Here is a 107,695-nt window from a genome sequence, read left to right as displayed (position 1 = left end):
GTTCAGCACCTCGATGGTCTGGCCGCTCATGCTGGTGAGGATGTCCCCGGGCTTGTACGAAGCGCCATCGGGCATGTTCTCGCAGCTGGGGATCAGGCCGACGACGTTCAGCCTGGGCTTGAGCTCCGCCAGGGCGCGGAAGGTGCCCAGCACGCTGGCCGCGCCCCCCATGTCGTATTTCATTTCGTCCATCTCGGCCGAGGGCTTGATGGAGATGCCGCCGGTGTCGAAGGTGATGCCCTTGCCCACCAGCACGATGGGCGCGTCGCCCTTGCCGGCGCCCTCGTAGCGCAGGGTGATGAAGCGCAGCGGCTCTGCCGACCCCTTGGCGACGCCCAGGAAGGACCCCATGCCGAGGCGGGCGACCTCCTTGGGACCGAACACCTCCACCTTCAGCCCATGCGCCTTGGCGAGCTTGGTCGCCTCTTCGCCCAACCGGGTGGGGGTGGCGTAATTGGGCGGCAGGTTGCCCAGCTCGCGGGCGAACTCGATGCCGGCGGCAGCGGCCCTGGCGCGCAGGAAAGCGGCCTTCTGCGCAGCGGCGTCCTCCACGCACACCACCACCTTCTTCAGCTCTCGGGCCTCCGGCTTGGACTTGGTCGCCACGTACACGTAGCTGCTCTCGGCCGTGCCGCAGACGGCGGCCCGCACCGCTTCCGCGCCGCTGCCGGCCGGCAGCACGATGGTCAGCTTGCGTGCGGGTGAGGAGCGCAGCGCACCGGCGGCGGCCTGCACCGCCTGGTGCAGGCGCTTGCCGGAACCGTCCCCGGCGCCGGCCAGGATCACCCGCGTCGCGGCGATGCCCTCGGGGCGGTAGGCCTGCAGCATCTTGCCCGGCTTGGGCTCGAGGTCGCGGGCCTGCAACGCAGCCGCGACGAGGCGGGAAACGGGGTCGCGCCCGCCCTGGAAACCTTCCCTGACCAGGACCAGCAGCACGTCGGTCTTCTCGTTGGCCGCACCCGCGAGGTCGAGGGTCTTGAGTTCGAAGTCCATAATCTCTTGTTGTTCATTGCGCTCGAGGCGCTTCCAGCCGCCGATGTTATTCCATTCAACCGTACGCAAGGAGCTGGCCCGGAGTTTCGGGGCCTCGCTGGTGGTGCTGGTCACCATCGTCATGACCATGACCCTGATCCGCACGCTGAGCCTCGCCAGCCGGGGCAGCGTGAATCCCGAGGAAGTGATGATGGTGATGGGCTACACCGTCCTCGGCTACTTGCCCACCATCCTCACGCTGTCGCTGTTCATCGCCATCGTCGGCACGCTCTCGCGCATGTACCGCGACAGCGAGATGGTGATCTGGTTCTCCGCGGGCCGCGGCCTCTCCACCTTCGTCGGGCCGCTGTTCCGGTTCTCCTGGCCCGTGCTGCTGGTGATCGGGCTGCTCGCGCTCTGGATCTGGCCCTGGGCCAACCAGCAGACGCAGGACCTGAAGGACCGTTACGGCCGGCGCGGTGACCTGGAGCGCGTCGCCCCCGGCCAGTTCCAGGAATCCGCCAGCGGGCGCCGCGTGTTCTTCCTGGACAAGGACACGCCCGACAACAAGTCCGGGCGCAACATCTTCATCTCCACGCTTGAGAAGGACAAGGAAACCGTCACGTCGGCGCGCAGCGGGCACGTGGAGACCATCGGCGACGACCAGTTCCTCATCCTGTCCAACGGCCAGCGGCTGGAGAACTCGCTCAAGGGCGAGGGCCTGCGCATCAGCGAGTTCGAGGTGCACGGCACGCGCGTGCGGGAGAACAACCTCATCACGGGCGAGGAAAGCCCCAGCAAGGCGCGCTCCACCCTTGCGCTCGTGGCCAACCCCACGCCCCTGAATCTCGGCGAGCTCGCGTGGCGCCTCGGACTGGCCCTGGCCGGGATCAACTTCGTCCTGCTGGCCGTGACCGTGTCCAGCGTCAACCCGCGCGTGGGCCGCAGCGGCAACCTGGTGTTCGCCCTGTTCGCTTTCGTCCTGTACTTCAACATGCTGAACCTGGGCCAGAGCTGGATCGCGAACCAGCGCATGGGCTTCGCCGCCTTCCTGCTGGTGGTGCACGGCGGCACCTTCCTGCTGGGCACGCTGTGGCTGGCCAAGCAGCACAACAACTGGGCGCTGCCGTTGCTGCTGCAGCGGATGCGCAGGCGTACCGCATGAAGACCATCCGCCGCCTCATCTACGTGGAGGTGCTGTATGCCGTGGCCTTCGTGAGCATCGGCTTCCTCGCGCTGTTCTTCTTCTTCGACTTCGTCGACGAACTGGGCGACCTGAACCGCATGCAGCCCTACCGCCTGACGCAGGCGCTGGTGTATGTCTCGCTGCGCATGCCCAGCCACCTGTACGAGCTGCTGCCCATCGCGGTGCTGATCGGCACCATCTTTGTGATGGCGCGCTTCGCCCAGAGTTCGGAATACACCATCCTGCGCACCAGCGGCCTCGGGCCGTGGCGCGCCCTGCGCTCCCTGCTCGGGCTCGGGCTGGCCTTCACCGTGCTGACGTTCGCAAGCGGCGACTACCTCGCCCCCCTGTCCGATCGCACGGCGCAGCTGCTCAAGGCGCGCTTCGGCGGAGCGGTGTCGATCGGCACCACCGGGGCCTGGCTGAAGGAGCGCCAGCGCTATCTTTCCTACAACGTGAACGTCTATGCCATGACACCCGACGGGCACATGAGCAAGATCCGCATCTTCGAGGCGGACTCCCGCGGGCTGCTGGTGTCGATCACGCAGGCGCCGCGCGCGACCTTCGGCGAAGGCGGCTGGGTGCTCGAGGACGTGGAACGCAGCGAATTCAACACCCAGGACGGGTCCGCGCGGGTCGAACGCGTGAAGCTGCCCACGATGCGCTGGCCCACCGAGATCACGCAGGAGATGGTGTCCGTGGCGCTGCTCAAGCCCGACCGCATGAGCACGATCGCGCTGTTCGAGTACATCCGGCACCTGGAGGCGAATTCGCAGACTTCCCAGCGCTACGAGATCGAGTTCTGGCGCAAGGTGTTCTATCCCCTCAGCTGCCTGGTGATGGTGGTGCTGGCGCTGCCCTTCGCCTACCTGCACTTCCGTTCGGGCGGCATCACGAGCTACGTCTTCGGCGGCGTGCTGATCGGCATCAGCTTCTTCCTGCTGAACAACGTGTTCGGCTACATCGGCAACCTGCAAAACTGGGTGCCCTGGGTCGCCGCCGGGGCCCCGGGCTTCATCTACACGCTGCTGTCGCTCGGCGCCTTCAGCTGGCTGGTGCTGCGGCGCTGAAATGGGCAAGGCCATCGTCCTGTTCGGCCACGGCTCGCGCGACCCGCTGTGGCGCCTGCCGATGGAGACCGTCGCCGCCCGCCTGCGCACCCTGCAGCCCGGTACGCCGGTGCGTTGCGCCTACCTCGAGCTGGATGCGCCGGACCTGCCGCAGGCCGCTGGCGAGCTCGCGGCAGGCGGCGCGCGCACCATCACGATCGTCCCGATGTTCCTGGGCACCGGACGCCATGCCCGCGAAGACCTGCCCGCGCTGGTGCAGGAACTGCAGGCCCGCCATCCCCTGGTCAGCTTCGTGCTGCAGAAGCCGGTCGGCGAGGACGGCCGGGTCGTGGACCTACTGGCAAAGATCGCATTGGAATAAGAAGCTTTGGCATAATGAATTTCTGCCTTAGAAGAAATTCAGTATGAATCTGCATCAGTTTCGCTTCGTGCAGGAGGCGGTGCGGCGCAACCTGAACCTGACGGAAGCGGCCAAGGCGCTCCACACCTCCCAGCCGGGGGTGTCGAAGGCGATCATCGAACTCGAGGAAGAGCTCGGCGTCGAGATATTTGCCCGGCACGGCAAGCGCCTGAAGCGGGTGACCGAGCCCGGACAGCACGTGCTCAAGAGCATCGAGCTGATCATGCGGGAAGTGGGCAACCTCAAGCGGATCGGCGAACAGTTCAGCGCCCAGGACAGCGGCACCCTCTCGATCGCGACCACCCACACGCAGGCCCGCTACGTCCTGCCGATTCCCGTGGCCAAGCTGCGCGAGGCCTATCCCAAGGTCAGCGTGAGCCTGCACCAGGGCTCGCCCGACCAGGTGGCGCGGATGGTGCTCGACGAGATCGCGGAAATCGGCATCGCCACCGAATCGCTGGGCGACTACCCCGACCTCGTGACCCTGCCCTGCTACGAATGGCAGCACGTGCTGGTGCTGCCACAGGCGCACCCGCTGGCCAAGAAGGAGCGCGTGACGCTCGAGGACATCGCGGCGGAACCGCTGGTGACCTACCACCCCAGCTACACCGGCCGCACCCGCATCGACGGCGCCTTCGCGCAGAAGAAGTTGAAGCCGCGCATCGCCCTGGAGGCGATCGACTCCGACGTCATCAAGACCTATGTGCGCCTGGGCCTGGGCATCGGCATAGTCGCCGAGATGGCCGTGAAGGACGACCTGGGCAGCACCAACGCGGACCTCGCGGTGCGCCCGCTGGGCCACCTGTTCGGACAGAACCTGGCGCGCGTCGCGTTCAAGCGCGGCGCCTACCTGCGAAACTTCGTCTACCGGTTCGCCGAACTGCTGGCGGACCGGCTGGACCGCAACCTGATCGCCAAGGCCATGGCCGGCCACGGCAACGACTATGAGATGTGACCAACCCCCGAAGCGGCCTGCGGCCGCCTCCCTCTCGAAGGGGCGCCACCAGCGGCCCGGCGAAGCCGGTTCCGCGGTGGCCCTGGATCAAGCCTGAGCGATACCGACCATGATGAGCACGACCGAACGCACCCCGCCCATCCAGACCAAGTTTCCCACCATGGGCACCACCATCTTCACGGTGATGTCCGCCCTGGCCGCCGAAAAGGGAGCCGTGAACCTGGGCCAGGGCTTCCCCGACTTCGATTGCGACCCGCGGCTGGTCGACGGCGTCACCGACGCGATGAAGAAGGGCCTGAACCAGTACCCGCCCATGACCGGCATCGCGCCGCTGCGCGAGGCCGTGGCCGCGAAGGTGGAGTCCCTGTACGGGCGCAGGTACGACCCGGCCAGCGAGATCACCATCACCGCCGGCGCGACGCAGGCCATCATCACCTGCGTGCTGGCCATCGTGAAGCCCGGCGACGAGGTGATCGTTCTGGAGCCCTGCTACGACAGCTACGTGCCCAACATCGAGCTGGCCGGCGGCAAGGTGGTGCGCGTGCCGCTGGTGCCGGGCACCTTCCGGCCGGACTTCCCCAAGATCGCCGCCGCGCTCTCGCCGAAAACGCGGGCGATCCTGATCAACTCGCCGCACAACCCCAGCGGCACGGTCTGGACGCGCGCCGAGATGCTGCAGCTGCAGGATCTGCTGGCGCCCACCGACGTCTTCGTGATCAGCGACGAGGTCTACGAGCACATGGTGTTCGACGGCCAGCTGCACCAGAGCGCCGCGCGCTTTCCGGGCCTGGCGGCGCGGTCGCTGATCGTTTCCAGCTTCGGCAAGACCTACCACGTGACCGGCTGGAAGGTCGGCTACGTGGCCGCGCCCGCCGTGCTCTCGGCCGAATTCCGCAAGGTGCACCAGTTCAACGTGTTCACGGTGAACACGCCGATGCAGTACGGCCTCGCGAGCTACATGGCCTCGCCGGATCCCTACCTGCAGCTGCCGGCCTTCTACCAGCACAAGCGCGACCTGTTCCGCGAAGGCCTCGCACGCACCCGCTTCCAGCTGCTGCCCAGCGAGGGGACCTACTTCCAGTGCGTGGAGATCTCCAAGGTCAGCGACCTGAAGGAAGACGAATTCTGCAAGTGGCTCACCAGCGAGATCGGCGTCGCCGCCATCCCGCTGTCCGCCTTCTACGGCAACGGCTTCGACCAGCGCGTCGTGCGCTTCTGCTTCGCCAAGAAGGACGAGACCCTGCGCACCGCGCTGGACCGGCTGGCCCGGCTCTGAACAGGGATCCCCCGCGCAGCGGCGGGTGGACCGCGCGGAATAGCATGCAGCGCGGTCCCTCCTGTGAAGGGGATCCGGCTTTGCCGGTCCTCTTCACACCGATCAGGCCACTTTGAAAAGTCGCCCGCGACTTTTCAAAGTGAAGAACTCAACACTGGATCGCGTTCTTGCAGAACCGGTCCAGTTCGCGCACCACGGCCTGCGCCACCACCGCATTCTTCGCCCTGGGGCCGACGTCCAGGCTGAGCTTCATCTCGTACTTGCGGAAGAACTCGTCGAACAGTTCGCCGCCGAGCGTGGCATAGGCCGTGAGCGTGTCGGCCTTGGCATCGTGCTGGAGCAGCACTGCACACAGCGGTTGCCGGGCCGGGCCGGACAGCACTTGCGCGCCGCGCGCGGGGTCGTACTGGCTGTGCTCCGCGCAGCAGTGGATCAGCCCGTCCTGCACGCCGCGCTGCGCCCGCGTCTTGCGGAAGCTGATGAAGCTCACGTCCCTGGTCGGGTACACCAGCTGGTGCGCACAGATCGCTGAATACGCGACGACGCTGCGGTTGCGGCCCACGCCGCCCGGCCAGCTGTACGAGTTGCGTTCCTGGGTGCTGAGGGTCGTGGCCGCCAGCGGCTTGCCGAGATCCAGCAGGAACACGGGCGTGGCCTCGAAGGGATAGTGGAAGACGTAGTTGACCTGCGGCTTCAGGTCCGACGCCTTCAACGGATCCCCGCGCTCGTTGACCAGCAGTGCCTTGCCGTACTCCCTCGGTGGGGCGTTGGCCGCATAGGCGGACAGGGCGGATGCGGCGGAAAGGCCCGCGGCGCCGGCCGTGCATGAGCCGAGGAAACTGCGTCTGTCCATGCGTGATCCCCTTTGCCGGCTGCAAGTGTGCCGGGAGCCATGCCCGGGCGTATCCGGTTTTCTACCGCGAACGTGGGTATCGGTGCGGGGCGGCGTCAGCTTTGCAACTGGCTCCAGACCTTGTCCAGGCGCTTGACGCTCACGGGCTGCGGCGTGCGCAGCTCCTGCGCGAAGAAACTGATGCGCAGCTCCTCCAGAAGCCAACGAAAGTCTTCCATTCGCTCGTCCACCGCACCCTTGCGCTCGGCCACCAGGCGCCAGTAGCGCTGCTCCTGCGGCTTCAGCTCGGCCAGCCGGGACGCATCACGCGCCGGATTGGCCCGCAGCTTGTCCAGCCGCAGCACGATGCCCTTGAGGTAGCGCGGCAGGTGCTGCAGCCGCGGCCAGGGCGTGACCGCCAGGAAGCGCTTGGGCACGAGCCGCTGCAGCTGCTGCAATGCATCGGCCGTCGTTTCCTGCTGGATCCGGGTGTCCTTGATCTTGCGGGCGGCGGCTGCGTGGTCGGCGAGGATCGTGGCGGCGAGCCGCGCGACCTCGTTGGCGATCAGCGTGAGGCGGCCCCGGCCCTCCTCCAGCCGGCGCTGGAAGTCCGCGGCGTTGGCCGGCAGCGGGTCGAGCAGGAAGGCGCGGTCCAGTGCGACCTCGAGGATCTGCTCGCGCAGTTCTTCCAGCGTGCCCAGCGGCATGAAGGCAACGGCCATCTTCTGCAAGTCCGGGAGGTTCTTTTCCAGGTACTTCAGCGCGTCGCGCAATTGCAGCGCGAACAGCCGCCGCAGTCCGCCGCGGTGCCGCGCGGCCGCGACCTCGGGTTCGTCGAACACCTCGATCGTGACCGCGTCGCCCTTGTCGATCAGCGCGGGAAAGCCGACCAGGCTGGTACCACCCTTGCGGATCTCCATCAACTCCGGCAGTTCGCCGAAGGTCCAGGCCGTGTAGCGCTTTTCTCCTCCCCCCTCCGGGGGGAGGTTGGGAGGGGGGCTGGCCCGGTCCTTCTCTGGCGATGGCGTGCCCCCAGCCCGCCCTCCCCCAGAGGGGGAAGGAGAAACTTCCTCAGGCTCCGAAGCGGCCACCTTCAGCCCCGCCAGCGCCTGGAACGCGCCGCGCGCCTTCGCTCCCAGTTCCGCCTTCAGCGCTCCGAGATTGCGTCCCATGCCCAGTTGCCGGCCGTGTTCGTCCACCACGCGGAAATTCATGAACAGGTGGGCCGGCACCATGTCCAGCTTGAAGTCCGTGCGCTTCACGTCCAGGCTGGTGGCCTCGCGCACCTGCTTCAGCAAGGCATCCGTGAGGCTTCCGTTGGCATGGCGTTCGGGCGCGGACAGCACCTCCGCCAGCCGCGCGGCGGATTCGGGCAGCGGCACGAAGCGCGAGCGCGGCTTCTGCGGCAGGCTCTTCAGCAGCGCCTGGATCTTGTCCTTGAGCATGCCGGGCACGAGCCACTCGGCGCGTTCCTCGGCGACCTGGTTCAGCACGAACAGCGGCACCGAGACGGTGATGCCGTCGCGCGGATCGCCCGGCTCGTGCAGGTAGGTGGCGCTGCAATCCACGCCCCCGAGCTTCACCGTCTTCGGGAAGGCATTCGTGGTGATGCCGGCGGCCTCGTGCCGCATCAGCTCGTCGCGCGTGAGCTTCAGCAGGTCCGGTTTGCCGCGACCGGCCTGCCGGTACCAGGCTTCGAAGGTGGCGCCGCCGAACACGTCCCTGGGCACCTGCTGGTCGTAGAAGGCGTAGATCAGTTCCTGGTCCACCAGCACGTCCTGGCGGCGCGACTTGTGTTCCAGTTCCTCGACCTGCCGCACCAGCTTCTGGTTGGCCGCGAGGAATGGCAGGCGTGTCTCCCACTCGCCCGCCACCAGTCCTTCCCGCAGGAAGATCTCGCGTGCGCCCTGCAGGTCGGCGCGCGCGAAAGGCACGCGGCGACCGCTGTAGATCACCAGGCCGTAGAGCGTCGCGCGTTCCAGCGCCAGCACCTCGGCCGCCTTCTTCTCCCAATGCGGATCGAGCAACTGCTTCTTCAGCAGGTGACCGGCGACCTCCTCCACCCACTGCGGCTCGATGTTGGCAATGCCGCGGCCGAACAGGCGCGTGGTCTCCACCAGTTCGGCGCAGACGATCCACCGGCCCGGACGCTTCTTCAGGTGCGCCCCAGGATGGCGGTAGAACTTGATCCCGCGCGCGCCGAGATAGGCCTCGTCGTCCTCCAGCTTGAAGCCGATGTTGCCCAGCAGGCCCGACAGCATGGACTTGTGCAGCTGCTCGTAGCCGGCGGGCTGCGCGTTCATGCGCCATTTGTGCTCGGTCACCACCGTCAGCAGCTGGCTGTGCACGTCGCGCCACTCGCGCACGCGGCGCACGTTGATGAAGTTCTGCCGCAGCAGCTGTTCGTACTGGCGGTTCGACAGCTTGTGTTCCTTGCCGTGCCCGCCGCGCGCCTCCTCCAGCCATTGCCAGAGCCGGAAGTAGCCCGAGAACTCGCTCTTCTCGTCGTCGAACTTGGCGTGCTGCTGGTCGGCCTGCGCCTGCAGCTCCATCGGCCGGTCGCGCACGTCCTGCAGCGACAGCGCCGCGGCGATCACCAGCACCTCCTGCAACGCGCCCCGTTCGCGCGCCTCCAGGATCATGCGGCCGACACGGGGGTCGAGCGGCAGCCGCGCGAGTTCCGCGCCCATGGCCGTGAGCTCGTTGTCGTCGTCCACCGCGCCGAGCTCGTTGAGCAGCTGGTAGCCGTCGGTGATGGCCCGTCCCGAGGGCCGGTCGATGAAGGGAAACTCTTCCACCACGCCCAGGCGCAGCGACTTCATCCGCAGGATCACGCCCGCCAGCGAGGAACGCAGGATCTCGGGATCGGTGAAGCGTGGCCGGCCCGCGAAGTCCTGCTCGTCGTACAGCCGGATGCAGATGCCGTTGGCCACGCGGCCGCAGCGGCCCGCGCGCTGGTTCGCCGCCGCCTGGCTGACCGGCTCGACCAGCAACTGCTCCACCTTGCTGCGAAAACTGTAGCGCTTCACGCGCGCCGTGCCGGTGTCGATCACGTAGCGGATGCCCGGAACGGTGAGCGAGGTCTCGGCGACGTTGGTGGCCAGCACGATGCGGCGGCCCGTGTGCCCGTCGAAGACGCGGTCCTGCTCCTGCTGCGACAGCCGCGCGAACAGCGGCAGCACCTCCGCGTTGCGCGTCATCACGTCGTGCGCGAGATGCCTGCGCAGGTGGTCGGCCGCCTCGCGGATTTCGCGCTCGCCCGGCAGGAACACCAGGATGTCGCCCGGAGCATTGCCGCGCCAGAGCTCGTCGACCGCATCGGCGATCGCGTCGTTCAGGTCGTGGTCGCGCGTTTCCTCGAAGGGGTGCCAGCGCTGCTCCACCGGAAAGGTCCGGCCCGACACGTAGATGACCGGCGCGGGAACAAGTGGCCCCCAGTCTCCGCGCTTCGCGTCGTCGCCACCCCCCGAGGGGGCGTCGCCCGGCTTGGGACGGCCCGGCGCCGGGCGGGTCCTGGACGCGAAGTGCTGAGCGAAGCGCTCGGCATCGATGGTGGCCGAGGTCACCACCACCTTCAGGTCGGGCCGCCGCGGCAGCAGCTGGCGCAGGTAGCCCAGCAGGAAGTCGATGTTGAGGCTGCGCTCGTGCGCCTCGTCGATGATGATGGTGTCGTAGGCGTTGAGCAGCGGGTCCGACTGCGTCTCGGCCAGCAGGATGCCGTCGGTCATCAGCTTGACCGAGGCATCGCGCGCCAGCCGGTCCTGGAACCGCACCTTGTAGCCCACCACCTCGCCCAGCGGCGTCTCCAGCTCCTCGGCGATGCGCTTGGCGACGCTGGAGGCTGCGATGCGCCGCGGCTGCGTGTGGCCGATCAGCCGACCCTTGCCCTCCGGTGCGTTGAGCCTGCCGCGGCCCATCGCCAGCGCGATCTTGGGCAGCTGCGTCGTCTTGCCCGAGCCGGTCTCGCCACAGACGATGACCACCTGGTGGGCCGCGATGGCCTCCATGATCTCCTCGCGCTTGGCGGAGACCGGCAGGTTGTCGGGAAAGCGGATGTTCAGCGGAGCGGGCAAGACGGCACGGGCAAAAGCCCGTGATTATCCGATGCCCGGAGCGATCAGGCCGGGACCGCGCCCGGGGGCAGCGGCCGGGTCATCGCGCCGAGCTCGGCGATCTGGCCCACGTTCTCGTCGAAGAAGGCCATGCGGCTGGGGTAGCTCCAGGCGGTGCGCGCCATCGCACGGGCCGTCGCCACCGCCTGCGAGGGGCGCACCTGGGTGGTGGTGCCCAGCACCCCGATGCCGATGTCGGCCACCCACGCCGTGCCCGCGGCTTCCAGGCCGGCCGGGTCCCGGCTGGTGCTCAGCGCCACCGGCCGGCACAGCCGGTCGCGGATCTGGCGGGCCAGCTGCTCCAGCCGCTCGAGGTCGGGGGCATTGGGCACCAGCAGCAGGAAGCCGTCCTCGCCCAGGCGGCCCATCTCCGCGTTCTGCGGCACGCAGCGCCGCAGCCGCCCCGCGCAGACGAACAGCGCATGGTTGAAGGCGGCCCGGCCGTGCAGGTTCTCCAGGGCGTAGAGGTTGGCCAGGCTGACGGCCACCACGCCGATGGGGCGCGCTTCCGCTCCGCGCCGGAAGAACACTTCACCCACCATCTGCCCCGTTTCGCTGTGCGAGCGCATGCGCGTCACCGGGTCATAGCTGGGCCCGTGGGCCAGCACCTCGGACAGCTCCAGCAGGTAGGAGTAGCGCGCCCACAGCACCGAGGCGATCACGCACAGGTAGGCCACGCCCGCGAGCGCACTGATCGCGTGCACCGGCCAGGCGGTGGCGCCGCTCAGGGCGATCCGGCTGAGGCCGACGATTGCCACCAGCATGAAGACGATGCCGGCCACGGCGGTCCAGCCGGCACGGTCGCCACGCAGCGCGCCGCGCGCGGCCACGACCAGCATCACGGCACCAATCGAAAACGCGGCGATGGAACTGAGCGCCAGGGCCTGTGGCGGCTCCAGCACCCACCCTGCCGCCAGCACCAGCAGCCCGCCTCCCATGAGCGCAGCGGCGGCACGCCGGCCCACCGCCGTGTGCCGCACCATGCCCAGGGTCGACATCAGCATCAGCGCCAGGAAGACCGCGGTGATCACCGCCACGTGGGCCAGCACGCGCGCCTCCGTGTTCGGCGCCAGGGGCAGCCCGCCCAGGTAGGCGAAGGCGAAAGCGGCCGAAAAGACGGAAGTGAGGCCGGCGTTGAGCGCCACGCGCCGGTGCGACAAGCGGAAGGCCGCGAGCGAGAGCGCCAGCATCAGCGCTGCCGTGCAGAAGAACGCCCCCCAGAATCCCGCCGCCAGCCGATCCATGGCGGCACGATAGCGCAGCGCCCCGCGGGCCGCCAGAAGCAAAATGGGAAGTCGCGGCTACGCGACGCTCAGCGGGGGATCCAGCGGCAGTTCGGCGATCTGCCCGGCCTTCTCGTCGAAGCAGGCGATGCGCGTGGTGTAGGACCAGGCGGTGCGCGCCATGGCCCGTGCCGTGCTCACGGCCTGCGCGGGCCGGACCTTGGTGCTGGTGGCCAGCACGCCGACGCCGACGTCCGCGATCCACGTCGTCGCGCGGGCGTCCATGCGCCCCGGCTCCCGGCTGATGCTCAGTGAGACGGGACGCGACAGGCCGTCGCGGATCTGGCGCGCGAGCTGCTCCAGCCCGCGCAGGTCGTCCATGCTGCGCGTCAGCAGCAGGAATCCGTCCTCGCCGATGCGGCCCATCTCCACCGTCTGCGGCACGCAGCGGCGCAGGCGCCCGGCGCAGAGGAACAGCGCGTGATTGAAGGCCGCGCGCCCGTGCAGGTTCTCCAGCGCGTAGAGGTTCGCGATGCAGACGGCGAGCACGCCGACAGGGCGTTCCTCGGCCTCGCGGTGGAAGAAGACGTCGCCCACCAGCTGGCCGGTTTCGGTGTGCGATCGCATGCGGGTCACCGGGTCGTAGCTCGGGCCGTGCGCCATCACTTCGGAGAGCTCCAGCAGGTAGGAGTAGCGGCTCCAGGTCGCGGCTGCCATCACGGCCAGGAAGCCCATTCCCGCGAGTGCGCTCGCCGCGTGCACCGGCCAGGCCGCGGTGCGGTCCAGCGCGATCCAGCTCAGTCCGGCCAGCGACAGGAGCAGCAGCGACATGCCCGCCACGGTCGGCCGGCCGAAGCGGTTGCCGCCGGCCGCGCTGCGCATCGCCACCACCAGCATCACCGCGCCCGCGGAAAAGGCCGTCAGCCAGCTGAGCATCAGCGCCTCGGGTGGCTCCATCAGCCAGCCCGCGGCGATCACCACCAGGGCGAGCGCCGCGAAGCCACCGAACACGCGCTCGGCGGTGCCCGGTTCGCGCAACAGCCCCAGCAGGGCCAGCAACATCGGCGAGAGGACGGCCGCGGCCAAGATCGCGACGTGCGCCAGCACGCGGGCCTCGACCTTGCCCTCCATGGGAAGCCAGCCGAGGTAGGCGACGACGAAGGAGGCCGACAGGATGGCCGACAGCGCGGCCAGCAGGGCGACGCGCCGGCGCGCCCGCACGTAGGCCGCGATCGAGATGCCCAGCATGAGCGCCGCCGTGCCGAAGAAGGCACCCCAGAAACCGGCGGCGAGTGGGCTCATGACGGGGAACGATAGCGCAAATGCCACGTTCCACCGCAGGGCCCTCCCTTACACTGTCGCGCTGAAACCTCACCCTGCGCCGCCTGCCGCCGATGTCCGCGATCTTCAATTTCACCTTCGTCCCCTGGTTCCGCTCGGTGGCGCCCTACATCCACATGCACCGCGGCAAGACCTTCGTGGTGGGCATGGCGGGTGAGGCCATCGCCGCCGGCAAGCTGCAGCACATCGCGCAGGACATCGCGCTGATCCAGAGCATGGGGGTCAAGGTGGTGCTGGTGCACGGCTTCCGTCCGCAGGTGAACGAGCAGCTGAAGGCCAAGGGCCACGCCGCCCGCTATTCGCATGGCATGCGCATCACCGACGAAGTGGCGCTCGACTGCGCGCAGGAGGCCGCGGGCCAGCTGCGCTACGAGATCGAGGCGGCATTCAGCCAGGGCCTGCCCAACACGCCGATGGCGGGTTCGACGGTGCGCGTGATCTCGGGCAACTTCATCACCGCGCGGCCGGTGGGCATCGTCGACGGCATCGACTTCCGCCACTCCGGCCTGGTGCGCAAGGTGGACGCCGCGGGCATCAAGCGCACCCTGGACATGGGCGCGCTGGTGCTGCTCTCTCCCTTCGGCTTCTCCCCGACCGGCGAGGCCTTCAACCTGACCATGGAGGAGGTCGCCACCAGCGTGGCGATCGCACTGCAGGCCGACAAGCTGATCTTCCTGGCCGAGATCCCCGGCGTGCGCATCAAGCCACTGGAGGCGAGCGACGACGAGAACCCGATCGACACCGAGCTGCCGCTGGCGGCCGCCAAGCAGCTGCTGGGCAGCCTGCCGCCGGCGCAGAACCCGACCGACACGGCGTTCTACCTGCAGCATTGCGTGAAGGCCTGCGAGGCCGGCGTGGAGCGCAGCCACATCATCCCCTTCGCCGTCGACGGCTCGCTGCTGCTGGAGGTGTACGTGCACGACGGCATCGGCACGATGGTGGTCGACGAGAAGCTGGAGGAGTTGCGCGAGGCGACCGCCGACGACGTGGGCGGCATCCTGCAGCTGATCGAACCCTTCGAGAAGGACGGCACGCTGGTCAAGCGCGACCGCACCGAGATCGAACGCGACATCGCCAACTACACCATCATCGAACACGACGGCGTGATCTTCGCCTGCGCTGCGCTGTACCCCTACCCCGAGGCCAGGACCGGCGAAATGGCCGCGCTGACCGTGTCCCCGCAGAGCCAGGGACAGGGCGACGGCGAGAAGATCCTGCGCCGCGTCGAGCAGCGCGCCCGCGCCATGGGTCTGGAGAGCATCTTCGTGCTCACCACCCGCACCATGCACTGGTTCCTGCGCCGCGGCTTCGTGCAGGTCGACCCGGACTGGCTCCCGGAGGCGCGCAAGCGCAAGTACAACTGGGACCGCAAGAGCATGGTGTTCGTCAAGAAACTGGACTGAAGCGGGTGACAAGCCGGCGCAGGAGTCCTATCGTGTCCTCCTGCAGCGGCCGGGAACTGCTCGTCCTACACCGCCGGCGCGCCACGCCGACAGCCAGGCGGCACCGACCGCTCTAGCCTCCAGGAGGAAGAGCGATGAACCAGGCGTCCCCCACCCCTTCCCTCCAGGAGGTCCGCATCCCCCTGGGCCCGACCTGGCTCCATGGCGACCTGGGCCTGCCGGACCGGCCGCAGGGCCTGGTGCTGTTCGCCCATGGCAGCGGCAGCGGACGCCACAGTGCGCGCAACCGGCAGGTCGCCCGCCGGCTCCAGGAAAGCGGCATTGCCACCCTCCTGTTCGACCTGCTCACGGCCGAGGAGGAGCAGGTGGACCTGCGCACGCGCGAGCACCGCTTCGACATCGCGCTGCTGACGCGCCGGCTGGAAGCGGCCGCCGAGTGGACGCGCGGCCAACCCGCATTGCGCGACCTGCCGCTGGGTTTCTTCGGCGCCAGCACCGGCAGCGCGGCGGCCTTGATCGCGGCGGCTCAGCTCGGCCACAAGGTCGCTGCCGTCGTGTCGCGCGGCGGCCGGCCGGACCTGGCGGGACCGGCGGCGCTGGCCGCGGTGAGCGCACCGACGCTGCTGATCGTGGGCGGCGCCGACCGCGAGGTGGTCGGACTCAACGAGGACGCGCTGGACCATCTCCAGTGCGAACACAAGCTCGAGACCGTGCCCGCCGCCACGCACCTGTTCGAGGAGCACGGTGCGCTGGAGCAGGTGGCGGACCTCGCCGCCGACTGGTTCGTGCGACACCTGCACCGCCAGGAGCACCCGGCCTGACCTGGGAGATCCCATGTCCCTTTCTTCCCTGCGCCACGACGGACTGCTGAAAGGATTGCGCCCGCACGTGCGCGCCCTGCCCGCCGCCGCCGCGGACGACAGCCTGCTGGTGGCGCAGCTGGCCCGGGCGAAGCTCGCCTTGCTGGGCGAAGCCTCGCATGGCACGCACGAGTTCTATGCCGAGCGCGCGGCACTGACGCAGCGGCTGGTCCGCGACCACGGCTTCAATGCGGTGGCGGTCGAGGCGGACTGGCCGGACGCCTGGCGCGTGAACCGCTACATCCGCGGCTACTCGGACGACGCGAACGCCGAAGCGGCGCTGTCGGGGTTCGAGCGCTTCCCCACCTGGATGTGGCGCAACACCGAGGTGCGCGACTTCGTCGAGTGGCTGCGCGAGCACAACCGCGGACGGGCCGCTTCCCGGCAAGTCGGCTTCTACGGCATGGATCTCTACAGCCTCTATGCCTCGATCAATTCCGTCCTCGAGTACCTGGACCAGGTCGATCCCGACGCCGCGCAGCGTGCGCGCAGCCGCTACGCCTGCTTCGACCATTACGGCGAGGACAGCCAGGCCTATGGCTACGCCGCGAGTTTCGGCATGAAGGCAAGCTGCGAGGACGAGGTGGTGCAGCAGCTGCGTGAGATGAACCGGCGCGCCGCCGAGCTCCTGGCCGGCTCGAACGAGGACCGCGCCAACGTCTTCTTCGCCCAGCAGAATGCGCGCCTCGTGCACAACGCCGAGGAGTACTACCGCAGCATGTTCCACGGCCGGGTGTCGTCCTGGAACATGCGGGACAGCCACATGGTGGAGACGCTGCAGGCCCTGGAGCGCCACCTGCAGACGCTGGCCGGCGAGGTGCGCATGGCCGTGTGGGCCCACAACTCGCACCTGGGCGATGCCAGCGCCACCGAGATGGGCGACCTGGGCGAATGGAACGTCGGCCAGCTCGCGCGCGACCGCTGGGGCGACGAGGCGCTGCTGGTGGGCTTCAGCACCTGCAGTGGCACGGTCACCGCGGCTTCGGCCTGGGACGCCGCCGCCGAACGCAAGCGCGTGCGCCCGGGCCTGCCGGGCAGCTACGAGGACCTGTTCCACCAGCTCGGCGAGGCGCGGTTCTGGCTGCCGCTGCGCGGCAACGCGGCGCTGGCGGAACTGCTCAAGGAGAAGCGGCTGCAGCGGGCGATCGGGGTGATCTACCAGCCGGCCACCGAGCGCCAGAGCCATTACTTCCACACCCGGCTGCCGGCGCAGTTCGATGCGTTGATCCACATCGACCACACGCGCGCCCTGCAGCCGCTGGTGCCGGAACCGGTGTGGCATGCCGGCGAACCGGCCGAGACCTATCCGAGCGGGTTGTGAGGGGGAGCTGGGGTTCCTGCGTCACCCCAGGCTACGAACAGCCCCGAGGCTCGCGAGGAGCCAACCCCGTAGGCTGGTGGTGAGCGACGCGAACCCCAGCGGGCTTCAGGCCGCGATGGGCGCGCTGACCCCGCGCTGGGTGCGGCGGCGCAACTGGCGCGCGAACAGCACGATGCTGACGACGCCGACGACCACGAACCAGACGAAGGACCAGTTGGCGATGGAGCCGCCCAGGAAGGTCCAATCGATCTTGCTGCAGTCCCCGCTGCCGCGGAAGATCATCGGGATCGCGCGCTGCAGCGGGAAGGTTTCGATCATTCCGTAGAAATCGCGGCCGCAGGAGGCGACCTCGGGCGGGTTCCATTGCAGCCAGCTCTGGCGGGCGGCCACGAAGGCGCCGAAGCCGGCCAGCACCAGCATCAGGCCGGCGCCCGCAAGGTGGGCACCGCGCGACCGGAAGGCCGCCGCCACACCCGCCGCTATGGCGACCAGCACCAGGGCATAGCGCTGCACGATGCACATGGGACAGGGCTCGAGGCCCACCACGTGCTGCAGGTAGAGGCCGAAGGCCAGCAAGGCCACGCAGGCGCCAGCCACCGCCGCCAGCACGCGCCGCGGCGCCGTGTCGAACCCGTCGAGGATCTTCCCCATCATTCTTTTCGGCCTCCCAGGGCGCCCCAGGGCATCTCAGATGCCGGCGCCACTCTCCAGAAACACCCGGGCGCGGCGCGGTGTCGCCACCAGCGTATCGCCCTCCCGGAATCCCATCTCCCGGAATTGCTGCGCAGGAATCTGCGCCTCGATCACGGAATCGAACCCCGCATTGTCCGCCTGTTTGGCACCGTCGACCGGCAGAAGTTCCAGCCGCGCCACGGACCCGACCACGATCGCCCGGGCCAGCTTGACCGGGATGCCGTTGGCTCCCGGCGTATAGCGCTGCACGTCCAGGTCGTGCGGACGGACGTAGGCCGAAGCCCTTTCGTTCTGCGCGCCCGCCAGCTCCGGCGAGGCGATCTGCATGCCTTCGAAATGCACCTCGCCCTCGTGTGCGCGGCCATGGAACAGGTTCACGTCGCCCAGGAAGCCGTAGACGAAGGGGCTGGCCGGATGGTCCCACACCTCCTGCGGCGAGCCCACCTGTTCGATGTTGCCGGCATTCATCAGCACAACGCGGTCGGCGACCTCCAGGGCCTCCTCCTGGTCGTGCGTCACGAAGATCGAGGTGACGTGCAGGTCGTCGTGCAGGCGACGCAGCCAGCGGCGCAGCTCCTTGCGCACCTTGGCGTCGAGCGCGCCGAAGGGCTCGTCCAGCAGCAGCACCTTGGGCTCCACGGCCAGCGCGCGGGCGAGCGCGATGCGCTGGCGCTGGCCGCCGGAGAGCTGCGAGGGAAAGCGGTCCGCCAGCCAGTCCAGCTGCACCAGGCCGAGGAGCTCGTGCACCTTCTGCCTGATCTTGTCTTCGGAGGGACGCTGGCCGCGCGGCTTCACCCGCAGGCCGAAAGCGACGTTCTCGAACACCGTCATGTGGCGGAACAGCGCGTAGTGCTGGAACACGAAGCCGACCTGGCGCTCGCGCACGTGCACCTCGGTCGTGTCCTCGCCGGAGAACAGGATGCTCCCGGCATCGGCGGTTTCCAGTCCCGCGATGATGCGCAGCAGCGTGGTCTTGCCGCAGCCGGAAGGCCCCAGCAGGGCGACCAGTTCGCCCGAATCGATGGTCAGGGACACGTCCTTCAGCGCACGGAAGTCGCCGAAATGCTTGCTGACGTTGCGGATCTCTATGCTCATGTGCTTCCTTCCAGGACCAGCGGACGTTCCTGCGGCAGCGCGGCGGCCGCCTTGAGCTCCCGTTCCTGCCGCCACTCGGCGACCGACTTGATCACCAGCGTCACCACGGCCAGCAGCGCCAGCAGCGACGCCACCGCGAACGCCGCCACGGACTGGTATTCGTTGTAGAGGATCTCCACGTGCAGCGGCATGGTGTTGGTCTGCCCGCGGATGTGCCCGGACACCACGGAGACGGCGCCGAATTCGCCCATGGCCCGCGCGTTGCACAGGATCACCCCGTAGATCAGGCCCCACTTGATGTTGGGCAGCGTGACGCGCGAGAAGGTCTGCCAGCCGGTCGCGCCCAGCACGATCGCGGCCTGCTCCTCGTCGTTGCCCTGCGCCTGCATCAGCGGGATGAGCTCGCGGGCGATGAAGGGGAAGGTGACGAACACCGTGGCCAGCACGATGCCCGGCACGGCGAAGATGATCTTGACGTCGTGCTCGGACAGCCAGGGACCGAACCAGCCCTGCGCGCCGAACACCAGCACGTAGATCAGGCCCGCCACCACCGGCGACACCGAGAACGGCAGGTCCACCAGCGTGGTCAGGAAGGCCTTGCCGCGGAACTCGTACTTGGCGATCGCCCAGGCGGCGGCCACGCCGAACACCAGGTTCAAGGGGACGGCGATGGCGGCCGTGACGAGCGTGAGGCGGATCGCCGACCAGGCATCCGGCTCCTTCAGCGCTTCCAGGTAAGCGCCGAATCCCTTGCGCAGCGCCTCGGTGGCGACCGCCGCCAGCGGCAGCACGAGGAACAGCAGGATGAAGGCCAGCGCGATGGCGATCAGCGTCCGGCGCACCCAGGGCGGCTCGGTGGTCGTGACGCGCCTGCGCGTGAGGTCGGTGGCCGCCATCACTGGACCCTCACCCCGGCCCTCTCCCGCATGCGGGAGAGGGTGAGAATGGACTTCGTCACCATCAATTGCCTCCCGCGCGCTTGCGCTGCCAGGCCTGCAGCGCGTTGATCACGAGCAGCAGGAGGAAGGAGAACAGCAGCATCACGCAAGCCACCGCCGTCGCGCCGGCGTAGTCGTATTGCTCCAGCTTGCCGATGATGATCAGCGGCGTGATCTCCGAGACCATGGGCATGTTGCCGGCGATGAAGATCACGGAACCGTACTCGCCGATCGCCCGCGCGAATGCCATCGCGAAGCCGGTCAGCAGCGCCGGCGCGATCGAGGGGAAGATCACCCGGGAGAAGGTCTGCCAGCGGGTGGCGCCCAGGCACATGGCCGCCTCCTCCAGCTCCTTCTCCGATTCCTCCAGCACCGGCTGCACCGTGCGCACGACGAAGGGCAGCCCGATGAAGATCAACGCGATCACCACACCGTTGCGGTTGAAGGCGAGCTGGATGCCAAGCGGCTCCAGGTACTGGCCGATCCAGCCATTGCCCGCCAACAGCGCCGTCAGCGAAATGCCGGCGACGGCGGTGGGCAGCGCGAACGGCAGGTCGACCAGGGCGTCGACGATGCGCTTGCCGGGAAACGTGTAGCGCACCAGCACCCAGGCCACCAGCAGCCCGAACACCACGTTGACCAGCGCCGCCGCGAACGACGCACCGAAGGTCAGGCGATAGGAAGCCAGCACGCGCGGCGACGTCACCGCCACCCAGAACTGGTCCCACGACAGCGAGAAGGTCTTGAGGACCAGCGCCGACAGCGGGATCAGGACGATCAGGCACAGGTAGAAGAGCGTGAACCCGAGGGTCAGCCCGAAGCCCGGGAGCACCTTGCGGCTGCCGCCCCGCGACGAAGATGGCGCCGCCGCCACGGAGGGCAGCGGCGCCGCGAGTGCGCCACTCATGCTGTCCTTACTTGACGGTGTAGATCTTGTCGAACTGGCCGCCGTCGTTGAAGTGCACCTTCTGCGCGTCCGCCAGCGACCCGTACAGCTCCTGCACGGTGAACAGCTTGATCGGCTGGAACGTGCTGCCGTATTTCTTCAGCACGGCCTGGTTGCGCGGCCGGATGTGGTGCTTGGCGGCGATCTCCTGGCCCTCTTCCGAGTACAGGAAGTTCAGGTAGGCCTTGGCCAGATCGGCCGTGCCCTTCTTCGCCACGGTGCGTTCGACCACCGCCACCGGGTTCTCGGCCACGATGCTCACCGAGGGATACACCACGTCCACCTTGTTGGCGCCGAATTCCTGGTTGACCGATTCCACCTCGGACTCGAAGGTCACCAGCACGTCGCCGATGTTCCGCTGCAGGAAGGCGGTGGTGGCGTCGCGGCCGCCGCGCGCGAGCACCGGCACGTTCTTGTACAGCTTGGCGACGAAGTCCGCCGCCTGCGCGTCGGTGCCGCCCTTCTTCTTCACGTAGCCCCAGGCGGCCAGGTAGGCGTAGCGGCCGTTGCCGCCGGTCTTGGGGTTGACGACGACCACCTTGACGTCCGGCTTCAGCAGGTCGTCCCAGTCCTTGATGCCCTTGGGATTGCCATTGCGCACCAGGAACAACATGGTCGACGTGGTGGGTGCGGCGTTGTCCGGGAAGCGCTTCTGCCAGTCCTTGGCCACCACGCCCTTGTCGGCGAGGAACTCCACGTCGGTGGTGGTGTTCATGGTGACGACATCGGCCTCCAGGCCTTCGGCGACGGCACGGGCTTGCGCGCTGGAGCCGGCATGGGACTGCTCGATCTTGACGTCCTTGCCCGCCGTCTTCTTGTAGAACGGCACGAAGGCGGCGTTGATGTCCTTGTAGAACTCGCGCGCCACGTCGTACGAGACGTTCAGCAGGGTCTGCTGCTGCGCGGAGGCGAGGTTGCTGGCGGCCAGCGCCGCGGTGGCCAGGAGGAGCTTGATCTTGTTCATGGGGAGTAAGGGGGTCCTTGGCCTTCCATGGGAGGCCTGACTCTGGTACGAGGATGTTCCGATTGTGGGGAGCAGCTCTTCCAACGACAACGAATATCTCGTTGTTACTTTATGGCCATCCGGGCATATCGAGGCCTCTCAAAGCAGCGGGCGCAACTCCCGCGCGGCCTCGAGCAGCAGCGGCAGCAGGTCCCTTTGCAACGACTTCGGCTCCAGCCTCTGCCGGGTGGTGACCACGTTGAGCGCCGCCACGGTGCGGCCGTCCATGTCCCGTAGCGGCACGGCGACCGCGTGCACCCCCAGCTCGTGCTCCTCGCTTGCGACGCAGTAGTCCTGCGCGCGCACCTGCTCGATCAGCCCGCGGAAGGCACGCGGCTCGACCACCGTGTGGCCGGTCAGGCGCGGCAGCTCCCTGCCCTTGAGCCAGGCGGCGAGTTCGCTCTTCGTCTTGGCCGCCAGCAGCACCCGGCCGGTGGAAGTGGCGTGGGCCGGCAGCCGTGCGCCCAGGTGCAGGCCATAGGCCAGCTGCGCCGAACCGCTGCGGGCGACGATCACCACGTTGTCGCCGTCCAGCACGACCGCGGAGAACGATTCGCCGGTGAGGCCCGCCAGGCGGTTGAGCGTCGGCTGGATCGCGCGCGGCAGGCGCGCCGACGCCAGGTAGCTGCCGGAAAAGCGCAGGACCTTGGACGACAGCCAGAACCAGCCGCCGTCGGTCTCCAGGTAGCCCAGGTGCGCCAGCGTCAGCAGGTGCCGCCGTGCGGCGGCCCGCGTCAGGCCGGCCCGCTCGGCCGCCAGCGTGGCGTTGAGCCGCTGCCGCTGGGTGTCGAAGCTCTCCAGCACGGCGAGGCCCTTGGCCATGCCGGCGATGTAATCCACGTGGGCGATCGTCATGGGGGCACCCGCATTGCGCGATGATCGCGCAGCCTGCACGATCATCGCACAACGTCGCGAAGAACCCCTGTTCGCCGCCCGGCGCGCGGCCTAAGCTGCGGGGCAGGAGACAACACCATGACCCTTCGCACCCAGGTCGCCATCATCGGCGCCGGCCCCTCCGGCTTGCTGCTCGGCCAGTTGCTGCACAAGGCCGGCATCGCCAACGTGATCATCGAGCGGCAAAGCGCCGACTACGTGCTGGGACGCATCCGCGCCGGCGTGCTCGAGCAGATCGCCGTCGACCTCATGGACGAATGCGGCGTCGGCGAGCGCATGCACCACGAAGGCCTCGTGCACGAGGGCATCGAGCTGCTGTTCAAGGGGGCCCGCCACCGCATCGACTTCCCCGGCCTGACCGGCGGCAGGACGGTGATGGTCTACGGCCAGACCGAGGTCACGCGCGACCTGATGGCTGCGCGTGCGGCCGCGGGGCTGGAGACGCACTACGAGGTGGGCGACAGCGTGAGCCTGCACGGCTTCGACGGCAGCAGCCCGGTGGTGCGCTTCCGCAAGGACGGCGCGGCGCAGGAACTGGCCTGCGACTTCATCGCCGGCTGCGACGGCTTCCATGGCATCAGCAGGGCCAGCGTGCCCAAGGGCACGATCCAGGAGTTCGAGAAGGTCTACCCCTTCGGCTGGCTGGGCCTGCTGGCCGACGTGCCGCCGGTGTTCCACGAGCTGATCTACGCGAACACCGACCGCGGCTTCGCGCTGTGCTCCATGCGCAGCCCTACGCGCAGCCGCTACTACGTGCAGGTGCCGCTGACCGACAAAGTGGAACAGTGGTCGGACGAGGCGTTCTGGAACGAGCTGCGCCTGCGACTGGACCCGGAAGCGCGCGAGCGCCTGGTGACCGGCCCGGCGCTGGAAAAGAGCATCGCACCGCTGCGCAGCTTCGTCGCCGAGCCGATGCGGTTCGGACGGCTGTTCCTGGCGGGCGACGCCGCGCACATCGTGCCGCCGACGGGGGCCAAGGGCCTGAACCTCGCGGCCTCGGACGTGAAGTACCTCGCCAACGGCCTCGTCGAACACTACAAGGAGCGCAGCAGTGCCGGCCTGGACCATTACTCGGACCGCGCGCTGCGCCGGATCTGGAAGGCTGAGCGCTTCTCGTGGTGGTTCACCCAGCTGATGCACAAGTTCCCGGGCGAAGGCCCGATCGCGCAGAAGCTGCAGGAAGCGGAACTGGACTACCTCGTGAACTCGAAAGCCGCTTCCAGCGCGCTCGCCGAGAACTACGTGGGCCTGCCGCTCTGAGGCGGCGCTACCGCAACGGTCCGCAGTCCGCCGAAGGGTCCGCCAGGTCGGGGCCGCACGCGGTGAAGGCTTCCGGCTTCAGGCCGGCCTCGGCGGTGCGATAGGGCGCGAAGCACGCCTGGCTGCGCTGGTACGCATCCCAGCGCGCCTTGCAATCCTGGCCCCCGGCGGGGGCAGCGACCGGCGCGGCGGGACGCACGGTCCCTTTGCTGCCTTCGTTGTCGGGCGTACGAGCCCGCCCCTGCGCGGCGGGCGCAGGCTCCCGTGTGTCCGTTCGCTGCGGCGGCGCGGTGACCGGCGCTGGCATGGACTCGCGCGTCATGTTGGCAGGCGGATTCGGCGGCGGCCGGTCGGAGACGTGGGGCGTGCCCTGGGCGTCCACCCAGCGATAGAGGTCTGCTGCACCCCCGATGGCGGGCAGCACCGCCCCGGCGAGGATGCAGGCCAGCAGCCGCAAGTGATGGGTTCGCATCCGTCTTCCCCGTGGTGGCGACCGGGCCAGTCTAGCCCGGCCGCTCGGGGAGGACTTGACCGGCGTCAGTCGGCGAACTTGCCGCCCGCCTTGATGACGGGGCCGTACTTGTCGATCTCGGACTTCAGCCACGCGTGCAGCGCTTCCGGCGTGTTGGTCTTGTCCGGGACGATCTCGGCGCCCAGGTCGTCCATGCGCTTGATCACGTCGGGATCCTTCAGCGCCGTTCGCACCGCGGTGTTCATGCGGTCGACGATAGGCTTGGGCGTTCCCTTGGGCGCGTAGATGCCGTGCCACACCACCACCTCGAAGTCCTTCAGGCCCTGCTCCGCCAGCGTCGGCGTGCTGGGCAGCACCTTCACGCGGTTGCGGGTGGTCATGCCATAGAGCTTCACGCTGCCGGCCTTGATCTGCGGCACGGTCTGCGTCGTCTGGTCGCACAGCACGTCCACCTGCCCGCCCAGCAGCGCGTTCATCGCCGGCGCGGTCCCCTGGAACGGCACTTCGGTCAGCTGCACGCCGATGGCGCGCTGGAACAGCAGGCCGCACAGTTGCGACACCGCGCCCAGGCCCGCCGTCGCCAGGTTGATCTTTTCCTTGTTGGCCTTGATGTAGGTGACCATCTCCTGCAGGTTGTTGGCGGGGAAGTCCTTGCGCGCCAGCAGCGTCATCGGCACTTCCACAGCCTGGCTCACGAATTCGAAATCCTTCAGCGGATCGAACGAGAGCTTGCGGTACAGCGCGGGCGCCGTCGCCATGCCGTTGTGGTGGATGAAGAACGTGTAGCCATCGGGCGCCGCCTTGGCGACGTAATTCGCGGCGACCGTGCCGCCCGCGCCCAGCTTGTTCTCGATGACGACGGTCTGTCCCAGGGACTTGGACATCGACGCGCCCAGCGTGCGGGCCACGACGTCGGTCGGGCCGCCGGCGGCGAACGGGACGACCAGGGTGATCGGCCTGGTGGGCCAGCTGCCTTGCGCCTGCGCGGTCGCCGCGATGGCAAGGCCGGCCAGAATGAAGAGGGACCGTTTGAACTGCATTCTTGTCTCCTGATGAGGGGCTGCCGCGAGGACGCCGGCATCGCCGCGAGGGTAGCGAGGCGGGCGCCGGCCTGCATCGGGAAGTACCCGACCGGACGCGACAGCCGCGCACTTCCACCTCTGCTAGCCTTCGCGCATGAGCCGTCCCTACGCACCGCTGCATGGCATCCGCATCCTGAGCCTCGCGCTCAACCTGCCCGGGCCCGCCGCCCTCATGCGCTGCCGCCGCATGGGCGCAACCTGCACCAAGCTGGAGCCGCCCTCGGGCGACCCCATGGGGCTTTACAACCCCGCCGCCTATGGCGAACTGCACGAGGGCGTGAAGGTGCTCCAGGGCGACCTGAAGACGCCGCAGGGCCAGGAGCTGCTGCACAAGGAACTGGCGCGCACCGACGTCCTGCTCACGTCGTTCCGGCCCTCCGCGCTGCACAAGCTCGGGCTGGCATGGAAGGACCTGCACGGCCGGTATCCCTCGCTCAGCCAGGTGGCCATCGTCGGCGCGCCCGGCGCGCGCGCGGAGGAACCCGGACACGACCTCACCTACCTCGCCGACAACGGCCTGGTGCCCGGCCTCGAACTGCCCGCGACGCTGTACGCCGACATGAGCGGCTCGCTGATGGCCGCGGAGTCGGTGCTGCAGGCCGCGCTGCGCAAGCACGAACGCTACGCCGGCGGCGGCGATCCGCATCCCGAAGGCCTGTACCTGGAAGTCGCGCTGTCCGATGCGGCCGCCTACCTGGCGTTGCCGCACCGCTGGGGCCTCACGCAGCCGCAGGGCTCCGTGGGCGGCGCGCACGCCGGCTACCGGGTGTATCCCTGCAAGGACGGCCGCGTCGCCGTCGCCGCGCTGGAGCCGCATTTCGCCGCCCGGCTGTGCGAAGCGGCCGGGGTGGCGGCCGGCGACGCGAAGACGATGTTCCGCAGGGAGACGCACGCGGCGGTGGCCGCGTTCTTCGCGTCGCAGTCGCGCGCGGAACTCGATTTCCTGGCCGTGGAGAAGGACCTGCCCCTCCACACCATGGGGGCCTAGTCAGGCGCGCAAACGCCGCGGCGCTCAGTTGCGCTGCAGCAGCGCCTCGAACTCGCGGTCCTTCTCTTCCCACAGCGCGGTGAGCCAGCGCTGGAACTGGCGGCGAAACGCCGGGTCGGTGGCGTAGTCGCTGGCGGCGAAGCCTTCGGGAATGGGCAGTTGCCGCACCCGAACGGCGATGCGCGGCACGCGGCCGGACATGAAATCCCAGAAGCTGGGCACGCCGTCGGGATAGACGATGGTCGCATCCACCAGCGAATGGAAGCGCTCCCCCATGGCATTGAGCGTCAGGGCGAGTGCGCCGGCCTTCGGCTTGAGCAGGTGGCGGTAGGGCGAGCCCTGTGCATCGTGCTTGTCGGACGTGAAGCGGGTGCCCTCGGCGAAGTTCATCACGCTGGTCGGCACCAGCGAAAACTTGCGGCAGGCGCGCAGCGTGGCTTCGTGGTCCTGCGCGCGCAGGTGCGGCCGGCGGCGCAGCGCCTCCTTGCCATGCCGCCGCATGAAGGGAAAGTCGAGCGCCCACCAGGCGAGGCCGATCACCGGCACGTAGATGAGCTGCTGCTTCAGGAAGAACTTGAGCAGCGGGATGCGGCCGCGCAGCACGTTCTGCAGCACGAAGATGTCGACCCAGCTCTGGTGGTTGCAGTTCACCAGGTACCAGCCGCCGGCGTCCAGTCCGTCGGCGCCCTCGACGTCCCACTGCGTGGGCTGCGTCAGGCGCATCCAGCCGCTGTTGCAGGCGACCCAGCCATTGGCGAAGACGTTCAGGACCGGGTCGATGCGCCGGCGCACCGGCTCGAACGGCAGCAGCAGCTTGACCAGCGCGCCGACGAACACGAGGGCGCACCAGAAGAGAGTGTTCAGGACGAGCAGCAGCGATGCCAGCACGCCGCGCAGCAGGGAAGGCATGAGGCCAGCTCCAGGGACAGGTTGTGGTTGCGATCTTCGCGCGGCTGCCGCACGGCCGTGTTGCGCAACGTCAAGCAAGCCGGGGTCCGGCTCCTTGCGTTCAGCGCGGCTTGCGGGGCGGCTTGGCGGCACCGGTGACGCGCGGCGGCAGGCCGGTGTGCTGCGTGAGCAGGCGGCCCTTTGCGGGCTGGGCCGGCGCACCGGTCGAATTCTTGCGCCGAGGGCTGGCATAGCTGCCGTCCGTCAACGGCTGGTAGGTCGGGATCAGGTGGTGCTTGCCGTTGCCGATCAGGTCGGCCCTGCCCATGGCCTTGAGCGTCTCGCGCAGCAGCCGCCAGTTGTTCGGGTCGTGGTAGCGCAGGAAGGCCTTGTGCAGTCGCCGGCGGCGCTCGCCGCGCACGATGTCCACGCCTTCGCTGTCGCGCGTGACCTTGCGCAGCGGGTTCTTGCCCGAGTGGTACATGGCCGTCGCCGTCGCCATCGGGCTGGGATAGAAGGTCTGCACCTGGTCGGCGCGGAAGCCGTTGCGCTTGAGCCAGACCGCGAGGTTCATCATGTCCTCGTCGCTGGTGCCCGGGTGCGCGGCGATGAAGTACGGAATCAGGTACTGCTTCTTGCCGACCTCTTCCGAGAACTTCTCGAACATCGCCTTGAAGCGCTCGTAGCTGCCGATCCCCGGCTTCATCATCTTCGTGAGCGGCCCCTGCTCGGTGTGCTCGGGCGCGATCTTCAGGTAGCCGCCCACGTGGTGCTGCACCAGTTCCTTCACGTACTCGGGCGACTGCACCGCCAGGTCGTAGCGCAGGCCGGAGCCGATCAGGATCTTCTTGATGCCCTTGAGCGCGCGCGCCCGCCGGTAGATCTTGACCAGCGGCCCGTGGTCGGTCTTCAGGTTCTGGCAGATGCCCGGGTACACGCAGCTGGGCTTGCGGCAGGCCGACTCGATCTCCGGCGACCTGCAGCCGAGGCGGTACATGTTCGCGGTGGGGCCGCCGAGGTCGGAGATCACGCCGGTGAAGCCTTCCACCTTGTCGCGGATGTCCTCGACCTCCTGGATGATCGAGTCCTCGCTGCGGCTCTGGATGATGCGGCCCTCGTGCTCGGTGATCGAGCAGAAGGTGCAGCCGCCGAAGCAGCCGCGCATGATGTTCACGCTGAAGCGGATCATCTCCCAGGCCGGGATCTTGGTCGCGCCGTCGTGCCGGCCGTGTTCGTCGGCGTACGCGGGATGCGGGCTGCGGGCGTAGGGCAAGCCGAACACGTGGTCCATCTCCGCCGTCGTGAGCGGGATCGGAGGCGGGGTGAGCCAGACGTCGCGCTCGCCGTGCGCCTGCACCAGCGCGCGCGCATTGCCGGGGTTGGTTTCCAGGTGCAGCACGCGGCTGGCGTGCGCGTAGAGCACCGGGTCCGACTTGACGGCTTCGTAGGACGGCAGGCGGATGACCGTGTGGTCGCGCGGCGGCGGCCGCTTCCGGACTCCCTCCCCCTCTGGGGGAGGGTTGGGGTGGGGGCGCTCGCGAAGCGCGGGGTTCGGGACGAAACGGAGCGGCTGCTCGGTCGAAAGAGCGCCCCCATCCCGGCCTTCCCCCAGAGGGGGAAGGAGGGAATCCGAAGCACCCTCTTCCTTCCTGCACGTCTCCCCCTGCGCCTTCGCCTGGTCGGCGATGGTCATGTAGGGGTTGACGTGGTCCTCGACGCGGCCGGGCGTGTCGACGCTGCTGGAGTCGATCTCGAACCAGCCCTCCGGCGTGGAGCGGCGCACGAAGGCCGTGCCGCGCACGTCGGTGATCTGCTCCACCGGTTCGCGGGCGGCCAGGCGGTGCGCGATCTCGACGATCGCGCGTTCGGCATTGCCGTACAGCAGCAGGTCGCACTTGGCGTCCAGCACGATGCTGTGGCGCACCTTCTCCGACCAGTAGTCGTAATGCGCGATGCGGCGCAGGCTGCCTTCCATGCCGCCCAGGATCACCGGCACGTCCTTGAACGCCTCGCGGCAACGCTGGCTGTAGACGATCGCCGCGCGGTCCGGCCGCTTGCCCGCCACGTCGCCCGGCGTGTACGCATCGTCGCTGCGCAGCCTGCGGTCCGCCGTGTAGCGGTTGATCATCGAATCCATGTTCCCGGCGGTGACGCCCCAGAACAGGTTGGGCTTGCCCAGCGCCTTGAACGCGTCGGCGCTGTGCCAGTCGGGCTGGGAAATGATGCCCACGCGGAAGCCCTGCGCTTCCAGCACGCGGCCCACCACCGCCATGCCGAAGCTCGGGTGGTCGACATACGCATCGCCGGTCACCAGCACGATGTCGCAGCTGTCCCAGCCGAGCGCATCCATTTCCTTCCGGCTCATCGGCAGGAAAGGAGCCGGCCCGAAGCGATGCGCCCAGTACTTGCGGTAGCTGGTGATCGGCTTCGCGGCGCGCGCGAAAAAGGAAACGTCGACGGGGGCGTTCATGCGAGGAGGCGGGGGGACCGGTGATTGTAGGGAGTCCGACCCGATCGCCGGGCAGGAGGGGTATTGCCGGCGATCCTGCGAGGCGCGGTGAGCCTGGCCAGCTCAGCGGGTGAAGCCCTGGCCGCGCGGCTCCGGCGCCGGGCTGACCATGGGTGCCCCGCCGGGACGCGAAGGTGCATCCGTCGGAGGCCGGATGCCGATGCCCGGAGGCCGGTAGCTCGGCGGCCCGGGCGGCGGGCGCAGGTCCGGCCGGCTCTGCCAGCGATGGCGATCCCGGTACCAGGGCCGGCCGGTGTAGTACACGCCCCAGTACTGCTCGATCTCGAAGCCGGCGATCGGGATGCCTGCGAGCGAGGCGACCGTCGGCAGCGGCACCATGGCGCCGCGGTGGTCGTAGTAGAGGGTCGAGGCGAGCACCCAGCCGTGCTCGTAGCCGGACCTCACGTCGCACCAGACGTAGTCCGGCAGGCAGCCGTGGATGAACACCTGGGCGCCGGGCGAGAGCTGCAGGACTTCGGGGTAGGAACTCGCCGGACCGGCGTACAGGCTGACCGTCGTGGCGGTGATGGCCACCGGCTGCGCCGCCACGGGCTGCGCCAGCAGCGCCGCGGCGCCAAGCAGGGACAGCAGGTGGCGCCGCTTCATCGCCCCAATCTACGACGGACTGCCGGTTCGCGCTTGACGGATGTCAAGCCGGCCATCCGGACGGGCATGCGCCAGCACCCGATCGAGCAGCAGGGCCAGCTGGCGCTGTTCGGCCGCCGTCAGGCAGCCGAAGATCTCCTCGTTGCGGCGGGCGATGACGCGCATCACGCGGGCCCAGAGACGCCGTCCTTCGACAGTCGGCTGCAGCACCACCCCGCGGGCATCGCCGGGGTGCGCCTCCTTCAGCACCAGGCCGCGTTCGACCAGCGCCTGCGTCGCGCGGCTCGCCTGCCCCTTGTCCAGATTGGCGCGCGCCGCCAGCTGGTTGATCGACAGCGGCGCGAAGCTGCCGATGGCGGCCAGGCAGCGCGCCTCGCCGACCGGCAGGCCGAACTCGCCCGCGTAGGCGTCGCTGCTGGCACGGTCCGTGACCTTGTTGACCTGGTGCAGCCGGTAGCTGAGGAAGGCGTCCAGCGGTGCCGTGCCGCCCACGCGCGGCGCGCTCATTCCTGCAGGCAGCGCTCGCGCGAGCGTGCCACGATGTCCAGCACCTCGCCGGCCTGCGGCGCCCGCGCCATCAGGGCCAGCGCCACCATCGCCAGCAGCAGCTCGCTGCGCTGCGGCCCGACCTCGCCGAGAGCCTGGCACAGCGCGGTGTAGCCGCGATCGAGATCCGCTTCGTTCATGGCTGCAGTCCTTTCTCGCGCAGGCAGGCCAGCACCGGCTCGGGGTCCAGGCCGCGCCAACGTCCCATCACGTAGCCGTCGGGCCGCACCAGCACGAGGCCGGTCGCGTCCGCGTCCGGCAGACCGTAGCGCTTGCGGGCCTGGCCGTGCACGTCCGCGTCGGGCGCGATGTCCAGCACGGCGACGCCTTGGGCCGCGAGGTCCGCCACCACGTGCGGCAGGGCGCCGTCGCCGAACACCAGGCAGGTGAACTCGGTGCCGAAGCACTGCGTCAGGTGGAAAGCGCCCTGCGCTCCCTGGAGCAGCGCTTCCGGCGCGGGCTGGCCGGGGGCGGCCTGCGCATCGTCGGTCCAGGCGCCCTGCTGCGGCCCGTTGAGAGGCGTGCCGGTGTACGCGACCGGCGCCGACTGGCGCGGATTGATCAGCGAGCGCACCGCGGGATCGTCCATCGCGACCCGCAGCGTGGCTTCGCGCATCAGGCGGAAGGCGAAGTCCGGCGGGGCCATGAACTCGGTGCTCTTGGCACCGTAGGCGATGTTCTCGCGCGCGGCCTGCACCCGCTCCTGCGAGTACGAGTCCAGCAAGGCGGCATCGGCGCCGCCGTCCAGCACCAGCGCCAGCTTCCAGGCGAGGTTGGCGGCGTCGTCCAGGCCGGAATTGAGCCCGCGCACTCCGAAGATCGGCACCAGGTGCGCGGCGTCGCCCGCGAACAGCACGCGGCCGTGTCGGTACGCGGGCAGCGTGAGGCACTTGGCGTTGTACATCGACGCCCACAGCAGCTCCCACGGTGCGTCCTCGCCGATCATGGCGAGGTGGCTGCGCACGCGCGGCAGGATGTTCTCCGGCTTCAGCGCCTCGGCGCCGTCCTCGTCGTCGCGCAGCTGGTAGTCGATGCGCCAGACGTCGTCGGGCTGCCGGTGCATCAGCAGCGTGGAGCCGGGGTTGGACGGCGGATCGAACCAGGCCAGGCGCTCCACCGGCCGCGCCGTCTTCTGCACGATGTCGACGATGACGTAGCGGCCTTCGTATTGCGTGCCTTCCAGTTGCAGGCCGAGCTGCTCGCGCACGGTGCTGCGGCCGCCGTCGCAGGCGACGAGCCAGTCCGCGCGGATGCGCCGCGTCCCGCTCGCGTCCTCGACCTCGACGTCGACACCCTCCCCACCCGGCCGCACGCCGGTGACGCGCGAGGACCAGGCGACCTGCACGAGGTCCGGCACCCGCTGCAAGGCTTCGTGCACGAAGGCCTCGACGTGGTACTGCTGGATGTTGACCATGGGCGCGAAGCGCTCGGTCGGCTCGCTGGGCATGCGGAAGTGCAGCACCTCCTGGTTGCGCCAGAAGCTGCGGCCTCCGGTCCAGGGCAAGGCCTTGGCGGCCAGGGGGGCGCCGGCGCCCGCCGTGGCCAGGATTTCCTGCGAGCGGCGGGAGATGCAGATCGCCCGGCTGCCGGTGCAATAGCCCGCGTCGGCTTCGACGACGAGGCTGCGCACGCCGTGGCGCGCGAGCAGCGCCGCGAGCGCCAGGCCCACGGGCCCGCCGCCCGCGATCAGGACCGGAATGCCGTCCGGCAGCGGCTGCGTTGGCGCCACGCGATCTCCCGTTGGTTGCGGGCGCAACTATAAGGCAGGATGGTTGCGCGCGCAACCATCTCGGCGGTTTACTTCGCCCGCAGCTGGCCGCGGATCTCGCCGCCCGGGTTGCGCGCGGTGTGCAGGTTGACGTACCACTGGCCCGAGGTCAGCTGCGCCAGCTGCTCGGGCGTGATCTTCGCTTCGCCCGTGATGGTCGCCGCGCCCACGTTGGTGAAGGGAACAACCACGCCCGCGTTCTGGCCCGGACCGGCCGGGCCGTGGATGTGGGCGGCGGTGACGGGGCCGCTCAGGCCGCTGTGCGTCACGCTCCAGCTGAGCATCTGGTTGTTGGAGTTGTACCGGACGTCCGCGGTGCCGGTGCCCGTGCTGGTCACGGCAGGGACTTCCTCGGTCCCGGTGAGGGACGCCTGGTAGGTCTGTTGCGAGGTGGCGGCGCCGCGCATGCTTGCGCATCCGGCCAGGGCAATGGCTGCCAGCGTCGCCGCGCAGGCGGTCCGGAGGAACAGGGATCGGTTCATCGTGCTTCCCTTTCGTTGTGGGGGGCACAGATGATGGGCAGGCGCAGCCGAGCCGTCCTGTAGGACGAGGCCGCATGCCGCCAGACAGCGGATCAGTGGTCGGCGGGTCGCCTGCCGCCGGCGGGGTCGCGTTCCGCGCCCTGCTCCGGCACGTCCTGCGCGCCGGCCGGCGCTTGCTGCTGCGCGTGCTCGCCCAGCGTCTTGTTGCCGCAGCCGTCGGCGTTGCCGTGGTCCTCGTTGCCGGCGCCTTCGGCGTCGGGCCCGATGCTCGTGTTGGTTCCCATGCAGGCAATCTAGCCGCAGCCCGGCCGCCCCTCCGCAGGCCGTGCCGCCACGGCGCTGTAGGACACGAAGCGCCCGCTGCGGCCGCTGGCTAGACTGGCTCCTCATCCGAGGAGATTCCCCATGCCCCGCTACAGCACCCTGCAGATCGAGAAAGACGCGGCCCATCCCCGCATCGCCCGCTTGCTGCTCAACCGCCCGGAGCGCCTGAACGCGATCAACGAGGACACGCCGCGCGAACTGCGCGCTGCCGTCGACTGGGCCAATGCCGAGGACGAGGTGCACGTGATCGTCGTGGAGGGCGCCGGCAAGGGCTTCTGCGGCGGCTACGACCTGACCCAGTTCGGCGAGGGCCGGATCGACCACCCGTGCCAGCAGGAGCGCACGCCCTGGGATCCCATGGTCGACTACGCCTACATGAAGCGCAACACCGAAGACTTCATGGCGCTCTGGCGCAGCCCCAAGCCCACCATCGCCAAGGTGCACGGGGCGGCGGTCGCGGGCGGCAGCGACATCGCGCTGTGCTGCGACCTGCTGGTCATGGCGGAGGACGCGCGCATCGGCTACATGCCCACGCGGGTGTGGGGGTGCCCGACCACCGCGATGTGGACCTACCGCCTCGGCCCGACTCGCGCCAAGCAGCTGATGTTCACCGGCGACACGATCGACGGCCGCACGGCGCTGGCCTGGGGCCTCGCCAACGAGGTGGTCTCGGCCGCCGCCCTGGAGGGCGCGACGATGGCGCTGGCGGCCCGCATCGCGGGCGTGCCGCGCAGCCATCTGGCCATGCACAAGATGGTGGTCAACCAGGTCCTGCTCACCATGGGGCTGGAGCAGTCACAGAGCCTGGCAACCGTCTTCGATGGCATCACGCGGCACAACCCGGAGGGCCTGTGGTTCCGGCGGTATGCGCAGGCCGAAGGCTTCAAGGCGGCGGTGGAATGGCGCGACAGCGGCCGGCCGATCCCGGAAGGCGACGAGGCGCGGCGGCTGGCGGCGGAGTTGCAGCAGCGCACGCCGCGCTGAGCTGGTGCCCCTGCGCGCAGTCCGGGTCCTACATCTGCGCCGCGCGCGCGTCCGACATGGACGGCTCCTGTCCCTTCTTACATTGGGTCTGCGGGGCCATCGGACGGTGTCCTTCGCGCAACTTCCAAGGAGAGTTTCATGGCTCAAGGGCAAGACCAGAACCGCCAGCAAGATCAGCAGAACCAGCAGGGACGCGGTCAGGCTTCGCAGGACCAGAACCGCCAGCAGGACCAGCAGAACCAGCAGGGACGCGGCCAGGCTTCGCAGGACCAGAACCGCCAGCACGACCAGCAGAACCAGCAGGGACGCGGCCAGGCTTCGCAGGACCAGAGCCGCCAGCAGGGCGGCATGAACCAGGGCAACCAGGCCGGCCAGTCGGGCCAACCCGGGCAGCCCGGCAGTGGCCAGGGTGGCAGCAAGCAAGGCCAGCAGGACCAGCAGGACCGTGGACAGGCCCAGCAAAAGCAGGACCAGCAGAAGCAGGACCCGCAGAAGCAGAGCGGCACCAGCCAGCAGGACCCGCAGAAGCGCTGAGCCCACGCAACGAATCCGGAGCGGGGCATGGCCCCGCTTTCTTCTTGCCTCCGTCGTAAGCTCGCGGCGTGCTCCCCTCCCCCCAGCCCTTCCTTGCGTTCTGGCGCGACGCCGGCAGCCGGCGCTGGTTCCAGCCGGATGATGCATTCGATGCCGCGCTGCGCGAACGCTTCCTGGACCTGCATGAGGCAGCGGCGGCTGGCATGCTGACGGAGTGGCCGGCGACCGCCGACGGAGCGCTCGCCGTGGTCCTCTTGCTCGACCAGTTCCCGCGCAACGCCTTTCGCGGAACGCCGCGCATGTACGCCACGGACGCCCACGCGCGCACCGCCGCCAGTGCCGCCATCACTGCCGGCCACGACCATGCCGTGGACGAGGAGCTGCGCCAGTTCTGCTACCTGCCCTTCATGCACTCCGAAGACCTCGCGGACCTGGACCGCTGCGTGGCGCTGAACGAAGCGGTCGGCGGGGAGTCACTGCGCTATGCGCGGCATCACCGCGACATCGTCCGCCGCTTCGGGCGCTTCCCGCATCGCAACGCGGTGCTGGGCCGCGCGAGCACGCCGGAGGAGGAACGCTTCCTGGCGGAAGGCGGCTTTCGCGGCTAGCCGTTTCCGCCAGGCAGGCCCTGCGCGCCCGAGGATTCAGCGCTTCGTGGCGGCCTTGGCCTTGGCCTTGGGAGCCGGGGTGACATCGAGCTCGACCCACGTCGGAGCGTGGTCGCTGGCCTTCTCCTCGCCGCGCACCCAGGTGTCGACGCCGGCACCGCGCAAGGCCGGAGCGAGCTGGCCGTTGAGCAGCAGGTGGTCGATGCGCAGGCCCGCGTTGCGCTGCCAGTGCTGGCGGAAGTAGTCCCAGAAGGTGTAGATCGGCTCCTCCGGATGCAGGTGGCGGATGGCGTCCGTCCATCCCTGCTCCAGCAGGCGCGCCCAGCACGCGCGGCTTTCCGGCTGCAGCAGCGCGTCCTTGCGCCAGGATCGCGGGTTGTAGATGTCGAAATCGGTCGGCACCACGTTGTAGTCGCCGCACAGCACCACCGGATGCGGCGCGTCGACCAGGGTGGCGGCGTGCGCGATCAGCCGCTCGAACCAGGCGAGCTTGTAGTCGAACTTGGGGCCGGGTTGCGGATTGCCGTTGGGCAGGTAAAGGCAGCCCACCACGATGCCATCGACCGCCGCTTCGAGGTAGCGGCTCTGGTCGTCGGCCCCGTCTCCCGGCAGTGTCCGGCGGATTTCCACCGGGGCCACGCCGCGCGCCAGGATGGCCACGCCATTCCAGGACCGCTGGCCCTTCCACAGCGCGTGGTAGCCGGCGTCGCGCAGCTCCGCGGCGGGGAAGCCTTCGTCCAGCGCCTTGAGCTCCTGCAGGCACGCCACGTCGGGCTGCTCGCGCTCCAGCCAGCGCAGCAGGTGCGGCAGCCGGGTCCGGACCCCGTTGACGTTGAAGGTGGCGATTTTCATGGGCGGCACGATCCTACAGAAGCCCTGCGTTGCCGGGGCTGGATGGGCAGGAACGCAGCTTCAGGTTGTGGACCGATGCGCCAGCCCTGCGCGCTGCCAGGCCGGGCGGCCTCACTGCCGCAAACGGCTAGTGTCCGGTGCGGTCGCGGCGAAAGGCTTCGGCCCCGCCGCTGCCGCCGCCATCGGGAAAATCATGCGGATCGAGCGGGCCTTTCTTCCGAGCGCCTTGCGGCGACTCCACGAGGGTGCTGGCGGAGTTCTCTCCGTGGTCCGGTTGCGCGGGAACGGAGGACGTGGGACGTTCGCCCCGTTGAGCGCGGCTCATGCGCGTGTCTCTGGACTTCATGGCGCAAAATTAGCCAGCCCCTGCCACCGTACCTGTCGGACAAGCCCGCAAACCCACCCATGAAGACTGCCTGTGCATTGATGCTGCTTGCCACGCTCGGCTGTGGGCACGCGCAGGGTGGCGACCCGCTGAAGTCGGATGCCTGCGGCGCGGCGCTGGCCCAGCTGCAGAGCTCGCGCAGTTCGGGCGCCGCGGCCGCGACGGTGGAATCGCAGCGCGCCGCCGCGTCCCGGGTCTGCCTTGGCACCGCCGTGCTGCCCACGCGGCCTTCACGCACCGCCCAGCCTCCCATCGTCGTGCCGCCGCCGCAGATCGAAGTGGCGCCGCAGGCCTCTCCGCTGCCGCCGATTGCGATGCCGCCGCCCCCGGTCGCCATCGACCGCCCGCTGGCACCTGCCGTATGCGATGCCGGTGGCTGCTGGGTCAATGACGGCACGCACCTGCGCCAGGTGCAGCCTTCGGTGGTGGGCCCGCGCGGTCCCTGCACCACGGCAGGCGGGGCCGTCTACTGCCCGTAGCCGCGTCCGTTTCGCCTCGCGGCGCGGCCTGCCCTGCACTTCTTGCTGCACCGTCCTACAGCGCCAGTGCCCCGCGTCGCCTACGGTGGATGGGCTTCCCAAGGAACCCCCATGCCCGCACCGACAAGTTCACGCACCCTCTGGAAAGGGGCCATCAGCTTCGGCCTGGTCCACATTCCGGTGACCCTGCACTCGGCCACGGCCGAGAACCGCATGAAGTTCAACCTGCTGGACAAGTCCAGCATGACGCCGGTGGGCAACCGCCAGGTGAACAAGGCCACCGGCGAGGAGATGCAGCGCGAGGAGATCGTCAAGGGCTTCGAGGTGGAGAAGGACCAGTTCGTCGTGCTCACGCCCGACGAGATCAAGGCGGCGCTGCCGCGCTCCACCCAGACCATCGACATCGAGGCCTTCGTCGATCGCGAGCAGATCCCCAGCGTCTACTTCAACAAGCCCTACTACGTCAGCCCGGCCGGCAAGGGCGGGCAGAAGCCGTTCGCGCTGATGCGGGAAACGCTGGAGCGCACCGGCAAGGTCGGCATCGCCAAGGTGGTCATCTCGACCAAGCAGCATCTCGCCATGCTGCTGCCGCAGGGCAAGGGGCTGGTGCTGAACCTGCTGCGCTGGTCCGACGAGGTGCGCGACGTCGCGGGCCTGGCCTGGCCCGGCGACGACGTGACGGTGAGCGCCGCCGAGCTCAAGATGGCCGAGCAGCTGGTGGAAGCGATGGCGGGCGACTGGCAGCCGGACCTGTTCCACGACGAGTTCCGCGAAAAGCTGATGGCGCTGGTGGAACAGAAGTCCAAGGAAGGCGGACTGCGGGCCGTCGCGCCCCTGCCGGGCGAGGAGCCGCCCGCGAGCGCCGAAGTGATCGACCTGACCGAACTGCTCCGGCGCAGCCTCAAGGGCAAGCCGGGCGCCGCCGCAGCACCGGCGAAGAAGGCCGCTGCGCGCGCATCCGACGCCGCCGCGAACGACGAGGCCGCACCGGCGCGCAAGGCAGCCGCGCGCAAGACGGCGGCCACCGCGCGCGCCACGGCCAAGGCACCGGCGCCACGCCGCAAGAGCAGCTGATTCCGTCCGGCAGCATGCGGACGGAGCGAGCACTCGGAGCCTTGCTGGCCACGGCGCTGGCGCTGTCCCTGGCAGGATGCGGCGACCGCCAGGTGGAACGCAAAAGCACCGCGGTGCTCGGCAACAGCACGGTGGAGCGCGCGTCGCCCTTGCCCAGCCTCACCGATGGCGGCGGCCAGCAGATCCCGCCACCATCGGTGCCGGCCGGCGCACAGCCGCAGATGGCGCGCACCGGTGAGGAGAGTGCCCTGGCCGTGTGGCTGCAGGACACGCACGTGGTGGCGTCGTCATGGACCCGCGCGACCGGCTGGAGCGCGGCGCAGCCGCTGGAGCGCATCTACGGCGACGCGAGCGCGCCGCAGCTAGTGAGCAATGGCCAGGGCATGGCGATGGCGGTCTGGCGTCAGCGCGTTGGCAACATCCACAGCCTGCGTTTCAGCCGCTTCGATGCGGCGACCGGCTGGGCCGCCCCGGACGTGCTGCCTGGCGCCTTCCCCCGTCCCACCGCTGCCGGCTCCCCGCCTTCGCAGTTCGCGCCGCAACTGCAGATGGACTCGCAGGGCAACGTCGTCGCGCAGTGGCCGAGCGGCTTTCGCGCCAACGAGATGCAGGTCGCGCGCTACTCCGCGGCCGAAGGCTGGAGCCACGCGGCTAGCGAGCCGGGGCTGCCAGCGTCGAGCGCATCGCCTGCGCGCCCCGCTCCATCATCTGCGCGATAGCGGGCGCGACGGCGTCCGGCAGCAGGTCCGTCGTCCACACGAAGCGGCAGCGGTCCGGGCCCTCGGGGATCACCTGGGCGGAAGCGTTGTGGTGCGTCGCGCGGCCGCCGAACGCGCTGTAGGCCAGGCGCATGCGCGCGTCGTCGCAGGCCACGAGCCGCTCGCGGACCTGCATCCCGTTGAAGAAGGTGACCAGGCGCACCTGCCCCTCCTCTTCCAGCGTGCAGGCGGTCACGAATCCCGCGGCGAGGCGGTCGACGCCGCCGAAATCGCGCAACGCGGCCCACACGCGCCCGGCGGGGGCGGGAACTTCGAACTCCTGGACGATGCTGGCCATCAGATGCTCCTTGCCATGGGCGGCGCCGCTGCCTGCTCCGCCTGCGCCACGAGCCAGTCGGCGAAGGCGCGCGCGCCCGGGTTGTGCGCCGCGTGCGGCGCGAGGGTGACGAAGTAGCCCCGGCGCGATGCGGCGGGACTGCGGAAAGGCGCGACCAGCTTCTTCTGGCGCACCAGGTCGGCCAGCAGCGGCAACCGGCCGATCACCACGCCCTGCCCGGCAACCGCCGCGGCGACCGCCTCGGCATATTGCGTGAAGCGCACGGTGTGGGACATGCGCAGTTCAGGCAGCCCCATGACGCGCAGCCAGGGTTCCCAGTCGACGGTCAGCGGCGCATCGCGCATCTCCACCGTCAGCAGCGTGTGCCGCTCCAGGTCGCGCGGCGTCTTCAGGGGCCGCCCGCGGTCGCGCAGCAGCTGCGGCGCGCACATCGGCTGCACCTCTTCCTCGAACAGCATCGGCCCCTGTCCCTGGGCCGCCGGCACGAAGCGTACGGCGACGTCCACCCCGCCACGGTCCAGGTCCTCCAGGTCGAGGGTGGCGGAGATGCGCACGTCGATCTCCGGGTGGGCGCCGGTGAACCCCACCAGCCGGGGAATCAGCCAGAAGGACGCGAAGCCCGGCGTGCAGGTCAGCGTCACCTGCTGCCGCTGCGCCGTGCCGCGCACGCGGGCGGCCGCGTCGCGCAGGCGCTCCAGGCTGTCCTCGACCGCGCGCCGCATGATGCGGCCCGCCTCGGTGAGTGCCAGCGCCCGGTGCCGGCGCTCGAACAGGGCGGCGCCGACGCTGTCTTCCAGCTGCTGCACCTGCCGGCTGACGGCAGACTGGGAGAGGAACAGCTCGGCTCCGGCGCGGGTGAAGCTGAGGTGGCGCGCGGCGGCCTCGAAGGTGTGCAGCAGGTCCAGCCGCAGTTGCCGCGAGCGTGGCAGCGCCTCGTTGTTCGCATTCCGTTCTTGCATGCGATCCATGCGAATCCGCCGTTTCTCCTTGGGAGGAACGGTCAGTATATTCATTCCCATGACGCATGCGAAGGAGCTCCCGATGGACGATGTACCGACCGTGACGCTGCCGGCCCGGCAGCTGTTCGAAATTCCCGATGCCGCCTCCGCGCGGATCCTCTGCACGGAGGGATGCCTCTGGCTCACGCTGGACGACGACACCCGCGACGTGATCCTGGAGCCGGGCGACAGCTTTTCCACCGGCGAGCACCGGCGCGCCCTGCTCTACGCGATGAAGGTCTCGTCGTTCCGGCTGGCCGCGCAGGCTCAGGGCACCATGCGCCGCAGGCTCTCGAAGAACAGGTCCGACTGCATCCGCTCACCCATCGTCTGGGCGGCCACCCGGGCGGCCAACTCGGGCTGAACCGGGCGCAGCGGGCGCCCGGTGGACTGGGCCAGCACCTGGTGCATGCAGGCGCGCTCCAGGTAGTACATGTCGTCGAAGGCCCAGGCGATCTGCTCCCCGCACACGATCACGCCGTGGTTGCCGAGGAAAGCGACGTCGGCGCCCCGCATGGCACGGGCGATGCGTTCGCCTTCCGCTGCGTCCAGCGCCAGGCCGTTGTAGTCGGCATCCACCGCCACCCGGCCGTGGAAGCGCATCGCGTTCTGCGACAGGGTGGTGTCCAGCGCGCGCTGGTCCGTCAGCGTCAACGCGGTCGCGTAGGGCATGTGGGTGTGCAGCACGCAGGCCTTGCCGGCGATGCGGTGCACGGCGGCATGGATGAACATCGCTGTCGGCTCGACCGGGTGCGGCCCCGCCAGGCGTTCGCCCTGCGCGTCGACCAGCACGATGTCGTCGCCCTGCACCTCGCTCCAGTGCAGTCCGCGCGGATTGAGCAGGAACCAGTCGGCGCGCTGCGGCAGCGCGATGCTGAAATGATTGCACACGCCTTCGCCCAGGCCGTGCTGCGCGGCCGCGCGCAGCGCCAGCGCCAGGTCGTTGCGCAGGGCCCGCACCGCGTCGCTGCCGAACAGCGCCGGCGCCGAAAGGGAGTCCTCTTGCATCGATGCACCTCCTCGGCCGATGGTAGCTGCCGTTGCTCCGGGGTGGCGCGGCGTCCTACGGCGCACTCAGGCATCGGCCGACAGGCACTGGCGGGTGCCGCGCCCACCCTGCAGGCAACAAAGGGAAGCAGGTGGCGAAAAGTTCACAGCGAGCGGGTCCTGCGAAGGCCCCGCGTCCCAAGGAAACCCGACCCGCGTGGCCGACCGAGCGCCACAGCGGCGAGGGCTCCGCGAGCGCGCTCGAAACGCTGCAGAAGCTGGAGAAGCGGCGCGGCGCCCACCGTCCGCGCGAGCCCAAGCCGGACGAACCCACCTCCTGATTCTTTCGCTGTGCTTCCCCGCACCTCGATGTGCCGCGGACGCACATCCAGGTGGAACGCCTCGACAGCACGGGGGATTTCGTCCTACACGCGTCGGACGGGTGCGATGGCACGATCGTTGCCTTCCCCTGGTCCTGATGCACAACGGTTCGTCGTTTGGTTTCCGCTGCCTCGTCCCCTGCCAACCTTGACACTCCCGACGCGGTCGCGGCATTGCGGCGCGCAACGCGCGCGCACCACGATCGCATCGACGCGCTGATCGACCTGCGGCGGATGCGGGACGGCGCGCACTATGCGCGCGTGCTGCAAGTCTTCGCGGCCTTCCTCGCCGCCTGGGAGCCGTCGGTGCACACCGCGCTGCCGAAGTGGCAGGGCTGGCTGGCCGCCCGATCGCGCCGCGCTTTCCTCCAGCAGGACCTGCGGCACCTGGGACAACCAGCACCCTTCCCCGTCGCCTGGGCCGGCTTCGCAAGCCCCGCCGCGGCCTGGGGCTCGGTCTACGTCATCGAAGGCTCGGCCCTCGGCGGGCAGTTCATCTGCCGCTCGCTCGCACAGGCGGGCCTGCATGCGCACAACGGCGCCGCCTACTTCCACGGCTGGGGCGATGCGACCGCCGGCCTGTGGCGCGAGACCCGCGCCATGCTGTCCGCGCAGCTTGGCTCCGCCGCCGCGCTGGACCAGGCCTGCGACGGCGCGCGCCTGACCTTCGATGGCCTCTCCTCGCTGCTGGAAAGCATTCCGCATGAGCGCACTGCCCTTGCCTGACCTGGCCCAGTGCGCCGACGAGCCGATCCGCGTGCCGGGCGCGATCCAGCCGCACGGCCGCGTGGCCGTGCTCGCGGCGGACAGCGGACGGCTGCTGGCGTTCAGCGCGAACTGGCCCTCGGAGCCGGCCGTGCGCGACGCGGTGTCCCTGCTTCCCATCGACAGCGGCCGCCTGCAGCCCGGCACCGGCCCCGCCTGGATCGGCAGCCTGCCGCTGGAAGGTCGCAGCTTCGACGCCACCGCGCACCGCCAGGGCGACTGCCTGGTGGTCGAATACGAGCCCGGCGGGCCGGTGGCGAGCATGCATGCGCCGATCTATGCGGTGGCGCGCGACCTGCTGCCGGTGGTGCAGCATGCCGGGTCGGTCGACGCGCTGTGCCAGGTCGTGGCGCGCGAAATGAAGCGCATGACGGGCTTCGGCCGCTGCCTCGTGTACCGCTTCGACGCCGACGGCCACGGCGAGGTGCTGGCCGAGCGCGCCGACGAGGGCTACCAGTCCTATGCGGGCCACCGGTTTCCGGCGACCGACGTACCGAAGCAGGCCCGCGACCTCTACCTGTCCAACCACATCCGCCTGATCCCCGACGCGAACTACACGCCGGTGCCGCTGGTGCCCGCGCAGGGCCAGCCCGATCCCGCGGGCCTCGACCTGAGCTTCGCAGCGCTGCGCAGCGTCTCCCCGGTGCACCTGGAGTACATGCGCAACATGGGGACCACCGCTTCGATGTCGGTGTCGATCGTGGCGCGCGGCCGCCTGTGGGGGCTGATCTCCTGCCACGACCACGCCGCGAAGTACCTGCCGTTCCAGACGCGGGTGGCCTGCGAACACCTGGGGCGCCTGCTGTCCCTGCAGATCCAGGCCCAGGAGGACAACGCGGAGGCCACGCAGCGGCTGTCGCTGCACCAGCGGGTGCTGAACCTGGTGGCGCTGATGGCCGAGACCGACGGCACCCTGCAGCAGCTGGTGGCGCCGGAACTCGCGCTGCCCTCGCTCACCGACGCAAGCGGTGCCGCGGTCGTGCTCAACGACACCTGCTGGTCGATCGGCGAGACGCCGCCGCCCGAGCAGTTGCGCGGCCTCGCGCACTGGATCGTCGGCCGCGGCGAGGACCTGTTCTGCACCGACCGGCTGCCGCTGCTCTACCCCGACGGGGAAGCCCTGCTGCCCGCCTGCGCCGGCGTGCTGGCCATTTCGATCTCCCAGGTGCACCGGCATGTCGTGATGTGGTTCCGGCCCGAGGTGGTGAAGACCATCCAGTGGGCCGGCGACCCGCGCAAGACCCTGCCCGGGCAGGGCCGCATCCAGCCGCGCCAGAGTTTCGACAGCTGGCAGGAACGCGTGCGCGGCCGCAGCGCGCCGTGGTTCGCGGCCGAACAGGCGGCGGTGCTGGAGCTGCGCCAGGCCCTGATCGCCCTCGTGCTGCGGCGGGCCGAGGAAATGGCGGGCCACGCCATCGAACTCGGTCGCGTGAACAAGGAGCTGGAGGCCTTCAGCTACACCGTGTCGCACGACCTGCGCGCGCCCATGCGCCACATCGCCGGCTACGTCGACCTGGTGCTGGAGGACAACGCCAGGCACCTCGACGACCGGGCCCGGCGCTACCTGCACCACGTGAAGGATGCGGCGTCGTACGCGGGGCAGCTGGTGGATGCCCTGCTCGATTTCTCGCGCCTGGGCCGCTCCGGGCTGAAGCCCTCGCGGGTCGACAGCGCCGTGCTGGTGGAAGACCTGGTCGCCGAGGTTCGGCAGCAGGAAAAGGGACGCACCATCGAGTGGGAGATCGTGCAGCCGCTGCCTCGCCTGTGGGCCGACCCCCTGCTGCTGCAGGTCGCCTTGCGCAACCTGCTGTCCAACGCGGCCAAGTACACCCGCGGGCGCGACCCGGCGCGCATCCGCGTCGCGGCGATCACGCTGCCGGAGGGCACCGGGCTCGAGGTCTCGGACAACGGCGTGGGCTTCCCCATGAAATACGTCGGCAAGCTGTTCGGGGTGTTCCAGCGCCTGCACCGCACCGAGGATTTCGACGGCACGGGCATCGGCCTGGCCAACGTCAAGCGGATCGTCGAACGCCATGGCGGGCGGGTCTGGGCCCGCGGCGAGCCGGAGCGCGGCGCCAGCTTCGGCTTCGTGCTGCCGCCCCAACCCATCCACAACAACGACGCCCCCGCGGGCGGACAACGCGAGGATCCTGCCTGATGCTCAAGCCCATCCTGCTGGTCGAGGACGACCCGCGCGATCTCGAACTCACCCTGGTGGCGCTGGAGCGCAGCCAGCTCGCCAACGAAGTGATCATCGTGCGGGACGGCGAGGCCGCGCTGGAATACCTGACCCGTTCCGGCGAGTACGCGGACCGTGCGGAAGGCAATCCCGCCGTGATCCTGCTGGACCTGAAGCTGCCCAAGGTGAACGGGCTGGAAGTGCTGCAGACCGTGCGCGCGACCGATCCGCTGCGCAGCATCCCGGTCGTGATGCTGACGTCCTCGCACGAGGAGTCGGACGTGCTGCGCAGCTACCAGCTGGGCGTCAACGCCTACGTGGTGAAGCCGGTTGAATTCAAGCAGTTCGTCGAGGCGATCGCCGATCTCGGCATCTTCTGGGCGGTGCTCAACGAGCCGCCGCCCGGGTCCCTGAGGACGAGGCGGCGGCATGAATGAGGGCAGCGAAGCCGATGCCCGCCCGCTGCGCGCCCTGCTGGTCGAGGACTCGCGCCTGGACGCCGAACTGCTGCGCGTGCAGCTGGAGCGCGTCTACCCGAACGTGAAGCTGGAGGTGCTGCGCGACGAAGCCGACTACGTGGCGTCTCTGCAGGCCGGCGACTGGGACGTGGTGCTCTCCGACTACGACCTGGCCGGGTTCACCGGCGCCGACCTGCTGGAGCACCGCAACCGGTTCGCTCCGCAAACGCCTTTCGTCTTCGTCTCCGGTGTGATCGGCGAAGACAACGCGGTGGAGCTGCTCAAGCGCGGCGCCACCGACTATGTGAGCAAGAGCCGCCTCGCGCGGCTGGGCCCGGTGCTGCGGCGCGCGCTGCGCGAGGTGGAGGACCGGCGCGCGCGCGAGCTGGCCGAACGGCAGCTGCGGCAGGCCGACATCACCTTCGCCAAGGTGATGGACAGCCTGCGCGACTACGCCGTGATCCTGCTCGACGAGGCCGGCCACATCCAGTTCTGGAGCCGGGCCGCGCGCGCCATCTTCGGCTACGAAGCCGAGGAAGTGCTCGGCCGGTCGGCAGCGCTGCTGTTCCCGCGGGAGGACGACCCGCAGGCCGCGCTGCACTCCGAGATGCGGCAGGCGCGGGCCCTCGGCAAGGCGAGCGACAACCGCTGGCTGCGCGCGCGCGACGGCCGCCGGCTGTGGGCCGAAGGCGTGCTCACCGCGCTGGAAGCGAACGAAGGCCGACCGGCAGGTTTCTGCAAGCTGGTGTGCGACGCCACCGAGCGCCACCTGGCGGCCGAGGCGCTGCGCGCGGCGAAGGAAGAAGCCGATCGCGCCAACCAGGCCAAGGACCGCTTCCTCGCCGTGCTGTCGCACGAGCTGCGCACGCCCCTGGCGCCGATCACGACCGCGGTGCACGTGCTGGAGAAGGCGGTGACGCTGGACGAGCGCCACCGCGACCTGCTGCCCATGATCCGGCGCAACGTGGCGCTGGAGGCGCGCCTGATCGACGACCTGCTGGACCTCACCGCCATCAGCGCCGGCAAGGTCAGCCTGCACCGGGAACGGGTCGACATGCACCGGCTGACGCAGGCGGTGGTGGCCATGGTGCAGGAAACGCTGCAGGACAAGCAGATCCGGCTGGAACTCGCATTGGAGGCCACCTGTCCGTGGGTGGATGCCGACCAGGCGCGCATGCAGCAGGTGCTGTGGAACATCCTGCGCAACGCGGGCAAGTTCACGCCGCCCGGGGGGTGCATCCGCATCCGCACGAGCAGCGAGGACCACCGGTTCACGCTGTCCTGCGCGGACTCCGGCATCGGCATCGCGAGCGAGGCGCTGGACCGCATCTTCAGTCCCTTCGAGCAGGCCGACCCGGAGGTGGCGCGCAGCCATGGCGGCCTCGGGCTCGGGCTGGCGATCGCCCAGGGCCTCATGACACAGCACGGCGGCCAGATCCGGGCCAGCAGCGACGGCCGCGGGCGCGGGGCCACCTTCACCATCACCCTTCCGTGCAGCAGGACGCAGCAGGGGCCCATCGCCCCGCGCCTCGAGGAGCAGGCCCCCCGCGACGGCGCGCGCAAGCGCGTCCTGCTGGTGGAGGACAACGCGGACGCCGCCCTCGCGCTGGCCATGTGCCTGGAGGAGTACGGCTACGTCGTGGAGCACGTGAGCACCTGCGCGGACGCGCTGCGCACCGCGCGCATCCAGAATTTCGATGCCGTCCTGACCGACCTCGGCCTGCCCGACGGCAGCGGGATCGACGTCGGCCGCGCCCTGTCGGGCGAGCTTCCCGTGGTCGCGCTCAGCGGCTACGGACGCGAGCAGGACCGCGCCCGCTCGGCCCAGGCAGGCTTTGCGGCGCACCTGGTCAAGCCGGCGGATCCCGCCGAGGTGCACGCCAAGCTGAGCCAACTGCTGTCGCGTGCCGCCACCGGCGCGTAGGCGCATCCGAAGCCCAGCCGGTGGCTCGGAGCGGACGGCCGTTGCCGTCCCGGTCTTACAGCAGTGCTTGCGCGGGCCACCCACAATGCATGCATCACACATCAAGGGAGTCTTAGCCATGCGTCAAACCGCTATCATCCTCGCCGGCCTCGCCGCTGCATCCATCGCCCTGGTCGGCTGCGACGTGCAGAAGACCCAGGAAGGCAACGTGTCCGTGCCGAAGTACGAAGTCTCCAAGACCAAGGAAGGCGACGTGACCCTGCCGAAGTACGACGTGACGGCCCCGTCCGTGGACGTGACGACCGAGAAGAAGGACGTGAACGTCCCGAAGGTCGGCGTGTACACCGAGAAGGAAACGCTGACCGTTCCGAAGGTGAACGTCACCACGGCCGACGAGAAGAAGGCCGCCGAAGGCAAGAAGTAAGACCGGCCCGCCGTCCGGTTTCCCAGGGCCGCTTTGCGGCCCTTTTCCTTGCTGCCGGACAATGGCGGCATGTGCAACCGGTACCGGCCCGTCAGCGTCACCGTCGTTCGCGACGTCTTCGGCTTCACCCTGCTGGAGCAGCCCCAGCCGCTGTACGCGACGACGGGCATCGGTCCGTGGCAGGCGGGTCCGTTCATCCGCGCGGGAGCGGCCGCCGTCGGCCAGTGGGGGCTGATCCCCTGGTTCAGCGCCACGCGCCGTCCTGCGGGACGCGGCGGCCGGCCGATCAGCACCAACAACTGCCGCATCGAGACCGCCGCCACCGCGCCCACCTTCAAGGGCCCGTGGGCACGGGGTCAGCGCTGCATCATTCCCGCGACCGACTACGACGAGCCCTACTGGGGCACCGGCCGCAACATCTGGTGGCGTTTCGCTCGCGCCGACGGGGCGCCCTGGGCGCTGGCGGGCCTGTGGAACGAGTGGACCGATCCGCAGACCGGCGAGGTCGTGCCCAGCTACACCATGCTGACGCAAAACTGCGATGCACACCCGCTGCTCAACCGCATGCACAAGCCCGATCCGGCGCTGCCGCCCGATGCGCAGGACAAGCGCAGCGTGGTGGTGCTGGAACGCGCCGACTGGGACCGCTGGCTGCACGGGAGCCTCGACGAAGCGATGGCGCTGGTGAAGCTGCCGCCGGCGGAACTGTTCGCGCACGGGCCGGCCGATCCCGCGCAGCAGGTGCCGCTGGAACTGGCCTGACGGCGGCCCGCGCCTGGCAGTCCGCGCAGAGACTCCTAGCCCGCCACCTCGGTCACGCTCACCTCCATGTCGGTGATCTCCAGCGGACCGTAGTTGGAGAGGAAGGCCACGTCGGCCGCGTCGCGCCCGTGGGCGACCACGATGCGGCCGCCGCGCGGCTCGGACTGCGTGGCGTCGAACGCGTACCAGCGGGTGCCCAGGTACACCTCGTACCAGGCGTGCATGTCCATCGGATCCAGCCCGTGCAGGTAACCCACCACCACCCGTGCGGGCAGCGTGAGGCTGCGGCACAGCGCCACGCCGACGTGGGCGAAGTCGCGGCACACGCCGGCGCCGTGTTCGAGGGTGTCGAGCGCGCAGGTGGTCTCCTCGCTGACACCGTAGCGGTATTCGATGTGGTCGCGGATCCACTCGGCGATGCGCTCGGCCTGCGGATAACCGGGCCCGCAGCCCTGGACGATGGCGCGCGCGCGCTCCTCCATCTTGTCGCTCGGGCAGTAGCGGCTTTGCAGCAGGTAGACCAGCGTGTCGTCCGGAAGCATGCCGGCCGGCACCTGCGGGGCCCGGCGGTCCACGGCGATCTGGTCCGCCACTTCCACTTCGGTTTCGACCGTGATGCGACTGTCGCCGCGCGGCAGGGTGTAGCGCTGGCACAGGTTGCCGAAGCAGTCCACGTATTCCGTCGCCGGCACGCCCGGCGCGATCGCGTAGCGTTCCGCCACCACCCACTGGTCGGGGCCGCTGCGCGGGCGCAGGATCGCCGCGAGGGGGCAATCCTCCTCGCAGTGCAGGGTGATGTCGTTTCGGGCTCGCAGGCGCATGGGCGGAGATCTTCCCCCGCGCCGCGTGGCTCTTCGGTAGGACCGCCGCGTAGGTCCCGTAGGGCTTTGTCCGTCACGCATGCAGGACAAAGCCGTCAACTGGACCAGGGCGCGCGGGCGCGGCGTGAAAGCGTCTTAGACTCCGGCCTGCCCCGCCGCGTCGCAGGGGGCCGATCCGTGCCACACAACACCCTCACTGCCCACGTCCTGCTCGTCGACGACCAACCCGCCAACCTGCTTGCGCTGGAGGCGGCGCTGGATTCGCTCGGGGTCGACATGGTCCGTGCCATGTCCGGACCGGCCGCGCTGGCCGCGCTGGAGAAGCAGGACTTCGCCGCCGTGCTGCTGGACGTGCGCATGCCGGGCATGGACGGGTTCGAAGTCGCTCGCGAGATCCGTTCGCGGGCGCGCTCGCGCTTCACGCCGATCCTGTTCGTCACCGCCGGCGACGATCCCGATGAGGCGATGCTCTCGGCCTATGCGCTGGGCGCGGTGGACTTCCTGGCCAAGCCCCTGCGCACCGAGGTGCTCAAGGCCAAGGTCGGCGTTTTCGTCGAGCTGTACCGCAGCAAGGAAGAACTCCGGCTGCGGGAGCGGCACGACTTCGAGCAGCGCCTGGAAGCCAAGGAGGCGCGGTATCGCGCGCTCTTCGAATCGATCGACGAGGGATTCTGCGTGGTGAAGCTGCTGCGCGGCCCCGACGGGCAGGTCCGCGACTACCGCTTCGAGGAGGCCAACGAGGCGTTCGCCATGCACACCGGCCTGCAGGACGCGGTCGGCCGGACCGTGCGCGAACTGGTGCCCCAGCACGAACCTCACTGGTTCTCGCTGTACCAGCGCGTGGCAGATTCCGGCGAGGCGACGCGCTTCGTCGAGGAAGCCAAGGCCATGAAGCGCTGGTTCGACGTGTACGCCACGCGGCTCGGCGGTCCCGGCAGCGACCTGGTCGCGGTCCTGTTTTCCGACATCACGCAGCGGCTGGTGGCGGAGCAGGACATGCGGCGCCTGAACGACGAGCTCGCGCAGGCCAACCGGCGCAAGACGGAATTCCTCGCCACCCTGGCCCACGAGCTGCGCAACCCGCTCGCGCCCCTGTCCAACGGCCTGCACCTCATGCGCCTGGCGTCGACCAAGCCCGAGATGCTGGAGAAGACGCGCCAGATGATGGAGCGGCAGATCCAGCACATGGTGCACCTGGTGGACGACCTGCTGGACGTCGCGCGCATCAGCACCGGCAAGGTCGAACTGCGGCGGCGCCGCATGGATCTGCAGGAAGTGGTGCGCACCGCCCTGGAGACCAGCGCCTCGCTGATCGATGCGGGCGGCCACCGCCTGACGGTGGACCTGCCGCCGCAGCCGCTGCCGATGGACGCCGATCCCACCCGCATCGCCCAGGTGGTGAGCAACCTGCTCAACAACGCGGCCAAGTACACGCCGCAGGGCGGGCGCATCGACCTGAAGGTGCGCATGGAAGGCGACGAGGCGGTGCTGACCGTCAGCGACACCGGCATCGGCCTGCCGCCCGAGGCGATCGAGAAAGTGTTCGAGATGTTCGCGCAGGTTCCCGGCACCGGGAAGCCGCAGGGAGGCCTGGGCATCGGGCTGTCCCTCGTGCAGAGCCTCGTGGCGCTGCATGGCGGCAGTGTTTCCGCAGCCAGCCCCGGAGTGGGCCAGGGCAGCACGTTCACCGTGCGCCTGCCGCTCCTCACCAAGAGAGCAGACACCATGGCCGACACCACTTCCACCCAGCCCACTTCCCCTTCCGGCCAGCTGCACGTGCTGGTGGTCGACGACAACACCGATGCCGCCGAGAGCCTGGGGGTGCTGCTGGACATCGAGGGCCACGCCGCGCACATCGCCCACACCGGCGCCGAGGCGCTGCAGGTGGCGCAGTCGCAGCAGCTGGATGTCGTGTTCCTGGACATCGGGCTGCCTGACATGACCGGCTACGACGTGGCCCGGCGCCTGCGCATGCTGCCGTCGATGCAGCACACCATGCTGGTGGCCTTGACCGGCTGGGGCACGCAGGACGATCGCCAGCGCACCCGCGACGCCGGCTTCGACCGCCACCTCACCAAGCCGGCCGAACTGCCCGCGGTCGAAGAGCTGCTGCGTGCCGCGGCGCAGGCGAAGACCGCGGCCGCCTGATCAGGCCAGCCGCGCGAGCAGCGAACGGGTGATTGCTTCCAGCTCGCGACCGAGCGGGGCCACCATGGTCGCGCCGTCCGCTGCCGCGCGCGCCTGCTGCCAGGCCGCCACCAGCCCGTCGCGCCGCGCTTCGACCGCCGCGATCACTTCGCTGCGCCATGCGACCGGTGCCGCGCCGTCGCCCTGCTGCATCGCGCGGTGCGCCACCGCGAGATAGGCCAGCAGCAGCGTTTCCGTGAGCGTCTGCAGCAACTCGTCACCGAGCTGCACCTGCGGCTGTCCCGAGGGATTGCTCCGGTTCTTCCAGGCCGCCGCCGCATAGGCGGCGCCGCCGCCGATCACGGCGCCCAGCGCCGTCGCGGCGCCAAGCGTCAGGCCGCCGGTGATCAGGTCGATTCCGGCGCCCATGGCCGCGCCGGTCGCCGCGCCCGCCATCCCCGCCTGCGGTGTGTCCACGGCGTGCTGTTCGGTGAAGCCCGCCTCCATCCGACCCGATGCGAGCGGCGTGACCGGGGCTCCGGTGCGATGCAGCTGGACCAGTTCGGCGAAGACGGTGGTCTCGGCGGTGCGCAGGCGCTGCAGCAGCGCGGACCGGGCCGCCTCGCGTGCGCGCTGGGCGGCATCGCGTTCGGCGGCGTTCATCAGGTGGCGCAGGCTGACCGGCGGCGCGCCGACTTCTTCCGCGTCGCGCGCCGCCCGCACCAGTTCGCGCGAAAGCAGGCGCATGGCTTCGGAAAAGCGCATCGCGTTGCGGTCGTTCCAGGTCGCCGCCACGCGCTCGAAGCCGGCGCGCTTGCTGGTGGGCAGCCGGCCCGCGATCGCCTCGAGCAGCAGCGGATCGCACAGCCAATGGGCCGTGACGCGGCCCAGCGGCAGCACCTCCGCCGCGAGGCCCAGGCGCTGCACCGCGGCGCGGTACGGGGCCTCGTCGTCCGGGGCCAGCACGATGGCCGGCTGTGCCACCCAGTGCAGCAGGCGGGTGGCCTCCTGCACGTCGGCCGTGCTGGCCGGCAGCAGCAGCAGCAGGTCGGTGTCGGCCAGCGCGGACTGCATGCCATCGCCGTCCTGGGCGCGCGGGGCGGCCTTGAAGCGACCGAGCAGGTCCTGCAGCCAGGCCTGCGCCGTCCCGCCGCTGCCCGCGTGCGCCGCGACCGCGGGCGCCGGCGGCTGGAAGTCGGGCGGAATCTCGAAGATGCGCAGCACGTCGCCGCGGGCCGTGCCCAGGAGCGTCCACGGGCCGGGCTCGTGCGGCGGCGGGTGATCGGCGACCTCGCGCAGCATGCGCATCAAGGTCTCGCGCGCGCCCGCATCGGCCGCCAGCAGGCCCAGCGTCACGCGCGCCGGGCTGACGCGGGCCAGCACCTGCACGTAGTACGGGTCGCGCAGGTCGATGCGGATGGTCCGCGCGGCGCGCCGGCGCTGCCAGGCGGTCCAGGCGGCGAGCAGYAGCCGCGGCGCGACCACCACCACGAACAGCAGGGCGACGTACATCCAGACCCAGCGGCGCGCTTCCTCGACGCCGATGTTGGCGCCCGAGCGGAAGGCCATGCGCTGCAGGTCCGCGACCGTGAACGCATCGAAAGGCAACAGCGCCACCACCGGCGCGAACAACGCCGACAGGAAGGCGTGGACCTGGGTCACCCCCAGCAGCGTGCTCTCCCAGCCCACGCGGTACTCGCGCACGATGCCGCCCATCACGACCGACACCGCGAGGCCGACGGCCCAGCCCGCGGCGCACAGGTGCAGCAGCTGCTTCCACCACAGCCACTGGTGCGCGCCGGCCGCCTGCAGCCATTGCTGGTGGAAACGCGCCAGCACGTCGGCGCGCAGCCGGCCGGTGCGGCGCTTGCCCGAAGGCACGCCCGCGAGCCAGCGCTGCACCCCGGCGAGCGGCGATCGCCTGGCCCACGCGCGAGGCAGCAGCGCGCCCAGCACGATCAGCAGGTAGATCGCCAGGTTCCAGGCGAGCACGCCGAGCAGCGGCGGCGACAGCATGTTGACCTGGTGGGGGTTGTCGACCCGGTCGATCGCGGCACCGAGGATGCAGGCGGCCAGCGGCAGGCCGGTGAGCAGCCAGGCGTGCCACGGTTCGCCATCCTGCAGGGCGGCGATGCGCGGGTTGCGGTTTTCGACCGCGTCGAGCATGCGCCGGGCGCGCAGCTGCAGGTAGCGGCCGAAGTCGACGCTGCCCGCCGTGCCGAGGCGGCTGGCCTCCAGAGCCTCGCGTTCCAGCTGGTCGCGCTCGACTTCGCTCAGCAGCTTGCCCTGCGTGTCGACGTCCTCGATCGCGCGCAGCAGCACGAGCTGCCGCGCGCTGCTTTCGTCGAGATGGAGGATGCCGTCGTCCACTGTCGCCATGAGTCTAGGTGCCGGTCGTTGCCCTGTCGCGGGGCGACACAAGCGGTAACCCTTCTACATCATTCTTGTCCTGGCGGCGCGGGCACGGACATCGCTGGTGCGTTGTAGGCAAGTGGGGTAGCGAAAGCCCCAAGGGGCCATGCATGAACACGATGGTCGATGACGCGAACGCCGACAAGCGCCCCGGCAGCCCGGGCCAGCAAGCGCGGCGGGGGCAAAGCGGTGAAGGCTCGCGCAGCGCGCTGGACCTGCTCATCCAGCTGGAGCAGCGGCGCGAAGCGCAACGGCTTCGCGAAGAAGACCGGCCCGCGCCCGCAGACCCGGCGCCCTGAGCCTCAGCGCGCCTGCCGCAGGAAGCGCCGCACGTTGTCCGGGTCGTGGCCCACGTAGGTCACGGCGTGTTCCAGCTCTGCCTCGGTGCATCCCAGCCAGTTGCACCAGTTGCGTCGCTCCCACGCGGGCTCCAGATGGATCAGCAGCTGCTCCGCGGTACTCTTGATGGCGTCTTCGGACATGGTCGATTTCCTCTTAGCCGATGTCTCCAGATTAGGTGGAGACCCGTGCTGCCGCGGCAGGACAGGCCAGCGCGATGCCGTGCGGCAGGGCTTGTCAAGGATGTAGGACCCCGGGCCGGCGGCACGCCTGCCGGCGCCGCGTCCGGCTGCCGTCCCCTGGGCAAGCCGGTGGACCCGCAACAGGTATTGCAGGGGGTGAGTCTAGGCACAAGTCGCCGAAGGTCCGACCCGCAAGCCGCGGAACCGTCCTGCCCCGGCCAGGGTGCGGCGACTACACGTCCACGGCGGGGCGCGCGCGAGCATGGGCCGGAACAAGGAGTCGCCCCATGCTGCTGCGCAAGCTCATCGCGTTCGCGATCACCTCGGGCCTGGCCAAGAAGGCCTGGGACCACTATCGCAAGGAGCAGCCGGCGATCCCGGTGGACATCACCGACGTGATCGCGCGGCCGGTGGCCACCGCCGACCCGCTGGAGCGGCAGCGCGCGCGCAGCCGGCGTGGCGCGCGGCGCCGGCGCGAGGGGCCCAGCTCGTAACCGGTGCGTTACGGGCAGGGTTTAAACTGATTCGATGTTCCAGAAAACCCTGCTGATCCTCGCGATCGCCGCCGCCTGCACCAGTGTCCAGGCCCAGTCCACGCCTGCCAAGAAGGAGCTGGTCGCCCGCATCCTGAAAGTTCAGCAGCCCGCCATCGACAACATGGCCCGCGGGCTGGTGCAGGAGCCGCTGGCGCCCCTGATGGAGAGCGCGGAAGGCGCGCTGCAGCAGCGCGTGGCGCCCGAGAAGCGCGAGGCGGTCGCCAAGGCGATCCAGGCCGACGCACGCAAGTACATCGACGAGACCGTTCCCATCGTGCGCGACCGCGCGATCAAGCTCGCCCCGACCACGCTCGGGCCGATGCTGGAGGAGAAGTTCACCGAAGACGAGCTCAAGCAGATCGTCACGATGCTCGAATCGCCCGTGCTGGCCAAGTTCCAGTCCACCGGCGTGGAACTGCAGCGCCTTCTGGTCGAGAAGGTGGTCAGCGAAACCCGCCCGCAGGTGGAAGCCAAGTTCCGCGCGCTCGAGGACACCATGGCCAAGCGCCTGGGCGTCCCCACCAACGGCGCAGGCGCAGGGGCCCCCGCCGGCGGCGCCCCCGCGGCCAAGCCCGCGCCCCAGGCGCCCGCGAAGAAGTAGCAGCCGGCCATTGGCGGCCGGCTGGCTGCCCGGCCGTACCTCGCGTTACGGCGCCCAGCGGTGCGGCTCCCGCCGCACTACAAAAGCGCATGTCCCCGCGACTGCGCCACCTGGTTCTCCCCCTGATAGCGGCACTGGCCGCGTGCGAACCACCGCCGCCGCGCGAGCGCCTCGATGGCGCGCAGTTGCGCATCCAGGTGCGCCAGCTCTCCAGCCTGTCGGCCGAGGCTTCTCTGTTCGTGGATGAACTCGCGGCCGGCCACCTGTCCGGGCCTTACGCCTGGGTGCACCAGCAGGCCCTCGGCGGCGAGGTGCGCGGCGTCATCGGCGCCCTCGCCCAGCCCGCCACGGAGGACACGGCCGCTGCGCAGCGGGAAGCGACCGCGCTTGCCGCGCAGTTGCAGCTGGAGCTCACGCAGGTGGCGCCGGCGCGCAAGGATCCCGCCGAACTGCATGCGCTGCAGCAGCGCTTCACCAAGCTGCAGCATCGGCTGCACGACGTCGGCGGCGCGCCGTGAGCCAGCTGCTGGACGTCACCCTCGGGATCATGACCGCCCTGGGCGGTTTCGTGGACATCGGCGAGCTGGTGTTCGCGCTCGCCGCCGGCGCCAAGTTCGGCTACGCCCTGCTCTGGGTGGTGGTGATCGGCACCATCGGCATCGCGGTGTATGGCGAGATGGCGGGCCGCGTCGCCGCAGTGCGCCAGCAGCCGACCATGGACGTGGTGAAGGAGCGGCTGGGCCCGAGGATGGCGCTGGCGGTGCTGGTGGCCTCTACCGTCATCAACGTGCTCACGTGCGCCGCCGAAGTGGGCGGCCTGGCGGTGGTGCTGCAGTTGCTGGGAGGCCGGCAATACCAGTTGATGCTGGTCGCCGCCGCCGGCCTGCTGCTCGTCTCGGTGTACCTGCTGCCCTTTCGCTGGATCGAGCGGGTGTTCGGCCTGCTCGGATTGCCGCTGCTGGTGTACGTGGTGGCGGCCGTGGCGCTGGATCCCGACTGGGGCGCGGCGACACGCGGGCTCCTGCCCGACGCACTGCCCCCCGGCAGCCCGGGACTCACCGTGTACCTGTACTTCGCCGTCGGCCTGCTCAGCTCCATCCTGATGCCCTATGAGATCTACTTCTACTCGTCGGGTGGCCTCGAGGAAGGCTGGACGCCGAAGGACCTCCCGGTGAACAAGCTCACCGCCGGCATCGGCTTCCTGCTGGGGGGATTGCTGTGCATGGCGCTGATCGTCGTCGGCGCCGCGCTGTTCAAGCCCGCCGGCATCGACCCGCAGACGCTGGGGAGCACGCTGTTCGGCGCCAGCGTGCCGCTGGGGAAGATCGGCTTTGCCGTGGCCCTGGTCGGCATCTTCTTCGCCATCGGTGGCGCCGCCGTCGAAACCGCACTCTCCGCGGCCTACAACGTCACGCAGTACCTCGGCGTTCCCTGGGGCAAGCGGAAGAAGCCGAAGGAAGTGCCCTGGTTCACCGCCTGCTGGATCGCGGCCATCCTGCTCGGGCTGGGCATCGCGGCGAGCGGCATCAACCCGGTGCACATCGTCGAATACTCGGTGCTGTTCGCGGTGCTGGTGCTGCCCCTCACCTACTACCCGGTGCTGCGGGTGGCGGACGACCGCGCCGCCATGGGCAAGCACGTCAACGCCGGCGTGATCCGGATCCTCGGCTGGGCCTACCTGGTGCTGATCTGCGTGATCGCGGCCGCCGCCGTGCCGCTGATGATCCTGACCCACAACGGCCAGGGCTGAAAAAAAAGGGGCGGCCCGCAGGCCGCCCCGATCCAACCCCCCGTTGTCCGTTCAGGCCGCGGCGTCCGGCGCCGGTTCGGCCTTGCCCGCCGGCGCGCCATTGAGGCCGACCCGGCTGTTGAAGCTGAAGCAGGCGGCCTCGAAGGCGCGGATCTCGTGCAGCGCTTCCTTCAGGCTCATCTCGCCCTGGTCCATCAGCTTGCCCGCCAGGTGCTCGGTCAGCGGTTTCAGGCGTGACAGCGTGTGCTTGGTTTCGCCATAGAGACGCTCGCTCTGCATCTCCATGATGGTGCGCGTTTCCTCGTCGACGGTGCGGCTGCCGGCATCGCTCAAGGCGCCGAAGTTCAGGCGCGTCTTGCGGTACATGCCCATTTCGGCCACCGCATGGTGCAGCAGCTTGGTGACGCGCGTGATGTCGTTGTGGGCCCCGTTGGTGGTGCCTTCCTCGCCGAAGAACAGTTCCTCGTTGGCCATGCCGCCCAGCAGCACGCGCACGTCGTGCTCGATGTCGGACTTGGTCTTGAGCAGGTTGTTGCCCTGCTTGTGGAACACGAATCCCAGCGCGTTGTTGCGCGGATTGGCCTTCAGCGAGATCTTGATGGTCTTCATCTCCGCCTGCAGCTTGTCCCAGTCGCCGCCCGCGCGCTTGCGTTCCAGCTCGAAGTCCACCAGGAAGTGGCCCCATTCGTGGATCGCGATGATGCGGCGGTCGCGCTCGCGCTCCTTGGTGGTGTTGCCGTTGACGTTGCCGACCAGCACGCGTTCGGCCGCCAGCATGAGCGTCTCGGAGTCGATCAGGTTGCCGGCCTGCACCGCGGTGATGCCCGCCTGGTTGACGATGGTCTCCAGGTCCGCCGGGCTGCGGCCCTCGGTGATCTCCACCATGTGGCGCAGGTCCAGGTCCGGCGCGACCTTCTCAGAGCGCTGGGACAGGTAGTGCTCGATGATCGACAGGCGCTCTTCCTTGTTCGGCATCCGGAAGTCCACCTTCATCTGGAAGCGGCGCAGCATGGCCTCGTCCATGGCCATGGACTCGCTGTTGAAGTTCGAGGCCACGATCCAGATGATCTCCGAGTCGCTCTTGGTGCGCACGCCGTCCAGGATGGCGAGCAGCATGTTCTGCGTGTCGTCGTCGAACTTGCGATGGCCGCCGCGCTTCATGAACAGGTCCTGCGCCTCGTCCAGGAACACGATGCAGCGCTTGCGCCGCCTGGCCATGGAGGAGATGCGCGACAGCGTGTTCGAGCCACCCGCGACGTAGCCGGTCTCCAGGTTGGCGGCGGAGTGGAACAGGATGGGCAGGCCCAGTTCCTTGGCCAGGTAGCTGGCGAGCTTGGTCTTGCCGGTGCCCGCCGGACCGCTGAACATCACGTTGAACGGCTTGTTGATGCCGTACTCCGCGTATTCGGCGCGCCGCTCGTACTGGTCCTTGATCTGGCGCACTTCGGTCTTGATGTCGTCCATGCCGACCAGGTCGTCGATGGACCCATGCACCTGGGCGGGCTCGATGAAGCGCAGCGCCTTGAACTGGCCCTTGAGGTGGAACACCAGGAAACCGAGCAGGCCGAGGGTCAGCGCCGCGGACAGCACGCCGCTCACGCCTGCCTTCCAGCCGTCCTTTTCCGACTGCGGACGCGCGCCGGCGAAGCGCTCGTCCAGCTTTTCCAGCATGTCCAGGCTCGTCGCGCTCAGTTCGGAACGGGGGATGAACACCATCTTGCCGCCCCAGGACGCGTTCACGGCCTTGTCGGCGAAGATCTTGGTCTCCATGTCGCTGGGGTAGTACGCATACTGCTTGCCACGCGATTCGATCAGCACGATGCGCTCGGACACGTTCCACATCAGCGGCTTGTAGATCACCGTGATGCGGTCCACCGCATTGGCCTCCAGGAAGCCCAGCACGGAACCCGTGCCGAACACCACGGGCAGCTTGTCGTTGAGCATCCAGGGCGCCTCGGCGCCGGCCTGGCCGGCCATGACCTTCACCTGTTCCGCCACGGCGGCCTGGCGCTGCATCACCATGTAGGAGTAACCGGCGGTCAGCGGGATGAGGATCGCCACGGCGACGACCATCGCCTGGACGGCGAGGGTCTGGACGGAGAACCAGTCGGAAAGACGCGTCCCCAATTTCCTGAGGATGAGCCAGGGGCTCTGCGTGGGGGCGTCTTCCGACGCCGCATCCACGGGGTCTTTGCTGGCGGAGAGATCGGACATGGTGTTCCTGCTCGAAGGGGTGACGCGGCGCGCGCGTCCACTCACAAAATTCGTCGACCGGGGCCGCGCGCGGCACCCCTTTGTCAGAGTCATCCTACAGAAAGGGTTCCGTGCAGGCGATACGAAAAAATCGTCCAGTGCCGGGCTGCCCGACCCCACGTGACAAATTCACGAAAGGTCCTGTTGGCAAGGCACTGCATCTGTCGTAACGGCGCGCCAGTGCGGGAACCCGGCACGCGTTGTGCACTCAGACCCATTAGCCGGGTTCTTTTTCAAGTTTCTTTCCCGGCTATTTATCCCCTCGGGGCATCCGCTGCCCCGGGGGATTTTTTATTGTCCTTCGCCTCGCGCTTGCCCGCAGGCGCGGGGCCCAGCGTCCCCTCGCGGCGCCCGCGTTTTGCACCATGGGCTTGCACGACGCGCGATTCAACGCTTGCACAACGCCGCACCTCTCCCCAACGGGGTGCGCCGGCCTCGCGCCGGCGTGGGTCGTGAAGCCGCTGCCTATACTTGCCATTGCCATCGCGGCAGGGGCGGAATGCCCGGGTAGCACAGGGGCTCCCTGGCCGAAGACTCCCCGCGAAACAACAACGAGGTAGCAGGGGGAAGCAGGGAATGCGTTCGGCTTATCTGGTTCTGGGAGTGCCTGGCGACGCGCGCCAGGAGGAAATCGAGGCGGCGTTCCACAAGGCGCAAGGCCTGTACACCAAGGAACGCCTGGCACAGGAAGACGGTGCGCTGGCGCGGCTGGCGGCGCTGCGAGACGCCTACCAGGTGCTGCGCGACCCCGGCTCCCGTGCCGCGCACGACCGCAAGCTGCAGCAGGGCGTGCGTCCGCCAGCCCGTCCTCGCACCGTCGTGGTGGAGGAAGAGCCGTCCTCGGTGCGCAAGATGATGACTCTCGGCCTGTGGCTGCTGGTGCTGGTGCTCGCCGCCGGCATCTATATCACCTACCGCAACGCCGAAACACGCAGGGCGCAGGTCGCGCAGGAGGCGGCCGAGCGCCGGGCCGCCGAACTGGAGGCCGAGCGCGAGCGCCAGGAGCGTGACAGGCTCGCCGCCCAACGCGCCGCCGCGGCCGCCCAGGCCGAGGCCGCCGAACGCCGGCTGGCCATGGAGTCCTCGATCTCCGCGTCCCGGTCGGCCGCTGCCTTCAGCGCGCAGGAGGCCGCCGCGGCGCAGGCCCGGCGCGCCCAACAGGCGGAAGAGCAGCGGCGCGAAGCCACCCGCGCAGGCGAGGAGCGCCGCGCCGCGCAGGAAGCGCGCATGCGGACCGAGCGCGACAAGCAGCGGGTGCGGGAGCTCTGCATCCAGCTCTATCGCCGTCCGGACTGCTGACGCCAGGGCCGCGGTCGCCTGCGTTGCCGCCCCCGCGGGAACGACGAGAATCCCGCCATGGCCCAACTCGAAAAGCTCCGCAGCCAGCGCTGGCTGGCGCGCAATGAATTCCGCAGCTTCAACCACCGCTCGCGGATCATGCAGATGGGGTACGACCCCAAGGACTGGGAAGGCAAGCCGGTCATTGCCATCCTGAACAACTGGAACGACTTCAACCCCTGCCACCAGCACTTCAAGCACCGGTCCGAGGAAGTCAAGCGGGGCGTGCTGCAGTCCGGCGGATTTCCGCTGGAACTGCCCACGGTGTCGCTCGGCGAGGTGCTGATCAAGCCCTCCGCCCTGCTGTATCGCAACATGCTGGCGATGGAGGTGGAGGAAATGATCCGTGCCTACCCGGTGGACGGCGTGGTCCTCATGGGCGGCTGCGACAAGACGACGCCCGCCATGCTGCTGGGCGCCACCAGCGCGGACGTGCCCGCGATCTTCCTGCCGGCCGGACCCATGCTGCGAGGCAACTCGCGCGGCCAGACCCTAGGCTCCGGTTCGGATGCCTTCAAGTACTGGGACGAGCGCCGCGCCGGAACCATCAGCGAGCCGCAGTGGATGTCCATCATCGGCGGCATCGCGCGCAGCGCGGGCACCTGCATGACCATGGGCACGGCCAGCACCATGACCTCGATCGCCGAGTCGATCGGCATGGCGCTGCCCGGCGCGTCGTCGATTCCCGCCGTGGACGCGAGCCACCAGCGCATGGCCACGGCTTGCGGCCGGCGCATCGTGGAGATGGTGCACGAGGACCTGCGGCCCTCGCGCATCCAGACGCGCGAGGCCTACCTGAACGGCATCACCGTGGCGATGGCCCTGGGTTGCTCCACCAACGCGATCATCCACCTGATCGCACAGGCCCGGCGTGCCAGGCAGGACATCGGGCTGGACGACTTCGAACGCATCAGCCGCCAGGTGCCGGTGCTGGCGAACATCCGTCCCAACGGCACCAGCCAGTACCTGATGGAGGACTTCTACTACGCGGGCGGCCTGCCCGCGCTGATGCAGCGCCTCACGTCCTGGCTGCGCCTGGACCAGCTCACCGTCACCGGCAGGACGCTCGGCGAGAACATCGAAGGCGCCGAGTGCTTCAACGACGACGTGATCCGGACGCTCGCCGATCCCGTCTACAAGGAGGGCGCGCTGGCGGTGCTGCGCGGCAACCTGGCGCCGGACGGCTGCGTGATCAAGCCCTCGGCCATGAACGAGAAGTTCCTGAAGCACGCGGGCAAGGCGATCGTGTTCGACGATTACCCCAGCATGAAGAAGATGCTGGACGACCCCGCGGCGGAAGTGACCGAGGACGATGTCATCGTGCTGCGCAACGCCGGCCCCAAGGGCGGCCCCGGCATGCCCGAATGGGGAATGATCCCCATGCCGGTGAAGCTGCTGAAGGAAGGCAAGCGCGACATGCTGCGCATCAGCGACGCGCGCATGAGCGGCACCAGCTACGGCGCCTGCGTGCTGCACGTGGCGCCCGAGGCTTTCGTCGGCGGCAATCTCGCACTGGTGCGCAACGGCGACCGCATCAGCGTCGACATCCCCAACCGGACCATCCAGCTGGAAGTGAGCGATGCGGAACTCACGCGGCGCCGCGGCGCCTGGACCCCGCCGCCGCCGCGCTTCGCGCGCGGCTACGGCTGGATGTTCACGCAACACATCCTGCAGGCCAACGAAGGTTGCGACATGGACTTCCTCCAGTCGCAGTTCGGCGACAGCGCCGGCGAGCCCGACATCTTCTGACGGGCGTCCGGTGCGCTAATCGATCAGCACCAGGTTGGGGCGTGTCGCCGCACGCGCGCTGGGTCGACGGCCCGTGCGATGGACGCGTGCGTGTCAGCCACCCGCGTGCGGCGACGCCGGGCTCCCTTGCCCGGCCAGCCGCCCCGCGGCCTGCCAGAAGGCCTCGGCATGCGGGCCCAGCGGCGACGCGTCGCGGTACAGCCGGATCTCCACGGGGATGCGCCAGTGCGCGGGGCCGGTCACCTGCAGCCGCTGCGCCTGCAATTCCTCGCGCACCAGGGTCTCGGGCAGCCAGGCCAGGCCGCGTGCATCCAGGGCCATGCTTTTCAGCACCGACGCCAGGTGCGCCGTGAACACCGGCTGCCAGCCGGCGGCGGCGAGCTCGGGGCCGAGCACCTGCCGCACGATGCGGCCGAGCCCCGATTCGTCGCTGAATCCGAGCAGCGCCCGGTGCGGCGCGCCCGGCGCCTGCACCGGCAGCAGCAGGTCGCTGCCGATGGCGAGCGAAGGCACGCCGGCCGCATCGAGCTCGCCGCGGGCCGCCGGCAGGCCATGGGCGATCACGAACTGCACCTCCCGCTGCGCCAGCAGGGCCTCGCAGCGTTGCAGCACGTCCGAAACGAGGCGAATGGCGCCCATGCCGGTGTGCGGCTCCAGCGATTGCAGCCAGCGCGGCACGAAGGTGAACGACAGCGCATGCGTGGCCGCCAGCCGCAAGGTGGCCTCGCTCGCCTCGGCCAGGGCCCTGGCCTGGGGCGGCAGCCGCGCGACGCGGCCCAGCAAGTCCTCGGCCTGCGGCCGGAACCACTCGCCCGCAGCCGTGAGGCGCGCCGGCTGCGTGCTGCGGTCGAACAGGTCGGCGCCCAGCCATTCCTCCAGCGCCCGCACGCGGCGGCTGAAAGCGGGCTGCGTCATGTGGCGCTCCTCGGCCGCGCGCGAGAAGTTGCCCGTGGCGGCCAGGGCGAGGAAGTCTTCCAGCCAGGACAGGTTCATGGGCGGTGCCGTGGCGGCATCAAACGAGAGAAAAAGGGCATTGGCACGGGCTGCGTCGTTTGGAGATGATCGCGTCTGCTTTCCAGGAGACCCCCATGAAGATCGTCGAGATCCGCGAGAAAACCGTCCCCATCGCCTCCCCCATCCGCAACGCGTACATCGACTTTAGCAAGATGACGCTGAGCCTCGTGGCCGTCATCACCGACGTCATCCGCGACGGCAAGCCCGTGGTGGGCTACGGCTTCAACTCCAACGGCCGGTACGGCCAGGGCCAGCTGATGCGCGAGCGTTTCCTGCCCCGCGTGATGGAAGCCCAGCCGGACACGCTGCTCGACGCCAAGGGCATCCTCGATCCGCACAAGGTGTGGGACACCCTGTTCAGGAACGAGAAGCCGGGCGGCCACGGCGAGCGCTCCGTGGCCATCGGCACCATCGACATGGCCATGTGGGACGCAGTGGCGAAGATCGAGAACAAGCCGCTGTTCCAGCTGCTGGCGGACCGCTACGGCGACGGCACCGTCAACCGCAAGGTGTTCGTGTACGCCGCGGGCGGCTACTACTACCCCGGCAAGGACGACACGCAGCTGAAGGACGAGATGCGCAGCTACCTCGATCGCGGCTACTCGGTGGTGAAGATGAAGATCGGCGGCGCCTCCCTGGCCGAAGACCAGCGCCGGATCGAGTCCGTGCTGTCCATCCTGAAGGACGGCCAGCGCCTGTGCGTGGACGCCAATGGCCGCTTCGACATGGACACCGCCATCGCCTACGCCAAGGCGCTGCAGCCGTACAACCTGTTCTGGTACGAGGAAGCCGGCGACCCTCTGGACTACGAACTGCAGGCCGTCCTGCGCAGCTACTACACCAACCCCATGGCCACGGGCGAGAACCTGTTCTCCATGCAGGACGCACGCAACCTGGTCCGCTACGGCGGCATGCGGCCGGACCGCGACTGGCTGCAGTTCGACTGCGCCCTGTCGTACGGGCTGGTCGAGTACCTGCGGACGCTGGAGATGCTCAAGCAGCATGGCTGGTCGGCCAGCCGTTGCGTCCCCCATGGGGGTCACCAGATGTCGCTGAACATCGCGGCGGGCCTGGGCCTCGGCGGCAACGAGTCCTACCCGGACCTGTTCCAGCCCTATGGCGGGTTCCCCGACGGCGTGAAGGTGGACAACAGCTACGTCACCATGCCGGACTTGCCGGGCATCGGCTTAGAAGGCAAGAGCGACCTGATCCGGGAGATGCGAGCGCTGTCGGACTGAGTGGTGCCCCATGGCCGCGCTGGCGCTGCGCGCCATGATGTTTCGCTGTAGGACCGCGCCGCGACCTGCCGCCGGAGGCCTCACGGCCGAGCAACCCCTGTCGCACACTCGCGCCCAGGCAAGCAGTGCAGGGAGCGCCATATGGAAAGGATCTGGGGGCCGGTCAACGGCTTTTACTTCGCAGCCTATGCGGCGCCCACCGAAGACGGCGAGCGCTATTGCAGCTACGCCAAGGTGTGCTGGTCGCGCCCCGAAAGCTACTGGGATGCCGACTGCGTGTTCAAGATCTTCGGCGGCGAACACCACCACACGGCCGAAGCCGCGCTGGCCACGGTGGCGCTGGAGGCGCGCAACGAGATCTCGCACCTGCCCGCCCTCGCCCGCACGCTCGCCGAGCAGCAGCGACGCGACAGGATCCCGATGCCGCGCCTGTTCGTCCGGGCCTTCTTCCGCCATCGCATGGCCTGAGGTGCTGCTGTTTTTGTAGCACCCAACCCACATCGTCCCCAGTGAGAAGCGCTTTCTCTGGACGACCGCGCGACGAAGCTATGAAAATCGTAGCGATGGCCGAGACCCTGCCCACCTACTACGACGTCCTGCAGGTCGAACGCGATGCGACGCCCGAACGCGTGCGCGCGGCGTACCGCAAGCTGGCGCAGAAGTACCACCCGGACAAGATGCCCGGCAACGCGAATGCGGGGCGGGCCATGGCGGCCCTCAATGCCGCCTACGAAGTGCTCTCCGACGCGCACCGCCGCGCCGAGCACGACCTCTGGATTCGCCGCGCCGAGCGCATGACCCAGCCGGCGCCCCAGGTCCCCGCGGCGCCCGCCGACGTCTGGGCCTACCTGCACCCGGCCGTTAGCTGGCCCTGGTATCTGCTCTTCGGCACCACCGTGGTCGCCATCGGCACGATCGCCACCGCGCTCTATCTCACCGTGATGCCCGCCCGCGCTGCCGCCAGCACGCCGGCCGCGCAGACCTGCTCGTCTTCCCTTTCCTCGCCGGCACCGTCCTGCGCGCCCCGCAGCTGATCCGCCGCGGGGGCGGACGGCAGGCCAGACGCGGCTGACGAGCACACCCGTCCCGGTCCGATGGCCGCGCAGCGAGCCCGGACCCACCTTGTCAATATCGACAAGGAGACTCCATGAAACACAAGACCCTGCTGGCCGCCGCGCTGGCCGCCGGCTCCCTGATGGGCCTGGCTCCGCTCACCCAGGCCGCCCCTGCCGTCGTCGCCGGGACCACGCCGGGCACGACCGTCTACCCGTACCCGGGCACCCCGGTGTACCAGTACCCGGGCACGACGGTTTACCAGCAACCTGGCACGACCGTGTACCAGCAACCGGGCTCCACCACGTATGTCTATCCAGGGTCGCCCGGCCAGTACGGCATGCCCGCGCCGCCGCCGGCCCCGCTGAACAGCGACGATCCCGGGGTTCGGGACGGCTACGTGTGGGCACCGGGCCAGTGGCTCGTGGTGAACGGCAGGTACACGTGGCAGAACGGTCAATGGCTGCCCGCCCGCGCCGGCTATGCGTGGCAGGCTCCGCAATGGCAGCAGCGCTCCGACGGCCTGTGGTACATGGTCGGCGGCACCTGGGTGCGCACCGACAACTACGCGTACGGCGGCCGGGTGGACTTCGGCCCGAACGGTGACATCGACCACGACGGCGTCCGCAACGCCGACGACCGCGACCGCGACGGCGACGGCGTGGTGAACTGGCGGGACAACTTCCCGGACGATCCCAACCGCAGCTAGCCGCAAACTACCCGGAAGACGGCCCGGAGCCGGAAGCCTGGAGCCAGGCTTCCAGCTTCACGAGCGTCGCGGTCCAGCCGCGCTCGTGGGCGTCGCGTGCCGCGTCGTCGAAGAAGCGCTCGTGCACGATGTCGAGCTCAGTACCTTCGGCCACCGGCCGCAGGTCCAGCGCCACGCGCGAGACGCGATCGGGCGTGCTGTGCCAGGCCCAGCTGAAGACCAGGCGGCGGTCGGGGATCACCTCCTGGTAGACCCCCGCGATCTCGTGCTCTTCGCCGTCCTGCGTGTGGAAGCGCACGCGGTACCGGCCGCCCGGCCGCACGTCGAGCTCGGCAAAGCTCACGGTGTTCGGGCCGCCGGGACCGAACCAGGCACTCAGCGCTTGCGGGTCCGTCCACGCGCGCCAGACCCTGGCGGGCGCGACCGCGTAGCGGCGCGTGAGGTGGAGCCGGGGCTTTTGGTCGACGGGTCGGTCCATGGGTGCACCTCCTCCTGGTGGTACAGGTAGCGCCCCAGCGCATCGAGCTGGGCGCTCCAGAATCTTTCGTACTTGGCGAGCCACATGGCCGCATCCTCCAGCGCCGCGGGCGCCAGCTCGCAGCGCACGGTGCGTCCTTCCTTCGCGCGCACCACCAGCCCGGCCTCTTCCAGCACGCGCAGGTGCTTCATGAAACCGGGCAGCGACATCGCGTGCGGCTGCGCCAGTTCGCTCACGCTGGCGGGGCCGTGCGTGAGCCGCTCCACCACGCTGCGCCGCGTGCCGTCCGACAACGCCCAGAAGACCTGGTCCAGCACGGCGGCGTCGGCCGCGGGCCTCATCCCTTGGGCATCAGCGGCTGCAGCATGCTGAGGCGGTTCCCCTCGGTGTCGTAGAAGGCCACGTACTGGCCGACGCCGGGGATCTCCATCGGCGTGCCCAGCACCTCGCCGCCCGCATCCTTCACCGCCTTCATGGCCGCCTGGACGTCCGGCACGCCGACGACCACGGAAGGATGCTGCGCCGGCTTGCTCGTGTCGCGCGCGAAGAAGCCGCCGTTGATGGCGCCGCGCATCCCGTCGGGATTGACGTCCTTGTCGGCGGTGGTGGTCACCACGTAGTTGCCCATTTCCGGGCCGAGCATCTGCATCTTCCAGCCGAAGACGAACTGGTAGAAGCGCGCGATGCGCTCGCGGTTGTCGCAGGGAAGTTCGAAGTGCACGACGGCGTTCATTTCAGGCTCCTGAGTGCGCGCCTTGCAGCGCGGAAATGTCCAGCTTCTTCATCTGCATGATGGCGGCGAAGGCACGTTCGGCCTTTGCCGCGCCGGGATCGGTGATCAGGTCCGGCCGCACGGAAGGCGTCACCTGCCAGGCGCCTGCCAGTTCGAGTCGAACCACAGGCAGGGAACGACCTTCGAAGCGGTTGCATCGGCGCCTCCTATTTGGACCGGCCGTCGTAGTGCTTGACCGGAACGCTTTCGAGGTCGAAATCCTCCAGCGTCCGCAGGTTGATCGCCGCCATCTGCACACCTCCTGGACCGGGTGCCTCGCCATGCGTGTGGATCCCGCAGGTGGCGCAGAAGTGGTGCTGGATGACGTGCTTGTTGAACAGGTAGGTGGACGCCGCGTCCTCGCCCGTCAGCAGGCGCAGCTTGTCCCTGGGGACGAACCACAGCAGCGAACCGCGGCGCGAACACATGGAGCAGTTGCAGGCCAGGCCGCCGTCGACCTCGCCCTCCACCTCGAAGCGGACGCGCCCGCAATGGCAGCTTCCCTTGTAGACCATGGACACCTCATCAGTTAACCAACAGGTTTACTTTTAATCGAAGCCACGGCCTGCGTCAAGTCCCGCGCCAACGCGGCCCTGCCGCGCGGCTCGAAAAGGAAGAAGCTCTGCGCTAAGGGCTGCCCAGCCCCGCGGCCTGCTTCGCGTGGAGCTTGGCCGCGATGTACTCGCCATGAGTCACGTGAAGCAGCCCGGCCACCTTGGAGATCAGGTGGTTTTCGTCGGCGGCGATCTCGCCGTCTGCGTAGGCGACCTGCCACATGAACTCGACGATCCGCACCTTCTGCGGATGGCTGAAGCGCTCGTTGAGCGTCGACGTGAATGCGAAGAAATCGTTCGCGGTGCGCGAGTGCTCCTCCGCGAGGGCGACCAGGCGATGCAATTCGTCGGCCGTGAGATTGAACTTGCTGCGCAGCGCCGCGAGGACCGCCTCGCGTTCGCCCGGGCGCACGGCGGACTCGGCGCGCATCACCTCCACCAGCAGCACGGCCGTCGCGAGCTGCAGCCGGTGCTCCTCGTCCTGCGGTGCGCCGGAAGCGGGGCCGGCCAGGGAATCGAAGAGGTCGCGAAGGGCGCGCAGCATGCGCCTTATTTTGCGCCCAGGCCCATCGACCGGGTGATCACTTCCTTCATGATCTCGTTGGTGCCGCCGTAGATGCGCTGCACCCGCGCGTCGGCATAGGCACGCGTGATCGGGTATTCCCACATGTAGCCGTAGCCGCCGTGCAGCTGGACGCACTCGTCCATCACCTTGCACTGCAGGTCCGTGGTCCAGTACTTGGCCATGCTGGCCGTGGCGGTGTCGAGCTTGTCCTGCAGCACGAGTTCCAGGCACTTGTCGACGAACACGCGGGCCACCTGCACTTCCGTCTGCAGCTCCGCCAGCTTGTAGCGCGTGTTCTGGAAGGCGGCCACCGGCTGGCCGAAGACGCGGCGGTCCTTCACATACTGGACGGTCCAGTCGATCCCCGCCTGCGCCGCGGCAACGGCGGTGATGGCGATCTGGATGCGTTCCCAGGGCAGCTGCTCCATGAGGCCGAAGAAGCCGCGGTTCAGCATGGCCTCGCCTCCCAGCAGGTTCTCCGCGGGCACGCGCACGTTGTCGAAGAACAGCTCGGAGGTGTCCTGGGCCTTCAAGCCCAGCTTCTTCAGGCGCTTGCCCTTTTCGAAGCCCGGCATGCCCCGCTCCACCAGCAACAGGCTGGTGCCCTTGGCGCCCGCGGCGGGATCGGTCTTGGCGACGACGATCACCAGGTCGGCGTGCCAGCCGTTGGTGATGAAGGTCTTGCTGCCATTGAGCAGGTAGCAGCCGTCGGCCTGGCGGATCGCCGTGCTCTTGATGCCCTGCAGGTCGCTGCCCGCGGCCGGTTCGCTCATCGCGATCGCGCCGACCATCTCGCCGCTCGCGAGCCTGGGCAGGTAGCGCTTCTTCTGCGCCTCGGTCCCGTAGTGCAGCACGTACGGCGCGACGATCTCGTTGTGCAGGCCGAAGCCGATGCCGGTGAAGCCGCCACGCGCGAGCTCCTCCATCTGCACCACGGAGTACAGCTTGTCGACGCCGGCGCCGCCGTACTCCTCCGGCATGGTGGGGCACAGGTAACCGTTGGCGCCGGCCTTGCGCCAGACCTCGCGGTCCACGAAGCCTGCTTCCTCCCACGCTTCGTGGAAGGGCGCGATCTCCTTGTCCACGAAGCGCCGGAAGGCATCGCGGAAGGCATCGTGGTCGGAGGTGAAGAGCGTGCGTTCGATCATGGGGTCCCCAAAGAAAAGCCGCCGCCCGGAGGCGGCGGCTGCGCCTACTTTACTTGCTTACTTCTTCGTCGACACGGGGGCCGGCGGCAGCGGCTGTCCACCCGGGCCGGCCATGAAGCTCAGCGGGCTGATGGCGGCCTGCTGGCCGACACCGGGCCGGCTGAAGTCGCACACGCCGGTGGAGAACACCGCCTGCAGGCGGGTCCACTGGGGCGCGGTGAACGTCACGTCACCGTAGTCGGCGGCGTTCAGGGGCTTGAGCTCGCACTTGAGGATGTCCTCCGAGCGCGGGCCGCCGGCCACCTGGCGCGGCGACAGCGAAGGCTTGAGTGCGGGATCGGCATCGCAGTTGGCGATATCGAAGTCCTTCACGGCGGGGTTGCTCGGGTGCAGGCAGAAGTCCTGCGTGCTGGCCGGACGGGTCGCGCGCACCTTCTGCTCCATGCTCGCCGTGCTGGTGCTCGTGGTCAGGTCCAGCAGCCACTGGTCCATCGCGGCCAGCGCCTCCAGCCCCATGGTTCCGGGAGGCAGCGAGAAGTTGCCATGCGACCAGCGCCACAGCGCCTGGTTGCCCGCGTCGCCAAAGTCGCGCGTGATGCGGTCGCGCACGGCCCAGCTGAACCACATGTGGTGGATCCCGAGGACGCCGAAGGCACCGAGCGGCTGGTTGGCGGCCACCAGCGAATCGTCCCAGCCGCGCAGGTCCATGATCGGCGTCTTCGCGAGGTTCGCTCCCGAGGCGACGATGCCGGCGCGATAGGCGATCGGCAAGGCCACGAGGTCCGCCGTGCTGCGAGCGGCGCGCGCAGTGGAATCCCGGTCGATGCCGCCGACGGTCTCGTTCAGGGTCACGAACTCTTCCGGCGTGATGACGTGGTCACGCAGCGCCTTCAGGCCGTACTGGACCCCCGTGTTGTCCCGCGTGTCGTTGGCGGCGGGACTGCCAGGCACCTTGCCCCAGATCGACTCGGCCCAGGACCACGCGTTGCAGCGCGGCAGGCCGGCGGTCGCCACCGGGTTCGCCGGGTCATACACGGCGGTGTTCGGCAGTTCGCAGTTGTTGGTCACGCCCACGTTCGCGATCGCGCCCGTCGTCTGGTTGCTGACCTGGCGGAAGGTGTACACCCCCGCCTTGCCGTTGCTGCCGAACAGGTTGAACCAGGCCTGGCACGCGGTCTGGTCGAGGTGGCCGTTGATGCGCCCCTTGCGCAGGTTCACGTCCGACTGGGACAGGCCCATCGTGGTCCACAGGCCCAGCATGGCGGGCTTCTGGTAGGCCTCCACCAGCAGGGTGCAGTCACCGACTTCCAGCGACGTGCTTTCGGAGTCGGGGTAGGTGCAGGTGGTGATCACGCCGTCGAGGACGCCAGGCATGATGGACAGGTTCATGTTCGAGTTGATCGAACCGCCCGAGCAGCCCGTGCCCAGTGTGTACTTCACCTGGCCGTAGGTGTCGATGATGTGTTCCTTCATCATCATCGTGGTCTCCGACATCATCACGCGGTTGGAGTTGCGCGACGAGTCGGTCATGCTGTTCTGCGCGACCAGGAAGCCGCGCTTGAGCTGCTCTTCCAGGCTGGTCCAGTTCACCGTCGTGCGCGACTGGCGCCGCGGCTGTCCGGTGCTGGAGCCGAAGGAGTAGTAGATCTTCTTGTTCCAGCCGGTTTGCAGGGCGAGCGCCGTCGAAGACTGCGCGGGGTCGAACAGTACGGCGATGTCGTAGATGCCGCGGTTCATCGTGCCGCGCTCGACGCGCACGATGAAGGGCACCGTCGCGCCACTCTCCGTGGTGGTGGTCGCCAGGTCGCTCGGCGTGCTGCCGGGCGTGTACGCCTTCCAGCAGCCGTTCGCTGGCGGCGTCGGCGCAGCCGGGATGACGCCGGTCGTGCCGTTGCTGTTCCACACCGGATCGGGCAGCGCGGTGGAGCACTGGCCGGCGCCGCTGCCGGCGGTGGTCGTCGTGCGGTAGTACAGCTTGGTTTCGGTCGCGATGTTGCAGTGGGCATCGGGCTGGCCCGACAGGCCGCTGCCGTTGGTGGCCGGCGTGCTGCCCGAGGCCGCGACGGGTTGCGGCGTTGCGCAGTAGAACGGCGTCAACTGCGTTCCGGACAGCACCGGCCCGCTGCGCGGCGCGTTCGTCACCACCAGCCGCGCGCCGGGACCGCCACGCACCGTGGCCTCGATCACGTTCTCGCCATTGACCAGCCCGGTCACGACGCCCATGAGCGTGCCCTTCGCGGTGGGCGTGAATGCGCTGGTGACGTCCGTGCCGTTGCGCGTGATCTTCAGCACGCCGGAGACGATCGTCCCGGGCGGCGCCGTGACCTCCATCAGCGCGTCGCCATCACTGATCAGGTCGGCGCGGTTCGACAGGGTGCGGATCTCGAACGGCGTGTTGTCGCCCTTGCCGCTCAGCGACTGCGGATCGGAGGCGCCACCGCCTCCGCCGCAGGCCGCCAGCACCAGGGTTGCCAGGGCGCATGCGCCCGGGCGCCACGCGGGAAGGCGCGGCCTTGATTTCGTTGCAAGCACGTTGTCTCCTTGAGGAAGGGAACCCGCTCGTTCCAGCGCGGCGGGCTGAGGCCAATCTAAGAGCCTTCCATTGCGGCGCGCATGCGAGAAACCCCCAAGTCGTCGCCTTCGTGACATCTATTTCAACGTCGCCATGGCACCAAAGTGCCCTTGCCTGCCGTGCCTATACTGCGGCGCATCTCCAGGAGACCCGCGATGACCGAAGCATATGTTTACGACGCCATCCGCACGCCGCGCGGCAAGGGCAAGAAGGACGGCAGCCTGCACGAGGTCAAGCCGGTGAACCTGCTGGCAGGCGTGCTGGCGGAACTGCAGCGCCGCAACGACTTCGACACGGCGCAGGTCGACGACGTCGTGATGGGCGTGGTCTCTCCGATCGGCGAACAAGGTTCGGTCATTGCCAAGGTCGCGGCGCTCAAGGCAGGCTGGGACTGGCGGTGCAGTGGCGTGCAGCTGAACCGTTTCTGCGCATCGGGCCTGGAGGCCGTGAACATGGCCGCGCAAAAAGTGCGCTCGGGCTGGGAGGACCTGGTGGTCGCGGGCGGCGTCGAAAGCATGAGCCGCGTGCCCATCGGTTCGGACGGCGGTGCGTGGGCGCAGGACCCGGAAACGAATTCGGCGACCTCCTTCGTGCCGCAGGGCATCGGCGCCGACCTGATCGCGACGCTGGAGGGTTTCACGCGCGAGGACGTGGATGCGTTCGCGCTCGAGTCACAGAAGCGCGCCGCGACGGCGCGCGAAGGCGGCTTCTTCGCCGGCAGCGTGGTGCCGGTGAAAGACTTCCTCGACCAGACCATCCTGGACCGGGACGAGTTCATCAAGCCGCACACCACCATGGAGGGCCTGGGTTCGCTGAAGCCCGCCTTCGAGCAACTGGGCGCGATGGGCTTCGACCAGGTGGCGATCGGCCGCTATCCCCAGGTCGAGCGCATCCACCACGTGCACCATGCGGGCAACTCCTCCGGCATCGTCGACGGCGCCGCGGCCGTCCTGATCGGCAGCGAGGCCGCGGGCAACACGCATGGGTTCACGCCCCGCGCGCGCATCGTCGCGGCGGCGCTGTCCGGCGCAGATCCCACCATCATGCTCACCGGGCCGATGCCGGCCGCGCGCAAGGCGCTCGCCAAGGCAGGCATGACCCTGGACCAGATCGACCTGTTCGAGATCAACGAGGCTTTCGCCGCCGTTCCCATGAAGTTCATGAAGGAGATGGGCGTGCCGCACGACAAGGTGAACGTGAACGGCGGCGCCATCGCCATGGGCCATCCGCTGGGTGCGACCGGCGCCATGATCCTCAACACGCTGATCGACGAACTGCACCGCCGCAAGCTGCGCTACGGCCTCGCCACGCTGTGCGTGGGCGGCGGCATGGGCATCGCCACCATCGTCGAGCGGATCTGAACGGAGGACAACGTCCCGCCTCGCGGCGGGCCGGACTTGCAATGAAAACCATCAAGTACGAGCTTCAGGCTGGCATCGCCACCCTCACCTTCGACGAACCCGGTTCGCCGGTGAACACGATGTGCGCGCAGTGGCAGGACGACCTGACCGCCGCCGTGCAGCAGGTGCTCGCGGACCAGGAGGCGATCCGCGGCATCGTGCTGGCCTCGGCCAAGACGACTTTCTTCGCCGGCGCCGACCTCAAGGGGACCATGCGCCTGAAGCCGCAGGATGCGCCGCTGGTGTTCCGCGAGATCGAGCAGGTGAAGAAGAATTTCCGCACCCTCGAGACTCTGGGCAAGCCGGTGGTGGCCTGCCTCAACGGGGCTGCCCTGGGCGGCGGCTGGGAGGTGGCGCTGGCGGCGCACTGCCGCGTCGCGGTCGACAACCCGAAGATCCAGTTCGGCCTGCCCGAGATCACGCTGGGGCTGATTCCCGGCGCCTCGGGCATCACCAAGATGACGCGCCTGCTGGGCCTGGTGGGCGCCCAGCCCTACATCCTGGAAAGCAAGCTGTTCGCACCGCGCGAAGCGCTGCAGCTCGGCCTGGTGCAGGAACTCGTTCCCGACGCCTCGCAGCTGCGGGCCGCGGCGCTGGCGTGGATCGCCGCCAACCCGCAGGCGCAGCAGCCGTGGGACGCCAAGGACTACCGGATGCCGGGCGGCACGCCCAGCAACCCCAAGATCGCGGGCATGCTGGCCGTGGCCCCGGCCGCGCTGAAGCTCAAGACGCGCGGGCTCTACCCTGCCCCCGAATACGCGCTGGCCGCGATGGTGGAAGGCGCGCAGGTGGACTTCGACACCGCGCTGCGCATCGAGACGCGCTACCTCGCCAAGCTGATCGTGTCGCCGGTGGCGAAGAACATGATCAACACCTTCTTCTTCAACATGAACGCGATCAAGGCCGGCCAGTCGCGTCCGAAGTGGGAGGGCAAGTACCAGCCGAAGAAGGTCGGCATCCTGGGCGCGGGGATGATGGGAGGCGGCATCGCCTACGTGCAGGCCGGCCGCGGGATCGCGACCGTGCTGAAGGACGTCTCGCAGGACAAGGCCGATGCGGGCAAGGGCTACAGCGCCCGGCTCACGCAGCCGCGTGTCGAGAAGGGACGCTTGACCCCGCTGGAGCAGCAGGCCCTGCTGGCGCGCATCACCCCGACCGAATCGGTGAAGGACCTGCAGGGCTGCGACCTGATCATCGAAGCCGTGTTCGAGAACCGCGAACTGAAGGCGAAGGTGACGAAGGAGGCGGAAGGCCTGCTGGCGCCCGACGGCTTCTTCGCGAGCAACACCTCGACGCTGCCGATCACCGGCCTGGCCAAGGCCAGCGTGCAGCCCGGCAAATTCGTCGGCATCCACTTCTTCAGCCCGGTCGACAAGATGAGGCTGGTGGAAATCATCCGCGGCCAGGCCACCGACGACGAGACCGTGGCGCGCGCCTACGACTACGTGCAGGCGATCGGCAAGATCCCGATCGTCGTGAACGATTCGCGCGGCTTCTTCACCAGCCGCGTGTTCGGCACCTTCGTCATGGAAGGCGCGGCGATGGTGGGCGAAGGCATCCCGGCCGCGGTGGTCGAACAGGCCGGCCTCCAGGCCGGCATGCCGGTGGGGCCGCTGGCGGTGCTGGACGAGACTGCGCTATCGCTGTCCGTGCACGTGCTGGACCAGACGCGCTCGGACTATCGCGCCGAGGGCCGGACGTACATCGCGACGCCGGGCGAGCTGCTGGTGGAACGCATGGTCAAGGAGTTCGACCGCAACGGCCGCGCGGCCGGCGGCGGCTTCTACGACTACCCGGAGGAAAAGGGGGCGAAGAAGTCCCTGTGGCCGCAGCTGAAGACGCTGTTCGGGCAACCCGGCATGGAATGGAACCTGCCGGACCTGAAGGACCGGCTCCTGTACCGGCAGGCGGTGGAGACCGCCCGCTGCCTGGCCGAAGGCGTGCTGACCAGCGTGCACGACGCCAACATCGGCTCCATCTTCGGCATCGGCTTCCCCGGCTGGACCGGGGGCGCCATGCAGTTCATCTACGGAACAGGGATCGATGCCTTCCTGCAGCGGGCCGGGACGCTGGCGGGCCGCTACGGCCCAGGCTTCGCGGTCTCGCCCCAGGTCGAGGAAGCGATCCGCAAGTTCGAGCCGCGTTGGTGATCCGCAGGCGGGGGTGAGTAGTCGTAGGCTGGGGTGAGCCCGCAGGCGAACCCCAGCGCTCCGCGCATCGCTGGGGTTCCTCCGCCCCCAGCCTACGGAATCAGAAGCCCTTGCCGCGCGCCACGTCCATGATGACGCGCGCGGCGAGATACAGCCGCGGCTCGATCGCGTCCACCAGCACGTATTCGCTTTCCGCCGAGTGCGCGCCGAAGCCCGGCAGCCCGAAGCGCTCGACCACGGGCGCCCCGGTCTTGAGCGCGGCAAACGCGGCATCGGTGCCGCCGCCTTCGGGCTGGTCGTCCACCACCAGCTTGCGGCCCACTTCGGCGTAGACCTGTTGCGCGTGCGCGCCGAGCTTGCGGCTCGCGTCGGTGGCTTCCAGCGGCGGGCGGCGGCGCTCGAAGGCTACGGTCACCTTGGCCTGCGGGATCAGCTGCTTCTTCGCCCGCTCGCGCACCGCGGCCTCGATGCGGTCGTAGTCGGCCACGCGCAGCACGCGCACGTCCGCCTGCGCCGTGGCATGGGCGGGGATCACGTTGCGGTTGGTGCCGGCCTGGGCGATGGTCCAGTTCATCTTCAGGCCCACCTGCGGCTCCGACAGGTCCCGCATCTGCAGCACCTGGTGCGACAGCTCGTAGAGCGCGTTGATGCCGCGCTCGGGCGCGCTGCCGGCGTGCGAGGCGCGGCCTTCCACCTTCAGCTCCACCGAGGCAATGCCGCTGGTGGCGAGCGACAGCTTGTCGTTGTCGACCCGGGATGCCTCGAACGACAGCACGGCGTCGTGCTCGCTGCCGGCCTGCGTGATGAAGTTGCGCGAACCCGGCGAGCTGATCTCCTCGTCCGCGTTGACCAGCACCGTGAGCGTGCCGTATTCGCGGAAGTCCAGGGACTTCAGCAGCGATGCGATGTGCAGCACCATGGCCACGCCCTGCTTGTCGTCGGCGATGCCCAGGCCGTAGGCCTTGTTGCCGTCGATGCGGAAGGGCTGCTTCTCGAGCATGCCCTTCAGGTACACCGTGTCCATGTGCGCGATCAGGAGGATCTTCTTCGTGCCCGTGCCCTTGAAAGTCCCCCGCACCATGCGGCCGATCTTCTCCGGCGTGTCCGCCATGCGGTAGGTACTCGCCTCGGCCGGCTCGATGAAATCCACCTGCGCGCCCAGCGCCCGCAGCTTGTTCGCCACCAGTTCGCTGGCGCGGGTGAGGCCTTCCAGGTCGCGGCTGCCGGTCTCGATGGAAACCAGCTCCTTGAGCGTGTCCAGCAGCGGCTGCTTCTGGGTGGCGGCCGCGCGCTGCACGGCGGCATCCGGCGCGGCCTGGGCGAACGCCTGCGCGCAGAACAGGGTGGTGGCGGCCAGCGCCGCCGCGATCGGCAGGCGGGGATACAGCAATTTCAACCTCGGCTCCTGGTGGGAAAAGGCGAGAGCATAGCGTCCGCTGCTCAAGGGAGATGAGCTCCCCACGTCCCCGTCGGGACGGGCAGCCGCCGATTGGTTGACGGAGTCAACGAACCGGGCGACACTGCCGCATGGCGTCGCAAGTCCCCGTGTCGCAGGTCAAGGTCGTCCGGGCGTTCAACCGCTTCTACACGCAGCGCATCGGCGTGCTCAAGCGCTACCTGGACACGGACTTCACCTTGACCGAGGTGCGCGTGCTGTACGAGCTCGCGCACCGTCCGCCGCTCACGGCGCGCGACCTGGTGCGCGAGCTGGAGCTGGACCCCGGCTACCTCAGCCGCATCCTGCGCCGCTTCGAGAACCAGGGCTGGATCACGCGCGAGCCGGCGGCGCACGACGCCCGCCAGCACCTGCTGCGCCTGACCGAACCGGGCTACGCGACCTTCGCCCCGCTGCAGCAGAAATCGCGCGACGAGGCGGCCGCGATGCTGGCCACCGTGCCGTCCGCGGTCCGCCCGCGCCTGATCTCCGCGCTGCAGACGGTGCACCGCCTGCTGGAGCCCCCCGCGCCGGCGCAGCGCAAGGTCGTGCTGCGCGATCCCCGGCCCGGCGATCTCGGCTGGGTGGTGCAGACCCACGGCGAGCTCTATGCCCGCGAGTACGGGTTCGACTGGACCTTCGAGGCGCTGGTGGCGGAGATCACGGCCCGCTTCGTGCAGAATTTCGACGCCGGCTGCGAGAAAGCCTGGATCGCCGAAGTGGACGGCGAACGCGCGGGCTGCGTCTTCCTCGTGCGCAAGTCGGCCACCGTCGCGCAACTGCGCCTGCTGGTGCTGCGGCCCGAAGCGCGCGGGCTGGGGCTGGGCGGCCGGCTCACCGACGCCTGCATCGACTTCGCGCGATCGGCGGGCTACCGCAAGATCATGCTCTGGACCCAGAGCAACCTGACCGCGGCCCGCGCCATCTACCAGTCGCGCGGCTTCGCGCTGAAGGAGAGCGAACCGAACGCCGCGTTCGGCCAGCAGCTGGTCAGCGAAGTCTGGGAGCGCAAGCTCTGAATCCGGCCCTGCTGGCCGCCGCGGCCACCGGCGTGCAGGTGGGTGCGGCCATCGTCGCTTCCCGCTTCGTGGTGGCCGAGGTGCCGCCGCTCACGCTGGCCATGCTGCGCTACGCGATCGGCTTCCTGTGCCTGCTGCCCTTCGCACTGCCCGCATTGCGCGGCGCTGTCGCGCTGCTGCGCCCCCGCGACCTGCTGGCGATGGCGGCGCTGGGCACCGGCCAGTTCGGCATCCTGATCGCCCTGCTGAACTGGGGCCTGCAGACCGTGCCGGCCGCGCCGGCCGCGCTCCTGTTCAGCCTGTTCCCGCTGCTCACGCTGGTGTTGGGTGCGGCCACGGGACGCGAGCAGGTCACTCGGCCGCTGGCCGCCGGCGTGCTGCTGTCGATCGCGGGCGTCGCGCTGTCCCTGCTGCCCAAGCTGCAGGCCGGCCACACGGGCGGCTGGTGGGGCGAGCTGGCGGTGCTGGCGTCGGCCTGCGTGGGGGCACTGTGCAGCGTGCTGTACCGCCCTTACCTGCAACGCTATCCCACGGTGCCGGTCTCCGCCTTCGCGATGCTCGCGTCGGTGTTGTTCCTCGCCCTCATCGCGCTTCGCGAAGACTGGCCTGCCCAAATCAGCGGACTCGACGCGCGGGCCTGGGCCGTGATCGCCTTCATCGGCCTGTCCAGCGGCGTCGGCTACTTCTGGTGGCTCTATGCGCTCAAGCACGAGTCGCCCACGCGGGTGACGGTGTTCCTCGCGCTCAATCCCGTGACGGCGGCCCTGCTCGGATGGCTGCTGCTCGGCGAGCCGCTGCAGGCGTCGCTGCTCGCGGCGCTGGCGCTGATTGCCCTGGGACTCTGGCTGGCCACCCGCGGCCTGCCGGCGAAACGACAGCGCACCGCCGGATAATTGCGCCGATGTCGTCCCCGTCCGAAGCCCTGGCCGCGCCGCAGACCGCGCGGCCCAAGTCGCTCACCGACCTGTTCGTCTCCTTCACGCTGCTCGCCCTGCAGGGGTTCGGGGGCGTGCTCGCCGTCGTGCAGCGCGAGCTGGTGGAAAACAAGCAGTGGATGACCAAGGAGGAGTTCATCGAGGAGTGGGCGGTCGCGCAGATCATGCCCGGTCCCAACGTGATCAACCTGTCCATCACCCTGGGCGCGCGCTACTTCGGTCTGCGCGGCGCGCTCGTCGCGCTGGCGGGCATGCTGACTTTCCCGCTGCTGGTGGTGCTGGCGCTGGCGCTGGTGTACGCGCAGTTCGCGTCCAATCCGCACGTGGCCGGTGCACTGCACGGCATGGGCGCAGTGGCGGCCGGCCTGATCACCGCGACCGGCCTGAAACTGAGCTCCGCGCTGAAGCGCAACGTGATGGGCCTGCCCCTGTGCATCGCGCTGGGCGTGGCCGCCTTCGTGACGATCGCCTGGCTCAAGCTGCCGCTCGCCTGGGTGCTGGTCGTGCTGGGCGGCATCGGCTGCGTGGCGGCCTACCGGAAGCTCGCTTCGTGAACACCATCGCGCTGCACGGCGCCGACTGGCTGTCGCTGTTCCTGCACTACGCATCGCTGTCGCTGCTGTGCGTGGGCGGCGCGATCACCACCGCGCCCGACATGCACCGCTTCCTGGTGCAGGAAAAGGCCTGGCTCACCGATCCGCAGTTCAGCGCTTCGATCGCCATCGCTCAGGCGGCGCCCGGCCCCAACGTGCTCTTCACCGCGCTCATGGGCTGGAACGTGGGGCTCAATGCCGGCGGCCTCTGGACCGCGGCGCTCGGCATGGTGCTGTGCCTGGGCGGGATCATGCTGCCCAGCTCGGTGCTTGTGTACCTGACGGCGCAATGGAGCCACCGCAACCGCGACCTGCGGGCGGTCCGCGCCTTCAAGCAGGGAATGGCGCCGCTGGTGGTGGCCTTGCTGGTCGCCACCGGGTGGATCCTCGCCACCGCCAACGGCTACGCCTGGACCAACTGGCCGGCCTGGGCGGTGACGCTGGTCACCGCCCTGATCGTCTGGCGCACCCGCGTGCACCTGCTGTGGCTGCTGGGCGCGGGTGCCGTCCTCGGCTGGTTCGGCTGGATCTGAGCGGCCGCTTCAGAGCGGCTTGATCTCCACCTTGCGCCACTTGATGGTGCCGCGGCCCCACTGCAGCGCGACCGGCCCTTCCTTCAGCTTCGCATCATGGACGTCGGCCGTCTTCACGCCATTGAGCACCACCACCAGGTGGTCGCCCTGGGCCGTGAGCTCGAAGGTGTTCCACTGGCCGCCCGCCTTGATCATGGGCGCGGTGAGCTTGGCCACCTTCACGATCGCACCCGTGGCGTAGGTCGGATCGGGCCGCTGGTCGAAGATGTTGGCTTCGTAGCAGTTCTCGTCGGTGATGACGGCGGGGTTCTGGCAGCGCAGGAAGACGCCGCTGTTGGCATCGTCGCTGGCCCAGAACTCGGCGCGGATCATGAAGTCCTTGTACGACTTGGTCGTCACCAGGTAGCCGGGGTCCTTGCCGCCGCTGGAGGCCTGGATCGCGCCGTCGCTGGCGCTCCACTTCGCGTCGCCGACGGGACGGAAGTTCTCCATGCCCTTGGTGCCATCGACCAGGGTGGTCCAGCCGATGCCGAAGGGCATGCTCATGTTGGCGCAGCCCGCCAGTCCGGCGGCCAGCGTGACGGCGGCCAGGGCTGCCGCAGTGCGTTTCTTCATCGTCCTGTCTCCTTGTCGTCCGCGCAATTTGCGCCCGGCGATCTTGCGGGCCTTTGGCGGCACGCGCAAGACGGGACTTAACGGGGGTTCTCGAAGAACAGGTAGCTGGCGTAGCCGCCGACTTCGAAGTAGACCTTCTTCTCGCCGGGATCGGCGACGAAGTTCAGGTTCTCGTCGAGGACGCCGTAGCCGAAGCGATAGGCCCGCGCCTCGCTGTCGCTCGTGCCCATCGCGGTACTGAGCTTGTCCACCCGGATGAAGCGGCGCACCAGCTTGTCGCCGGCGTAGACCTCCACCACGCCGTTGGTGCCGGTCCAGTTCTGGATGTCCCGCCCCAGCTTGTTCTGCTGTTCCTGGGTGCAGGAAGCCAGGGTGGCCAGTGCGGCCAGGGCGCAGGCCTGGGCCATGCGGGTGCGTATCGTCATTCAGTCCTCCAGCAAGGGCGGCAGCAGCGCCGCGGAAGTTCCGACCAGGACGGCGTCGGCCGCGTCGTCGAGCCCGGTGGGCTCGGGGTTCAGGATCACCACGCGCCCGCGCGTCGAACGCGCCAGCCCCGCGGCAGGATAGACCAGGCCGGACGTGCCCACGACCAGCATCAGGTCGCAGGCCGCGGCGGCCTCTTCGGCGGCCGCGAGTTCGCGCGCCGGCAGCATCTCGCCGAACCAGACCACCGCCGGCCGGCGCAGGTTGCCGCAGGTGCCGCAGCGCGGTGGCCGGCCGGGGACGGGCGCCTGCGCCGTGCAGCAAGCCTGGGGAGCATCCAGCCACCGGTCCTCGGCAATGTTTCCGTGCAGCGCCAGCACTTCGGGCGAACCGGCGCGCTGATGCAGGCCGTCGACGTTCTGGGTCACGACGGCCAGGCGGCCGGGATGGCGGCGCTGGAAGTCGGCGACCGCGACGTGGCCCGCGTTGGGCGCAACCCCGGCGACCATCTCCCGGCGCAGCGCGTACCAGTCCCACACCATGGCGGGCCGCGCACGGAAGGCCTCCTCGGTCGCCAGGTCCTCGGGCCGGAACTTCGCCCACAGCCCCGTCTGGGCATCGCGGAAGGTCGGCACGCCGGACTCCGCGCTCATCCCCGCGCCGGACAGCAGCACGATGCGACCGGCCTCCCGCACCCACGCGCGGACCTGCTCCAGGTTCATGCGTCCCCCGGCGCCGCGGTGGCCGACGGCTCCTCGCGCTTCGCGTTGAAGTAGACCCACTCCGCAACCCGCCGCATCGGTCGCGTGCCGAGCAGGTGGTTGTACAGCCAGTCGCTCTGCGTCAGCTCGAAGAAGCGGCGCAAGGCGCGCTTGGCGCGGTAGCTGGGATAGCGCGCCGGCAGCCACTGGGCGGGATCGGCCGACCGTCCCTGCAGGAAGCCGGACACCGCGTCGGCGGCGTCCTCGCCATAGTGCAAGGCGGCGTGGATGCCGCCGGCCGTCGCGGGGGACACCAGGCCGGCCGCGTCGCCGACCAGCAGCGCGCCGGGCCGGGCGACGCGCGGCAGCAGTCCGCCGCAGGGAATCATGCCGGCGCGGATGGCCAGCGGCGCGCCGTGCGGCCTGACGTGCGACTGGCTCTTGCACAGGAAGGCCTCCAAGTCCAGCCTTCCCTGCCGCTGCCCCGGTGTCATGCGCCGCGCCAGGCCCACCTGCGTGGCGCCCACGCCGGCGAAAGCCCAGCCGATGTAGCCCGGGGCGAGCCGCGCGTCGAGGAAGCAGTGCAGGTAGTTCGGTTCCACGTCGGCCCGCGCGTACTCGTGCTCCACGCCGAACAGGAAATGCCGGTTCTGCGACAGCCCCAGCGCCTTGGCGACACGCGAGTGCGGGCCGTCGGCGCCGACGAGGTACCGAGCCTGCACCAGTTCGCCCGTGTCCAGCGGGATCTGCCAGGGTTGGCCGTCGGCCGTGCGGCTTGCTCCCGTGAACAGGGCGCCAAAGCGCGGCTCCGCGCCGGCCTGGCGTGCCAGGTCCACCATCCAGTCCAGCAGCCGGACCGCATCCGTGGCCCAGAAGTAATAGCCGGGCGCACGCAGCGCCACGTGCCGCAGGTTGGGCGCATACAGCTTCACGCCCTCGACCGGCCGGACCAGGTCCCGCGGCACGTCGCGAAGCCAGGGGATCGCGTCCACCGCGTCCTTCACGATCATCCCGGTGGTGTGCAGCCGGGCCCCGGCATGCGGCTTCTTCTCCAGCAGCAGCACGCGCAGGCCGGCGAGGGCGGCGCGGCGCGCGCAGGCCAGGCCCGCGAAGCCGGCACCGACCACCACCAGGTCGTAGGTCAAGCAGTTCCTCGCTGCCGCACCGCCTCGTACAGGCAGATCCCGCTGGCCACCGAGACGTTGAGGCTTTCGACCGCGCCGAGCATCGGGATGGAGACCAGGGCGTCGCAGGTCTTGCGCGTCAGCTGGCGCAGGCCGGTGCCCTCAGCGCCGAGCACCAGGGCCGTGGCGCTCTTCAGGTCCGACTGGTACAGCGTCTGCGTCGCCTCGTCGGACAGCCCCAGGCACCAGATGCTGCGCTCCTTCAGTTCACCCAGCGTGCGCGCCAGGTTGGTGACCATGAAGTAGGGCACCGTCTCGGCGGCGCCGCTGGCGACCTTGGCCACCGTGGCGTTGATGCCCACGGCATGGTCCTTGGGCGCGATCACGGCATGCGCGCCGGCGCCGTCGGCCACGCGCAGGCAGGCGCCGAGGTTGTGGGGATCGGTGACGCCATCGAGCACCAGCAGCAGCGGCGGCCCCTGCACGGCGTCCAGCAGGTCGTCCAGCGATGTGGTGACGGACAAGGGCTCGACCCGCGCCACCACGCCCTGGTGGCCGGCGCTGCCCGCCAGCCGCGCGAGGCGCAGGCCGTCGGCCTCGACCGGGCGCAATCCCGCCTCCTGCGCCTTTTGCAGGAACTGGCGCATGCGGGCGTCCCTGCGGCTGCCCTCCACGTAGAGTTCGACGATGGATTTCGGTGCGGTGCGCAGGCGCACGCCGACCGCGTGGAAGCCGAACAGGACTTTGGCAGAGGACATGCCGGGATTATCCCGTGCGCCCCCGCCCTCTCCCGCCCGGGCGTCAGTCGATCCTGGCGCCCGAGGTCTTCACCACCTGCGACCACTTCTGGATGTCGTCCAGCAGGATGCGCGCGAACTGGTCCGGCGCCGTCGCATAGGGGTCGGCCCCGGCTGCAGCGAATTTCTCCAGCAGGTCCTTGTCATGGAGGACTTCGGCGATATCCATGTTGATCTTCCTCACCACGGCCTCGGGCGTGCCGGCGGGCGCCAGCAGGCCGAACCAGGGACTGAGCTCGAAGCCGGCCAGCCCCGACTCGCCCAGGGTCGGCACGTTCGGGAAGGCGGCCGAGCGCTTCGCGCCGGTCACCGCCAGCGCCCGCAGCTTGTCGCTGCGGATGTGGCCCGCCACCGAGGGCAGGCTGCTGAAGGTCATCTGGATCTGGCCGGCGATGGTGTCGGTCAGTGCGCCGGCCGCCCCCTTGTACGGCACGTGCACGAGCTTGATGCCCTGGCTCATGTTCACCATCTCGCCCAGCAACTGGTTGAGCGACCCGTTGCCCGCGGAACCGAAGTTCACCTGGCCCGGATGGGCCCGGGCATAGGTGACCAGTTCGCCGACGCTCTTGGGCGGGAAGTTCTGGTTCACCACCAGCGCGAACGGCACGGTGGCCACCGTCGCCACCGTGGCGAAGTCCTTGTACGGGTCGTAGGGCAGCCCGCGGTACAGGCTGCCGTTGATGGCTTGCGTGCCGACGTAACTCATGAGGAGCGTGTAGCCATCGGCGGGCGACTTGGCGACGAAGTCGGTGCCCAGGTTGCCGCCGGCGCCGGCCTTGTTCTCGATCACGACCGGCTGGCCCCAGCGCTCGGACAGCTTCTGGCCGACGATGCGGGCCAGCGCGTCGGAGGCGCCGCCGGGCGTCTGCGGCACGACAAGCTTCACCGGCTTGCTGGGGAAGGCCTGTGCGCGAACGATCGCGGGCGCGGCCAGCGCCAGGGCGGCCGCCGCGATGGCGGTGAGGAAACGGGCTCGGGTGGACATGGGACCTCGCAGGAATTGGATGTTTCAGCGCGGCGTGTCGCCGGCCAGGGTGATGCGGTGCATCAGGCGGCGGAAGCCGTGGTAATCGTTGACCGGGTTGTGCTGCACGCAGCGGTTGTCCCAGAAGGCGAGCGAACCGGGCTGCCAGGAGAAGCGGCAGGTGAATTCCGGCTTCACCTGGTGCTGGTGCAGGTACTGCAGGAGCGGGGCGCTCTCCTCCTCGGTCATGCCGCGGAAGCGGACGGTGTGCGCCACGTTGACGTACAGCGCCTTGCGACCGGTCTCGGGATGCGTGCGCACGACCGGGTGTTCGGACTCGTAATCCTTCTTCGCCTCGGCGCGGCCGTCGGAGGCGATGCGGTCCTCGCGCGTCCTCGACACGTCCGCCTTGGCGGAGCTGTTCACCGCCACCAGCGGATCGAGCAGTTTGCGCAGGCCCTCGGACAGCGCCTCGTAGGCGGCGTACTGGCTGGCGAACAGCGTGTCCCCGCCATAGGGCGGAACCTCGCGCGCGAGCAGCATCGAACCCATGGGCGGCTGCGCGAGGTAGCTGGTGTCGGAATGCCAGATGCCGCCGAAGTTGCTGCGCTCGTGCTCCAGCTTCTTCACCTCAATGATCACGGGATAGCCGGCCAGGCCCTTCACGAAGGGGTACTCGATCGGCTCGCCCATGGACTGGGCAAAGCGCAGGAACTGCTCGGGCGTGAGCGCCTGGTCGCGGAAGAAGATGACCTGGTGCTCCAGGAAGACCTGGCGGACCTGGGCGGCGAGGGATTCGCCGAGGCCGGCGGCGAGGTGGACGCCGTGGATCTCGGCCCCGAGCGCCCCGGCCAGTCGCTTGACTTGGAACTGCGTCATGGTGGGGCCATGCTATCGGGCCGCACCCGGCCCGGGAATGTGGGAATCCCTCAGGGGACGATGCGGCCCGCCTCGATGGTGATGCGGTGTTCGCAGCGCTCGGCGATGCCGCGGTCGTGCGTGACCAGCACCAGCGTGGTCCCCTGCTCCCGGTTCAGGTCGAACATCAGCTCCATCACGGTCTCGCCGGTGGCGAAGTCCAGGCTGCCGGTGGGCTCGTCCGCCAGCAGCACGGCCGGCTTCACGACGAAGGCCCGCGCCAGCGCCACCCGCTGCTGCTCGCCGCCCGAGAGCACTTTCGGGTAGTGGCCCAGCCGCTCGGAGAGGCCGACGCGCGCCAGCATCTCGGCCGCGGCCTTGCGCGCATCGCGCCGCCCCGCCAGCTCCAGCGGCAGCATGACGTTCTCCAGCGCGCTCAGGTTGCCCATGAGCTGGAAGCTCTGGAACACGAAGCCCACCTTGCGCGCGCGCAGTTCGGCCCGCGCGTCCTCGTCGATCGCGAACAGGTCCTCGCCGGCCAGCCTCACCGTGCCTCGGGTGGGCGTGTCCAGCCCCGCGATGATCGAAAGCAGCGTGCTTTTCCCCGAGCCCGAGGCGCCCACGATGGCGGCGGTTTCCCGCGCGGCCAGGGAGAAATCGATATCGCGGAGAATGTCGAGGGTCCCCGTGGAATCGGTGACCGATTTGGAAACGTGTTCGACGGAGATGATGGGTTCTGACATGCGTTCGGGTGGTTGGCGGCGGCGCGACTTGGTCGCCGTCCTGTGGGCCGGGAGTGTCGTCGCTGCCGCGCGGGCCGCGGCGCCGCCGGTCATCCTGGTCGTGGGCGATTCGCTCAGCGCGGAGTATGGCCTGAAGCGCGGCACCGGGTGGGTCGCGCTGCTGGAGCAGCGCCTGGCCGGGGAGAAGATCGCGGCCCGGGTGGTCAACGCCAGCATCAGCGGCGACACGACTTCCGGCGGCCGCTCGCGTCTGCCGGCGCTGCTGGCGCAGCACAAGCCGACGCACGTGGTCCTGGAGCTGGGTGGCAACGACGCGCTGCGCGGCCTGCCGCTGTCCGGCACCGAGGACAACCTCGGACAGATGACCCAGTCGGCGCAGAAGGTCGGGGCGCGCGTGCTGCTGGTGGGCATGCAGGTGCCGCCCAACTACGGCAGCGACTATGCGAACCGCTTCTCCGGTGTCTTCGCCAAGGTGGCGAAGCAGTACAAGGCGGGGCTCGTTCCCTTCCTGCTGCAGGGCGTGGCCGATGCCGCCGACCCGCGCGCCCTGTTCCAGTCCGACGGCATCCACCCGAGGGAAGTGGCGCAGCCGCGCATGCTGGACAACGTGTGGCCTGAACTGAAGAAGTTGCTGAAATGAGCGTGCGTCCCCTGCCCGCGCCCGACGCCGTGCTGCGCCTGGACCAGTTCGACGCGGTGATCGACGCGCGCAGCGAAGGCGAATTCGCGGAGGACCACCTGCCCGGCGCCGTCAACTGGCCATCGCTGGACGACGCCCAGCGGCACGAGGTGGGGACGCTGTACAAGCAGGTCAGCCCGTTCGACGCCCGCAAGCGCGGCGCCGCCCTGGTCGCGGCCAACATCGCGCGCCACATCGCGCGCGACGTGATGGACAAACCCAAGGGCTGGAAGCCGCTGGTGTACTGCTGGCGCGGCGGCCAGCGCAGCGGCTCGCTGTCGCTGGTGCTCGGACAGATCGGCTTCAACGTGCACCTCATCGAGGGCGGCTACAAGGCCTTCCGCGCGGCCATGCTGGCGCAGCTGCCCGAGCTGGCGCAGCGCCTGTCCTACCGCGTGGTCTGCGGCCCGACCGGTTCCGGCAAGACGCGCCTGCTTCAGGCATTGGAAGCGGCCGGCGCCCAGGTGCTGGACCTGGAGGCGTTGGCCAGCCACCGCAGCTCCGTGCTGGGCCTGATCCCCGGCCAGCCCCAGCCGACGCAGAAGCGCTTCGACATGCTGGTGTGGGACAAGCTGCGCGGCTTCGATCCCACCCGTCCCGTGTACGTGGAAAGCGAAAGCAAGAAGGTCGGCAACCTGGCCGTGCCCGATGCGCTGATCGCCGCCATGCGCGCCAGCGACTGCCTGCGGCTGGACCTGGCGGACGACGAACGCGTGCGGCTTCTGCTGGAGGACTACGGCTTCTTCCGCAGCGATCCCGAATTCTTCTGCGAACGGCTGGAGGCGCTGGTGCAGTTGCGCGGACACGAGCAGGTGCGCGCCTGGCAGGCGCAGGTGCGTGCCGGCGACATCGAGTCGGTGGTGCGCGAACTGCTCCTGAGGCACTACGACCCCGGCTACGCCAGCTCGACGGCGCGCAACTTCAAGGGCTTCGGCGAAGCGAAGGCGATCGCGCCGAGGGACCGGACCCCGGAAGCCATGGCGGCGCTGGCGGAGGAACTCCTTTCCTCGTAGGCCGGGGTGAGCCCGGGTCGTCGGCTGGGGTGAGCCCCGGGGTCGTAGGCTGGGGTGAGCCCGCAGGCGAACCCCAGCGGACGGCGCGAAAAGCGCTGGGGTTCGCTTTCGCTCACCACCAGCCTACGGAACCCCCGCTACGAATCCCAGGCTACGAATCCCAGCCCACCGCATCGCGGTAGGCATGCCAGGTGGCGTGCCCCAGCCAGGGACCGACCACCAGCAGGCCCAGCGACCACGGCCACAGCGCCAGCAGGGTGAGCGCCACCACCAGCGCGCCCCAGAACAGCATGGCCGCCAGGTTGTCCAGCACCACCCGGAAACTGGTGAGCGCCGCGGTGATCGCGTCGGTGTCGCGGTCCAGGATCATCGGGATCGCGACCACCATGCTGCAGTAGACCAGCGCGGCGAACACGCTGCCCACGGTGAGGTAGACCGCGAGGAACTGCCAGTTGCGCGGGTTGAAGACGGCCTCCAGCACGCTCGCGGTGGACGGCATCCCGGTGTTGAAGAACACCGCGAACACCACCAGCGAGGCGCGGCCCCACAGCAGCTCCAGCACGGTCAGCACCAGCACGAGCAGGCCCATGCTGCCCAGGTGGCCGCTCCAGCAGGTGAGCGAAGCGGACAGGCTTTGCGGCACGCCCTGCTCCCGGCGGCGGCTCGCCTCGTACAGCCCCATGGCCAGGAACGGGCCGACCAGCAGGCAGCCGGAGACGATGGTCATCGTGTACTCCGGCTTGTTGCGGAACACGGCCCCGAGCGTGGCCGCCATGGCCCAGAAGCAGGCGCCGTAGAAGGCCGCGATGCCTGGCGCCGCGGCCAGGTCCCTCGCCCCGCGCGCCAGCCATTGCAGGGGCGCCCCCAGGGCGATGCGGCGCACCTGCGGCGTGGGCGGAACGGCCTGGCCGGGCTTTTCCGTGCCGTCCGTGATCGGGCTTTCCATCGTCGGATCCTCCGTCCTCAGGGTAGCGCCGCCCACGCCGGGTACGGCATCCGGGATCACCCGCAGTGCAGGGCTTCCAGTGCCTGCGCCAGGTCCGCCTGCAGGTCGGCGGGATCCTCCAGGCCCACGGAAAAGCGCACGAGGATTCCCTTGTGCTTCCAGGTGCCCAGCTGCGCGCTGCGCATGGCGGGAATGTCGTACGGCACCACCAGGCTGACCGGGCCACCCCAGGAATAACCCAGCTTGAACAGCTTCAGCGCATCGCAGAAGGCATCGACCTGCCGCGGCGTATGACGCGCATCGAACACGACGGAGAACAGGCCCGCCGCGACGCCTTGCGGCCCGCACAGCGCCTGCCAGTGTTCGTGCCCCGGCGAGCCCGCCAGTGCCGGATGCAGCACCTGCACGACCTCGTCCCGCGCGTCCAGCCATTGGGCCAGGCCGCGCGCCGCCACATCGTGGGCGCGGTATCGCAGGGACATGCTCGGCAGCGAGCGCAGCACCGATTCCACGTCGTTGCCTCCCACGCCCCAGCCTACGCGCATGTGCGTGAGCTTGAGCTGCTGGTGCAATTTCTCCTCGCGCGTGACGATGCTCCCCATCAGCAGGTCGCCGCCGCCGCTCGGGTACTTGGTGAGCGCGTGCACCGAGATGTCCACGGCGAGGTCCTCGCCCGGGACGAGGTCGAAGGCCTGGAAGGCGAGTCCCGCGCCCCAGGTGTTGTCCAGCGCGCAGGTCACGCCCCGCGCGCGGCAGATCCGCACCAGCGCCGGCAGGTCGGGAAACTCCATCGTCACGGACCCAGGTGCCTCCAGCCACACCAGCTTCGTGTGGGGGCCGATGCGCGCCTCCAGGTCCTGCGGCTTGAGCGGGTCGTACAGCTGGTGGCCGATGCCCCAGGCCTTGAACTCGCCGTCCGCGAGTGCGCGGTTGGGGCCGTACACGTTGTCCGGCAGCAGCACCTCGTCGCCGGACTTCAGCAGCGCCATGCCCACGTTGGCGATCGCCGCCAGCCCGCTCGGCACCAGGATGCAGTGCCGGCCGCCCTCCAGCGCAGCGATGCGCTCTTCCAGCGTGAAGGTGGTGGGCGTGCCGTGCAGCCCGTAGGTGTACCCGTGCTTGTGCTTCCAGTCACGCGCCCGCATGGCGGCGACGTTGGCGAAGATGACCGTGGAAGCCTTGAAGACCCCCGGCTGCGGCGCGGCGAAGCCGGCGGGCGGGGCGTAAGGATGGTGGATGAGGTCGGTGACCGGCTTGCTCATGGCGGCATGTTAGCCGTGCGGCGATGCCCGCCGCCACTCTGCGGTCCCGGCGGGGGACTTGCCCCGCACCGCGGCCCGTGGACCGCTCGAAATAACATGCAGAGCGGTCTCCCATGGAAAGAAGCCGGGCTTTGCCCGGCTTCTTTCCACTGATCAGGCCACTCTGAAAAGTCGCCCGCGACTTTTCAGAGTGAATCTCATACCTTCCACTTCTCCAGCAGCTTCTCCGGCCGCATGGCGTCGTAGCTCTCGAAGGGCTGGTGGATCCAGGGATTGGTCGGCAGGAATTCGACCGAGTAGTCCGGCGTGAACTTGCTCAGGCCCTTCGTCCACAGCACCGCGGTGCGCAGTTCGGTGACCTTGCTGTACTTGCCGCGCAGCATCTCCACCACCTTGTTCAGCGTCAGGCCCGAATCCGCCAGGTCGTCGACCAGCAGCACCTTGCCCGCGATCTCGCCCTTGGGCGTGGTGATGTAGTGCGCGATGTCCAGGTGCCCCTGCACCGTGCCGGCCTCGGCGCGGTACGAGCTGGTCGACATGATCGCCAGCGGCTTGTCGAAGATGCGCGAGAGGATGTCGCCCGGACGCATGCCGCCGCGGGCCAGGCACAGGATGGTGTCGAACTCCCAGCCGGACTGGTGGATCTTGATCGCCAGCTTTTCGCAGAGGTTGTGGTACTCGTCGTAGCTCACGTACAGGTGCTTGCCGTCTTCCGTCAACATCTCTTCTTCCTCTCAGTTCTTCACGACGCCAGAGCGCGCAACCATTCCAGTGCCGCCGCGGAACCGGCTTTGCCGGGCCGCTGGGGACGCCCCCTTGAGGGGGAGGCGCCGCAGGCGCTTCGGGGGTGGGCCATTCAATCCGCGAGATAGGGGTGGCGCATCATGATGGTGTGGTCGCGGTCCGGGCTGGTCGAGATGATATCGACCGGCACGCCGGTGACCTGCTGGATGCGCTGCAGGTACAGGCGCGCGTTCAGCGGCAGCTTGTCGTACTGGGTCACGCCCACGGTCGATTCGCTCCAGCCCTCCATCGTCTCGTAAAGCGGCTTGCAGCGCGCGATCTCGTCCGCGCCGAGCGGCAGGATGTCGATGTGCTCGCCGTCCAGTTCGTAGCCGGTGCACAGCAGCAATTCCTTCAGGCCGTCCAGCACGTCCAGCTTGGTGATGCACAGGCCCGAGAGGCCGTTGACCTGCGCGCTGCGCTTGAGCAGCGCCGCGTCGAACCAGCCACAGCGGCGCGAACGGCCCGTGGTCACGCCCTTCTCCGCGCCGACGGTGGAGAGGTGGTAGCCCACCGTGCCAGGAGTCTCCCAGTCCAGTTCGGTGGGGAACGGGCCGCCGCCGACGCGCGTGCAGTAGGCCTTGGTGATGCCCAGGATGTAGTGCAGCATGCCCGGCCCGACGCCCGCGCCCGCCGAGGCGTTGCCGGCCACGCAGTTGCTGGAGGTCACGTAGGGATAGGTGCCGTGGTCGACGTCCAGCAGCGTGCCCTGCGCGCCTTCGAACAGCAGGTTGTCGCCGTGGATGTGGGCCTCGTTCAGCTCGCGCGACACGTCGGCCATCATCGGCCGGATGATCTCCCCATGGCGCAGGGCCTCGTCCAGCACCTGCTGGTAGTCCAACGCCGGCGCGCCCAGGTACTGGGTCAGCACGAAGTTGTGCAGTTCCATCAGTTCCTTCAGCTTGGCGGCGAAGCGATCGGGATGCTTCAGGTCCTGCACGCGCAGCGCGCGGCGCGCGATCTTGTCCTCGTAGGCCGGGCCGATGCCCCGGCCGGTGGTGCCGATCTTCTCGGTGCCGCCCTGCTCGCGCTTGGATTCGCGCGCAATGTCGAGCGCCGCGTGGATCGGCAGGATCAGCGGGCAGGCCTCGCTGATGCGCAGGCGCGAGCGCACCTCGACGCCGGCCTTTTCCAGGCCCTCGATCTCTTCCAGCAGCTTGGCCGTCGACACCACGACGCCGTTGCCGATGTAGCACTTCACGCCGGGGCGCATGATCCCACTGGGGATCAGGTGCAGCGCGGTCTTCACGCCGTTGATCACCAGCGTGTGGCCGGCGTTGTGGCCGCCCTGGAAGCGCACCACGCCCTGCGCCATCTCGGTCAGCCAGTCGACCAGCTTGCCCTTGCCTTCGTCACCCCACTGGGTGCCGACCACGACCACATTGCGGCCCTTCGTCTTCATCATGATGCTCTTCGCGGAAAAGGTGATTCGGGGGATCAGAGGGCACGCACGGCCCAGCGGCCGGTGGCGTCAAGCGCCAGCTCGCGGTCGCAGCGGAACTCGTCCACTTCGCTTTCGTGGCCCGGCAGCACGCACACCACGGTCTCGCCTTCGTCGCGCAGCGCGGCGATGGCCGCGCGCAGTCCGCCGGCATCGGCGGAGGCGTCCAGCCAGGGGGCGCGGACCGCGGCCTTCAACGGGCGCCTGGCGGCGACGCCGACCAGTTCCTTGACGTCCAGGCTGAAGCCCACGGCGGGACGGTTGCGGCCGAACACGGCGCCGACCTCGTCGTAGCGGCCGCCGCGCACCAGCGCATCGCTGGCGCCGGGCGTGTAGATCCCGAAGCGCATGCCGCTGTAATAGGCGTAGCCGCGCAGGTCGGCCAGGTCGAAGCGGATGCCCGCGCCCTCGACATGGCCGGCGAGCCACTGCAGCTGTTCCAGCGCCTGCTGGATCACCGGCGTGCGCGGCAACGCCTTGGCGGCCTCGGCCAGCACCTTCCGGTCACCGTACAGGCCGATCAGCGCCTGCAAGGCCTCGCGCGCGGCTTTCGGAAATGCCTGGGTGAGGCTGGCGAGCTCCGTCGCATCCTTGGTGGCGAGGGCGGCGTGCACCGCGGCCAGCTGCGCGTTGCTCGTGGCGACGCCGGTGAGCAGGGCGCGGACGATGCGCGCATCGGCCATGTCCACGGTGAGCGGGTCGACCTTGGTGGCGCGCAGGCAGTCCAGCGCGAGCAGCAGCGCCTCGAGGTCCGCTTCCAGCGCGGCGTGGCCATAGATCTCCGCGCCGAACTGCAGCGGCTCGCGCGTGGCATGCGGGCGGTCGGGGCGGGTGTGCAGCACGGGACCGCAGTAGCACAGGCGCGTGACGCCCGGGCGATTGAGCAGGTGCGCATCGATGCGGGCGACCTGCGGCGTGGTGTCGGCGCGCAGCCCCAGCATGCGGCCCGAGAGCTGGTCCACCAGCTTGAAGGTCTGCAGGTCCAGCGCCTCGCCGGTGCCGGTGAGCAGCGACTCCAGGTGCTCCAGCATCGGGGGGATGACCAGCTCGTAGCCGTAGCCACGTGCGGTGTCCAGCAGTTCGCGGCGCAGTTCCTCGATGTGGCGGGCCTCGGAAGGCAACACATCGGCGATGTGATCCGGCAGGACCCAGGCGGACATGGGAAAGGGGACGCTGTTAAAAACGTGATTCTACCGGGCCGGGCGCCACGGCCGGGCCAGGGCGCCGCCACGAGGGACGCGGCAGCGCCGTCACGGCAGGACCGACGCCTAGAGCGACAGGATCCAGAGCGTCGCGAGCCCCAGCAGGATGCTGGTCAGCCCGAAGAAGCGCAGTTGTCCGTCCCGCAGCTGCACCAGCCGCAGGAAGGTGTTGCGCCAGCTTCCCGGCGAGAGGAAAGGGAACAGGCCCTCGAAGACCAGGACGAGCGCGAGGGCCGTCCAGAGGACGTCGGAGTCCAAGGCGCTTACCGCCGCGGCCCGGGGGCCGGCGCGGCGGCGGCGCCACCGCCGGTGCCGCCGTTGCGGAAAGTGCGGAAGAACTCGGTGCCCTGCGGATCGACCACCAGCACGTCGCCCTTCTTGTTGAAGCTGGCCTTGTAGGCCTCGATGCTGCGGTAGAACTGGGCGAACTGCGGGTCGCGCCCGAAGGACTCGGCGTAGATCGCGGCCGCCTGGGCATCGCCCTCGCCCTTGATCTTCTGCGCGTCGCGGTAGGCGTTCGCCACGGCCACTTCGCGCTGGCGGTCGGCGTCGGCACGGATCTTCTCGCCCTCGGCCGCGCCGGTGGAGCGCAGCTCGTTGGCGACGCGCTTGCGCTCGGCTTCCATCCGGCGGTAGACCGACTCGGTGATGGCGTCGACGTAGTCGGCGCGCGTGATCCGCACGTCCACCACGTCGATGCCCCAGGGCTTGGTGCCCTTGACCACCTCCAGCACCTCGCGCTTGACGTCGGACATGAGCTGTTCCCGCTTGGACGAAAGCAGCTCGCGCACCGTGCGGCGGTTGACCTCTTCCTGGAAGGCGTTGCGCACCACCCGATTGAGCTGGTTGTTGCCGGCGGCCTCGTCCAGGCCCACGTTGCGGATGTAGGCCAGCGGGTCGGTGATGCGCCAGCGGACATACCAGTCGATCACCACGCGCTGCTTCTCGGCCGTCAGCATGGGTTCGGTGTCCACGCTGTCCAGCGTCAGCAGGCGCTTGTCGATGTAGCTCACGTTCTGCAGCGGCGGCGGCAGCTTGAACTTGAGGCCGGGTTCGCTGATGACCTCCTTGACCTGGCCGAGGGCGTACACGACGCCGAACTGGCGCTGGTCGACGACGAACAGCATGGAGCTCAGCAGCGCGAGCGCCACCAGCAGCGAGGAAACGATCAGTCCGATGCGGTTCATCAGCGGGTCTCCCTGTCGCGGCCGCGAGTGTCCCGGTTGCGGGCGTCCGTGGAGGAGGAAGGCGACGTGGCGGGCGCCTGCGTCGCCGGGGCCTGCGAAGGCGGCAGTGCGTCCGCCTGGGGCGCCGCGGCGCCGCCGGCGGCGACCTGCTGCATGATCCGGTCGAGCGGCAGGAACAGCATGTTGCCGCCCTGGCGGGACTCCACCATCACCTTGGTCACGTTCGAGTAGATGTCCTGCATGGCGTCGATGTAGAGGCGGTCGCGGGTGACCTGCGGTGCCCGCTGGTATTCGGTCAGCAGCGACTTGAAGCGCTGCGCGTCGCCTTGCGCCCGCGCCACGATGCGCGCCTTGTACGCCTCGGATTCCTGCGCGAGCCGGGAGGCGGCGCCCACGGCCCGCGGGATCACGTCGTTGGCATAGGCCTGCGCTTCGTTCTTGGCGCGCTCGCGTTCCTGCGCCGCGCGCAGCACGTCGTCGAAAGCCGACTGCACCTGCTCGGGAGGACGCACGCCGCCCTGCTGCAGGTTGATGCCGACCACTTCGGCGCCGATCTTGTAGCGGTCCAGGATGCTCTGCATCAGGATGCGCACGCGCGGGCCGATCTGGTCGCGCTCGTCGGCCAGGGCCGTGTCCATGCGCATCTTGCCGACCACCTCGCGCACGGCGGTCTCGGCCGCCTGCACCACGGCTTCCTGCGGGTTCTTGCTTTCGAACAGCCAGGCGCGCGCATCGTTCAGGCGGTACTGCACGGCGAACTTGATCTCGACGATGTTCTCGTCCTCGGTCAGCATCGCCGATTCCTTCAGGCCGGTGGCGCGGATCACGTTGTCGCGGCCCACGTCCACGGCGCGGATCTGCGTGACGTTCACGATCTCGTGGCGCTCGATCGGGTACGGCAGCCGCCAGTTGAAGCCGGCGCCCGCGGTTGCGCTGTAGCGGCCGAAGCGCGTGATCACCGCCTGCTGGCCTTCCTGCACGATGAAGATGCCGGTGCCCATCCAGATCACGACCACGACGATGGCGATCAGGCCGGCGCCCACGCCCGCGCTCTTCATGTCGGGCTGGAAGTTGCCGCCGTTGCCGCCGCCGAAGTTGCCGCCGTTGCCACCGCGCTTGCGGCCGCCGAACAGGCCGCCCAGCTTGCGGTTGAAGTCACGCCACAGCTCGTCCAGGTCCGGGGGCCCCTGGTTCGGGCCCTTGCCCTCCGAGCGCTGGCCCTCGTTCTTGTCCTCGCCACGGCCCCAGCGGGGATCGTTCAGGTTGAACATCCCCCGGATGCGGTCTCTCAGCCCGGAAAAGTGCAGGCTGCGGAAGGAAAGGTTCATTCGTTCGTTTTCTCTTTCGGTGGTCGGCAGCCGCATTGTGCCCAAACAGTGCGGGTTCAGGATGAGCCAGCGCTTGCCGGCTGGGCCGGATGCGCCTCGGCAACGATGCGGACGAGTTCGCGGCGCAGTTCGGCCAAGCCCTCGCCGGTCCGGCTGCTGACGAACACGCGCGGCACCTGCGCCCCTTCGACCTCGAACCGGTCGACCAGGGTGCGGGGGTGCTGGGCGGGGTCCAGCGCATCGATCTTGTTGAAGACGACCAGCTGCGGCACTTCGGCCGCCCCGATCTCGTGCAGCACGCGCTGCACCTCGGCGACCTGCTCCGGATGGTGCGGATTGGCCGCGTCCACGACGTGCAGCAGCAGGTCGGCATCGGCCGCTTCCTGCAGCGTGGCCTGGAAGGCGTCGATCAGGCCGTGCGGCAGGTCGCGGATGAAGCCGACCGTGTCCGACAGCGACACCGACCGTCCCGGCCCGCCGCTGGCCCCTTCCTGGTCCTGCAGGTAAAGGTGCCGGGTGGTCGTGTCCAGGGTGGCGAACAGCTGGTCGGCCGCATAGGCACGCGCCTTCACCAGCGCGTTGAACAGCGTCGACTTGCCCGCGTTGGTGTAGCCCACGATCGAGATGTTGAAGGTCTCGCGCCGCTCGCGCTGGCGGCGCTGGGTGGCGCGCTGCCGCTTCACCTTGACCAGGCGTTCGCGGGTGCGCTTGATCGAGTCGTCGATCATCCGGCGGTCCAGTTCGATCTGCTTTTCGCCCGGACCGCCGCGCACGCCGGCGCCGCCGGTCTGGCGCTCCAGGTGCGACCAGCGCCGCACCAGCCGCGTGCTCAGGTACTGCAGCCGGGCCAGCTCGACCTGCAGCTTGCCCTCGTGGCTGCGCGCGCGCTGGGCGAAGATCTCCAGGATCAGCAGGGTCCGGTCGTTGACCGGCAGGCCCATGTGCCGCTCCAGGTTGCGCTGCTGGGCGGGGCTCAGGGACTGGTCGAACAGGATCTCGCTGGCGCCGGTTTCCTCGGCGAGCTGCTTGATCTCGTCCGCCTTGCCCTTGCCGACGAACAGCGCGGCGTCGGGCGCCTTGCGCTTGCAGGCGACCCGCGCGACCGGATCCATGCCCGCGGTCTGGGCGAGCTGGCCCAGTTCCTCGAGCTCGGCGTCGAAATGGGGCAGGCCCAGGTCCACCCCCACCAGGATGGTGGCGGCGGCCGGGCGTTCAGGCGATGCGGTCAAGTCCGGCAACCAGGGAAGACTGCGGGCAGCGCCCGCACGGGGCGGGCGTCATGGGGTCGCGGGCTCAGGGTGCGGGGCTTTCGCCGCCGGTCTCGGCCGGCGAGAAGTTCACCGCCCGGCCGGGCACGATGGTGGAGATCGCGTGCTTGTAGACCATCTGCGTCACGGTATTGCGAAGCAGCACCACATACTGGTCGAACGACTCGATCTGACCCTGCAGCTTGATGCCGTTGACCAGGTAGATCGACACCGGCACATGCTCCCGGCGCAGGGTGTTCAGGAAGGGGTCTTGTAGGAGTTGCCCTTTATTGCTCACGATATTCTCCGTGTTCCGGCGTTGTTGGAAGTTGCACATTACCACAGCGGAGCGCGGTGGCGGGCAACCCGAGGCTGCCCAGTTGGCGCCGTTCGGGCTGAAAACAAGGCCAACGGACGCCGCCGGGGGGCGGAGTCGTTTTATTCCTTGTCCGCGTACGGATTCTTGGAGGTGCGCATCTCGATGCGCAGGGGCGTTCCCACCAGCTTGAATTCCTTGCGGAACCGCCCTTCCAGGAAGCGCTTGTAGGCGTCCGTCACGTGTTCCAGCGAGTTTCCATGGACGACGATCACCGGCGGGTTCATGCCGCCCTGGTGGGCGTAGCGCAGCTTGGGCCGGAACATGCCCGAGCGCCTGGGCGCCTGGAACTGCACGGCCTCCTGCACCAGCCTGGTGAGCACCGGCGTGGTCATCTTGACCATCGCGGACTTGTAGGCCTGCGTGATGGACAACCAGACCGGACCCAGGCCCTGGCGCTTTTGCGCGGAGATGAAGTGGAGATCGGCGAACTTCAGGAAAGGCAGCCGCTGCTCGATCTGGCGGCGCACCAGTTCGCGGTTGTAATCGTCGATGGCATCCCACTTGTTCACGGCCAGCACCACGGCGCGGCCGGATTCGAGGATGTAGCCGGCGATGTGCGCGTCCTGGTCGGTCACGCCCTGCGTCGCGTCCAGCAGCAGCAGCACGACGTTGGCGGACTCGATCGCCTGCAGCGTCTTCACGACCGAGAATTTCTCGATCGCCTCGAACACCTTGCCCTTGCGGCGGAGGCCGGCGGTGTCGATCAGTTCGAACTTCTGCCCGTTGCGCTCGAAGGGCACCGAGATCGCGTCGCGGGTGGTGCCGGGCAGGTCGAAGGCGACCAGGCGCTCCTCGCCCAGCCAGGCGTTGATCAGGGTGGACTTGCCGACGTTCGGCCGGCCGGCCACGGCCAATTTGATGATGCCGCTCTGCTGCTCGTCCGCGCTGTCCTCGTCCTCGGGCAGGTTCAGGGGATCCAGCGCGGCGTCCACCAGGTCGCGGATACCCTGGCCGTGCGCCGCCGAGATGCCGTGCACCTCGCCCAGGCCGAGCTCGTAGAACTCGGAGAACTTGTCCTCCTGCATCCCCTCGGCCTTGTTGGCCACCAGCAGGGTCGCCTTGCCCAGCTTGCGCAGGAAGTTGGCGATGTCGTGGTCCTGCGCGGAGATGCCGGCGCGGGCATCCACCAGGAAGACCACGACGTCGGCCTCGGCCACCGCCTGCTGGGTCTGCTTGGCCATCTCCTTGAAGATGCCGGACTCCGCATCGGGCTCGAAGCCACCCGTGTCGATGACGATGAACTCGTAGCGGCCCTGCTTGGCGTTGCCGTAGTGGCGGTCGCGGGTCAGGCCCGCGAAATCGGCCACGATCGCATCGCGCGACTTGGTCAGCCGGTTGAACAGCGTCGACTTCCCGACGTTGGGGCGGCCCACCAGGGCCATCACCGGCTTCATGTTTCTCTCTTTATTCGGGAACGAACCCGTACACGCCGCCGTTGTGCGTCACGACGATCAGCGTGTTGCCCGCGGCCACGGGTGCCGAGCCGATGGCGGAGCCATCGGTGCTCAGGCGGTTGAGCAGCGTGCCATCCTCGCGCGACAGCAAATGCACGAATCCGAAGCCGTCGGCCACCACCACCGAGCGGCCCAGCGCCAGCGGGGCGCCGAGCTCGCGGTGCAGCAGCCGGTCGGTCGTCCAGGCGCGCTGTCCGTTGTCGCGGCGCCAGGAGACGACCTTGCCGTCACGCTCGGTGCCGAAGACGTTGGCGCCGTCGCCATGGAGGCCTTCGGCGCCGTCGGCTTTCTGCGTCCACGCGGTCTGGCCGCGGGACGTGTCCACGCAGCCCACGGCCGTCTGGTAGGAGCGGGCGCAGACGCTGTCGCCGACGCGGCTCACCCGCCCGACGAGATCCACCAACCGCTCGACGTCGTTGATGCCACGTGCCGTTGCGATCGTCGCCTCCCAGCGGACGCTGCCGTTGAGCGGATTGAGGCCGACCAGGCGGCCGCTCTGCCCCACCACCAGCGTGTCGCCCACGGCGAGGATCACCCCGGCCTGGCGCAGCACCAGCGGGTCGCCGGTGCGTTGCTGCGACCACAGGCGGCGGCCGGTGCCGCCGTCGAAGGCGCTGACCGATCGATCGGCGCCCAGGACGAAGACACGCGCACCCGCCACCAGCGGCGGCGTAGTGGAAAGGGCAGTGAGCTTCTGGCGCCAGACTTCCTTGCCGCTTGCAAAAGCCACCACCTCGTTGCTGCGGGTGATGACGGCAGCGGTGCCGCCGTCGAAGCCGACGCCGGCGGCCAGGGGACCACCGGCCGTGCCGCGCCATTGTTCGCGGCCGCTGGTGGCATCGATGCCGAGCACCGTGCCGTCGCTCGACGCAAGGGCCGCGACGTTGCCGCTGACCGTCACCACCAGGGGAAAGTCCACCGTGCCGACCTTCGCGGTCCAGGCCTGCCGCACGCCGATCAGGTTCGGATTGGCCTGCAGTTCCGCCGGTTTCGGTTTCTCGGCGCCGCCGCCCAGCGAGGACGGCAGCAGCGAGCAGCCTCCCGCCAGCACCAGCGCGCCCGCGGCGGCGGTGCGCAGCGCGAGGGAAAGCAGCCGCCTCATGACTTGGCGCTTTCGGCCGGCGGCTTGGTCGTGGGCACTTCGGCGCCCAGCGCCGCGAGCTTCACTTCCACCAGGGTGCGGTATTCGGAATCGGCCGTGAAGCCCTGCCAGGCCTTGAGGTATTCGGCCTTCGCCTGGTCGCGCTGGCCCTGCAGGTTGTAGATGTCGCCGCGGCGGTCGGCCGCGAGCGGCTCGAACTCCTTGCTGATGCCGCTGGCGAGCTGCTTCAGCGCGTCGTCGTACGCCTTGTTCTGCACCAGCAGGCCGGCCAGCCGCAGGCGCGCCAGGGACTGGTAGCCCGCGTCCGAGGCGTCACTGGCCACCCACTGCAGGGCGGCCTTGGCGGCGTCGGTCTTTCCCTGCTCCGCCAGCATGCGGCCGGCCAGCAGGCCCGCCTGCTGCGCGTAGGTGGTGCGGCCGAACTTGTCCTGGATGTCCTTGAACGCCTGCTCCACGCGGGCGGTATCGCCGCCGGCGGCAGCCCGCTCGACCTCGTCGTACAGCACGGAGGCCTGCACCGCCTGCGAACGCTGCCAGTACTGCCAGCCATTCCAGGCGGCGAACGAGCCGAACACGGCAATGAGGAACCAGGTGATCAGGTTGCCGTACTGGTTCCAGAAGTGCTTGAGGTCGTCAAGCTGTTCCTGTTCTTCGAGATCGAGGTGTCGTGCCATGTGGTGCCCAGGTCAAGCCGGGGATTTTAGTTTGAGTGCGTCGGCCCAGGACCCGGGTGCTTCCAGCGGCCGCAGTTCCTGAGCCCCGGCGCCGTCGCGCAGCGCCTTGACCGCCACCTTGCCCTGCGCGATTTCATCGGCGCCGAAGATGAGGGCGAAGCCGGCGCCGCTGGCATCGGCCTTCTTGAACTGCGACTTCATGCTGCCCAGGCCGTCCGGGCCGGCCGCATGCATCTGCACGCTGGCACCGGCACGGCGCAGCGCCTGCAAGGTCTTCAGCACCGTCGGCATCACGCTCGCGTCGGGCACGATGGCGTAGGCGTCCGGAACCAGCGCGGGAATCGCGGCGCCCTGCTCCTTCACCAGTTCCAGCACGCGCTCCACGCCGAGCGCCCAGCCCACGGCCGGCGCCGGCTTGCCGCCGATCTGCGCGATCAGGTCGTCGTAGCGGCCGCCCGCGCAGATCGTGCCCTGCGCGCCCAGGCTACCGGTGATGAACTCGAACACCGAGAGGTTGTAGTAGTCCAGCCCGCGCACCAGCCGCGGGTTGATCGTGTAGCCGATCCCATTGGCGTCGAGGATCGCGCGCAGGCCGTTGAAGTGCGCGAGCGACGCCTCGCCGAGGAAGTCGATCAGCTTGGGCGCGCCTTCCACCAGCTGCTGCATGGCCGGATTCTTGGTGTCCAGGATGCGCAGCGGATTGCTGTGCAGGCGCCGCTTCGCCTCCTCGTCCAGCTGGTCGCCGTGGCGTTCCAGGTAGGCGATCAGCTGCGCGCGGTGCTGCTTGCGCTCCTCGGGCTGGCCCAGGCTGTTGATCTCCAGGCGGACGTCCTTCAGGCCCAGGGCCTCCCACAGCGAGCACGCGAGCAGGATCAGCTCCGCATCGACGTCGGGGCCGGCAAAGCCGAGGGCCTCGGCGCCGATCTGGTGGAACTGCCGGTAGCGGCCGCGCTGGGGGCGCTCGTGGCGGAACATCGGGCCCAGGTAGTACAGGCGCTTGGGGCCGTCGTACAGCAACGAATGCTCCGCCACCGCGCGCACCACGCCCGCCGTGTTCTCGGGCCGCAGCGTCAGGTGTTCGCCATTGAGCTTGTCCTCGAAGGAGTACATCTCCTTCTCGACGATGTCGGTCACCTCGCCCAGCCCGCGCACGAACAGCGCCGTGTGCTCCACGATGGGCGTGCGGATGTTGCGGTACGCATAGCGCGCCATCAGGTTCCGCACCTGCTGCTCCAGCCACTCCCAGGTGGCCGAATGCGGCGGCACGATGTCGTTCATGCCTTTGACGGCACTCAGTTTCTCAGCCATGTCCTTGCGCCTTCAGGCGTGCTCGGCGACCTGCGGGGTCCCGAAGCGCTTCTCGATGTAGGTCTCGACGATCTGGTGGAATTCGCGCGCGATGTTCTCGCCGCGCAGCGTCATCGCCTTCTGCCCGTCGATGAAGACGGGAGCGGCGGGCGCCTCGCCGGTGCCGGGCAGGCTGATGCCGATGTCGGCATGCTTGCTTTCACCCGGCCCGTTGACGATGCAGCCCATCACGGCGACCTTCATCGTCTCCACGCCCGGGTACTTCGCGCGCCACACCGGCATCTGCGCGCGCAGGAAATCGTCGATCTGCTTGGCGAGTTCCTGGAAGGTCGTGCTGGTCGTTCGGCCGCAGCCCGGGCACGCGGTCACGCTCGGCACGAAGCTGCGCAGGCCCAGCGCCTGCAGGATCTCCGACGCGATCACCACTTCCCGGGTGCGGGACTCGCCCGGCTGCGGCGTGAGGGACACGCGGATGGTGTCGCCGACGCCTTCCTGCAGCAGGATGCCCAGGGCCACCGACGACGCCACCGTGCCCTTGGTGGCCATGCCGGCTTCGGTCAGGCCCAGGTGCAGCGGGTAGTCGCAGCGGCGCGCGAGTTCGCGGTAGACGGAGACCAGGTCCTGCACGCCGCTCACCTTGCAGGACAGCAGCACCTGCTCGTGGCGCATGCCGAGTTCCTCGGCCAGCCTGGCCGACCCGATGGCCGACGTGATGAGCGCCTCGTACATCACCTGCCTGGCATCCCAGGGCGCTGCGCGCTGCGCGTTCTCGTCCATCAGCTGCGCCAGCAGTTCCTGGTCCAGGCTGCCCCAGTTGACGCCGATGCGCACCGGCTTGTCCCACTTGAGCGCCGCCTCGATCATCTGCGCGAACTGCCGGTCCTTCTTGTCGCCCTTGCCCACGTTGCCGGGGTTGATGCGGTACTTGGACAGCGCCTGCGCGCAGTCGGGAAACTCGCTCAGCAGGCGGTGGCCGTTGTAGTGGAAGTCGCCGATCAGGGGCACGTCGATGCCCATGCGATCGAGCTGTTCCCGGATGTAGGGCACCTGCTGCGCCGCCTCGGGCGTGTTGACCGTGATGCGCACCAGTTCGCTGCCCGCCAGCGCGAGTTCCTTCACCTGGATCGCGGTGCCGATGGCGTCGACCGTGTCGGTGTTCGTCATCGACTGCACGCGCACCGGCGCATCCCCGCCGACCGTGACCACGTTCGTCCCCCAGGCGACGCGCGCCTGGGCGGACCGGCGCGCTTTGGGCGCCGCGGGTTCGATCGGGAGGCAGGGAGGGTTCATCACTTCACTTCGAATCGGGCCACGTTGTCCTTGGAAACCGGGCCGAGGTTGTAGGGCTTGCCGCGCACCTCCACCTCGGTCGCCTGCACGCTGCCCACGGTGATGGACAGGGGCAGGCGGCCGTTGACCCCCGCGGTCTCGCCGCTCTCCATGAGCTTGCGGAACACGACCGTGCCGGTGGCGTCGGTCACCTGGACCCAGGATTGTCCCTTGGCGCGAAAGGCCACGATGCCACTGGCGGTGTTCGCCCCGTCAGGCACCTGCCCCACCGAAACGGCGGCGCCGGCGCCGGGCCCGGTGGCCGCTGCGGTCGCCGTGCCGGCCTGTGCGGGCGCGGGCCCCGGCGCTGCGGGGCCAGCGGACGCTGTCGGGTCGGTCGCTGCTACACCAGGGGCCGATGCGGAGGCTGGCTCGGCAGGCATCGCGGCGGCGGGTGCACTGACGGTTTCCACGGCAACCGGGCTGTTGGGCACGGTGGCCGCGGCGCCCGGCGGCGGCATCACGGGTTCGCCGATATTGGCCTGCGTCACGGCCTGGATGCCTTGCTGTACGTTCGGCAGGAAGACCAGGACGAGGGCCCCCAGCAGCAGCGCGCCGACCGTCAGCACCACCGGGCGGGATACCTGGTCGAGGAGGCGGGGGCCCGGGCCGTCGCCGGGCGCGCGGAACGGAGCGTTGATGCCTTCGGTGTCGGGAACCAGCCGGGGTTGCGCCGTCTGCGGCAGCCGTTGCAGCACCGGCTGCGCATCGACCTTGAGCGTGCGGCACACGCTGGACGCGAGCGCGCGCACGAAGACGGCGTCGGGCAACAGGTCGTAGCGGTCCTCTTCCAGCGCCTCCAGCTTGCGCACCGGCACCTTGAGGTTGGCGGCGAGCGTCTCGGCATGCAGGCCCGCGGCCTCGCGCGCCTGGCGCAGCAGCATGCCCGCGGTGACGCCGTCCGCGGGGACGGCGCCCTCATTCATCGTAGGCTTTCCGATCGAGGGATCCGCGCTCGCGGGACTGGGGATAGCGCTTGCGCAGCTGTTCGCTCAGCTGGGCCATCGCCTGCGAATCGTTCATCCGGTTCTCGACCTTGATCCCCAGCCAGAGCGATTCGGCATTCGCGAGCTCGCTGTTGTTCAGGCGGCGGATGTAGAACTGAGCACGCTGGAAGTCGCCGCGCTGGTACAGGACGCGCGACAGGTTGTAGCCCGCCACCGGATTGGCGGCATCGAGTTCGTAGGCGCGCAGCAGGTTGCGCTCGGCATCGGCCATCAGCCCGGCGCGCGCATCGCACACGCCCATGGCCAGGAAGGTCTTGGACCGCCCGCTGTACAGGGGAATCGCGAGCGCCTGCTGGAACGAGCGCGCCGCCTCGGTGTATTGCCCGCGCTGGCACTGCAGCCAGCCGTAGTTGTGGTGGGCATCGCCATCACGCGGATTGAGCACCACGGCGCGGCGGAAGTTGTCCTCGGCCTGGACCGGATCGCCCAGGCGCAGGTAGACCAGGCCGCGCAGGTTGTAGGCCTCGCCGAAGGTCGGGTCGAGCGCGAGGACCTGCTTGACCTCGTCGAGCGCAACCTCGGTCTTGCCTTCCTCGTAGTAGCTGGAGGCGAGCTCCAGCCGGATGCGGGCGCGGCGTCGCTGGTCCGTGTCGTCCGACGGCGTCGCCATCGTGTCGGCGGAAGCTCCTCCCGGATGCTGGGTGGCGCAACCCGCCGCCAGCGTCGTGAGAAAACCCGCGAATGCCGCGGCAGCCAGCCATCCCCCCGTGCGGCGGCCTTGCGCCGCCATGGCCATCGTCATGATCCCTCCGCCTCCTTGGTGTTGTCCGCGGGCACCGGCTTGAGCATCACCGTGCGTTGCTGCGCGATGCGCCGGTCCACCCGGGTGCGGTCCTTGACGTCGCCGGCCAGCTGGCCGCAGGCGGCGTCGATGTCGTCGCCGCGCGTCTTCCGCACCGTCGTGACGATACCAGCATCACTCAGGATTTTCGCGAAAGCCTGCACGCGCTGTTGCGGCGAACGCACCAGTCCGGAAGCGGGAAAGGGATTGAAGGGAATGAGGTTCAGCTTGCACGACACGCCCTGGCCGCGATGCGTCTGCAGCAGGTGCGCCAGTTCGCGCGCCTGCTCGGGCAGGTCGTTCACGCCATCGAGCATGCAGTACTCGAAAGTGATGAAGTCGCGCGGCGCGTGTGCGAGGTAGCGGTTGCAGGCGTCCAGCAGGTCGCCGATCGGGTACTTCTTGTTCAGGGGCACCAGCTTGTCGCGCAGTTCGTCGTTCGGCGCGTGCAACGACACGGCAAGCGCCACCGGGCAGTCTTGCGCGAGCCGGTCGATCATCGGCACCACCCCGGAGGTGGACACCGTCACGCGCCGGCGCGACAGGCCGTAGCCGTGGTCGTCCAGCATGATCTTCAGCGCGGGGACCAGGGCCGCATAGTTCTGCAGCGGCTCGCCCATTCCCATCATCACCACGTTGGAGATGACGCGTTCGCCGCCGGTCTTCAGGTGCTGGCGCAGGAAGTGCTCGGCGAACCAGAGCTGGCCGATGATCTCGCCGGCGCCCAGGTTGCGGCTGAAGCCCTGGTGGCCGGTGGAACAGAAACGGCAGCCCACCGCGCAGCCCGCCTGCGACGAGATGCACAGGGTGCCGCGGTCGTCCTCGGGAATGAACACCGACTCGACGGCGTTGCCGTCGCCCACGTCGAACAGCCACTTGATGGTGCCGTCGGCGGATTCGTGCTGCGAGATCAGCGGCAGGCCTTCGATGCGGGCGTTGCCCTCGAGCTTTTCCCGCAGCGACTTGGCCAGGTCGGTCATCTGGCCGAAGTCGCGCGCGCCCTTCTGGTGGATCCACCGGAACAGCTGGGTGGCGCGGAAGCGCTTCTCGCCCAGCTCGGCGCAGAACGTGGCCAGGCCCTCGAGGTCGAAATCGAGCAGGTTGGCCGTCATCGCAAGGTTCGCCGGCGCGTCGCCGGGCCGCCCCAAGACGTGCCGCGCCCCCTAGGCAGGCCGCGAAACGCAGTGGAGCCCGGGCGCACGTTACCTCGAATACACGTTCATGCCGGGGAAGAAGAACGAGACTTCGACCTTGGCGGTTTCGGGGGCGTCGGAGCCGTGCACGGCGTTGGCGTCGATGCTGTCGGCGAAGTCGGCGCGGATGGTGCCCGGCGCGGCCTTCTTGGGGTCGGTGGCGCCCATCAGGTCGCGGTTCTTCAGGATCGCGTTGTCGCCTTCCAGCGCCTGGATCATGACGGGGCCGGAGATCATGAAGTCCACCAGGTCCTTGAAGAAGGGACGCTCCTTGTGCACGGCGTAGAACTGCTCGGCTTCCTGGCGCGACAGGTGCGCCATCTTGGCGGCCACGACCTTCAGGCCGGCGGCTTCGAAGCGCGCGTAGATCTGGCCGATCACGTTCTTGGCCACGGCGTCGGGCTTGATGATGGAGAGGGTGCGTTCGATGGCCATGCTGGAGTTCCTGACTTGTGTTTTAGGGTTTTGCCGGAGGCAAATAGTTCGGCAAAGCCCGCAATTCTAACGGGCTGGTGTGTTCTCTTCGTGACGAAGGGCTTGGCTAGCGGCCGCGGCCGCCGCCACCGCCACCGCGGCGCGCGGCGC

General features: G+C 69.3%; 110 protein-coding genes (1 of these 110 cut by a window edge). 45 read left to right on the top strand and 65 right to left on the bottom strand.

Annotation, left to right across the window (positions count from 1 at the left end; translation table 11 throughout):
• Nucleotides 1-993: the 5' portion of a leucyl aminopeptidase gene (locus AC1DSA_RS14150; RefSeq protein ID WP_477890191.1), read on the bottom strand. 528 nt of this gene lie to the left of the window's left edge; 993 of the gene's 1,521 nt are visible here — the first part of the coding sequence; the start codon lies at nt 991-993; its stop codon lies beyond the left edge, outside the window.
• 43 nt (nt 994-1,036) lie between these two features.
• Here AC1DSA_RS14150 and lptF point away from each other — a divergent pair, with 43 nt between their 5' ends.
• The 5 genes from lptF to AC1DSA_RS14125 all read left to right on the top strand — a co-directional run bounded on the left by lptF (nt 1,037) and on the right by AC1DSA_RS14125 (nt 5,859).
• The gene (gene lptF / locus AC1DSA_RS14145) at nt 1,037-2,137 is read left to right on the top strand and encodes an LPS export ABC transporter permease LptF (RefSeq protein ID WP_477890189.1); all 1,101 of its coding nucleotides are present in this window, start codon (nt 1,037-1,039) and stop codon (nt 2,135-2,137) included.
• Nucleotides 2,134-3,228 carry an LPS export ABC transporter permease LptG gene (gene lptG, locus AC1DSA_RS14140; RefSeq protein WP_477890187.1) on the top strand — a complete coding sequence of 365 codons (1,095 nt, stop codon included), beginning with the start codon at nt 2,134-2,136 and terminating at the stop codon, nt 3,226-3,228. Before lptF ends, lptG begins: the two co-directional genes overlap by 4 nt.
• A gap of 1 nt (nt 3,229) precedes the next feature.
• On the top strand, nt 3,230-3,589 hold the full coding sequence (locus AC1DSA_RS14135) for a sirohydrochlorin chelatase (RefSeq protein WP_477890185.1): 360 nt from the start codon (nt 3,230-3,232) through the stop codon (nt 3,587-3,589).
• Between the two features lie 43 nt (nt 3,590-3,632).
• Nucleotides 3,633-4,583, top strand: a complete 951-nt coding sequence (locus AC1DSA_RS14130; protein ID WP_477890183.1) for a CysB family HTH-type transcriptional regulator — start codon at nt 3,633-3,635, stop codon at nt 4,581-4,583.
• A gap of 112 nt (nt 4,584-4,695) precedes the next feature.
• Entirely contained in the window at nt 4,696-5,859 is a 1,164-nt protein-coding gene (locus AC1DSA_RS14125; protein ID WP_477890181.1) for a pyridoxal phosphate-dependent aminotransferase, read from the top strand.
• Nucleotides 5,860-6,007: 148 nt separating this feature from the next.
• Here the strand turns inward: AC1DSA_RS14125 and AC1DSA_RS14120 are convergent, their stop codons facing one another.
• The 4 genes from AC1DSA_RS14120 to AC1DSA_RS14105 all read right to left on the bottom strand — a co-directional run bounded on the left by AC1DSA_RS14120 (nt 6,008) and on the right by AC1DSA_RS14105 (nt 13,328).
• Nucleotides 6,008-6,712, bottom strand: coding sequence for a Rieske (2Fe-2S) protein (locus AC1DSA_RS14120; RefSeq protein WP_477890179.1), 705 nt, complete (start codon nt 6,710-6,712; stop codon nt 6,008-6,010).
• Between the two features lie 95 nt (nt 6,713-6,807).
• The gene (hrpA, locus tag AC1DSA_RS14115; RefSeq protein WP_477890378.1) at nt 6,808-10,698 is read right to left on the bottom strand and encodes an ATP-dependent RNA helicase HrpA; all 3,891 of its coding nucleotides are present in this window, start codon (nt 10,696-10,698) and stop codon (nt 6,808-6,810) included.
• A gap of 110 nt (nt 10,699-10,808) precedes the next feature.
• Nucleotides 10,809-12,047 carry a GGDEF domain-containing protein gene (locus AC1DSA_RS14110; protein WP_477890177.1) on the bottom strand — a complete coding sequence of 413 codons (1,239 nt, stop codon included), beginning with the start codon at nt 12,045-12,047 and terminating at the stop codon, nt 10,809-10,811.
• 57 nt (nt 12,048-12,104) lie between these two features.
• Nucleotides 12,105-13,328 carry a diguanylate cyclase domain-containing protein gene (locus AC1DSA_RS14105; RefSeq protein WP_477890175.1) on the bottom strand — a complete coding sequence of 408 codons (1,224 nt, stop codon included), beginning with the start codon at nt 13,326-13,328 and terminating at the stop codon, nt 12,105-12,107.
• Nucleotides 13,329-13,420: 92 nt separating this feature from the next.
• Between AC1DSA_RS14105 and argA the strand changes: the two genes are divergently transcribed.
• From argA to AC1DSA_RS14090, 3 genes are all read left to right on the top strand, one after another.
• Nucleotides 13,421-14,770, top strand: a complete 1,350-nt coding sequence (argA, locus tag AC1DSA_RS14100) for an amino-acid N-acetyltransferase (RefSeq protein ID WP_477890173.1) — start codon at nt 13,421-13,423, stop codon at nt 14,768-14,770.
• 134 nt (nt 14,771-14,904) lie between these two features.
• Entirely contained in the window at nt 14,905-15,591 is a 687-nt protein-coding gene (locus AC1DSA_RS14095) for a dienelactone hydrolase family protein (protein ID WP_477890171.1), read from the top strand.
• A gap of 13 nt (nt 15,592-15,604) precedes the next feature.
• Nucleotides 15,605-16,951, top strand: a complete 1,347-nt coding sequence (locus AC1DSA_RS14090; RefSeq protein WP_477890169.1) for an erythromycin esterase family protein — start codon at nt 15,605-15,607, stop codon at nt 16,949-16,951.
• Nucleotides 16,952-17,056: 105 nt separating this feature from the next.
• On the opposite strand, the gene AC1DSA_RS14085 is transcribed toward AC1DSA_RS14090, so the two are convergent.
• The 6 genes from AC1DSA_RS14085 to AC1DSA_RS14060 form a co-directional block, all read right to left on the bottom strand.
• Nucleotides 17,057-17,605, bottom strand: a complete 549-nt coding sequence (locus AC1DSA_RS14085; RefSeq protein WP_477890167.1) for a disulfide bond formation protein B — start codon at nt 17,603-17,605, stop codon at nt 17,057-17,059.
• Nucleotides 17,606-17,638: 33 nt separating this feature from the next.
• On the bottom strand, nt 17,639-18,739 hold the full coding sequence (locus tag AC1DSA_RS14080) for a sulfate/molybdate ABC transporter ATP-binding protein (RefSeq protein WP_477890165.1): 1,101 nt from the start codon (nt 18,737-18,739) through the stop codon (nt 17,639-17,641).
• Nucleotides 18,736-19,635: a sulfate ABC transporter permease subunit CysW gene (gene cysW, locus AC1DSA_RS14075; protein WP_477890163.1), complete on the bottom strand. Its 900-nt coding sequence runs from the start codon at nt 19,633-19,635 to the stop codon at nt 18,736-18,738. Before cysW ends, AC1DSA_RS14080 begins: the two co-directional genes overlap by 4 nt.
• A 64-nt stretch (nt 19,636-19,699) precedes the next feature.
• On the bottom strand, nt 19,700-20,584 hold the full coding sequence (cysT, locus tag AC1DSA_RS14070; RefSeq protein WP_477890161.1) for a sulfate ABC transporter permease subunit CysT: 885 nt from the start codon (nt 20,582-20,584) through the stop codon (nt 19,700-19,702).
• Between the two features lie 7 nt (nt 20,585-20,591).
• Nucleotides 20,592-21,587: a sulfate ABC transporter substrate-binding protein gene (locus tag AC1DSA_RS14065; protein ID WP_477890159.1), complete on the bottom strand. Its 996-nt coding sequence runs from the start codon at nt 21,585-21,587 to the stop codon at nt 20,592-20,594.
• A 138-nt stretch (nt 21,588-21,725) separates the two neighbouring features.
• Entirely contained in the window at nt 21,726-22,481 is a 756-nt protein-coding gene (locus AC1DSA_RS14060) for an IclR family transcriptional regulator domain-containing protein (protein WP_477890157.1), read from the bottom strand.
• A 117-nt stretch (nt 22,482-22,598) separates the two neighbouring features.
• On the opposite strand from AC1DSA_RS14060, the gene pobA reads away from it, so the two are divergent.
• Nucleotides 22,599-23,780 (top strand): 4-hydroxybenzoate 3-monooxygenase, encoded by a 1,182-nt coding sequence (gene pobA / locus AC1DSA_RS14055; protein WP_477890155.1) that lies wholly within the window; start codon nt 22,599-22,601, stop codon nt 23,778-23,780.
• A 7-nt stretch (nt 23,781-23,787) separates the two neighbouring features.
• Here pobA and AC1DSA_RS14050 read toward each other — a convergent pair whose 3' ends face one another.
• Entirely contained in the window at nt 23,788-24,252 is a 465-nt protein-coding gene (locus AC1DSA_RS14050; RefSeq protein WP_477890153.1) for a DUF4124 domain-containing protein, read from the bottom strand.
• Nucleotides 24,253-24,317: 65 nt separating this feature from the next.
• Nucleotides 24,318-25,292, bottom strand: a complete 975-nt coding sequence (locus AC1DSA_RS14045; protein ID WP_477890151.1) for a tripartite tricarboxylate transporter substrate-binding protein — start codon at nt 25,290-25,292, stop codon at nt 24,318-24,320.
• A 136-nt stretch (nt 25,293-25,428) separates the two neighbouring features.
• Here AC1DSA_RS14045 and AC1DSA_RS14040 point away from each other — a divergent pair, with 136 nt between their 5' ends.
• Entirely contained in the window at nt 25,429-26,322 is an 894-nt protein-coding gene (locus AC1DSA_RS14040; protein ID WP_477890149.1) for a CoA transferase, read from the top strand.
• A 24-nt stretch (nt 26,323-26,346) separates the two neighbouring features.
• Here the strand turns inward: AC1DSA_RS14040 and AC1DSA_RS14035 are convergent, their stop codons facing one another.
• From AC1DSA_RS14035 to AC1DSA_RS14000, 8 genes are all read right to left on the bottom strand, one after another.
• Nucleotides 26,347-27,231: an acyltransferase gene (locus AC1DSA_RS14035; RefSeq protein WP_477890147.1), complete on the bottom strand. Its 885-nt coding sequence runs from the start codon at nt 27,229-27,231 to the stop codon at nt 26,347-26,349.
• Between the two features lie 100 nt (nt 27,232-27,331).
• Nucleotides 27,332-29,680: a YgiQ family radical SAM protein gene (locus AC1DSA_RS14030; RefSeq protein WP_477890145.1), complete on the bottom strand. Its 2,349-nt coding sequence runs from the start codon at nt 29,678-29,680 to the stop codon at nt 27,332-27,334.
• Nucleotides 29,681-29,782: 102 nt separating this feature from the next.
• Nucleotides 29,783-30,325: an SH3 domain-containing protein gene (locus tag AC1DSA_RS14025; RefSeq protein ID WP_477890143.1), complete on the bottom strand. Its 543-nt coding sequence runs from the start codon at nt 30,323-30,325 to the stop codon at nt 29,783-29,785.
• Nucleotides 30,326-30,334: 9 nt separating this feature from the next.
• Nucleotides 30,335-30,832, bottom strand: coding sequence for a MarR family winged helix-turn-helix transcriptional regulator (locus AC1DSA_RS14020; protein WP_477890141.1), 498 nt, complete (start codon nt 30,830-30,832; stop codon nt 30,335-30,337).
• Nucleotides 30,829-31,011 (bottom strand): hypothetical protein, encoded by a 183-nt coding sequence (locus AC1DSA_RS14015; RefSeq protein WP_477890139.1) that lies wholly within the window; start codon nt 31,009-31,011, stop codon nt 30,829-30,831. The genes AC1DSA_RS14020 and AC1DSA_RS14015 overlap by 4 nt, the downstream gene beginning before the upstream one ends.
• Nucleotides 31,008-32,600, bottom strand: a complete 1,593-nt coding sequence (locus AC1DSA_RS14010; protein ID WP_477890137.1) for an FAD-dependent monooxygenase — start codon at nt 32,598-32,600, stop codon at nt 31,008-31,010. The genes AC1DSA_RS14015 and AC1DSA_RS14010 overlap by 4 nt, the downstream gene beginning before the upstream one ends.
• A gap of 68 nt (nt 32,601-32,668) precedes the next feature.
• Nucleotides 32,669-33,121, bottom strand: coding sequence for a CHRD domain-containing protein (locus AC1DSA_RS14005; protein WP_477890135.1), 453 nt, complete (start codon nt 33,119-33,121; stop codon nt 32,669-32,671).
• A gap of 92 nt (nt 33,122-33,213) precedes the next feature.
• The gene (locus AC1DSA_RS14000) at nt 33,214-33,405 is read right to left on the bottom strand and encodes a hypothetical protein (RefSeq protein WP_477890133.1); all 192 of its coding nucleotides are present in this window, start codon (nt 33,403-33,405) and stop codon (nt 33,214-33,216) included.
• Nucleotides 33,406-33,526: 121 nt separating this feature from the next.
• Between AC1DSA_RS14000 and AC1DSA_RS13995 the strand changes: the two genes are divergently transcribed.
• From AC1DSA_RS13995 to AC1DSA_RS13985, 3 genes are all read left to right on the top strand, one after another.
• Nucleotides 33,527-34,429, top strand: a complete 903-nt coding sequence (locus AC1DSA_RS13995) for a crotonase/enoyl-CoA hydratase family protein (RefSeq protein ID WP_477890131.1) — start codon at nt 33,527-33,529, stop codon at nt 34,427-34,429.
• Between the two features lie 138 nt (nt 34,430-34,567).
• A complete protein-coding gene (locus AC1DSA_RS13990; protein ID WP_477890129.1) occupies nt 34,568-34,963 on the top strand; it encodes a hypothetical protein in 396 nt (131 codons plus the stop codon).
• Between the two features lie 68 nt (nt 34,964-35,031).
• On the top strand, nt 35,032-35,571 hold the full coding sequence (locus AC1DSA_RS13985; RefSeq protein ID WP_477890127.1) for a DUF924 family protein: 540 nt from the start codon (nt 35,032-35,034) through the stop codon (nt 35,569-35,571).
• A gap of 36 nt (nt 35,572-35,607) precedes the next feature.
• Here AC1DSA_RS13985 and xth read toward each other — a convergent pair whose 3' ends face one another.
• Nucleotides 35,608-36,423 carry an exodeoxyribonuclease III gene (gene xth, locus AC1DSA_RS13980; RefSeq protein WP_477890125.1) on the bottom strand — a complete coding sequence of 272 codons (816 nt, stop codon included), beginning with the start codon at nt 36,421-36,423 and terminating at the stop codon, nt 35,608-35,610.
• A 405-nt stretch (nt 36,424-36,828) separates the two neighbouring features.
• On the opposite strand from xth, the gene AC1DSA_RS13975 reads away from it, so the two are divergent.
• The 3 genes from AC1DSA_RS13975 to AC1DSA_RS13965 all read left to right on the top strand — a co-directional run bounded on the left by AC1DSA_RS13975 (nt 36,829) and on the right by AC1DSA_RS13965 (nt 39,080).
• Nucleotides 36,829-37,287: a hypothetical protein gene (locus tag AC1DSA_RS13975; protein ID WP_477890123.1), complete on the top strand. Its 459-nt coding sequence runs from the start codon at nt 36,829-36,831 to the stop codon at nt 37,285-37,287.
• A gap of 111 nt (nt 37,288-37,398) precedes the next feature.
• Nucleotides 37,399-38,361 carry a non-homologous end joining protein Ku gene (gene ku, locus AC1DSA_RS13970; protein ID WP_477890121.1) on the top strand — a complete coding sequence of 321 codons (963 nt, stop codon included), beginning with the start codon at nt 37,399-37,401 and terminating at the stop codon, nt 38,359-38,361.
• Between the two features lie 14 nt (nt 38,362-38,375).
• Nucleotides 38,376-39,080: a hypothetical protein gene (locus tag AC1DSA_RS13965; protein ID WP_477890119.1), complete on the top strand. Its 705-nt coding sequence runs from the start codon at nt 38,376-38,378 to the stop codon at nt 39,078-39,080.
• Here the strand turns inward: AC1DSA_RS13965 and AC1DSA_RS13960 are convergent.
• Nucleotides 39,013-39,417 (bottom strand): SRPBCC family protein, encoded by a 405-nt coding sequence (locus AC1DSA_RS13960; protein WP_477890117.1) that lies wholly within the window; start codon nt 39,415-39,417, stop codon nt 39,013-39,015. The genes AC1DSA_RS13965 and AC1DSA_RS13960 overlap by 68 nt on opposite strands.
• Entirely contained in the window at nt 39,417-40,385 is a 969-nt protein-coding gene (locus AC1DSA_RS13955; RefSeq protein ID WP_477890115.1) for a LysR substrate-binding domain-containing protein, read from the bottom strand. The genes AC1DSA_RS13960 and AC1DSA_RS13955 overlap by 1 nt, the downstream gene beginning before the upstream one ends.
• A gap of 49 nt (nt 40,386-40,434) precedes the next feature.
• Here AC1DSA_RS13955 and AC1DSA_RS13950 point away from each other — a divergent pair, with 49 nt between their 5' ends.
• Nucleotides 40,435-40,779, top strand: a complete 345-nt coding sequence (locus AC1DSA_RS13950; RefSeq protein WP_477890113.1) for a DUF2917 domain-containing protein — start codon at nt 40,435-40,437, stop codon at nt 40,777-40,779.
• Here AC1DSA_RS13950 and AC1DSA_RS13945 read toward each other — a convergent pair.
• Nucleotides 40,683-41,423: an aldolase gene (locus AC1DSA_RS13945; protein ID WP_477890112.1), complete on the bottom strand. Its 741-nt coding sequence runs from the start codon at nt 41,421-41,423 to the stop codon at nt 40,683-40,685. The genes AC1DSA_RS13950 and AC1DSA_RS13945 overlap by 97 nt on opposite strands.
• Nucleotides 41,424-41,554: 131 nt before the next feature.
• Here AC1DSA_RS13945 and AC1DSA_RS13940 point away from each other — a divergent pair, with 131 nt between their 5' ends.
• The 7 genes from AC1DSA_RS13940 (at nt 41,555) to AC1DSA_RS13910 (ending at nt 48,294) form a co-directional block, all read left to right on the top strand.
• A complete protein-coding gene (locus tag AC1DSA_RS13940) occupies nt 41,555-41,743 on the top strand; it encodes a hypothetical protein (RefSeq protein ID WP_477890110.1) in 189 nt (62 codons plus the stop codon).
• A 156-nt stretch (nt 41,744-41,899) separates the two neighbouring features.
• Nucleotides 41,900-42,508: a biliverdin-producing heme oxygenase gene (locus AC1DSA_RS13935; RefSeq protein ID WP_477890108.1), complete on the top strand. Its 609-nt coding sequence runs from the start codon at nt 41,900-41,902 to the stop codon at nt 42,506-42,508.
• Nucleotides 42,486-44,705, top strand: a complete 2,220-nt coding sequence (locus tag AC1DSA_RS13930) for an ATP-binding protein (RefSeq protein ID WP_477890106.1) — start codon at nt 42,486-42,488, stop codon at nt 44,703-44,705. The genes AC1DSA_RS13935 and AC1DSA_RS13930 overlap by 23 nt, the downstream gene beginning before the upstream one ends.
• The gene (locus tag AC1DSA_RS13925; RefSeq protein WP_477890105.1) at nt 44,705-45,163 is read left to right on the top strand and encodes a response regulator; all 459 of its coding nucleotides are present in this window, start codon (nt 44,705-44,707) and stop codon (nt 45,161-45,163) included. Before AC1DSA_RS13930 ends, AC1DSA_RS13925 begins: the two co-directional genes overlap by 1 nt.
• On the top strand, nt 45,156-47,108 hold the full coding sequence (locus AC1DSA_RS13920; protein ID WP_477890103.1) for a hybrid sensor histidine kinase/response regulator: 1,953 nt from the start codon (nt 45,156-45,158) through the stop codon (nt 47,106-47,108). Before AC1DSA_RS13925 ends, AC1DSA_RS13920 begins: the two co-directional genes overlap by 8 nt.
• Before the next feature lie 118 nt (nt 47,109-47,226).
• Nucleotides 47,227-47,532: a hypothetical protein gene (locus AC1DSA_RS13915; RefSeq protein WP_477890101.1), complete on the top strand. Its 306-nt coding sequence runs from the start codon at nt 47,227-47,229 to the stop codon at nt 47,530-47,532.
• Between the two features lie 69 nt (nt 47,533-47,601).
• On the top strand, nt 47,602-48,294 hold the full coding sequence (locus tag AC1DSA_RS13910) for an SOS response-associated peptidase (RefSeq protein WP_477890099.1): 693 nt from the start codon (nt 47,602-47,604) through the stop codon (nt 48,292-48,294).
• A 35-nt stretch (nt 48,295-48,329) separates the two neighbouring features.
• Here AC1DSA_RS13910 and AC1DSA_RS13905 read toward each other — a convergent pair whose 3' ends face one another.
• Nucleotides 48,330-49,115: a transglutaminase domain-containing protein gene (locus AC1DSA_RS13905; RefSeq protein WP_477890097.1), complete on the bottom strand. Its 786-nt coding sequence runs from the start codon at nt 49,113-49,115 to the stop codon at nt 48,330-48,332.
• 177 nt (nt 49,116-49,292) lie between these two features.
• Here AC1DSA_RS13905 and AC1DSA_RS13900 point away from each other — a divergent pair, with 177 nt between their 5' ends.
• Nucleotides 49,293-51,263, top strand: a complete 1,971-nt coding sequence (locus AC1DSA_RS13900; RefSeq protein WP_477890095.1) for a response regulator — start codon at nt 49,293-49,295, stop codon at nt 51,261-51,263.
• On the opposite strand, the gene AC1DSA_RS13895 is transcribed toward AC1DSA_RS13900, so the two are convergent.
• On the bottom strand, nt 51,264-53,612 hold the full coding sequence (locus AC1DSA_RS13895) for a DUF3482 domain-containing protein (RefSeq protein WP_477890093.1): 2,349 nt from the start codon (nt 53,610-53,612) through the stop codon (nt 51,264-51,266).
• 152 nt (nt 53,613-53,764) lie between these two features.
• Between AC1DSA_RS13895 and AC1DSA_RS13890 the strand changes: the two genes are divergently transcribed.
• On the top strand, nt 53,765-53,953 hold the full coding sequence (locus tag AC1DSA_RS13890; RefSeq protein ID WP_477890091.1) for a hypothetical protein: 189 nt from the start codon (nt 53,765-53,767) through the stop codon (nt 53,951-53,953).
• A gap of 3 nt (nt 53,954-53,956) precedes the next feature.
• On the opposite strand, the gene AC1DSA_RS13885 is transcribed toward AC1DSA_RS13890, so the two are convergent.
• Complete coding sequence (locus tag AC1DSA_RS13885; RefSeq protein WP_477890089.1) at nt 53,957-54,136, bottom strand: DUF3606 domain-containing protein; 180 nt, start codon at nt 54,134-54,136, stop codon at nt 53,957-53,959.
• 326 nt (nt 54,137-54,462) lie between these two features.
• Between AC1DSA_RS13885 and AC1DSA_RS13880 the strand changes: the two genes are divergently transcribed.
• From AC1DSA_RS13880 to AC1DSA_RS13865, 4 genes are all read left to right on the top strand, one after another.
• Nucleotides 54,463-54,669 carry a hypothetical protein gene (locus AC1DSA_RS13880; protein WP_477890087.1) on the top strand — a complete coding sequence of 69 codons (207 nt, stop codon included), beginning with the start codon at nt 54,463-54,465 and terminating at the stop codon, nt 54,667-54,669.
• A gap of 34 nt (nt 54,670-54,703) precedes the next feature.
• Entirely contained in the window at nt 54,704-55,312 is a 609-nt protein-coding gene (locus tag AC1DSA_RS13875) for a DUF2059 domain-containing protein (RefSeq protein ID WP_477890085.1), read from the top strand.
• Nucleotides 55,313-55,401: 89 nt separating this feature from the next.
• Entirely contained in the window at nt 55,402-55,830 is a 429-nt protein-coding gene (locus AC1DSA_RS13870; protein ID WP_477890083.1) for a hypothetical protein, read from the top strand.
• Complete coding sequence (locus AC1DSA_RS13865; RefSeq protein ID WP_477890081.1) at nt 55,827-57,062, top strand: NRAMP family divalent metal transporter; 1,236 nt, start codon at nt 55,827-55,829, stop codon at nt 57,060-57,062. The genes AC1DSA_RS13870 and AC1DSA_RS13865 overlap by 4 nt, the downstream gene beginning before the upstream one ends.
• A 51-nt stretch (nt 57,063-57,113) precedes the next feature.
• On the opposite strand, the gene AC1DSA_RS13860 is transcribed toward AC1DSA_RS13865, so the two are convergent.
• Complete coding sequence (locus AC1DSA_RS13860; protein ID WP_477890079.1) at nt 57,114-59,276, bottom strand: AAA family ATPase; 2,163 nt, start codon at nt 59,274-59,276, stop codon at nt 57,114-57,116.
• On the opposite strand from AC1DSA_RS13860, the gene AC1DSA_RS13855 reads away from it, so the two are divergent.
• The 3 genes from AC1DSA_RS13855 (at nt 59,275) to araD (ending at nt 62,402) form a co-directional block, all read left to right on the top strand.
• Complete coding sequence (locus AC1DSA_RS13855; RefSeq protein WP_477890077.1) at nt 59,275-59,439, top strand: hypothetical protein; 165 nt, start codon at nt 59,275-59,277, stop codon at nt 59,437-59,439. The two genes, AC1DSA_RS13860 and AC1DSA_RS13855, sit on opposite strands and share 2 nt — an antisense overlap.
• Before the next feature lie 452 nt (nt 59,440-59,891).
• The gene (locus AC1DSA_RS13850; protein ID WP_477890075.1) at nt 59,892-60,614 is read left to right on the top strand and encodes a hypothetical protein; all 723 of its coding nucleotides are present in this window, start codon (nt 59,892-59,894) and stop codon (nt 60,612-60,614) included.
• Between the two features lie 57 nt (nt 60,615-60,671).
• Complete coding sequence (gene araD / locus AC1DSA_RS13845) at nt 60,672-62,402, top strand: L-arabinonate dehydratase (protein WP_477890073.1); 1,731 nt, start codon at nt 60,672-60,674, stop codon at nt 62,400-62,402.
• A 93-nt stretch (nt 62,403-62,495) separates the two neighbouring features.
• On the opposite strand, the gene AC1DSA_RS13840 is transcribed toward araD, so the two are convergent.
• Entirely contained in the window at nt 62,496-63,395 is a 900-nt protein-coding gene (locus tag AC1DSA_RS13840; protein WP_477890071.1) for a LysR family transcriptional regulator, read from the bottom strand.
• 95 nt (nt 63,396-63,490) lie between these two features.
• Between AC1DSA_RS13840 and AC1DSA_RS13835 the strand changes: the two genes are divergently transcribed.
• The 4 genes from AC1DSA_RS13835 to AC1DSA_RS13820 all read left to right on the top strand — a co-directional run bounded on the left by AC1DSA_RS13835 (nt 63,491) and on the right by AC1DSA_RS13820 (nt 66,416).
• Entirely contained in the window at nt 63,491-64,654 is a 1,164-nt protein-coding gene (locus tag AC1DSA_RS13835; protein WP_477890069.1) for a mandelate racemase/muconate lactonizing enzyme family protein, read from the top strand.
• Between the two features lie 141 nt (nt 64,655-64,795).
• Complete coding sequence (locus AC1DSA_RS13830; protein ID WP_477890067.1) at nt 64,796-65,122, top strand: hypothetical protein; 327 nt, start codon at nt 64,796-64,798, stop codon at nt 65,120-65,122.
• Nucleotides 65,123-65,217: 95 nt separating this feature from the next.
• A complete protein-coding gene (locus tag AC1DSA_RS13825) occupies nt 65,218-65,688 on the top strand; it encodes a J domain-containing protein (protein WP_477890065.1) in 471 nt (156 codons plus the stop codon).
• Between the two features lie 113 nt (nt 65,689-65,801).
• On the top strand, nt 65,802-66,416 hold the full coding sequence (locus AC1DSA_RS13820) for a hypothetical protein (RefSeq protein WP_477890063.1): 615 nt from the start codon (nt 65,802-65,804) through the stop codon (nt 66,414-66,416).
• A gap of 7 nt (nt 66,417-66,423) precedes the next feature.
• Here the strand turns inward: AC1DSA_RS13820 and AC1DSA_RS13815 are convergent, their stop codons facing one another.
• From AC1DSA_RS13815 to AC1DSA_RS13785, 7 genes are all read right to left on the bottom strand, one after another.
• A complete protein-coding gene (locus AC1DSA_RS13815) occupies nt 66,424-66,894 on the bottom strand; it encodes an SRPBCC family protein (protein ID WP_477890061.1) in 471 nt (156 codons plus the stop codon).
• Nucleotides 66,792-67,235, bottom strand: coding sequence for an ArsR/SmtB family transcription factor (locus tag AC1DSA_RS13810; protein WP_477890059.1), 444 nt, complete (start codon nt 67,233-67,235; stop codon nt 66,792-66,794). Before AC1DSA_RS13810 ends, AC1DSA_RS13815 begins: the two co-directional genes overlap by 103 nt.
• Nucleotides 67,232-67,627, bottom strand: a complete 396-nt coding sequence (locus AC1DSA_RS13805) for a VOC family protein (protein ID WP_477890057.1) — start codon at nt 67,625-67,627, stop codon at nt 67,232-67,234. Before AC1DSA_RS13805 ends, AC1DSA_RS13810 begins: the two co-directional genes overlap by 4 nt.
• 206 nt (nt 67,628-67,833) lie before the next feature.
• The gene (locus tag AC1DSA_RS13800) at nt 67,834-68,181 is read right to left on the bottom strand and encodes a GFA family protein (protein ID WP_477890055.1); all 348 of its coding nucleotides are present in this window, start codon (nt 68,179-68,181) and stop codon (nt 67,834-67,836) included.
• Between the two features lie 112 nt (nt 68,182-68,293).
• On the bottom strand, nt 68,294-68,764 hold the full coding sequence (locus AC1DSA_RS13795) for a tellurite resistance TerB family protein (RefSeq protein ID WP_477890054.1): 471 nt from the start codon (nt 68,762-68,764) through the stop codon (nt 68,294-68,296).
• Nucleotides 68,765-68,769: 5 nt separating this feature from the next.
• Nucleotides 68,770-69,933: an acyl-CoA dehydrogenase family protein gene (locus tag AC1DSA_RS13790; RefSeq protein ID WP_477890052.1), complete on the bottom strand. Its 1,164-nt coding sequence runs from the start codon at nt 69,931-69,933 to the stop codon at nt 68,770-68,772.
• A 57-nt stretch (nt 69,934-69,990) separates the two neighbouring features.
• A complete protein-coding gene (locus AC1DSA_RS13785; protein WP_477890050.1) occupies nt 69,991-72,465 on the bottom strand; it encodes a DUF6351 family protein in 2,475 nt (824 codons plus the stop codon).
• Between the two features lie 195 nt (nt 72,466-72,660).
• Here AC1DSA_RS13785 and AC1DSA_RS13780 point away from each other — a divergent pair, with 195 nt between their 5' ends.
• Entirely contained in the window at nt 72,661-73,866 is a 1,206-nt protein-coding gene (locus tag AC1DSA_RS13780; protein WP_477890048.1) for an acetyl-CoA C-acetyltransferase, read from the top strand.
• A 41-nt stretch (nt 73,867-73,907) separates the two neighbouring features.
• Nucleotides 73,908-76,055 (top strand): 3-hydroxyacyl-CoA dehydrogenase NAD-binding domain-containing protein, encoded by a 2,148-nt coding sequence (locus AC1DSA_RS13775; RefSeq protein WP_477890046.1) that lies wholly within the window; start codon nt 73,908-73,910, stop codon nt 76,053-76,055.
• A gap of 100 nt (nt 76,056-76,155) precedes the next feature.
• Here AC1DSA_RS13775 and AC1DSA_RS13770 read toward each other — a convergent pair whose 3' ends face one another.
• Complete coding sequence (locus AC1DSA_RS13770) at nt 76,156-77,451, bottom strand: M20/M25/M40 family metallo-hydrolase (protein ID WP_477890044.1); 1,296 nt, start codon at nt 77,449-77,451, stop codon at nt 76,156-76,158.
• A gap of 131 nt (nt 77,452-77,582) precedes the next feature.
• Between AC1DSA_RS13770 and AC1DSA_RS13765 the strand changes: the two genes are divergently transcribed.
• Genes AC1DSA_RS13765 through AC1DSA_RS13750 form a run of 4 tightly spaced genes read left to right on the top strand, consistent with a single transcriptional unit; the run spans nt 77,583 to nt 80,570 of the window.
• Nucleotides 77,583-78,509 (top strand): bifunctional helix-turn-helix transcriptional regulator/GNAT family N-acetyltransferase, encoded by a 927-nt coding sequence (locus tag AC1DSA_RS13765; RefSeq protein WP_477890042.1) that lies wholly within the window; start codon nt 77,583-77,585, stop codon nt 78,507-78,509.
• Nucleotides 78,491-79,402, top strand: a complete 912-nt coding sequence (locus AC1DSA_RS13760) for a DMT family transporter (protein ID WP_477890376.1) — start codon at nt 78,491-78,493, stop codon at nt 79,400-79,402. The genes AC1DSA_RS13765 and AC1DSA_RS13760 overlap by 19 nt, the downstream gene beginning before the upstream one ends.
• Nucleotides 79,403-79,410: 8 nt before the next feature.
• Entirely contained in the window at nt 79,411-79,998 is a 588-nt protein-coding gene (locus tag AC1DSA_RS13755; protein WP_477890040.1) for a chromate transporter, read from the top strand.
• Nucleotides 79,995-80,570 (top strand): chromate transporter, encoded by a 576-nt coding sequence (locus tag AC1DSA_RS13750; RefSeq protein ID WP_477890038.1) that lies wholly within the window; start codon nt 79,995-79,997, stop codon nt 80,568-80,570. The genes AC1DSA_RS13755 and AC1DSA_RS13750 overlap by 4 nt, the downstream gene beginning before the upstream one ends.
• 9 nt (nt 80,571-80,579) lie before the next feature.
• Here AC1DSA_RS13750 and AC1DSA_RS13745 read toward each other — a convergent pair whose 3' ends face one another.
• The 8 genes from AC1DSA_RS13745 to AC1DSA_RS13710 all read right to left on the bottom strand — a co-directional run bounded on the left by AC1DSA_RS13745 (nt 80,580) and on the right by AC1DSA_RS13710 (nt 86,795).
• The gene (locus AC1DSA_RS13745; protein ID WP_477890036.1) at nt 80,580-81,185 is read right to left on the bottom strand and encodes a 3-keto-disaccharide hydrolase; all 606 of its coding nucleotides are present in this window, start codon (nt 81,183-81,185) and stop codon (nt 80,580-80,582) included.
• Between the two features lie 77 nt (nt 81,186-81,262).
• Nucleotides 81,263-81,610, bottom strand: a complete 348-nt coding sequence (locus AC1DSA_RS13740; protein WP_477890035.1) for a hypothetical protein — start codon at nt 81,608-81,610, stop codon at nt 81,263-81,265.
• Nucleotides 81,611-82,330: an SIR2 family NAD-dependent protein deacylase gene (locus AC1DSA_RS13735; RefSeq protein ID WP_477890033.1), complete on the bottom strand. Its 720-nt coding sequence runs from the start codon at nt 82,328-82,330 to the stop codon at nt 81,611-81,613.
• A complete protein-coding gene (locus AC1DSA_RS13730) occupies nt 82,327-83,454 on the bottom strand; it encodes an NAD(P)/FAD-dependent oxidoreductase (RefSeq protein WP_477890031.1) in 1,128 nt (375 codons plus the stop codon). The genes AC1DSA_RS13735 and AC1DSA_RS13730 overlap by 4 nt, the downstream gene beginning before the upstream one ends.
• Nucleotides 83,451-84,191, bottom strand: coding sequence for a 23S rRNA (guanosine(2251)-2'-O)-methyltransferase RlmB (rlmB, locus tag AC1DSA_RS13725; protein ID WP_477890029.1), 741 nt, complete (start codon nt 84,189-84,191; stop codon nt 83,451-83,453). The genes AC1DSA_RS13730 and rlmB overlap by 4 nt, the downstream gene beginning before the upstream one ends.
• A 43-nt stretch (nt 84,192-84,234) precedes the next feature.
• Complete coding sequence (locus AC1DSA_RS13720; protein WP_477890027.1) at nt 84,235-85,215, bottom strand: Bug family tripartite tricarboxylate transporter substrate binding protein; 981 nt, start codon at nt 85,213-85,215, stop codon at nt 84,235-84,237.
• Between the two features lie 24 nt (nt 85,216-85,239).
• Nucleotides 85,240-86,073 carry a TauD/TfdA dioxygenase family protein gene (locus AC1DSA_RS13715; protein ID WP_477890025.1) on the bottom strand — a complete coding sequence of 278 codons (834 nt, stop codon included), beginning with the start codon at nt 86,071-86,073 and terminating at the stop codon, nt 85,240-85,242.
• A 50-nt stretch (nt 86,074-86,123) separates the two neighbouring features.
• Nucleotides 86,124-86,795 (bottom strand): ABC transporter ATP-binding protein, encoded by a 672-nt coding sequence (locus AC1DSA_RS13710; protein WP_477890023.1) that lies wholly within the window; start codon nt 86,793-86,795, stop codon nt 86,124-86,126.
• Here AC1DSA_RS13710 and AC1DSA_RS13705 point away from each other — a divergent pair.
• Both AC1DSA_RS13705 and mnmH read left to right on the top strand, forming a co-directional pair.
• On the top strand, nt 86,794-87,435 hold the full coding sequence (locus AC1DSA_RS13705; RefSeq protein ID WP_477890021.1) for an arylesterase: 642 nt from the start codon (nt 86,794-86,796) through the stop codon (nt 87,433-87,435). The two genes, AC1DSA_RS13710 and AC1DSA_RS13705, sit on opposite strands and share 2 nt — an antisense overlap.
• Nucleotides 87,432-88,487: a tRNA 2-selenouridine(34) synthase MnmH gene (gene mnmH, locus AC1DSA_RS13700; protein ID WP_477890019.1), complete on the top strand. Its 1,056-nt coding sequence runs from the start codon at nt 87,432-87,434 to the stop codon at nt 88,485-88,487. Before AC1DSA_RS13705 ends, mnmH begins: the two co-directional genes overlap by 4 nt.
• A gap of 151 nt (nt 88,488-88,638) precedes the next feature.
• Here the strand turns inward: mnmH and AC1DSA_RS13695 are convergent, their stop codons facing one another.
• From AC1DSA_RS13695 to ndk, 19 genes are all read right to left on the bottom strand, one after another.
• The gene (locus AC1DSA_RS13695) at nt 88,639-89,433 is read right to left on the bottom strand and encodes a DUF2189 domain-containing protein (RefSeq protein ID WP_477890017.1); all 795 of its coding nucleotides are present in this window, start codon (nt 89,431-89,433) and stop codon (nt 88,639-88,641) included.
• A 56-nt stretch (nt 89,434-89,489) separates the two neighbouring features.
• Nucleotides 89,490-90,695 carry a PLP-dependent transferase gene (locus AC1DSA_RS13690; RefSeq protein ID WP_477890015.1) on the bottom strand — a complete coding sequence of 402 codons (1,206 nt, stop codon included), beginning with the start codon at nt 90,693-90,695 and terminating at the stop codon, nt 89,490-89,492.
• Nucleotides 90,696-90,892: 197 nt separating this feature from the next.
• Nucleotides 90,893-91,417 (bottom strand): phosphoribosyltransferase, encoded by a 525-nt coding sequence (locus tag AC1DSA_RS13685; RefSeq protein WP_477890013.1) that lies wholly within the window; start codon nt 91,415-91,417, stop codon nt 90,893-90,895.
• Nucleotides 91,418-91,551: 134 nt separating this feature from the next.
• Nucleotides 91,552-92,883, bottom strand: a complete 1,332-nt coding sequence (locus AC1DSA_RS13680) for an adenylosuccinate synthase (RefSeq protein ID WP_477890011.1) — start codon at nt 92,881-92,883, stop codon at nt 91,552-91,554.
• Between the two features lie 32 nt (nt 92,884-92,915).
• Nucleotides 92,916-94,079: an ATP phosphoribosyltransferase regulatory subunit gene (locus tag AC1DSA_RS13675; RefSeq protein ID WP_477890009.1), complete on the bottom strand. Its 1,164-nt coding sequence runs from the start codon at nt 94,077-94,079 to the stop codon at nt 92,916-92,918.
• Nucleotides 94,080-94,187: 108 nt separating this feature from the next.
• The gene (locus AC1DSA_RS13670; protein WP_477890007.1) at nt 94,188-94,379 is read right to left on the bottom strand and encodes a DUF2065 domain-containing protein; all 192 of its coding nucleotides are present in this window, start codon (nt 94,377-94,379) and stop codon (nt 94,188-94,190) included.
• A gap of 5 nt (nt 94,380-94,384) precedes the next feature.
• Nucleotides 94,385-95,308, bottom strand: coding sequence for a protease modulator HflC (gene hflC, locus AC1DSA_RS13665; protein WP_477890005.1), 924 nt, complete (start codon nt 95,306-95,308; stop codon nt 94,385-94,387).
• Nucleotides 95,308-96,636 (bottom strand): FtsH protease activity modulator HflK, encoded by a 1,329-nt coding sequence (gene hflK, locus AC1DSA_RS13660; RefSeq protein WP_477890003.1) that lies wholly within the window; start codon nt 96,634-96,636, stop codon nt 95,308-95,310. Before hflK ends, hflC begins: the two co-directional genes overlap by 1 nt.
• 56 nt (nt 96,637-96,692) lie before the next feature.
• On the bottom strand, nt 96,693-97,865 hold the full coding sequence (hflX, locus tag AC1DSA_RS13655; protein ID WP_477890001.1) for a GTPase HflX: 1,173 nt from the start codon (nt 97,863-97,865) through the stop codon (nt 96,693-96,695).
• A gap of 64 nt (nt 97,866-97,929) precedes the next feature.
• On the bottom strand, nt 97,930-98,181 hold the full coding sequence (gene hfq / locus AC1DSA_RS13650) for an RNA chaperone Hfq (protein WP_477889999.1): 252 nt from the start codon (nt 98,179-98,181) through the stop codon (nt 97,930-97,932).
• 140 nt (nt 98,182-98,321) lie between these two features.
• Complete coding sequence (gene der / locus AC1DSA_RS13645; protein ID WP_477889997.1) at nt 98,322-99,656, bottom strand: ribosome biogenesis GTPase Der; 1,335 nt, start codon at nt 99,654-99,656, stop codon at nt 98,322-98,324.
• 10 nt (nt 99,657-99,666) lie between these two features.
• Nucleotides 99,667-100,818: an outer membrane protein assembly factor BamB gene (gene bamB / locus AC1DSA_RS13640; RefSeq protein ID WP_477889996.1), complete on the bottom strand. Its 1,152-nt coding sequence runs from the start codon at nt 100,816-100,818 to the stop codon at nt 99,667-99,669.
• Nucleotides 100,815-101,492, bottom strand: a complete 678-nt coding sequence (locus tag AC1DSA_RS13635; protein WP_477889994.1) for a YfgM family protein — start codon at nt 101,490-101,492, stop codon at nt 100,815-100,817. Before AC1DSA_RS13635 ends, bamB begins: the two co-directional genes overlap by 4 nt.
• Before the next feature lie 12 nt (nt 101,493-101,504).
• The gene (gene hisS, locus AC1DSA_RS13630) at nt 101,505-102,800 is read right to left on the bottom strand and encodes a histidine--tRNA ligase (protein WP_477889992.1); all 1,296 of its coding nucleotides are present in this window, start codon (nt 102,798-102,800) and stop codon (nt 101,505-101,507) included.
• Nucleotides 102,801-102,812: 12 nt separating this feature from the next.
• Entirely contained in the window at nt 102,813-104,090 is a 1,278-nt protein-coding gene (ispG, locus tag AC1DSA_RS13625) for a flavodoxin-dependent (E)-4-hydroxy-3-methylbut-2-enyl-diphosphate synthase (protein ID WP_477889990.1), read from the bottom strand.
• Nucleotides 104,090-105,055 carry a helix-turn-helix domain-containing protein gene (locus AC1DSA_RS13620; protein ID WP_477889988.1) on the bottom strand — a complete coding sequence of 322 codons (966 nt, stop codon included), beginning with the start codon at nt 105,053-105,055 and terminating at the stop codon, nt 104,090-104,092. Before AC1DSA_RS13620 ends, ispG begins: the two co-directional genes overlap by 1 nt.
• On the bottom strand, nt 105,048-105,878 hold the full coding sequence (gene pilW, locus AC1DSA_RS13615; protein WP_477889986.1) for a type IV pilus biogenesis/stability protein PilW: 831 nt from the start codon (nt 105,876-105,878) through the stop codon (nt 105,048-105,050). Before pilW ends, AC1DSA_RS13620 begins: the two co-directional genes overlap by 8 nt.
• Complete coding sequence (rlmN, locus tag AC1DSA_RS13610; RefSeq protein ID WP_477889984.1) at nt 105,875-107,029, bottom strand: dual-specificity RNA methyltransferase RlmN; 1,155 nt, start codon at nt 107,027-107,029, stop codon at nt 105,875-105,877. The genes pilW and rlmN overlap by 4 nt, the downstream gene beginning before the upstream one ends.
• Before the next feature lie 90 nt (nt 107,030-107,119).
• Complete coding sequence (gene ndk / locus AC1DSA_RS13605) at nt 107,120-107,545, bottom strand: nucleoside-diphosphate kinase (RefSeq protein ID WP_477889983.1); 426 nt, start codon at nt 107,543-107,545, stop codon at nt 107,120-107,122.
• Between the last annotated feature and the right edge of the window lie 150 nt (nt 107,546-107,695).

The sequence above is a fragment of the Ramlibacter sp. P4_H7 genome, from assembly GCF_056400765.1.
The sequence above is the reverse complement of the archived record's forward strand: the minus strand, read 5'-3'. Positions and strand labels throughout refer to the sequence as shown.

What these genes read in the sequence shown, in the direction of transcription:
- lptF (WP_477890189.1), top strand. Translation starts at nt 1,037, where the DNA reads ATGTTATTCCATTCAACCGTACGCAAGGAGCTGGCCCGGAGTTTCGGG.
- lptG (WP_477890187.1), top strand. Translation starts at nt 2,134, where the DNA reads ATGAAGACCATCCGCCGCCTCATCTACGTGGAGGTGCTGTATGCCGTG.
- AC1DSA_RS14135 (WP_477890185.1), top strand. Translation starts at nt 3,230, where the DNA reads ATGGGCAAGGCCATCGTCCTGTTCGGCCACGGCTCGCGCGACCCGCTG.
- AC1DSA_RS14130 (WP_477890183.1), top strand. Translation starts at nt 3,633, where the DNA reads ATGAATCTGCATCAGTTTCGCTTCGTGCAGGAGGCGGTGCGGCGCAAC.
- AC1DSA_RS14125 (WP_477890181.1), top strand. Translation starts at nt 4,696, where the DNA reads ATGAGCACGACCGAACGCACCCCGCCCATCCAGACCAAGTTTCCCACC.
- AC1DSA_RS14120 (WP_477890179.1), bottom strand. Translation starts at nt 6,712, where the DNA reads ATGGACAGACGCAGTTTCCTCGGCTCATGCACGGCCGGCGCCGCGGGC.
- hrpA (WP_477890378.1), bottom strand. Translation starts at nt 10,698, where the DNA reads ATGGAGGCCATCGCGGCCCACCAGGTGGTCATCGTCTGTGGCGAGACC.
- AC1DSA_RS14110 (WP_477890177.1), bottom strand. Translation starts at nt 12,047, where the DNA reads ATGGATCGGCTGGCGGCGGGATTCTGGGGGGCGTTCTTCTGCACGGCA.
- AC1DSA_RS14105 (WP_477890175.1), bottom strand. Translation starts at nt 13,328, where the DNA reads ATGAGCCCACTCGCCGCCGGTTTCTGGGGTGCCTTCTTCGGCACGGCG.
- argA (WP_477890173.1), top strand. Translation starts at nt 13,421, where the DNA reads ATGTCCGCGATCTTCAATTTCACCTTCGTCCCCTGGTTCCGCTCGGTG.
- AC1DSA_RS14095 (WP_477890171.1), top strand. Translation starts at nt 14,905, where the DNA reads ATGAACCAGGCGTCCCCCACCCCTTCCCTCCAGGAGGTCCGCATCCCC.
- AC1DSA_RS14090 (WP_477890169.1), top strand. Translation starts at nt 15,605, where the DNA reads ATGTCCCTTTCTTCCCTGCGCCACGACGGACTGCTGAAAGGATTGCGC.
- AC1DSA_RS14085 (WP_477890167.1), bottom strand. Translation starts at nt 17,605, where the DNA reads ATGATGGGGAAGATCCTCGACGGGTTCGACACGGCGCCGCGGCGCGTG.
- AC1DSA_RS14080 (WP_477890165.1), bottom strand. Translation starts at nt 18,739, where the DNA reads ATGAGCATAGAGATCCGCAACGTCAGCAAGCATTTCGGCGACTTCCGT.
- cysW (WP_477890163.1), bottom strand. Translation starts at nt 19,635, where the DNA reads ATGGCGGCCACCGACCTCACGCGCAGGCGCGTCACGACCACCGAGCCG.
- cysT (WP_477890161.1), bottom strand. Translation starts at nt 20,584, where the DNA reads ATGAGTGGCGCACTCGCGGCGCCGCTGCCCTCCGTGGCGGCGGCGCCA.
- AC1DSA_RS14065 (WP_477890159.1), bottom strand. Translation starts at nt 21,587, where the DNA reads ATGAACAAGATCAAGCTCCTCCTGGCCACCGCGGCGCTGGCCGCCAGC.
- AC1DSA_RS14060 (WP_477890157.1), bottom strand. Translation starts at nt 22,481, where the DNA reads ATGACGATCGCCCACGTGGATTACATCGCCGGCATGGCCAAGGGCCTC.
- pobA (WP_477890155.1), top strand. Translation starts at nt 22,599, where the DNA reads ATGACCCTTCGCACCCAGGTCGCCATCATCGGCGCCGGCCCCTCCGGC.
- AC1DSA_RS14050 (WP_477890153.1), bottom strand. Translation starts at nt 24,252, where the DNA reads ATGCGAACCCATCACTTGCGGCTGCTGGCCTGCATCCTCGCCGGGGCG.
- AC1DSA_RS14045 (WP_477890151.1), bottom strand. Translation starts at nt 25,292, where the DNA reads ATGCAGTTCAAACGGTCCCTCTTCATTCTGGCCGGCCTTGCCATCGCG.
- AC1DSA_RS14040 (WP_477890149.1), top strand. Translation starts at nt 25,429, where the DNA reads ATGAGCCGTCCCTACGCACCGCTGCATGGCATCCGCATCCTGAGCCTC.
- AC1DSA_RS14035 (WP_477890147.1), bottom strand. Translation starts at nt 27,231, where the DNA reads ATGCCTTCCCTGCTGCGCGGCGTGCTGGCATCGCTGCTGCTCGTCCTG.
- AC1DSA_RS14030 (WP_477890145.1), bottom strand. Translation starts at nt 29,680, where the DNA reads ATGAACGCCCCCGTCGACGTTTCCTTTTTCGCGCGCGCCGCGAAGCCG.
- AC1DSA_RS14025 (WP_477890143.1), bottom strand. Translation starts at nt 30,325, where the DNA reads ATGAAGCGGCGCCACCTGCTGTCCCTGCTTGGCGCCGCGGCGCTGCTG.
- AC1DSA_RS14020 (WP_477890141.1), bottom strand. Translation starts at nt 30,832, where the DNA reads ATGAGCGCGCCGCGCGTGGGCGGCACGGCACCGCTGGACGCCTTCCTC.
- AC1DSA_RS14015 (WP_477890139.1), bottom strand. Translation starts at nt 31,011, where the DNA reads ATGAACGAAGCGGATCTCGATCGCGGCTACACCGCGCTGTGCCAGGCT.
- AC1DSA_RS14005 (WP_477890135.1), bottom strand. Translation starts at nt 33,121, where the DNA reads ATGAACCGATCCCTGTTCCTCCGGACCGCCTGCGCGGCGACGCTGGCA.
- AC1DSA_RS14000 (WP_477890133.1), bottom strand. Translation starts at nt 33,405, where the DNA reads ATGGGAACCAACACGAGCATCGGGCCCGACGCCGAAGGCGCCGGCAAC.
- AC1DSA_RS13995 (WP_477890131.1), top strand. Translation starts at nt 33,527, where the DNA reads ATGCCCCGCTACAGCACCCTGCAGATCGAGAAAGACGCGGCCCATCCC.
- AC1DSA_RS13990 (WP_477890129.1), top strand. Translation starts at nt 34,568, where the DNA reads ATGGCTCAAGGGCAAGACCAGAACCGCCAGCAAGATCAGCAGAACCAG.
- xth (WP_477890125.1), bottom strand. Translation starts at nt 36,423, where the DNA reads ATGAAAATCGCCACCTTCAACGTCAACGGGGTCCGGACCCGGCTGCCG.
- AC1DSA_RS13975 (WP_477890123.1), top strand. Translation starts at nt 36,829, where the DNA reads ATGAAGACTGCCTGTGCATTGATGCTGCTTGCCACGCTCGGCTGTGGG.
- ku (WP_477890121.1), top strand. Translation starts at nt 37,399, where the DNA reads ATGCCCGCACCGACAAGTTCACGCACCCTCTGGAAAGGGGCCATCAGC.
- AC1DSA_RS13965 (WP_477890119.1), top strand. Translation starts at nt 38,376, where the DNA reads ATGCGGACGGAGCGAGCACTCGGAGCCTTGCTGGCCACGGCGCTGGCG.
- AC1DSA_RS13960 (WP_477890117.1), bottom strand. Translation starts at nt 39,417, where the DNA reads ATGGCCAGCATCGTCCAGGAGTTCGAAGTTCCCGCCCCCGCCGGGCGC.
- AC1DSA_RS13955 (WP_477890115.1), bottom strand. Translation starts at nt 40,385, where the DNA reads ATGGATCGCATGCAAGAACGGAATGCGAACAACGAGGCGCTGCCACGC.
- AC1DSA_RS13950 (WP_477890113.1), top strand. Translation starts at nt 40,435, where the DNA reads ATGACGCATGCGAAGGAGCTCCCGATGGACGATGTACCGACCGTGACG.
- AC1DSA_RS13945 (WP_477890112.1), bottom strand. Translation starts at nt 41,423, where the DNA reads ATGCAAGAGGACTCCCTTTCGGCGCCGGCGCTGTTCGGCAGCGACGCG.
- AC1DSA_RS13930 (WP_477890106.1), top strand. Translation starts at nt 42,486, where the DNA reads ATGAGCGCACTGCCCTTGCCTGACCTGGCCCAGTGCGCCGACGAGCCG.
- AC1DSA_RS13925 (WP_477890105.1), top strand. Translation starts at nt 44,705, where the DNA reads ATGCTCAAGCCCATCCTGCTGGTCGAGGACGACCCGCGCGATCTCGAA.
- AC1DSA_RS13920 (WP_477890103.1), top strand. Translation starts at nt 45,156, where the DNA reads ATGAATGAGGGCAGCGAAGCCGATGCCCGCCCGCTGCGCGCCCTGCTG.
- AC1DSA_RS13915 (WP_477890101.1), top strand. Translation starts at nt 47,227, where the DNA reads ATGCGTCAAACCGCTATCATCCTCGCCGGCCTCGCCGCTGCATCCATC.
- AC1DSA_RS13910 (WP_477890099.1), top strand. Translation starts at nt 47,602, where the DNA reads ATGTGCAACCGGTACCGGCCCGTCAGCGTCACCGTCGTTCGCGACGTC.
- AC1DSA_RS13905 (WP_477890097.1), bottom strand. Translation starts at nt 49,115, where the DNA reads ATGCGCCTGCGAGCCCGAAACGACATCACCCTGCACTGCGAGGAGGAT.
- AC1DSA_RS13890 (WP_477890091.1), top strand. Translation starts at nt 53,765, where the DNA reads ATGAACACGATGGTCGATGACGCGAACGCCGACAAGCGCCCCGGCAGC.
- AC1DSA_RS13885 (WP_477890089.1), bottom strand. Translation starts at nt 54,136, where the DNA reads ATGTCCGAAGACGCCATCAAGAGTACCGCGGAGCAGCTGCTGATCCAT.
- AC1DSA_RS13880 (WP_477890087.1), top strand. Translation starts at nt 54,463, where the DNA reads ATGCTGCTGCGCAAGCTCATCGCGTTCGCGATCACCTCGGGCCTGGCC.
- AC1DSA_RS13875 (WP_477890085.1), top strand. Translation starts at nt 54,704, where the DNA reads ATGTTCCAGAAAACCCTGCTGATCCTCGCGATCGCCGCCGCCTGCACC.
- AC1DSA_RS13870 (WP_477890083.1), top strand. Translation starts at nt 55,402, where the DNA reads ATGTCCCCGCGACTGCGCCACCTGGTTCTCCCCCTGATAGCGGCACTG.
- AC1DSA_RS13855 (WP_477890077.1), top strand. Translation starts at nt 59,275, where the DNA reads ATGGTGTTCCTGCTCGAAGGGGTGACGCGGCGCGCGCGTCCACTCACA.
- AC1DSA_RS13860 (WP_477890079.1), bottom strand. Translation starts at nt 59,276, where the DNA reads ATGTCCGATCTCTCCGCCAGCAAAGACCCCGTGGATGCGGCGTCGGAA.
- AC1DSA_RS13850 (WP_477890075.1), top strand. Translation starts at nt 59,892, where the DNA reads ATGCGTTCGGCTTATCTGGTTCTGGGAGTGCCTGGCGACGCGCGCCAG.
- araD (WP_477890073.1), top strand. Translation starts at nt 60,672, where the DNA reads ATGGCCCAACTCGAAAAGCTCCGCAGCCAGCGCTGGCTGGCGCGCAAT.
- AC1DSA_RS13840 (WP_477890071.1), bottom strand. Translation starts at nt 63,395, where the DNA reads ATGAACCTGTCCTGGCTGGAAGACTTCCTCGCCCTGGCCGCCACGGGC.
- AC1DSA_RS13835 (WP_477890069.1), top strand. Translation starts at nt 63,491, where the DNA reads ATGAAGATCGTCGAGATCCGCGAGAAAACCGTCCCCATCGCCTCCCCC.
- AC1DSA_RS13830 (WP_477890067.1), top strand. Translation starts at nt 64,796, where the DNA reads ATGGAAAGGATCTGGGGGCCGGTCAACGGCTTTTACTTCGCAGCCTAT.
- AC1DSA_RS13825 (WP_477890065.1), top strand. Translation starts at nt 65,218, where the DNA reads ATGGCCGAGACCCTGCCCACCTACTACGACGTCCTGCAGGTCGAACGC.
- AC1DSA_RS13820 (WP_477890063.1), top strand. Translation starts at nt 65,802, where the DNA reads ATGAAACACAAGACCCTGCTGGCCGCCGCGCTGGCCGCCGGCTCCCTG.
- AC1DSA_RS13815 (WP_477890061.1), bottom strand. Translation starts at nt 66,894, where the DNA reads ATGGACCGACCCGTCGACCAAAAGCCCCGGCTCCACCTCACGCGCCGC.
- AC1DSA_RS13810 (WP_477890059.1), bottom strand. Translation starts at nt 67,235, where the DNA reads ATGAGGCCCGCGGCCGACGCCGCCGTGCTGGACCAGGTCTTCTGGGCG.
- AC1DSA_RS13805 (WP_477890057.1), bottom strand. Translation starts at nt 67,627, where the DNA reads ATGAACGCCGTCGTGCACTTCGAACTTCCCTGCGACAACCGCGAGCGC.
- AC1DSA_RS13800 (WP_477890055.1), bottom strand. Translation starts at nt 68,181, where the DNA reads ATGGTCTACAAGGGAAGCTGCCATTGCGGGCGCGTCCGCTTCGAGGTG.
- AC1DSA_RS13795 (WP_477890054.1), bottom strand. Translation starts at nt 68,764, where the DNA reads ATGCTGCGCGCCCTTCGCGACCTCTTCGATTCCCTGGCCGGCCCCGCT.
- AC1DSA_RS13790 (WP_477890052.1), bottom strand. Translation starts at nt 69,933, where the DNA reads ATGATCGAACGCACGCTCTTCACCTCCGACCACGATGCCTTCCGCGAT.
- AC1DSA_RS13780 (WP_477890048.1), top strand. Translation starts at nt 72,661, where the DNA reads ATGACCGAAGCATATGTTTACGACGCCATCCGCACGCCGCGCGGCAAG.
- AC1DSA_RS13775 (WP_477890046.1), top strand. Translation starts at nt 73,908, where the DNA reads ATGAAAACCATCAAGTACGAGCTTCAGGCTGGCATCGCCACCCTCACC.
- AC1DSA_RS13765 (WP_477890042.1), top strand. Translation starts at nt 77,583, where the DNA reads ATGGCGTCGCAAGTCCCCGTGTCGCAGGTCAAGGTCGTCCGGGCGTTC.
- AC1DSA_RS13755 (WP_477890040.1), top strand. Translation starts at nt 79,411, where the DNA reads ATGTCGTCCCCGTCCGAAGCCCTGGCCGCGCCGCAGACCGCGCGGCCC.
- AC1DSA_RS13745 (WP_477890036.1), bottom strand. Translation starts at nt 81,185, where the DNA reads ATGAAGAAACGCACTGCGGCAGCCCTGGCCGCCGTCACGCTGGCCGCC.
- AC1DSA_RS13740 (WP_477890035.1), bottom strand. Translation starts at nt 81,610, where the DNA reads ATGACGATACGCACCCGCATGGCCCAGGCCTGCGCCCTGGCCGCACTG.
- AC1DSA_RS13735 (WP_477890033.1), bottom strand. Translation starts at nt 82,330, where the DNA reads ATGAACCTGGAGCAGGTCCGCGCGTGGGTGCGGGAGGCCGGTCGCATC.
- rlmB (WP_477890029.1), bottom strand. Translation starts at nt 84,191, where the DNA reads ATGTCCTCTGCCAAAGTCCTGTTCGGCTTCCACGCGGTCGGCGTGCGC.
- AC1DSA_RS13720 (WP_477890027.1), bottom strand. Translation starts at nt 85,215, where the DNA reads ATGTCCACCCGAGCCCGTTTCCTCACCGCCATCGCGGCGGCCGCCCTG.
- AC1DSA_RS13715 (WP_477890025.1), bottom strand. Translation starts at nt 86,073, where the DNA reads ATGACGCAGTTCCAAGTCAAGCGACTGGCCGGGGCGCTCGGGGCCGAG.
- AC1DSA_RS13705 (WP_477890021.1), top strand. Translation starts at nt 86,794, where the DNA reads ATGCGTTCGGGTGGTTGGCGGCGGCGCGACTTGGTCGCCGTCCTGTGG.
- AC1DSA_RS13710 (WP_477890023.1), bottom strand. Translation starts at nt 86,795, where the DNA reads ATGTCAGAACCCATCATCTCCGTCGAACACGTTTCCAAATCGGTCACC.
- mnmH (WP_477890019.1), top strand. Translation starts at nt 87,432, where the DNA reads ATGAGCGTGCGTCCCCTGCCCGCGCCCGACGCCGTGCTGCGCCTGGAC.
- AC1DSA_RS13695 (WP_477890017.1), bottom strand. Translation starts at nt 89,433, where the DNA reads ATGGAAAGCCCGATCACGGACGGCACGGAAAAGCCCGGCCAGGCCGTT.
- AC1DSA_RS13690 (WP_477890015.1), bottom strand. Translation starts at nt 90,695, where the DNA reads ATGAGCAAGCCGGTCACCGACCTCATCCACCATCCTTACGCCCCGCCC.
- AC1DSA_RS13685 (WP_477890013.1), bottom strand. Translation starts at nt 91,417, where the DNA reads ATGTTGACGGAAGACGGCAAGCACCTGTACGTGAGCTACGACGAGTAC.
- AC1DSA_RS13680 (WP_477890011.1), bottom strand. Translation starts at nt 92,883, where the DNA reads ATGATGAAGACGAAGGGCCGCAATGTGGTCGTGGTCGGCACCCAGTGG.
- AC1DSA_RS13675 (WP_477890009.1), bottom strand. Translation starts at nt 94,079, where the DNA reads ATGTCCGCCTGGGTCCTGCCGGATCACATCGCCGATGTGTTGCCTTCC.
- hflC (WP_477890005.1), bottom strand. Translation starts at nt 95,308, where the DNA reads ATGAACCGCATCGGACTGATCGTTTCCTCGCTGCTGGTGGCGCTCGCG.
- hflK (WP_477890003.1), bottom strand. Translation starts at nt 96,636, where the DNA reads ATGAACCTTTCCTTCCGCAGCCTGCACTTTTCCGGGCTGAGAGACCGC.
- der (WP_477889997.1), bottom strand. Translation starts at nt 99,656, where the DNA reads ATGAAGCCGGTGATGGCCCTGGTGGGCCGCCCCAACGTCGGGAAGTCG.
- bamB (WP_477889996.1), bottom strand. Translation starts at nt 100,818, where the DNA reads ATGAGGCGGCTGCTTTCCCTCGCGCTGCGCACCGCCGCCGCGGGCGCG.
- AC1DSA_RS13635 (WP_477889994.1), bottom strand. Translation starts at nt 101,492, where the DNA reads ATGGCACGACACCTCGATCTCGAAGAACAGGAACAGCTTGACGACCTC.
- hisS (WP_477889992.1), bottom strand. Translation starts at nt 102,800, where the DNA reads ATGGCTGAGAAACTGAGTGCCGTCAAAGGCATGAACGACATCGTGCCG.
- ispG (WP_477889990.1), bottom strand. Translation starts at nt 104,090, where the DNA reads ATGAACCCTCCCTGCCTCCCGATCGAACCCGCGGCGCCCAAAGCGCGC.
- AC1DSA_RS13620 (WP_477889988.1), bottom strand. Translation starts at nt 105,055, where the DNA reads ATGAATGAGGGCGCCGTCCCCGCGGACGGCGTCACCGCGGGCATGCTG.
- pilW (WP_477889986.1), bottom strand. Translation starts at nt 105,878, where the DNA reads ATGACGATGGCCATGGCGGCGCAAGGCCGCCGCACGGGGGGATGGCTG.
- rlmN (WP_477889984.1), bottom strand. Translation starts at nt 107,029, where the DNA reads ATGACGGCCAACCTGCTCGATTTCGACCTCGAGGGCCTGGCCACGTTC.
- ndk (WP_477889983.1), bottom strand. Translation starts at nt 107,545, where the DNA reads ATGGCCATCGAACGCACCCTCTCCATCATCAAGCCCGACGCCGTGGCC.